The 113,380-nt window shown below is 46.6% G+C and carries 119 protein-coding genes and 1 pseudogene; 102 read left to right on the top strand and 18 right to left on the bottom strand.

Features of this window, described 5'->3' with window-relative positions; all coding sequences use genetic code 11:
- The first annotated feature begins 37 nt into the window (after window positions 1-37).
- Window positions 38-1,024: a helicase gene (locus PSHG_RS29690; RefSeq protein WP_010278916.1), complete on the top strand. Its 987-nt coding sequence runs from the start codon at window positions 38-40 to the stop codon at window positions 1,022-1,024.
- Window positions 1,025-1,054: 30 nt separating this feature from the next.
- Here PSHG_RS29690 and PSHG_RS24090 read toward each other — a convergent pair whose 3' ends face one another.
- Together PSHG_RS24090 and PSHG_RS29685 are read right to left on the bottom strand one after the other, a co-directional pair.
- Window positions 1,055-2,242: a tyrosine-type recombinase/integrase gene (locus tag PSHG_RS24090; protein ID WP_010278913.1), complete on the bottom strand. Its 1,188-nt coding sequence runs from the start codon at window positions 2,240-2,242 to the stop codon at window positions 1,055-1,057.
- A 37-nt stretch (window positions 2,243-2,279) separates the two neighbouring features.
- Window positions 2,280-2,966 carry a helix-turn-helix domain-containing protein gene (locus PSHG_RS29685; RefSeq protein WP_010278910.1) on the bottom strand — a complete coding sequence of 229 codons (687 nt, stop codon included), beginning with the start codon at window positions 2,964-2,966 and terminating at the stop codon, window positions 2,280-2,282.
- A gap of 153 nt (window positions 2,967-3,119) precedes the next feature.
- Here PSHG_RS29685 and PSHG_RS24080 point away from each other — a divergent pair, with 153 nt between their 5' ends.
- The 42 genes from PSHG_RS24080 (at window position 3,120) to PSHG_RS23855 (ending at window position 31,269) form a co-directional block, all read left to right on the top strand.
- Window positions 3,120-3,356, top strand: a complete 237-nt coding sequence (locus tag PSHG_RS24080) for a hypothetical protein (RefSeq protein WP_010278907.1) — start codon at window positions 3,120-3,122, stop codon at window positions 3,354-3,356.
- A 59-nt stretch (window positions 3,357-3,415) separates the two neighbouring features.
- Window positions 3,416-3,649: a helix-turn-helix domain-containing protein gene (locus PSHG_RS24075; RefSeq protein ID WP_010278905.1), complete on the top strand. Its 234-nt coding sequence runs from the start codon at window positions 3,416-3,418 to the stop codon at window positions 3,647-3,649.
- A gap of 33 nt (window positions 3,650-3,682) precedes the next feature.
- The gene (locus tag PSHG_RS24070) at window positions 3,683-4,300 is read left to right on the top strand and encodes a phage repressor protein (protein WP_010278903.1); all 618 of its coding nucleotides are present in this window, start codon (window positions 3,683-3,685) and stop codon (window positions 4,298-4,300) included.
- A gap of 420 nt (window positions 4,301-4,720) precedes the next feature.
- Window positions 4,721-5,104, top strand: coding sequence for a hypothetical protein (locus PSHG_RS24055; RefSeq protein ID WP_010278899.1), 384 nt, complete (start codon window positions 4,721-4,723; stop codon window positions 5,102-5,104).
- Between the two features lie 16 nt (window positions 5,105-5,120).
- Entirely contained in the window at window positions 5,121-5,495 is a 375-nt protein-coding gene (locus tag PSHG_RS24050; protein WP_010278896.1) for a hypothetical protein, read from the top strand.
- 13 nt (window positions 5,496-5,508) lie between these two features.
- Window positions 5,509-6,312, top strand: a complete 804-nt coding sequence (locus PSHG_RS29680) for a BRO family protein (protein WP_010278893.1) — start codon at window positions 5,509-5,511, stop codon at window positions 6,310-6,312.
- Window positions 6,313-6,486: 174 nt separating this feature from the next.
- Window positions 6,487-6,891, top strand: coding sequence for a DUF6809 family protein (locus PSHG_RS24040; protein ID WP_010278887.1), 405 nt, complete (start codon window positions 6,487-6,489; stop codon window positions 6,889-6,891).
- On the top strand, window positions 6,884-7,234 hold the full coding sequence (locus PSHG_RS24035) for a hypothetical protein (RefSeq protein ID WP_010278882.1): 351 nt from the start codon (window positions 6,884-6,886) through the stop codon (window positions 7,232-7,234). The genes PSHG_RS24040 and PSHG_RS24035 overlap by 8 nt, the downstream gene beginning before the upstream one ends.
- Window positions 7,231-7,527: a hypothetical protein gene (locus PSHG_RS24030; protein ID WP_010278879.1), complete on the top strand. Its 297-nt coding sequence runs from the start codon at window positions 7,231-7,233 to the stop codon at window positions 7,525-7,527. Before PSHG_RS24035 ends, PSHG_RS24030 begins: the two co-directional genes overlap by 4 nt.
- 1 nt (window position 7,528) lies before the next feature.
- A complete protein-coding gene (locus tag PSHG_RS24025) occupies window positions 7,529-7,735 on the top strand; it encodes a hypothetical protein (protein ID WP_042122770.1) in 207 nt (68 codons plus the stop codon).
- A 17-nt stretch (window positions 7,736-7,752) separates the two neighbouring features.
- Window positions 7,753-8,427: a replication protein gene (locus tag PSHG_RS28910; protein ID WP_010278873.1), complete on the top strand. Its 675-nt coding sequence runs from the start codon at window positions 7,753-7,755 to the stop codon at window positions 8,425-8,427.
- A 311-nt stretch (window positions 8,428-8,738) separates the two neighbouring features.
- Window positions 8,739-9,005, top strand: a complete 267-nt coding sequence (locus PSHG_RS24015; RefSeq protein WP_010278868.1) for a hypothetical protein — start codon at window positions 8,739-8,741, stop codon at window positions 9,003-9,005.
- Window positions 9,002-10,297, top strand: a complete 1,296-nt coding sequence (locus PSHG_RS24010) for a replicative DNA helicase (RefSeq protein WP_010278866.1) — start codon at window positions 9,002-9,004, stop codon at window positions 10,295-10,297. The genes PSHG_RS24015 and PSHG_RS24010 overlap by 4 nt, the downstream gene beginning before the upstream one ends.
- Window positions 10,294-10,647: a hypothetical protein gene (locus tag PSHG_RS24005; protein ID WP_010278864.1), complete on the top strand. Its 354-nt coding sequence runs from the start codon at window positions 10,294-10,296 to the stop codon at window positions 10,645-10,647. Before PSHG_RS24010 ends, PSHG_RS24005 begins: the two co-directional genes overlap by 4 nt.
- Window positions 10,644-10,817, top strand: coding sequence for a hypothetical protein (locus tag PSHG_RS30795; protein ID WP_157213494.1), 174 nt, complete (start codon window positions 10,644-10,646; stop codon window positions 10,815-10,817). Before PSHG_RS24005 ends, PSHG_RS30795 begins: the two co-directional genes overlap by 4 nt.
- Window positions 10,807-11,217 (top strand): hypothetical protein, encoded by a 411-nt coding sequence (locus PSHG_RS23995; protein WP_010278862.1) that lies wholly within the window; start codon window positions 10,807-10,809, stop codon window positions 11,215-11,217. The genes PSHG_RS30795 and PSHG_RS23995 overlap by 11 nt, the downstream gene beginning before the upstream one ends.
- On the top strand, window positions 11,214-11,567 hold the full coding sequence (locus tag PSHG_RS23990) for a hypothetical protein (protein ID WP_010278860.1): 354 nt from the start codon (window positions 11,214-11,216) through the stop codon (window positions 11,565-11,567). Before PSHG_RS23995 ends, PSHG_RS23990 begins: the two co-directional genes overlap by 4 nt.
- A gap of 32 nt (window positions 11,568-11,599) precedes the next feature.
- Window positions 11,600-11,908: a hypothetical protein gene (locus PSHG_RS28905; protein WP_010278857.1), complete on the top strand. Its 309-nt coding sequence runs from the start codon at window positions 11,600-11,602 to the stop codon at window positions 11,906-11,908.
- A complete protein-coding gene (locus PSHG_RS32050; protein ID WP_010278854.1) occupies window positions 11,905-12,375 on the top strand; it encodes a sigma-70 family RNA polymerase sigma factor in 471 nt (156 codons plus the stop codon). The genes PSHG_RS28905 and PSHG_RS32050 overlap by 4 nt, the downstream gene beginning before the upstream one ends.
- A gap of 4 nt (window positions 12,376-12,379) precedes the next feature.
- On the top strand, window positions 12,380-12,718 hold the full coding sequence (locus PSHG_RS23975; RefSeq protein ID WP_010278851.1) for a DUF551 domain-containing protein: 339 nt from the start codon (window positions 12,380-12,382) through the stop codon (window positions 12,716-12,718).
- 124 nt (window positions 12,719-12,842) lie between these two features.
- Window positions 12,843-13,283, top strand: a complete 441-nt coding sequence (locus PSHG_RS23965; RefSeq protein ID WP_010278845.1) for a transcriptional activator — start codon at window positions 12,843-12,845, stop codon at window positions 13,281-13,283.
- A gap of 497 nt (window positions 13,284-13,780) precedes the next feature.
- Complete coding sequence (locus PSHG_RS23955) at window positions 13,781-14,122, top strand: HNH endonuclease (RefSeq protein WP_010278843.1); 342 nt, start codon at window positions 13,781-13,783, stop codon at window positions 14,120-14,122.
- A complete protein-coding gene (locus PSHG_RS23950) occupies window positions 14,106-14,612 on the top strand; it encodes an NUMOD4 domain-containing protein (protein WP_010278839.1) in 507 nt (168 codons plus the stop codon). Before PSHG_RS23955 ends, PSHG_RS23950 begins: the two co-directional genes overlap by 17 nt.
- Before the next feature lie 142 nt (window positions 14,613-14,754).
- Window positions 14,755-15,084, top strand: a complete 330-nt coding sequence (locus PSHG_RS23945) for a P27 family phage terminase small subunit (protein ID WP_010278835.1) — start codon at window positions 14,755-14,757, stop codon at window positions 15,082-15,084.
- Window positions 15,081-16,757: a terminase TerL endonuclease subunit gene (locus PSHG_RS23940; protein ID WP_010278831.1), complete on the top strand. Its 1,677-nt coding sequence runs from the start codon at window positions 15,081-15,083 to the stop codon at window positions 16,755-16,757. The genes PSHG_RS23945 and PSHG_RS23940 overlap by 4 nt, the downstream gene beginning before the upstream one ends.
- A 19-nt stretch (window positions 16,758-16,776) precedes the next feature.
- Window positions 16,777-17,940 (top strand): phage portal protein, encoded by a 1,164-nt coding sequence (locus PSHG_RS23935; RefSeq protein ID WP_010278826.1) that lies wholly within the window; start codon window positions 16,777-16,779, stop codon window positions 17,938-17,940.
- Window positions 17,927-18,667, top strand: a complete 741-nt coding sequence (locus PSHG_RS23930; protein WP_010278822.1) for a head maturation protease, ClpP-related — start codon at window positions 17,927-17,929, stop codon at window positions 18,665-18,667. The genes PSHG_RS23935 and PSHG_RS23930 overlap by 14 nt, the downstream gene beginning before the upstream one ends.
- Window positions 18,668-18,691: 24 nt before the next feature.
- Window positions 18,692-19,864, top strand: a complete 1,173-nt coding sequence (locus PSHG_RS23925; protein WP_010278820.1) for a phage major capsid family protein — start codon at window positions 18,692-18,694, stop codon at window positions 19,862-19,864.
- A 38-nt stretch (window positions 19,865-19,902) separates the two neighbouring features.
- On the top strand, window positions 19,903-20,073 hold the full coding sequence (locus PSHG_RS23920; protein WP_010278817.1) for a hypothetical protein: 171 nt from the start codon (window positions 19,903-19,905) through the stop codon (window positions 20,071-20,073).
- Between the two features lie 2 nt (window positions 20,074-20,075).
- Window positions 20,076-20,366, top strand: coding sequence for a hypothetical protein (locus PSHG_RS23915; RefSeq protein ID WP_010278814.1), 291 nt, complete (start codon window positions 20,076-20,078; stop codon window positions 20,364-20,366).
- A complete protein-coding gene (locus PSHG_RS23910) occupies window positions 20,353-20,721 on the top strand; it encodes a phage head closure protein (protein WP_010278812.1) in 369 nt (122 codons plus the stop codon). Before PSHG_RS23915 ends, PSHG_RS23910 begins: the two co-directional genes overlap by 14 nt.
- A gap of 6 nt (window positions 20,722-20,727) precedes the next feature.
- Entirely contained in the window at window positions 20,728-21,111 is a 384-nt protein-coding gene (locus PSHG_RS23905; RefSeq protein WP_010278809.1) for a hypothetical protein, read from the top strand.
- A gap of 2 nt (window positions 21,112-21,113) precedes the next feature.
- Window positions 21,114-21,434 carry a hypothetical protein gene (locus PSHG_RS23900; RefSeq protein WP_010278805.1) on the top strand — a complete coding sequence of 107 codons (321 nt, stop codon included), beginning with the start codon at window positions 21,114-21,116 and terminating at the stop codon, window positions 21,432-21,434.
- Between the two features lie 4 nt (window positions 21,435-21,438).
- Window positions 21,439-22,032 carry a major tail protein gene (locus PSHG_RS23895; RefSeq protein ID WP_010278801.1) on the top strand — a complete coding sequence of 198 codons (594 nt, stop codon included), beginning with the start codon at window positions 21,439-21,441 and terminating at the stop codon, window positions 22,030-22,032.
- Window positions 22,029-22,388 carry a hypothetical protein gene (locus tag PSHG_RS23890; protein ID WP_010278797.1) on the top strand — a complete coding sequence of 120 codons (360 nt, stop codon included), beginning with the start codon at window positions 22,029-22,031 and terminating at the stop codon, window positions 22,386-22,388. Before PSHG_RS23895 ends, PSHG_RS23890 begins: the two co-directional genes overlap by 4 nt.
- A gap of 43 nt (window positions 22,389-22,431) precedes the next feature.
- Window positions 22,432-22,566, top strand: a complete 135-nt coding sequence (locus tag PSHG_RS31780) for a hypothetical protein (protein ID WP_262362403.1) — start codon at window positions 22,432-22,434, stop codon at window positions 22,564-22,566.
- 11 nt (window positions 22,567-22,577) lie between these two features.
- The gene (locus PSHG_RS23880; RefSeq protein ID WP_010278794.1) at window positions 22,578-27,290 is read left to right on the top strand and encodes a phage tail tape measure protein; all 4,713 of its coding nucleotides are present in this window, start codon (window positions 22,578-22,580) and stop codon (window positions 27,288-27,290) included.
- On the top strand, window positions 27,291-27,851 hold the full coding sequence (locus PSHG_RS23875; RefSeq protein ID WP_010278790.1) for a phage tail domain-containing protein: 561 nt from the start codon (window positions 27,291-27,293) through the stop codon (window positions 27,849-27,851). It abuts the gene before it with no gap.
- Between the two features lie 5 nt (window positions 27,852-27,856).
- A complete protein-coding gene (locus tag PSHG_RS23870) occupies window positions 27,857-28,267 on the top strand; it encodes a phage tail fiber protein (RefSeq protein ID WP_010278789.1) in 411 nt (136 codons plus the stop codon).
- A gap of 95 nt (window positions 28,268-28,362) precedes the next feature.
- Window positions 28,363-28,791, top strand: a complete 429-nt coding sequence (locus PSHG_RS23865; protein ID WP_235782121.1) for a phage tail family protein — start codon at window positions 28,363-28,365, stop codon at window positions 28,789-28,791.
- Between the two features lie 12 nt (window positions 28,792-28,803).
- Window positions 28,804-29,013, top strand: coding sequence for a hypothetical protein (locus PSHG_RS23860; protein WP_010278785.1), 210 nt, complete (start codon window positions 28,804-28,806; stop codon window positions 29,011-29,013).
- Window positions 29,014-29,250: 237 nt separating this feature from the next.
- Window positions 29,251-31,269 (top strand): phage tail spike protein, encoded by a 2,019-nt coding sequence (locus tag PSHG_RS23855; protein ID WP_042122767.1) that lies wholly within the window; start codon window positions 29,251-29,253, stop codon window positions 31,267-31,269.
- Here the strand turns inward: PSHG_RS23855 and PSHG_RS23850 are convergent.
- Window positions 31,263-31,961, bottom strand: a complete 699-nt coding sequence (locus PSHG_RS23850; RefSeq protein WP_010278780.1) for a stalk domain-containing protein — start codon at window positions 31,959-31,961, stop codon at window positions 31,263-31,265. The two genes, PSHG_RS23855 and PSHG_RS23850, sit on opposite strands and share 7 nt — an antisense overlap.
- 91 nt (window positions 31,962-32,052) lie before the next feature.
- On the opposite strand from PSHG_RS23850, the gene PSHG_RS23845 reads away from it, so the two are divergent.
- From PSHG_RS23845 to PSHG_RS28885, 5 genes are read left to right on the top strand one after another with little or no spacing between them, the layout of a single operon-like run.
- Window positions 32,053-33,180 (top strand): gp53-like domain-containing protein, encoded by a 1,128-nt coding sequence (locus tag PSHG_RS23845; RefSeq protein WP_010278777.1) that lies wholly within the window; start codon window positions 32,053-32,055, stop codon window positions 33,178-33,180.
- A gap of 11 nt (window positions 33,181-33,191) precedes the next feature.
- Entirely contained in the window at window positions 33,192-33,557 is a 366-nt protein-coding gene (locus tag PSHG_RS28890; RefSeq protein WP_010278772.1) for a hypothetical protein, read from the top strand.
- The gene (locus tag PSHG_RS30185) at window positions 33,557-33,709 is read left to right on the top strand and encodes an XkdX family protein (protein ID WP_010278768.1); all 153 of its coding nucleotides are present in this window, start codon (window positions 33,557-33,559) and stop codon (window positions 33,707-33,709) included. Before PSHG_RS28890 ends, PSHG_RS30185 begins: the two co-directional genes overlap by 1 nt.
- A gap of 34 nt (window positions 33,710-33,743) precedes the next feature.
- Window positions 33,744-34,142, top strand: coding sequence for a phage holin family protein (locus PSHG_RS23830; protein WP_010278764.1), 399 nt, complete (start codon window positions 33,744-33,746; stop codon window positions 34,140-34,142).
- Entirely contained in the window at window positions 34,139-34,801 is a 663-nt protein-coding gene (locus PSHG_RS28885) for a M23 family metallopeptidase (RefSeq protein WP_010278760.1), read from the top strand. Before PSHG_RS23830 ends, PSHG_RS28885 begins: the two co-directional genes overlap by 4 nt.
- Window positions 34,802-35,087: 286 nt before the next feature.
- Here PSHG_RS28885 and PSHG_RS23820 read toward each other — a convergent pair whose 3' ends face one another.
- Together PSHG_RS23820 and PSHG_RS28880 are read right to left on the bottom strand one after the other, a co-directional pair.
- The gene (locus tag PSHG_RS23820; protein ID WP_010278757.1) at window positions 35,088-35,717 is read right to left on the bottom strand and encodes a hypothetical protein; all 630 of its coding nucleotides are present in this window, start codon (window positions 35,715-35,717) and stop codon (window positions 35,088-35,090) included.
- Window positions 35,718-35,962: 245 nt separating this feature from the next.
- Window positions 35,963-36,979, bottom strand: a complete 1,017-nt coding sequence (locus PSHG_RS28880) for an NYN domain-containing protein (RefSeq protein WP_010278752.1) — start codon at window positions 36,977-36,979, stop codon at window positions 35,963-35,965.
- Window positions 36,980-37,133: 154 nt separating this feature from the next.
- On the opposite strand from PSHG_RS28880, the gene PSHG_RS23810 reads away from it, so the two are divergent.
- From PSHG_RS23810 to argH, 30 genes are all read left to right on the top strand, one after another.
- On the top strand, window positions 37,134-37,337 hold the full coding sequence (locus tag PSHG_RS23810) for a hypothetical protein (RefSeq protein WP_010278747.1): 204 nt from the start codon (window positions 37,134-37,136) through the stop codon (window positions 37,335-37,337).
- Between the two features lie 744 nt (window positions 37,338-38,081).
- The gene (locus PSHG_RS23805; RefSeq protein ID WP_010278744.1) at window positions 38,082-38,288 is read left to right on the top strand and encodes a helix-turn-helix transcriptional regulator; all 207 of its coding nucleotides are present in this window, start codon (window positions 38,082-38,084) and stop codon (window positions 38,286-38,288) included.
- A 111-nt stretch (window positions 38,289-38,399) separates the two neighbouring features.
- Window positions 38,400-38,735 carry a DUF7667 family protein gene (locus PSHG_RS31645; protein WP_010278738.1) on the top strand — a complete coding sequence of 112 codons (336 nt, stop codon included), beginning with the start codon at window positions 38,400-38,402 and terminating at the stop codon, window positions 38,733-38,735.
- A gap of 137 nt (window positions 38,736-38,872) precedes the next feature.
- Window positions 38,873-39,838, top strand: a complete 966-nt coding sequence (locus PSHG_RS28870) for a helicase-related protein (protein WP_010278735.1) — start codon at window positions 38,873-38,875, stop codon at window positions 39,836-39,838.
- Window positions 39,839-39,889: 51 nt separating this feature from the next.
- Complete coding sequence (locus tag PSHG_RS23790) at window positions 39,890-40,663, top strand: ComF family protein (protein ID WP_010278731.1); 774 nt, start codon at window positions 39,890-39,892, stop codon at window positions 40,661-40,663.
- A gap of 74 nt (window positions 40,664-40,737) precedes the next feature.
- A complete protein-coding gene (locus PSHG_RS23785) occupies window positions 40,738-41,151 on the top strand; it encodes a TIGR03826 family flagellar region protein (RefSeq protein ID WP_010278726.1) in 414 nt (137 codons plus the stop codon).
- 86 nt (window positions 41,152-41,237) lie between these two features.
- Entirely contained in the window at window positions 41,238-41,525 is a 288-nt protein-coding gene (gene flgM, locus PSHG_RS23780) for a flagellar biosynthesis anti-sigma factor FlgM (RefSeq protein ID WP_316244856.1), read from the top strand.
- A gap of 195 nt (window positions 41,526-41,720) precedes the next feature.
- A complete protein-coding gene (locus PSHG_RS23775) occupies window positions 41,721-42,218 on the top strand; it encodes a flagellar protein FlgN (RefSeq protein ID WP_010278719.1) in 498 nt (165 codons plus the stop codon).
- A gap of 14 nt (window positions 42,219-42,232) precedes the next feature.
- Complete coding sequence (gene flgK, locus PSHG_RS23770; protein WP_010278717.1) at window positions 42,233-43,813, top strand: flagellar hook-associated protein FlgK; 1,581 nt, start codon at window positions 42,233-42,235, stop codon at window positions 43,811-43,813.
- A gap of 186 nt (window positions 43,814-43,999) precedes the next feature.
- On the top strand, window positions 44,000-44,896 hold the full coding sequence (gene flgL / locus PSHG_RS23765) for a flagellar hook-associated protein FlgL (RefSeq protein ID WP_010278715.1): 897 nt from the start codon (window positions 44,000-44,002) through the stop codon (window positions 44,894-44,896).
- A 16-nt stretch (window positions 44,897-44,912) separates the two neighbouring features.
- Window positions 44,913-45,482, top strand: coding sequence for a DUF6470 family protein (locus tag PSHG_RS23760; protein WP_010278713.1), 570 nt, complete (start codon window positions 44,913-44,915; stop codon window positions 45,480-45,482).
- Between the two features lie 71 nt (window positions 45,483-45,553).
- Window positions 45,554-46,006, top strand: a complete 453-nt coding sequence (gene fliW / locus PSHG_RS23755; RefSeq protein WP_010278708.1) for a flagellar assembly protein FliW — start codon at window positions 45,554-45,556, stop codon at window positions 46,004-46,006.
- A 2-nt stretch (window positions 46,007-46,008) separates the two neighbouring features.
- Window positions 46,009-46,245: a carbon storage regulator CsrA gene (gene csrA, locus PSHG_RS23750; RefSeq protein ID WP_010278705.1), complete on the top strand. Its 237-nt coding sequence runs from the start codon at window positions 46,009-46,011 to the stop codon at window positions 46,243-46,245.
- 205 nt (window positions 46,246-46,450) lie between these two features.
- A complete protein-coding gene (locus PSHG_RS23745; RefSeq protein WP_010278701.1) occupies window positions 46,451-47,464 on the top strand; it encodes a flagellin N-terminal helical domain-containing protein in 1,014 nt (337 codons plus the stop codon).
- A gap of 353 nt (window positions 47,465-47,817) precedes the next feature.
- Window positions 47,818-49,299 carry a flagellar hook-associated protein 2 gene (locus tag PSHG_RS23740; protein WP_157213493.1) on the top strand — a complete coding sequence of 494 codons (1,482 nt, stop codon included), beginning with the start codon at window positions 47,818-47,820 and terminating at the stop codon, window positions 49,297-49,299.
- 40 nt (window positions 49,300-49,339) lie between these two features.
- Entirely contained in the window at window positions 49,340-49,720 is a 381-nt protein-coding gene (locus tag PSHG_RS23735; RefSeq protein ID WP_010278697.1) for a flagellar protein FlaG, read from the top strand.
- A 100-nt stretch (window positions 49,721-49,820) separates the two neighbouring features.
- Window positions 49,821-50,222, top strand: coding sequence for a flagellar export chaperone FliS (gene fliS, locus PSHG_RS23730; protein WP_010278695.1), 402 nt, complete (start codon window positions 49,821-49,823; stop codon window positions 50,220-50,222).
- Window positions 50,215-50,550 carry a flagellar protein FliT gene (locus PSHG_RS23725; protein WP_010278693.1) on the top strand — a complete coding sequence of 112 codons (336 nt, stop codon included), beginning with the start codon at window positions 50,215-50,217 and terminating at the stop codon, window positions 50,548-50,550. The genes fliS and PSHG_RS23725 overlap by 8 nt, the downstream gene beginning before the upstream one ends.
- A 302-nt stretch (window positions 50,551-50,852) precedes the next feature.
- The gene (locus PSHG_RS23720; RefSeq protein ID WP_010278691.1) at window positions 50,853-51,050 is read left to right on the top strand and encodes a cold shock domain-containing protein; all 198 of its coding nucleotides are present in this window, start codon (window positions 50,853-50,855) and stop codon (window positions 51,048-51,050) included.
- A 209-nt stretch (window positions 51,051-51,259) separates the two neighbouring features.
- Entirely contained in the window at window positions 51,260-51,814 is a 555-nt protein-coding gene (gene hpf / locus PSHG_RS23715) for a ribosome hibernation-promoting factor, HPF/YfiA family (RefSeq protein WP_010278688.1), read from the top strand.
- Window positions 51,815-52,015: 201 nt separating this feature from the next.
- Window positions 52,016-54,523: a preprotein translocase subunit SecA gene (gene secA, locus PSHG_RS23710; RefSeq protein ID WP_010278683.1), complete on the top strand. Its 2,508-nt coding sequence runs from the start codon at window positions 52,016-52,018 to the stop codon at window positions 54,521-54,523.
- 121 nt (window positions 54,524-54,644) lie between these two features.
- Window positions 54,645-55,767 (top strand): peptide chain release factor 2 gene (gene prfB, locus PSHG_RS23705; RefSeq protein ID WP_148497856.1). Its coding sequence is split into 2 segments (ribosomal slippage): window positions 54,645-54,716 and window positions 54,718-55,767, totalling 1,122 coding nucleotides; the frame shifts between segments, so codons are not numbered across the junction.
- Between the two features lie 124 nt (window positions 55,768-55,891).
- Window positions 55,892-56,776: a YitT family protein gene (locus PSHG_RS23700; protein WP_010278677.1), complete on the top strand. Its 885-nt coding sequence runs from the start codon at window positions 55,892-55,894 to the stop codon at window positions 56,774-56,776.
- Window positions 56,777-56,903: 127 nt separating this feature from the next.
- Complete coding sequence (gene argC, locus PSHG_RS23695) at window positions 56,904-57,953, top strand: N-acetyl-gamma-glutamyl-phosphate reductase (protein ID WP_010278673.1); 1,050 nt, start codon at window positions 56,904-56,906, stop codon at window positions 57,951-57,953.
- A 37-nt stretch (window positions 57,954-57,990) separates the two neighbouring features.
- Entirely contained in the window at window positions 57,991-59,217 is a 1,227-nt protein-coding gene (gene argJ, locus PSHG_RS23690; protein WP_010278670.1) for a bifunctional glutamate N-acetyltransferase/amino-acid acetyltransferase ArgJ, read from the top strand.
- A 147-nt stretch (window positions 59,218-59,364) separates the two neighbouring features.
- The gene (gene argB / locus PSHG_RS23685; protein ID WP_026021587.1) at window positions 59,365-60,162 is read left to right on the top strand and encodes an acetylglutamate kinase; all 798 of its coding nucleotides are present in this window, start codon (window positions 59,365-59,367) and stop codon (window positions 60,160-60,162) included.
- A 40-nt stretch (window positions 60,163-60,202) separates the two neighbouring features.
- The gene (locus PSHG_RS23680; protein ID WP_316244855.1) at window positions 60,203-61,396 is read left to right on the top strand and encodes an acetylornithine transaminase; all 1,194 of its coding nucleotides are present in this window, start codon (window positions 60,203-60,205) and stop codon (window positions 61,394-61,396) included.
- A gap of 100 nt (window positions 61,397-61,496) precedes the next feature.
- Window positions 61,497-62,453 carry an ornithine carbamoyltransferase gene (gene argF / locus PSHG_RS23675; RefSeq protein WP_010278661.1) on the top strand — a complete coding sequence of 319 codons (957 nt, stop codon included), beginning with the start codon at window positions 61,497-61,499 and terminating at the stop codon, window positions 62,451-62,453.
- Between the two features lie 89 nt (window positions 62,454-62,542).
- Complete coding sequence (locus PSHG_RS23670) at window positions 62,543-63,781, top strand: argininosuccinate synthase (protein ID WP_010278659.1); 1,239 nt, start codon at window positions 62,543-62,545, stop codon at window positions 63,779-63,781.
- Window positions 63,782-63,860: 79 nt separating this feature from the next.
- Window positions 63,861-65,270, top strand: a complete 1,410-nt coding sequence (argH, locus tag PSHG_RS23665) for an argininosuccinate lyase (protein ID WP_010278657.1) — start codon at window positions 63,861-63,863, stop codon at window positions 65,268-65,270.
- 79 nt (window positions 65,271-65,349) lie between these two features.
- Here the strand turns inward: argH and PSHG_RS23660 are convergent, their stop codons facing one another.
- Both PSHG_RS23660 and PSHG_RS23655 read right to left on the bottom strand, forming a co-directional pair.
- Entirely contained in the window at window positions 65,350-66,240 is an 891-nt protein-coding gene (locus PSHG_RS23660; RefSeq protein ID WP_010278656.1) for a DUF4097 family beta strand repeat-containing protein, read from the bottom strand.
- A gap of 1 nt (window position 66,241) precedes the next feature.
- Entirely contained in the window at window positions 66,242-66,781 is a 540-nt protein-coding gene (locus tag PSHG_RS23655; RefSeq protein WP_010278654.1) for an HAAS signaling domain-containing protein, read from the bottom strand.
- Window positions 66,782-67,114: 333 nt separating this feature from the next.
- On the opposite strand from PSHG_RS23655, the gene ftsE reads away from it, so the two are divergent.
- The 5 genes from ftsE (at window position 67,115) to PSHG_RS23630 (ending at window position 72,998) form a co-directional block, all read left to right on the top strand.
- Window positions 67,115-67,801, top strand: coding sequence for a cell division ATP-binding protein FtsE (gene ftsE, locus PSHG_RS23650; protein WP_010278652.1), 687 nt, complete (start codon window positions 67,115-67,117; stop codon window positions 67,799-67,801).
- A complete protein-coding gene (ftsX, locus tag PSHG_RS23645; protein WP_010278651.1) occupies window positions 67,791-68,708 on the top strand; it encodes a permease-like cell division protein FtsX in 918 nt (305 codons plus the stop codon). Before ftsE ends, ftsX begins: the two co-directional genes overlap by 11 nt.
- A 53-nt stretch (window positions 68,709-68,761) precedes the next feature.
- Window positions 68,762-69,985, top strand: coding sequence for a murein hydrolase activator EnvC family protein (locus tag PSHG_RS23640; RefSeq protein WP_010278649.1), 1,224 nt, complete (start codon window positions 68,762-68,764; stop codon window positions 69,983-69,985).
- 114 nt (window positions 69,986-70,099) lie between these two features.
- Window positions 70,100-71,554 carry a S41 family peptidase gene (locus tag PSHG_RS23635; protein ID WP_010278647.1) on the top strand — a complete coding sequence of 485 codons (1,455 nt, stop codon included), beginning with the start codon at window positions 70,100-70,102 and terminating at the stop codon, window positions 71,552-71,554.
- A 157-nt stretch (window positions 71,555-71,711) separates the two neighbouring features.
- Complete coding sequence (locus PSHG_RS23630; RefSeq protein WP_010278645.1) at window positions 71,712-72,998, top strand: PDZ domain-containing protein; 1,287 nt, start codon at window positions 71,712-71,714, stop codon at window positions 72,996-72,998.
- An 82-nt stretch (window positions 72,999-73,080) separates the two neighbouring features.
- On the opposite strand, the gene PSHG_RS23625 is transcribed toward PSHG_RS23630, so the two are convergent.
- Complete coding sequence (locus tag PSHG_RS23625) at window positions 73,081-73,821, bottom strand: flagellar motor protein MotB (RefSeq protein WP_010278643.1); 741 nt, start codon at window positions 73,819-73,821, stop codon at window positions 73,081-73,083.
- A complete protein-coding gene (locus tag PSHG_RS23620; protein ID WP_010278641.1) occupies window positions 73,805-74,596 on the bottom strand; it encodes a flagellar motor protein in 792 nt (263 codons plus the stop codon). Before PSHG_RS23620 ends, PSHG_RS23625 begins: the two co-directional genes overlap by 17 nt.
- A gap of 328 nt (window positions 74,597-74,924) precedes the next feature.
- Between PSHG_RS23620 and uvrB the strand changes: the two genes are divergently transcribed.
- Both uvrB and uvrA read left to right on the top strand, forming a co-directional pair.
- Window positions 74,925-76,919: an excinuclease ABC subunit UvrB gene (gene uvrB, locus PSHG_RS23615; protein ID WP_010278638.1), complete on the top strand. Its 1,995-nt coding sequence runs from the start codon at window positions 74,925-74,927 to the stop codon at window positions 76,917-76,919.
- Window positions 76,920-76,939: 20 nt separating this feature from the next.
- Window positions 76,940-79,819, top strand: coding sequence for an excinuclease ABC subunit UvrA (gene uvrA / locus PSHG_RS23610; RefSeq protein ID WP_010278636.1), 2,880 nt, complete (start codon window positions 76,940-76,942; stop codon window positions 79,817-79,819).
- A gap of 148 nt (window positions 79,820-79,967) precedes the next feature.
- Here uvrA and PSHG_RS23605 read toward each other — a convergent pair whose 3' ends face one another.
- Window positions 79,968-81,578, bottom strand: a complete 1,611-nt coding sequence (locus PSHG_RS23605; protein WP_010278634.1) for a nitrite/sulfite reductase — start codon at window positions 81,576-81,578, stop codon at window positions 79,968-79,970.
- Window positions 81,579-81,864: 286 nt separating this feature from the next.
- Between PSHG_RS23605 and PSHG_RS23600 the strand changes: the two genes are divergently transcribed.
- Complete coding sequence (locus PSHG_RS23600; protein WP_010278631.1) at window positions 81,865-82,080, top strand: hypothetical protein; 216 nt, start codon at window positions 81,865-81,867, stop codon at window positions 82,078-82,080.
- Between the two features lie 113 nt (window positions 82,081-82,193).
- Here PSHG_RS23600 and PSHG_RS23595 read toward each other — a convergent pair whose 3' ends face one another.
- The 7 genes from PSHG_RS23595 to PSHG_RS28860 form a co-directional block, all read right to left on the bottom strand.
- Window positions 82,194-83,162 carry a sugar phosphate isomerase/epimerase family protein gene (locus PSHG_RS23595; RefSeq protein WP_010278628.1) on the bottom strand — a complete coding sequence of 323 codons (969 nt, stop codon included), beginning with the start codon at window positions 83,160-83,162 and terminating at the stop codon, window positions 82,194-82,196.
- 122 nt (window positions 83,163-83,284) lie between these two features.
- On the bottom strand, window positions 83,285-84,439 hold the full coding sequence (locus PSHG_RS23590; RefSeq protein ID WP_010278625.1) for an MBOAT family O-acyltransferase: 1,155 nt from the start codon (window positions 84,437-84,439) through the stop codon (window positions 83,285-83,287).
- Window positions 84,440-84,545: 106 nt separating this feature from the next.
- On the bottom strand, window positions 84,546-85,463 hold the full coding sequence (locus PSHG_RS23580) for a hypothetical protein (RefSeq protein ID WP_010278622.1): 918 nt from the start codon (window positions 85,461-85,463) through the stop codon (window positions 84,546-84,548).
- 7 nt (window positions 85,464-85,470) lie between these two features.
- Complete coding sequence (locus tag PSHG_RS31640; RefSeq protein ID WP_235782120.1) at window positions 85,471-86,232, bottom strand: aminoacyl--tRNA ligase-related protein; 762 nt, start codon at window positions 86,230-86,232, stop codon at window positions 85,471-85,473.
- A 56-nt stretch (window positions 86,233-86,288) separates the two neighbouring features.
- Window positions 86,289-86,675, bottom strand: coding sequence for a hypothetical protein (locus PSHG_RS31635; RefSeq protein ID WP_235782119.1), 387 nt, complete (start codon window positions 86,673-86,675; stop codon window positions 86,289-86,291).
- Between the two features lie 6 nt (window positions 86,676-86,681).
- A complete protein-coding gene (locus tag PSHG_RS23570) occupies window positions 86,682-86,933 on the bottom strand; it encodes an acyl carrier protein (RefSeq protein WP_010278620.1) in 252 nt (83 codons plus the stop codon).
- 88 nt (window positions 86,934-87,021) lie between these two features.
- The gene (locus PSHG_RS28860; protein WP_010278618.1) at window positions 87,022-90,204 is read right to left on the bottom strand and encodes an FG-GAP repeat domain-containing protein; all 3,183 of its coding nucleotides are present in this window, start codon (window positions 90,202-90,204) and stop codon (window positions 87,022-87,024) included.
- Between the two features lie 367 nt (window positions 90,205-90,571).
- Between PSHG_RS28860 and PSHG_RS23560 the strand changes: the two genes are divergently transcribed.
- Window positions 90,572-91,492, top strand: a complete 921-nt coding sequence (locus PSHG_RS23560) for a hypothetical protein (protein WP_010278616.1) — start codon at window positions 90,572-90,574, stop codon at window positions 91,490-91,492.
- Between the two features lie 206 nt (window positions 91,493-91,698).
- Complete coding sequence (locus PSHG_RS23555) at window positions 91,699-94,215, top strand: U32 family peptidase (RefSeq protein WP_010278614.1); 2,517 nt, start codon at window positions 91,699-91,701, stop codon at window positions 94,213-94,215.
- Between the two features lie 169 nt (window positions 94,216-94,384).
- Here the strand turns inward: PSHG_RS23555 and PSHG_RS23550 are convergent, their stop codons facing one another.
- The gene (locus tag PSHG_RS23550; protein ID WP_010278611.1) at window positions 94,385-94,612 is read right to left on the bottom strand and encodes a hypothetical protein; all 228 of its coding nucleotides are present in this window, start codon (window positions 94,610-94,612) and stop codon (window positions 94,385-94,387) included.
- A gap of 254 nt (window positions 94,613-94,866) precedes the next feature.
- Here PSHG_RS23550 and PSHG_RS23545 point away from each other — a divergent pair, with 254 nt between their 5' ends.
- The 14 genes and pseudogenes from PSHG_RS23545 (at window position 94,867) to PSHG_RS23480 (ending at window position 113,165) form a co-directional block, all read left to right on the top strand.
- The gene (locus PSHG_RS23545; RefSeq protein WP_010278608.1) at window positions 94,867-95,913 is read left to right on the top strand and encodes an ABC transporter ATP-binding protein; all 1,047 of its coding nucleotides are present in this window, start codon (window positions 94,867-94,869) and stop codon (window positions 95,911-95,913) included.
- Entirely contained in the window at window positions 95,906-96,616 is a 711-nt protein-coding gene (locus PSHG_RS23540; protein ID WP_010278605.1) for an ABC-2 transporter permease, read from the top strand. Before PSHG_RS23545 ends, PSHG_RS23540 begins: the two co-directional genes overlap by 8 nt.
- Window positions 96,617-96,628: 12 nt before the next feature.
- Window positions 96,629-98,032, top strand: a complete 1,404-nt coding sequence (locus PSHG_RS23535; protein ID WP_010278602.1) for a GldG family protein — start codon at window positions 96,629-96,631, stop codon at window positions 98,030-98,032.
- 7 nt (window positions 98,033-98,039) lie between these two features.
- The gene (locus PSHG_RS23530) at window positions 98,040-98,993 is read left to right on the top strand and encodes a DUF4340 domain-containing protein (RefSeq protein ID WP_148497851.1); all 954 of its coding nucleotides are present in this window, start codon (window positions 98,040-98,042) and stop codon (window positions 98,991-98,993) included.
- Between the two features lie 297 nt (window positions 98,994-99,290).
- Complete coding sequence (gene pcrB, locus PSHG_RS23525; RefSeq protein ID WP_010278596.1) at window positions 99,291-100,013, top strand: heptaprenylglyceryl phosphate synthase; 723 nt, start codon at window positions 99,291-99,293, stop codon at window positions 100,011-100,013.
- The gene (gene pcrA / locus PSHG_RS23520) at window positions 100,013-102,235 is read left to right on the top strand and encodes a DNA helicase PcrA (RefSeq protein ID WP_010278593.1); all 2,223 of its coding nucleotides are present in this window, start codon (window positions 100,013-100,015) and stop codon (window positions 102,233-102,235) included. The genes pcrB and pcrA overlap by 1 nt, the downstream gene beginning before the upstream one ends.
- Window positions 102,236-102,415: 180 nt before the next feature.
- Window positions 102,416-103,351, top strand: a pseudogene (locus PSHG_RS28855) (DNA ligase LigA-related protein); the annotation flags it as partial.
- Between the two features lie 267 nt (window positions 103,352-103,618).
- Window positions 103,619-105,604: an NAD-dependent DNA ligase LigA gene (ligA, locus tag PSHG_RS23510; RefSeq protein ID WP_010278589.1), complete on the top strand. Its 1,986-nt coding sequence runs from the start codon at window positions 103,619-103,621 to the stop codon at window positions 105,602-105,604.
- A 261-nt stretch (window positions 105,605-105,865) separates the two neighbouring features.
- A complete protein-coding gene (locus PSHG_RS23505; protein WP_010278587.1) occupies window positions 105,866-106,444 on the top strand; it encodes a TetR/AcrR family transcriptional regulator in 579 nt (192 codons plus the stop codon).
- Window positions 106,445-106,576: 132 nt separating this feature from the next.
- The gene (locus PSHG_RS23500) at window positions 106,577-107,782 is read left to right on the top strand and encodes an MFS transporter (protein ID WP_010278584.1); all 1,206 of its coding nucleotides are present in this window, start codon (window positions 106,577-106,579) and stop codon (window positions 107,780-107,782) included.
- Window positions 107,779-108,180: a DUF4064 domain-containing protein gene (locus PSHG_RS23495; protein ID WP_010278580.1), complete on the top strand. Its 402-nt coding sequence runs from the start codon at window positions 107,779-107,781 to the stop codon at window positions 108,178-108,180. The genes PSHG_RS23500 and PSHG_RS23495 overlap by 4 nt, the downstream gene beginning before the upstream one ends.
- Window positions 108,181-108,224: 44 nt before the next feature.
- Window positions 108,225-109,655 (top strand): serine hydrolase domain-containing protein, encoded by a 1,431-nt coding sequence (locus PSHG_RS23490; protein ID WP_010278577.1) that lies wholly within the window; start codon window positions 108,225-108,227, stop codon window positions 109,653-109,655.
- On the top strand, window positions 109,652-111,481 hold the full coding sequence (locus PSHG_RS23485; RefSeq protein WP_010278576.1) for an ABC transporter ATP-binding protein: 1,830 nt from the start codon (window positions 109,652-109,654) through the stop codon (window positions 111,479-111,481). Before PSHG_RS23490 ends, PSHG_RS23485 begins: the two co-directional genes overlap by 4 nt.
- Complete coding sequence (locus tag PSHG_RS23480; protein ID WP_010278574.1) at window positions 111,450-113,165, top strand: ABC transporter ATP-binding protein; 1,716 nt, start codon at window positions 111,450-111,452, stop codon at window positions 113,163-113,165. The genes PSHG_RS23485 and PSHG_RS23480 overlap by 32 nt, the downstream gene beginning before the upstream one ends.
- Window positions 113,166-113,380 lie beyond the last annotated feature (215 nt).

Genomic DNA, 113,380 nt, shown 5'->3' with positions numbered 1-113,380 from the left:
AATATTAGAAAACTAGTCATGGAAGAAGGACGAAGCGATGAATGTTTTTGTATATGGTGTGCTAGATAATGGGCAATGGTATTGGGAAATCACCTTCGATCTAAGGGCGGATTTCCTTTTTTGGCATGAGCGGCTGCAGGGTGCTTACCAGCTAATGCTGCTAGAGCCTGATTTATCGTTAGGACAAGCTATGTGGCTGAAAAATCAGTTGGCGGCTAGTTCGAGACGTGCAGCCAATGCGACCAACGATAAGTGGAGGGAAGAAATCCAGCGCACATGGGAGAGCGGGCCCTACAGCAGGTCGGCACTGCCGGCTCCGTTTAAATTAACTTTAATTAAAAAGGGGAGAAATGACGACATAGTAAGTATAGGACTTCATAATCACAACGGAGACAAAAAAGAGTTTCAAAAACTACTGGACAAGCTGCAGGGGCGATCTTTATTGTTGGAGGAATGGAAGCAGCTTCAGCAGACGCAAGGCTTGCAATGGAGTGAAGCGACTCAACGATATTGCTTACAGACAGCTTATCTTCGGCAAACCATTCATCTGCTGCCGGGGATTAAGCGGATAGAACGAGCAGCGTGGGGTAAATCTACCGTCCAGTACCAATGCCAGCGCTGTGGGAGCAGTCAGGAACGGATGCATTGGTCGCATTGTCACCAATGCAGAGAATTATGTCCTTATTGTGAAGAGTGCTTGACCATGGGGCGTGTGCGTTCCTGCTCTATGCTTATTCAAGGCCAGGCTTCACAGGAGGATAAAGATTATGCACATCAAGGCTCCATGGTAACTCCGGAGCTGAATTGGAAGAAGCATTTGGTGGCCTACTGGGGATTGAGTCCTGCACAGACGGAAGCTTCTTTAGCCGGTCTGCGGTTTCTGGCCCAAGATCGCAATAAAGACTCGCGAGAGCATTTTGCGAAGAGAAACAAAGGGGCACAGCATTTTTTAATATGGGCGGTTACAGGTGCCGGAAAAACCGAGATGATCTTTCCTCTGTCAATCAGAACGCCTTTTAATTAGGTGTTTGTAGGAAATAAATAATGTTTATGCTCACATTTTGACCACATTCTTCATAAGTCTGCTGAATTTTTGAGCAGCTCCACGTTTCATTGTTTTAGTCACATGTAGATATACAAGCCTTGTGGTTTTGTCATCTTTATGCCCTAACCTCTCCATGATCTCTTGAAGAGTGGCTCCCGCTTCAGCAAGTAGTGTAGTGTGAGTGTGACGGAGCGAATGGGGGGTTAAGGTTGGGTTTAGTTTTGAGAGCCCTAGAAGCCGCTCCATGCGTTTTTCTATAGTTTTTTGAACTAATGGGTACCCAGGGTAGCGCGAGCCTATATTCGGGAATATAAACCCTTTGTCGTAGAATTTCAGTCTATACTTCATTTTGGTTATATTTAAATGCCTACGATGATCTTCGAGTAATTTTTTAATCACTTCATCGAATTCAATCAATCGTATACCGGCTTCTGTCTTAGGCGGAACAAGGTTATACTCTCTAGTGTTATTTCTCACGTTATCATATGTTTTAGTGATGCTAATGGTCATGTTCTCCATGTCTACATCTGTCCATTTTAATGCTATTAGTTCACCCACTCTCAAGCCTGTATATGCTAAAACCATGAAAATAGGGTAGTCAAAATCCCTGCCTTCAACCTTAGCAGTTTCGAGAAATTTAGCTAAATCCTCTTTTTCCAGATATTTAGGGATATCATTGAAATTTTCGATATCTTCGACTGTTCTTTGGTGTCGTGGCACTTTTGAATAATCGGTTGGGTTTATTTTTAATAAATTGAGTTCCACCGCTCTTCTGAAAATCATTTTAGCAGTAGCGTGAATGCTGACTATCGTTTCGTTTGCTAATCCCTTATTCTTCAGATCAATTAACATGCTTTGATAAGCTGCTCTTGTTATTCCAGTTAGTTTAATGGCAGAGAAATAAGTAAGTAACTTATTAACCCTGGTTTTTCTAACTCTTACACTACCTGGTTTTACATTACCAACAGATTCGTAATATTCCAACCATTCTTTTGAAAACTCTGCAAAAGACTTATTGCATACTTTAACATAAACCCCGTCTGCTACTTCTAATTCAACACGTGCAGCTGCTGCTTCCGCTTCCTTTTTTGTTCTAAAACCACCCTTAGTCACTTGGTTCCTTTGACCAGTAACGGGATCTCGATCAATATCCACCGTATAGTACCAAGTCTTCCCTCTCTTCCTGATATAGGCCATATAAGATATTCACCTCGTAATTTAAATTCTAAATTTATTATTTGTATCTAGGAAATAATAGAGATAGCATTTCAACTATTCGTTGTGTGTCCTCCTTATCTAAAGGGTACCCATTGTATTTCAGATCGGTTTTTTTGAGTATATCTATTAAGTCTTGCATTTTTGTTATTTCTTTTTCGGCTAGATCTTCAAGTAAAAAGTGAATCGCAAGGACGGCCATTGATTTGTCGGTAATGGGGCCGTCATGGTCAACCTCTAACATAAGATCAATAAAACTCTGTGGTGTTAGGATGAAGTTGTCTCCAAACTTGTTTTTAGCTATCTCAGAAATATTTGCAATGTCATTGCTGATATCGGGTTTAAATTCCCCATTCTCAGTCAGAATGGACAGTACTTTTTTCACCTCTAATGCTAGGGTTGAAGATAAAAGGTTTGGATCTAAGTCTTTTAAAGTGTTTAAGTGGTCTTTCAACGAACCTAAATCCTTTATCTTCTCAGCAGCCTCTAAATACCCGGCCTTTTCCATGAGGTCTTCGTAAGAAATATCTTTCAAATGTTTGGAAATAGCCTTTATTGTTTCTGGCGAGGGTCTTTGTACACCTGCTTCAATTCTGGAAAGAGTAGCCGATGAAATACCGACTTTATCCGCAAATTGCCTCTGACTCTTAAACCCATTTGATCTTCTGTGGCGTTTTAGTATTTCTCCGAATTCTTGGTTATTCAAGTTTATCTCCTCCTAAGGTAATACTATACCACCAATGTTGCGTGCACGCAATTATATTTATCAAAAACACATAATAGTGTTGCGGGCACGTATAAATAGATGGTATATTTGTGTTGCGCCGGCGAATCAATAATCAGCGAAGAGGGGTTGGATATGGATAAATACACCATCAGGTTAAACGTTAAAGAGTTTATGAAAGCTCAGATTGACAAAGATATCGCATCTGATGTAGAGCTTGCTAAAAAACTTGGAGTAAATAAAACACAAATATGGAGAGCGAAACTACCAGTTGACGATCCTAGACATAACTCTCCAGGACCAGCATTTATAGCTGGTGTTCTGAAGGTATTTGGAGGGCCATTCGAACGTTACTTTTTTTGGACAAAGTGATGCATGCACGCAATAAAACTTCGTGATTTTATTAGGTAGACGTAAAGGAGCGCTGAAAATTGAGAGAAAAAATAATTAACGCTGCCGACCTTCCGGATGTTTGCACTCCGCAAATTGCTGCCGATTTTCTTGGAATCTCTCGTAGTCGTATTTACGAGTATTGCCAGTTATCGCCGGAAGCAAACGGAATACCGAGCTATACCATCGGCGGGAGCCGCAAAATCGACAAACAAGACTTGCTTCAATGGAAAGAAGCTCAAAAGAAAGCTGCCCAGACCAAGTTTCTAAGTTAGGCAACGCTTATACCGCAAAGGAGGAAACCCAAAATGAACATTCGTACTGAAAACTGGCTTGGTCACGAAATCAGATTTGTCGAAAAGGAACCAGGTGACTGGATGGGTGTAATTCAAGATATTTGTACAGCCTTGGATATCAAAAACGCCTCCCAAGCCGCAAAAAGGTTGCGACCTAATCATAAGGGTGTATGCAAAATATATACCCCTGGCGGAGAGCAAGAAATGCTTTGTGCTAATGAGTTCGGAATTTATAAGCTTATCCTTCGAAGCAATAAGGACGAATCGGAAAAATTCGAGGACTGGGTATTTGAAGTAATTAGTACATTGCGAAAATCATCCGGCCTTGAAGGCTTCCAAATCTTCCGAATGCTTGACAAAGAACACCAAAGAGAAGCTATGGGGAAACTGAAAGATTCCCTGCAGCAGCCGGTTCGGGTGGATTTCATCAAAGCAAATACCATTGCCAATAAAGCGGTGTCCTCCAAATACGGATACCCCAAAATGATCAAAAAGGGCGACATGTCCCCTGAAATGTTGGTGGAGCGGCAATCTATCTTAGAAGACACTGTTGACCTAATGAGCGTGGCTGATAAGTTCCATTTACCGATCAAAGTAAGCGAAGCGGTATATGGGAAATACGTCCAATAGGAGGTTTCCATGACCCGCAAGCAACTAATCCAAGAAGCCCTTCTCTTCATATTCTTGTTCCCGCTGTTTGGACTTGCTCTAGTTTGGATGGCTTACTTATTCCAGTGAAAGGGGTGAACAAATTGCACATTAAACGGATTAAGTTTTTTACACGCAAGGCTGCAGAATACGCAAAAGATCGGCGTCCACGGCATCAGCGCAATCGGTATAGATACTCGCGGCTTATGGAGTATAAAGCAGCACTGAATGAACGGCTGCAGGTAGAACGTAAAATTGCGCTGAGCTGATTAATCAGCCAACAGGGGAGTTATAGAGAGTTTCTACTCCACCATTTTGTGGAGTCCTCAAAGTTGAGGGGTGAGATCAGCCGGGCAAAACTCAAAATGATTTATTGCCATTAATCAAAAAAGGAGCAGGGTAATGCCAACGGATAAAGAACGAGCTGCAGCTTTTGATATGGAATGGGGAATTATCAAAGATAAACTAGCTCAAGGTGTCAATGGCGTAGAATGGCTGGTGCTTAATGATAATCCAAGGGACCATGTTAAGAAAGCTTTGGGCGACTGGTTTGGAATACTTAAGGCTTATGGAATCACTGAAATGAATGACGCCGAAAGAGTCATGCAGGACGCTCTCATTATGGATTCTGAGACATACTACAAAACCCATGAGTTTAACTGGTGGGTGGCCGTTCGCTACACCCTGACCTATCTTCATTTGTTGAAGAAGTACAACTACGATCGGTATTTCAACTTCATGCAAAGCTTGGAAAAAAAGATTAATCAAGGAGGCGGAAGTCATTAAACCATATGATCAGCTATTGAGACTTGGCCGGGCACTTAATAATCACCAAAAAGCTAGCGCGTTTGCTAAGGAACATCCGGAATTAATAATCTCCCTTGTGGAAGATGCAGAAAAGGCTATTCAATGGACCAGTGTACAGAATTTTTTCAGCCTTTTCCCACCAATTAAGAGATACAAGGATGATGGAACCTGGTGTTTCAAATCAACAAAACAAATGATTCAAGAAGATATGGGGGATAAGTTCGGAAAAGACGACCTTAAACTGCTGCTTTCCTCAAAATGCTACGAAAACAAATTTATTCATTTAGTCGGATTTGCTTTTATGGTAGCCGCTTCAGAGCTTTACGAAAGGCACACAGGTCAAGATATTATGGATGGTTTTCTAAAGTAAAGGGGGAACAAAAATGAAAAGTCCAGTTTTATTTGAAGGCCAGCATGAAGTAATGATTTTATTTCCTAACGATGTGACATTCCCGTTTGAGGGGGATTTCATTATCCGAGCAAAAGATGTGGCGGCCATTCTTGAATACCGCGGGAAGACTGCAACAAGTAATGTCCTTAAGTTCTGCAAAGATGAACACATCTATCATGTATCTGATTCTAACCTTTTGAATCAGAAGGTTAGAAAACTTCACAGCACAGGAGAAAAGTTTATCTCTAATTTTTCACTTAACCGGGTGCTTGGACAATCTAATCAACCTAAAGCAAGGCCGTTTCAGAATTGGTTGTATGAGGACATGCTTCCATCAGTCCAACAAACCGGCTCCTACACCATCCCAGGACTTATTGAGCCCGACCTACTTCATTTCAAGAAAGAAGCCTATATGGTGGAAATTGCGGCTAATGTGCTTAGGCTACCGGATAGCGGCAGGTTAAAGCTGCTAGGAGACTTCAACAAAGCGCACCGCTTGAATGTTCCCTTACCAGGATATGCAGACGAGCCAATCACCGAATCAGCCACTGAACTACTTAAAAAGAACGGCATCGGGATGCAAGCTAAAGAGTTTAACAAACTGCTGATAAAGCATGGTTATCTCGAAGAGAAGGAGCGACCTTCAAAAAAAGGTGGTACAAAGCTGTTCAAATCACTAACGGAATCAGGTTTGGAATTTGGCAAGAACATTATTAGCCCTAACAATCCGCGAGAAACAGCACCACATTATTACCCTGATAAATTTCCGGAATTACTCGAAATCATAGGACTGTAATTATGAGTCGCAGTGATGTAAAACAGGCAAAGAAAAATCCGCTTTCCAAGTCTTGGCGGACACAAAGCGGATAACACATTGGGAAGGGAATATACCCTTGCAGGCATTATACATAAATTATTGACTTCAGGCAAGGGTTTCCCTCTCCCTACTAAAAAAGGAGAGATTGGACTTATGGGAGATTATATTTCAATGGTTGAGCGGGGCAAGCTGGAAGCAGCTTATAACAATGCAGAAGGGAACAAGATCCAGACCCAGGATGAAGTTATTTTTGAACATGGAATGTTGACCGTTTTAAAGGAGATCGCCAGCTTAAAGTGCCTACAAATGAGTGAAGCAATAGACGGCGGTCCGGATAATCCAGTTTTAAGAAAGTCTGAAGAGAGGGCGTCAGAGCTACGCGAACATCTGGAAGCAGTACTTCCAGAAGATGAAATCAATTTGCTGGAAGACTACACAGACGCTATGTGGTTAACCTGCACAGACCGTTCTTATCACGCTTTCATCCTTGGATTCATAGAAGGTTATCGCTTTTTGAAGGAAGCTAAATGCTTACATGGGGGTGCTTTCTTTGAATAAGAAAATGACAGGGGATGAAATCTGCGAGATTGTTACAAATATGAGAAACACTATGGTGAAGTTTGTCAAAGAAGGAGAAATAGGCCGTTTTTTTAGAGAGCTTGATCTTTTTTTGAGAAGCACTCAAGGATTATCCATTGAACTTAAATATAGCCTCATTCACTTGTTTTTAAAATGGCTTGCCATGTGCAGCGTAGAAAAAACGCACTGTAACGAAAAAGTAGACATAAATACCTTTAGTTCTTTCGAGAGCGGGTCATATGGAATTCGCCACATGTGCACCAAATGCGGGCACGTTGAGGAATACACCAATAAACCCATAGAAAGCGGGGCTGCTCAATGATAGAAACATTGCTATTAATCCTTGCCATTCTTAGCTTGATGATCATCTTCGTCATCCTCTATCAAGATAAGGAGATTAAGCGGTACAAGCAAGATTATAAAGCTGCTCAGAAGTCCTACAAGCTGGCCTACGACACGTTTGTTATTGCTAGAGATGAATTGCATATATTTCAAGATTTCATCGCACACAAGGGCTTGCAGATGGAATATGAGCATTTTTGGCAAGAGAAGAAGCTGAAGAAGTACCTTGAGCAGCAAAATGAACTGAAGGGCGGGGAGATGGATGCGTCTTAGATTGGAAGAAATTATTAACATCAAATTTAATGAGTTAGTAGAACGCATGGTTTTTTTGCAAGACGGTATTACCGAAATGGAAGACTTAGAAGACGATCGGTATAAACGGCTTACCATCTACTTGTTAATGAAACAGGAGCTTGAACAGATTTATGAGCTGATGGATTTCACCCAAAAATTAACTGAAGCCATTAAAGAAACATCCTAATTGAGGTGATTCCGCGGATGGTAAACCCTCAAAAAGAACATGGATACGTAGGCATAGCAAACGAGATTTGGGACGAGGTTATCCGCAGGAATTTCACCAAGCGCCAGAAGGACATTCTAATGTTTATCTGGCGGCTCTCCTACGGGTGTAACCGTAAAGTTGCCCACATTCCAAAGCAGAAGGACTTTGAGCTTTGCGGTATTAGACAAGGCCACATTAAGGCAGAATTGGAGCATTTGATAGATTCCAAGGTGATCCTTTTTGACAAGGAACAAAAGAATTACCAGTTTAACAAGAAATATGACGAATGGGATCTATCGCCAGTTAGTCAATGGGACCAAGAACGATTTAGAGAGCTTCTTCACCTCAATTTATCCCAAGCAAAAAAGAGCAAAAAGACAGTCAGAAAAAGCGAGGAAAAAGTTACTGAAACAGGAAGTTATGAGGGTGTGAATTCAGGCAAAAAAAATTACCAAAACAGTAACTTTTCAGAAGATGAAAACTTACCAAAACAGGAAGTTTGTAAAAATCAAAAACTTACTGAAAAGGGAAGTTTAGAAAATAAAAACTTACTGAAAAGGGAAGTCGGACTTACTGAAAAGGGAAGTTTGACCCTTCCTAAACGCTTACGGGGCAAGGCTTTGCGGCTCTCTAAAAAAGGTTTAAAAATAAAAAGATTAAAAAAGAAATAAATACGTGCGTTTTCGATTCATTTTGGAGTGTATATCCAAGGCGTGTTCGGAAGAAAGAAGCGAAGGGTATTTGGGATCGTTTGATCAAGAAAAAAGTTGATCCAAATTTGCTCATTCAGTGTGCTAAAAATTACGCCATTCACTGTGAACGAAATGTGGAAGAAGAGCGGTTCATTTTACATCCATCAACTTTTTTAAACAAGGAACGATATTTGGATTACGAAACGGTTCCTGAAATGTCCTGGAAGAGGTCGAAGCAACAAGAGTTTGACCGGGAATCATTTATAAACTCATTTGAGGAGGACTGACCTATGAACATCAAGGAGGCAGCAAAGCTGCTTGCAACGATTAACGATGTTATCCCTTCATACCAGCCTACCAAGAGCGCAGCTGCTACATGGCAGAGGATTCTAGGAGATATGAGCTATGAAGAAGCGGATCGGCACTTGACCGATTATTTCAAGGGAAGTCGCTACCTTCCCACTCCTTATGACCTGATCGTTAGGGCGAGAGAAGAATTTAACCCGGATGCGCTAGAGCCTATTGAACCTCCGGTGTGGGAGGCTGAACAGTCATGATCGTGGATTATGATGTGGAAATAAATGTCCTTGCTGGAATGCTTAAGGACGAAAAGAGCCTATATGAGGGATTGTCCTTGTTGACGGAGCAGCATTTCAACGGTGACCAGCACAAAGAAGTGTTTCGAGAGATACAGAGGCTGTCTAGTAACGGTCAAGTCACTTACAACATGGTATATAAAGCTCTTAGAGAAACGGTGCACATGGATCTGTTTAAAGCGTTGCGGCAATCCATTGTATCAGCAGATTCATTCCCCTACTGGTATAAGCAGTTACACGAAATATACGTGAAGCGGTTGTACTTTGAAGCTGCTCAGGAGATATCAGAAATCGCAAACTCCAACCGGCCACTAAGCGAGATTACCGAGATTGTGGAAAGTAAGATTATGGGCGCAAGTGTGCAGGAAGGAACAGAACGAATTGTAACCCCTGAAGAAGCGGGCAGGAAAGCCGCTGAAGAGTTTGAAAGGCGGGTTAAGAGCGGAGAAACGATTCACGGAATAAAGCTTTCCCGTCCGGTTCCATCCGGAGGAATGCCGGTAACAGACGGTTTCCCGGGATTGGATGACATGTTTAGAGGATTAAGGGGCGGAGACCTGATTATACTGGCCGCTAAGACAGGCGAAGGGAAAACAACTCTTGCACAAAATATAGTCCGACATGCTAGCATCCATCAAAGTTACCGGACGTTCTACCAGAACACGGAAATGAAAGAAATCGATATAGTGAATCGTTTCGTTGCTCAAATGACGGGAAAAAGTTATGCAGGCATCGATTCCGGTAGTCTGGATTCATTTGACCGAACGCTTGTAAGACAAGCCTTTGAGAATTACGCCAAGTCCAGAGTATTCATTTCAGAATTGCCGATGCTTACCCCTGAACGCAGCCGCGGACTTGCAAGACAGTTTAAAACCAAGTACGGAAAACTAGATCTACTGGTCATTGATTACGTGGGGCGTATGGAGTTGGATAACAGCAAGGGAAAACAGGAATGGCAAATCTTACGTGATATCGCCAAGGAGTGCAAACGGCTTGCTCAGCAGTTGGATACATGCGTAATCCTGGTGGCGCAGTTGAACGAAGAGGGGAAGCTTCAGGGAGCAAGAGCTATGGCGAACGAAGCGGACGGGGTTTTGTTCCTGGAACCATTAACCCGGGAAGAGGTCAATAATGCGCCATACGGGGCTACGCACAAATTAGAGCCTTACAAAGCGCGGCGCGGTTCTAAAGATAAGCACCTATGGATCAGCTTTAACAAAGCCAAAATGTATATAACCGAGGTTCGAGGATGACGGATCCAAAAGAAGAGTACAAAGAACTGATTCGTGAAGCTGCTCGTATAGCCGCAAAGGGCGGGGTCATATCGACAGACTTCGAGGACTTTTTGATCGATCATTTGGACGAAATTGTAGACAACCTGTCGGAGAACCAATTTGACCACCTGCTGCGGAACGGAAAAATACCTGTAGAGGACATAAAAGACGATCAGGAATATGACCAAACGCTAAAGCGGGCGGTTAAGGCCAGAAAACTTTTGGAGGCGGGCAGCGTTACCCCATTTGATTTCAGGCGGTTGAGGCACTACGAGGAAGGCTTACAAGAGCTAACTGAAACCTATAAAGAACGGGAGTGGGAACGATGACCGAAGATGAGTATCTGGATAAACTAGGCCGGATTGTCCGCGGAGCTGAATTTATCGAAAACCTATCTCCCACAGACGCAAAGTACAAGCCGGCTATGGAAAAGTACAACCGATTAGTGAGAGAAGTCTTAGAATATCAGCGGAAAGAGAGGGAGCGCCTTGGTTACTGACCCCTTGAAAATCGTTTCGGACATGCTTGATGCTATCTATGCGGTCCGTGAAGCGCTGGAACAAGCCCAGGAGGAGCAAACATACTCTGAGCAGGAAATCATTGATCTAGAGCACGCTCTGGAGCTTACGCGCTTCAATGCATCGGAAGGGTATCGGATGGCAGTTGAATTAAAAGATGCCAGAGTAAGGCGAAGGAAGGCCAAGAACCAGATTGAGGAACTGCTACCGCTGGTCACTGTATTAAACCGCAGTCAAAAGTTTATCAGCGATTTAAAGGCAGCCCATGCGGAAATAGAGATTATCCGCGGGCAGCAGCGGAATAGGCGATATACGCCGCGGGTGCGGACGGACATGGTTGAATCATTTAACAAAGCCAAAGAGAGGGAGTATGCACAATGACAACAGTAAAAGTATTCATAGAGGACGGGATCCGAAAAGCAGAATTAGAAATGCAGGCGGACAAAACCCAAAAGATCGCCATTATTGGTGGGATATTTGGAATATTCGGGGTAAATCAAGAGGTTCGGGACATGTTGGAGACTTACCAGAAGGCGGGACAGGCATATAAGGGCTTCTTCGATAAGGTTAAGCCGATTGAACTGCCCAATAATCAAAAGCCGCTGGAAGTTGACCAAAGGGAGTCCGTAGCCCTGATGAAAAAACTCGAAGAAAAAAGAAAGTTGAGCTACAAGAAGCAATTAGAACTATCGGCCATGGTGAAACGACAGCGGCCCCTTACAAAGCTCTAGCAATCAACGGAGAAAGAAGTCCAATATCTAGCATGGCTGAAGCTATGCAAGAAGCGGTTGAGAAGGTAGCCAATGAAGAACCTAAACCGGATTGGTACGAAACAGGGATCAAGTACAAGAACGGCGTCCCGCATTACCGTTGCAAATACTGGTGCAAGAATGAAAACTGCAAGAACAAGGGAAACCATTACATTCCGTTAGACGCAGAAACGATCAACTGTCATAACTGCGGACAATCGTTGAAAGTGCGGCTTGCAACTGGTAATTTCCAAGACGTTAGAACGCGTCTACCAGAGCGTGACCAGTACGGGAACTTCTATAGAGCGGATATAGCGGAATGAAGAGCGCGGCAGCTGACTTGCTGCCGCCTTACAAGCAAGTTATCAGGCAACTAGAACAAGCGCGGCAAGCGGAAGAAGATAAGAAACGGCGTAGGATATTAAGCGAAATGATAGGCAGTTGTGAATTTGTTGCAGAATGGCTTGGGACAGGAAGACAGCCAGGGCCAAGGAGAGGTATAGAGCGGCGATCCAGGCAACAAAGGGAAGTGTTGCTTGAACCTGAGAAGATTAACTGGTTTGCCCGTGGAAGGGTCAATTATAACTCTGTCACCCCGGAACAGCAGGCCCGCATCAAAGCTGCACTCTCCCATTTGTCAGATCGGGAGCGGGATTGTTATATCATGCACCATGGGGAAGGGCTTCCTTACTCCCAAATAGCTGAATTACTGGGAGTGAGAAAAGGCTCTGTATCCACATTCATGAATCGAGCTAGGAAGAAGCTAAAACAAGTTACGGGGAGGTTGTGAGGGGATGAGTAAAGTTTGCAAAAAACATCAAGAAAATCCAGCAATTATCTACAGCAAGTGCATTGGCTGCGAAATTGAGATGCTACAACAACTCATCAAGGAGAAAGAGCAGTTGCTGAAGTGGTTTAGGGAGAGACAAGACAACTGGGTAAGCGTCAAGGATCGTTTGCCGGAGCAAGAGGGATATTACCTCACTTATACGCAGCAGGCCGGCATTTTTACAACAAGGTTTATTGGCGGCGAGGTAAGGGCGTTTACCGATATGCTGGGTTTTGCGGCCTATCCGGGAATCACGCACTGGATGCCGCTACCGGAGCCACCGAAGGAGGCCGAACAGGAATGAGGGAAGGAATCGGCGGGGGTTGTGGCTGCTTCTTGATTCTATTGGGTATAGCGGTACTAATCTCATTCCCAACGATATTGAGACTATTGGATAAATTGATAGATAAGTTATAGGGGGCGGGAAGATGACTAAACATACAAAATCCGATGTAGCTCAATTGCAGCGAGACGCATTCAGGCATGTAGAGTCTGAGTTATATGCCTATCCATACCGTAAACGAGAAATTGAGCGGTTGAGGTCTCAAATACTTAATCCTTACAAGGAACCGGAAGAGAATACAGGCGGCAGCCGCAGCAACTTGCCAGGAGATCCGACAGCAAGAGCCGGAATATCACTGGCGAGTCATTCTAAGCTCATACACATGGAACGTGTGGTTGATGCGATAGAGGAAGTCTATAACCGGCTTCCAGAGGTCAAGCAAGAGCTAATCCAGGCTAAATATTGGACAAAGCCGCAGCACCTGACCACTGTTGGAATATGCAAAGAATTGAGCATCAGCGAAAGCACGTACAGGCGGTGGCGTAGCAAATTCGTCCGGGATATTGTCGATATTCTTGGATGGTAAAAAAAAGTTGACTGAAAGTTGACCGTTTTCGCGGTTTCGGTCATGATATTATGATAGTGTCGCAAGTAATAAGTTAACGCCGCTGCAGTCACAACATCAGCCGTTTGGGTTGATTATCAGGCTGCAGCGTCAACGCCCTGTAAGCTCAAAAGGCAGCCGTGCCAAGTAGACAAGGGCAGTAATTGCAGGTCGCTGCAAGGATCGGTATATATCGGTCGGCAGCGTAAACGCACCTGTACCCGCATGACAGTGCCGCAAGGGCGGATAAGCTGCCGTGCTTATATATCCCTGATGATGCGTTAACGGTTAAGCTCCGCTTAGCTCAGTAGCATTGGGGGACTACCAAGGCTCACTCCTTAAGGGGTGGGCTTTTTGATTTGCTTGGAGGCAACTATGAAGCATAAAAAACACTTTGCCGGTTGGATCAGTTATAGACATGGAATAGCCTGGGGAATCAGCAGGGAGCGGAAGGACAAGCGGACAGGAGTTATTAGACGGTGAATCCACAATACCGAACGCTTGAGCAGAAACGAAAGTTTTACGACAGCCAAGCTTGGAAGCAACTCCGAGAAGAAGTAAAGGATCGTGACAACCATGAATGTCAGGAGTGCAAGCGTAATGGACTGGTCTCCATCGACACGAACGAATACAGCGAGACAGCCAAGCGAAAGAAAATTGCTTTGGTCGTGGATCACATAAAAGAATTGGAAGATCATCCGGAGCTAGCTTTGGAAATAGATAATCTTGAAACATTATGCGTTAGCTGCCACAACGTAAAGCATGGAAGAGTTTTTGTTCCGAATGTGAACAAGTGGGCAGCAGATGAAAGGTGGGATTGAGGGTATGGAGATATGGAAACCAATCGAAGGACACAATTATGAAATATCAAATCGCGGAAACGTTAGGCACATAGAAACTAAAAGAATAAAAGTTCCAGAGCTTCATGATAACAAATATTTAAGGGTGAAATTGAATAAGAGAAATTACAAAGTCCACCGATTGGTTGGGCTTTATTTTATTTCAAACCCAAGCAACAAACCTGAAATAAACCATAAGGATGGAAACAAACTCAATAATCATGTTGATAATTTAGAGTGGGTTACGCCTAAAGAGAATACGAAGCATGCTATTGAAAATGGTTTGAAGCCGAGACTTGACGAGGCCACTGTGATTAAAATCTATCATGACTTTTGGATCGAACATTTAAAACTTTATGAAGTCATGCGCAAATATAAAATAACAGAGAATGTCGCTAACTCAATCAAGTATAAAACCTGCTATCAAGATATATTGTCCAAGGTAAAACTTCAATTGGTAATCTCAGGCTGACCCCCCCACTCTAAGGTTTTAAGGAATCTTCTAGGCTGGGCACCGGCGGGGGGAGTCAACTGCCGAATTTTTTCGCGTTTTCGCGCGTTTATAGTTAATTGGGAATTAATGTAAACCTGTTTTATGGAGGGGAGGGAGTCGATTGCACGAGTCTGAAAGGGAAAAATTGAGAAAACAAATCGAGCGGGACCTTAAAAAGCAACTTAAGGCAAGCGGTACAATCGCCAAATACCATGCCGACCTGGTGCAGGATTACTTGGAGCTGTGGGATTTAAAAAATGAGTTGTTTGACGACATTCGAGACAACGGGACTAAGGTATCGGGGATGCATGGGCCGAAATCGAACCCCTCCATTACCGACCTCCACAAGACCAATGACCGTATGCTCAAGATTCTCGAGGCGTTAAACTTGAATGTGCCAAAAGCGGAAATAAAGCGGCCAGTTTATCATGACAAAAGTGAATTGGTATGATCCACCAGAAATACGTTGATGAATATATCGCTCTTTACCGCAAGGGCGAAATCAAGTTTAACAGAGAACGAGAGCTGCTAATTGAATATTTGGAACGGGATGTGCTGTCCCGTGACGATCTATATTTTGATGACGAAATGATTGAGAACTGTATCAAGTTTGCGGAGAAGTGGTATTTTCCACTTCAGCCGTTTCAAAAGTTCTTGATTGCTTTCGTTTTTTTATTTTATACAGGATCACGCAAATTGTTTTACCGGCGCTATCTCTGGATGCTGGGCAGGGGTGGCGGGAAAAACGGTCTAATCTCTGTTATCAGCCATTTTCTAACCAGCGAGCTGCATGGAGTGAGAGGGTACAACATATCCGTCATTGCTAACTCCGAGGAACAGGCAAAAACGTCTGTCGAAGAGGTTGGCGAGGTTGTTAAGCTGTACCCGACATTGCAGAAACATTTCAAAGCGACAGCTACCCAGGTCCTGAGTAAAAAGACGAACAGTATTTTCAAGTTTCGGACGTCTAACGGGAACACGAAAGACGGATTGCGGGATGGTGCTGTTGTCTTTGACGAGATTCATTACTTTGAAGATAACCAAAACGTGAGGGTCCATATATCTGGACTTGGTAAGCGGCAGCCACCAAGGGAATTTTACATCGGCACAGATGGTTACGTCCGGGATGGATTTCTTGACAAGATGAAAGAGCGGGCCCGAAAAGTCCTTGAAGGTAGCGCAAGAGCCAATTCGATGTTCCCTTTCATTTGCAAGTTGGACAAGGAAGAAGAAATTGACGATCCGGCCAATTGGGAAAAGGCCAATCCAATGTTGAGTGAGCCCCGAAACGAATATGCTCAAGGCCTATACGAGACAATCCAGGAAGAGTACGAGGACTTAATAGACGATCCGTCCAACCGCGAGGAATTCATGACCAAGCGGATGAACTTGCCACTGACGGACTTGGAAAGGTCGGTTGCGAAGTGGGAAGAAATTGCAGGAACCAATCAGCCGCTGCCGGACCTTGAAGGTCAAGAATGTATTGGCTGCTTGGACTTCGCGCAGATCAGAGACTTTGCATCGGTCGGCCTGGTATTTAAACATGACGGCAAGGTTCCGTTCATAACCCACTCCTTCACGCGCAAGGAGTTTGTTGACAAGTATTACGGCTATTCCCGGCGCAACGTTGACGACAAGGAAAAATTCGCGCCAATCAAGGAGTGGGAATCTAAAGGTCTGCTGACGGTGCTGCAGGAGGAAATGATCAACCTGGAGCATATCGTCAACTGGTTTATAACCCAGCGGATCAAGTACAACATCAAGAAAATTATAGGTGATAACTATCGCATGGAAATGCTCAAGCCGATGCTTGAAGCTGTCGGGTTTGAGGTCGAAGTCATTCGCAGGCCGGAAGCGATTCACGGGCTCTTGGCTCCCCGCGTGGAAATGTATTTTTCCAAGGGCATGTTTGTATGGGGAGATAATCCTTTGATGCGCTGGTACACCAATAACGTCCTTGTAACCATCAAAAAGGACGGCAATAAGGTATACGGCAAAAAAGAGCCGATCCGTAGGAAGACAGACGGCTTCCAAGCATTGGTATGCGGACTGTACCGCATCGAGGAATTGAGCGAAGGCAGCATTGATGATGCGCTGGATGCACTAGATGCCTTGAACTTCTAAAGGGGGTGAGGAAAACGGAATGGGATTTTTGGATAGTATACTCCGACGAAACCGAGAGCTTGAAAGCTTATTTGATTTTGATTTGTTTGATGATTTATCTAGTCGGCCTTATCTCAAAAAAATGGCGTTAGAAACGTGCATCAATTTTATAGGGCGGACAATCAGCTTGAGTGACTTTAGGATTGTCGAGGATAACAAGCGGATAAATGATGACTGGAACTATCTGCTGAATGTGCGGCCAAATACTGACCAGTCAGCAGCAGAGTTTTGGCAACAGTTGGTTTACCGGTTGATATATGACAATGAGGTCTTGGTCATCTTATCGGATCGTAATGACTTGCTGATTGCTGATAGTTTCAGTCGGGTGGAGTACGCCGTTTACCCCGACATCTTCAAAGACGTTACAGTCAAGGACTATACATTCAAACGCACATTTCAAATGGACGAAGTCATTCACCTGACGTATAACAACGAAAAACTCACACGGTTTCTGAATGGCATGTTTGAGGATTATTCATCTCTGTATTCCCGGATGCTGGAAACACAGAAGTTGAGTAATCAGATTAGGGGAACGATTGGAGTTGACTCGACACAGTCCCTTGATGATAAGCAGCGCACCCGGTTGCAGGAATTTATTGATAAGCTCTTTACTTCCTTCAAAAAAAATGTCATTGCTCTGGTCCCCAAACTCAAAGGCTTTGAGTATGACGAAGTAAACAATGGATCAAATAACGGCAAGTCCATTGACGAGCTTACGAAACTAAAGCGGGACATAACGAACGAAGTGGCTAATATCATTGGTATTCCTAGCACCTTGATCCATGGAGATATGTCGGAGTATGAAACAGCGATTAAGGCGTATAACAAGTTTTGTGCAGCTCCGTTGCTAAAAAAGATTCGCGACGAGCTGAACGCCAAACTGATTTCGAAATCGGACTACATGCGAGGCAAGCGAATCAGCATTCACGGTGTCATTGAATCGAACCCGCTGGAGCTGGCGAATGCAGTAGACAAGCTTAGAGCATCCGGCGTTTACAACGGCAATGAAATTAGGATCAAATTGGGGGATGAGCCAGTGGACAATCCAGCTTTGGATGATTACGTGATGACGAAAAACTATCAGGGTGCTGCTAGCTCAACGGAAGGGGGTGACGAAGAGAGTGAGCAAAATGACAAAACTTGATTTTTTAAAGACATTCAAGAATCAAGCCTACTTGCCGCAGTTGGAAAAGATTGATCGTAAACTAGAGTCCCGTTATAACGAGGCGGACGATGTTACTGAAATTACGATTTATGGTGTGATCGGCTACGCTTGGCGGGAATCAGTATCAGCGTCCGAGATTGATGACATCCTGAAAGATGCAAAAGGAGACTTATTAATTCATCTTAACTCTCCTGGTGGAGATGCTTTTGACGGAATCGCCATTTATAACCGGCTTAAAAAGCATAAGGGAAAGGTAACCATCCACGTTGACGGCTGGGCGTGCTCTGCGGCCTCAGTCATCGCTATGGCAGCCGATGAACTGATTATGGGTCTAGGATCCATGGTCATGATTCACGAGGCTAGTAACATCGTATGGGGAACCAAGACACAGATGCGCAAGGAAGCCGATGTATTGGACGAGTTGGAAGAAGGCATTATTGACATCTACATGACCAAGGCCAAGGTGAGCCGCGAGGATATCCGAGCAGCGGTGGATGCTGAAACATGGTACAGCGCACAAAAAGCGGTTGATATCGGATTCGCTAATGCAGTAGCCGGCAATAGTGATGACGAGAAGGAAAATGAAATTGCTGCGCTTCGCACCCAGCTGGCGGATGCACATAACGAAATACAGCAGTTAAAAAACAAGAAGGAACCTGAACCAGATCCTGCCCCGGCAGCTCCTGCGACAAGGTTCTTTTTTTAATTCCAAAATAACGGAGGTCTAATCATGACGATGAAATTGAAAGGCAAGATGGAAAACTTCGAGGTTAAAAAAGCCGCATACATGGAGCTGGTAAGAGAAGGCGCTGACGCTAAAGTCCAGGCGGAAGCTTGGAATGAAATGCAAGATGCTCTTGTTACGGATCTGACCGAGAAAATCACAGCCCATGTTCGTAACGAAAACATTGACAGTCAAATTCTCTCTTCCCGCGGTCAAAACGTCCTCACATCGGAGGAAAAGAAATACTTCAACGAAGTCATTGAATTTGGGGGCTTTGACGATGATTCGATCCTTCCTGTAACTACGCAAAACCGGGTATTTGAAGATTTGGTTGCAGCTCATCCGTTGCTGGACGCAATCGGTTTGCAAGACCTTGGGGCAGTGACGAGATTCATTTACTCTGATGCGAACAAAACGTTTGCCTGGGGTAACCTGTTTGGTCCGATCAAAGGACAAGTTAGCGCGGCATTCCGCGAAGAGCAAATTGGGCAGCTTAAATTGACCGCGTTTGCCGTAATCCCTAAAGACATGCTGGAGCTTGGACCAGAGTGGGTGGAACGATATGTCCGCACGTTGCTGGTGGAGTCATACAGTGTTGGTCTGGAGTATGGTTTAGTTAATGGTCGTGGACCTGCTCAAAGTGAGCCAATCGGCTTAACAAAGGACGTAGCACTTAACGGAGCGGTAACCGACAAAACTTCCTCCGGTACGCTGACATTCGCGCCTTCCCAATTTGGCGAAGTAGTAGCCGGTGAGCTGCATGACGTAATCAAAGCGTTGTCCACTGACGCAGAGGGCAAATCCCGCAAGGTACTAAACAAAGTGGTTATGGTCGTCAATCCGGTGGATGCAATCAGCGTTCAATTCCGGAACACGATCCAAACAGCGAATGGTCAGTGGGTAACGGCTCTTCCTTATAACATTCGCGTTGTCGAGTCGGAAGAAATTCCCGTTGGCAAGGCGCTGTTCTTCGTGCAAGGCGAATACCTTGCTATCTTGGCTGGTGGATACAAAGCCAATAGGTTCGACCAGACGCTGGCTATTGAAGATGCCATGTTGTACACCATCAAGCAATTTGCCAACGGTAAACCTAAAGATAACAAGGCAGCTCTGTTGTATGACTTGAATATCCAATTCAGTACCAACGGGCCAGGTGGAGATGACGAAGAAACTCCTTAATAGGGGTTTCTTCTTTCTTTTCAGAGAGGGGGAGGAAAATGTCCGAATCCTATAAGGTAGTACGCAGATTCCGGGACCAAGACGGCCGTGTCTACGAGGTTGGGGACGTTTACCCTGCTGAGGGTCTAAAAATCACGAAAAAGCGCATTAAACAGCTATCGTCCACAAATAACCAGTATGGTCAGGTTTACATTGAAAGCGGTGAATGATCATGGTTGAAGCAATTACGCCGCAAATCGTAGCTGAATTTATGACCAGGATGCACTTGGACGATGAAGAAGACGGCAACCTGGAACGCATCCTCAAGGCTTCGTACAGTGATTTAAGGCGGATTTGTGGTGATTACGAAATTACCGACGAAGTATTTAAGGAACTGGTCTTTGAACGGTCCCGGTACGCTTATAACGATGCGCTGGAGTATTTCTATACGAACTTTTTGACGCAGCTTAATAATCTCAATATCAGCAAGGCGTTAGAGGGTGAACCCGATGAAACCGAATAAGTATAACGCTAATAGCAACAGCGGAAGGTTTAACAAGCGTATTGGGATATGGGGGCCAACGGTTACACAGGACGAGATCGGCAACGAGATCGAAACGTTTGGTGAAATCATGAAATTGTGGTCGATGGTCAAAACGGTTAAAGGATCAGAATACATTGCAGCTGCACAAACTCAAACTGAAAAAACAGTCCGCTTTGTAGTTCAATATTCCAAACGGCTGGAACGGCTCTTTGATGAACATAAGACCAACATCCAGATTGAGTATAAAGAAAACATGTATGACGTTGTCGCTCCCCCGATCAATGACGATGAACTAAACAAAACCTTCACCATCATTACTCAGGGGAGGCAGTGATTGGTTATGGCTAAAACGATAAGCATAGACAGCCTAGCAGCAGAGATTACAAACGCAGTCAAAGAGTATACAGAAGATGTAACAGCCGGAATTGAAAAGCAAGCGGACAAATCGTCAAGAGCGATGAACAGGGAAATCCGTAACGACTCCCCAAGAAAAACGGGTGTATACGCGAGCGGATGGACACGAAAAAAGTTCGGGGCAGGTGGAGTCATTAGTTATGTCACTTACAACAAAACCAAACCGTGGCTCACACATTTGCTGGAAAAAGGTCATGTCAAGCGTGGCGGCGGGCGTGTTGCAGGGAAGCCTCATATTCGACCTGCAGCAGATCGGGCGGTCGCTGAATTTGATAGGCGAGTCCGGGAAATCATCCGGAACGGAGGGTGAATATGACACAAACAGAGCTTCTGCAGGAATTAAGAGCAATCGGGTATCCGGTTGCTTATTCACATTTTAAATCTTCCCCACCCCCTCCGTATCTTGTGTATTTGTTTGCGTATAACAACGATTTGCAGGCTGACAACATGAATTATGCCGAGATCAGTAATTTTCAGATCGAATTGTACACGGCAATCAAGGATTTAACGGCTGAAAAAGCCGTGCAAGACAAATTAAAAGAACTCAAGTTGCCTTATCGCAAGTCTGGAACCTGGATTGAAGGCGAAGGATTATTTCAAATCATGTATGAAATTCAACTTATAGGAGGATGAACAAATGTCTCAAAATAAAGTAACTTTTGGTCTGGAACGTGTTCATATTGCATTTTTGGACGAGAGCGGCAACACGCCAACATGGGAAACGCCAATTCCGATTCCCGGCGCTGTACGTTGGACACCTACTGCCGTAGGAGAATCAAGCACTTTTTATGCTGATAATAATGCCTATTTTACTATTACTGCAAACAACGGATATACAGGCGAATTGGAAATGGCTTTAGTACCTGATGAAGTTCAAGCCGAAATGTTGGGATGGGTTATTGACGACAACGGCATGTTGGTTGAAATATCGGATGCAATTCCAAGGAAATTCGCTTTGCTTGGACAAGTACAAGGTGATAAGCGTAACCGTAGATTTGTATATTACGATTGCCAAGCTAGCCGACCAGCAAAAGAAAGAACCACTAAAGGCGAATCTGTTGAAGTGGCAACAGATGTGCTTAATTTAACCGTTTCGCCAACTGAAATTGAGGGAATCCGAGTCGTAAAAGGTGATTTGGAGCTCAGCGACACGAATGCAGCAGCTTACAACAGCTTTTTTGATTCTGTTTATGTTCCTACTATCGGGGGAAATGGCGGTGAAGAAGATTGAGAGAAATCAAAATCGGAGAACAGACCGTAAGAATTAAAGCAGCTCCGCTTGCGCTACTCTATTACAAGCAAGAATTTGAAGCTGATTTGTTGGGAGATTTGACTAGTCTCCAAACGTTGAAAGAAGATCCAACTAAGATTGACACGGTGCTGCTCCTGCAGCTGGTTTGGGCTATGGCAAAATGTGAAGCTTATGGTAGCCAAAGGGAACATCCATCCTTCTTTGAGTGGGTGGGCTCCTTAGAATCCATTGATTTCAACGAATTGAGTAACTTCGTGGGTATTTTGGAGGAAGCCGAAAACGGCTTTTTTCGTTCCGCTAGAGGAACAAAAGCGGCGAAAGCAGAAGCGAAGTAACCCTAAATCATTTGAAATTGAAATCCTTGCAGCAGCTAAAAAAATGAAGCTTAGCTTTCATGAGTTAAATGAGTTCCGGCTGCGGGACTTTTTTGAATTTGCGGATGCCTATGCAGGAGAGAAGGACGAGCCGCAAGAAGCCACACAAGCCGATATTGACGCATTCTACGGAGGATAGGGGGAATAGATATGGCGGAGACGATACGCGGCATAAACGTAGTCATTGGAGCGGAGACAACCGGGTTATCTAAAGCCCTATCCGATGTAGATAAAAAGAGCCGAGATATTCAGAAGGAGCTTCGACAGGTTGAAAAACTGCTGAAGCTTGATCCGTCCAATACTGAACTGTTAGCACAAAAGCAGCAATTGCTTGCAGATGCCGTTCAGCAGACACAGGAGCGCTTGAATCGGCTGCGAGACGCACAAGAACAAGTCAACAAACAGTTCGAGAAAGGCGAGATCAGCGAAGGCCAATATAGAGCCTTTCAACGTGAGCTTATAGATACTGAGAATAAATTAAAGACTCTCCAAGGACAGCTAGGGAAAACACGCATCGACTTTGAAAAGCTTGGCAAGTCGATGCAAAATATTGGTCAAGGAATGAAAAATGTAGGGCAGTCGCTGACTAAAACGGTGACTGCCCCTTTACTTGCCCTGGGTGGACTAGCAACTAAGGCATCTGTGGACTTTGAATCGGCATTTGCCGGAGTCAGGAAAACCGTCGATGCAACTGAGGAAGAATTTGCCGTGTTTCGGCAGGGAATGAGGGACATGGCGAAGGAGATCCCAGCCGCTGCTACTGAAATAGCGAGGGTTGGGGAAGCCGCGGGGCAGCTTGGCATCCAAAATGACGCCATATTAGGCTTTACCCGGACCATGATTGATATGGGTGTGGCCACTAACATGAGCAGTGATGACGCTGCTATGGCGCTTGCTCGTCTAGCCACGATTACCCAAATGAACCAGAAAGATTTTGATAGACTTGGCGCAACCATCGTTGACTTGGGTAACAATCTGGCGGCTACGGAGTCTGAGATAGTAGAGATGGGCTTAAGGCTGGCCGGGGCCGGGGCTACGGTGGGTATGACCGAGGCGCAGATTCTAGCTTTTGCGGGCTCCTTGGCAGCTGTAGGGATCAATGCAGAGGCTGGGGGAACAGCATTTAGTAAGTTAATGATTAACATTGCTAATGCTGTAGCGATGGGTAGTGATGACTTAGCCGGATTTGCCCAGGTTGCAGGAATGACTTCCGAGGAATTTGTAAATGCCTTTGAAAAAGATGCAGCAACGGCAATTGTATCCTTTATTGAGGGCTTAGGCAAAATCAACAAGACAGGCGGAAATACGTTTAAGGTTATTGAAGACCTTGGCTTGTCTGAAATCCGTTTGCGGGATGCTCTTTTGCGGGCGTCCGGTGCTGGCGATGTCATGCGGAAATCCTTGGAGCTTGGAAATAAAGCTTGGGAAGAAAACGTTGCACTGACCAACGAGGCCGAGGAACGGTATAAAACGACTGCCTCCCAAGCCCAAATCTTCAAAAATCGCTTAGTTGATATTGGCATAACATTGGGCGATGCACTTGTTCCAGCTCTCCTGAAATTGCTAGATTCCCTGCAACCTTTAATTACAAAAGTAGCTCAAGCAGCGGAATGGTTTGCTGGCCTGGATGACCGCACTCGCGGGATAATCATAGCCTTGGGCGGACTGGCAATAGCCGCTGGACCTGCATTAATGGTATTAGGGTCCTTAGTCAATAGTGTTGGATCAATGTTTATCATATTTGATAGAGTCTCTAGCGTTGTGACCAAGGGAGGCGGGGCGCTTGCTACGTTCTCAAAAATCGCATCAATTGCAGTATCCCCAATTCGCGCTTTGGGCACAGCGTTAGTTTTCTTGGCAACAAATCCGATTGGGTTAGCCATTACAGCTATTGCCGGTCTTGTAGCAGGGATTACGGCACTAGTACGGTTTTTGAGTAGGGATTCTCTGCCGGCTATTCAAAGCTTCGGAGATCAGGCGGCAGCGGCCACGGAAAAAGCATCCGGGAGCTTTAAAAACTTTCGGTCCGGAACAGAGTCAGCATTACAGGACACCGCAAAGGCTGCTCAGACCCAAGGCGCAGCGATTGGCAATAACATTGCCGATGGGGTAGGAAAAGGCACAAGTAAAGCCAAGGCTAAGGCCAAGGACGACATGAAGGAAATGGTTGACACCTACAAGCAAAGTGTCGATGACATGAAGGAAATTGTTGACCGTAACACTGAAACCTTAAATCGGATGGGTGACGCAATCGTTACGGCTCTGAAAAAGCAATACGATGAAGCCGAAAAAGCCCAATCTGACGCTATAGATTCCCGGATTGATGCTGAGAAAAAGGCATCTGATGCGGTCATAAAGCAATTTGATGATGAGCTGCAAGCTAAACAACGATCTTTAGACAAACAGAACGACGCAGAGAAAAAAGCTTCTGATGAGAGGTTGAAAATCTATGACAAGGAATATCAAGAAAAGCTCAAAGTCATAGATGAAGAGGCCTATCAACAGATCAAGGCTTTACAGGATCAGATCGATGCGATTGACGGACAGACCGACGCTGAAGAAAAAGCGGCGAGAGAGCAGGAACATAACGCTAAGGTAGCCGAGCTCCAAAAACAGATGGCGGCAGCTGAAACAGCCGAGGAACGAGCTAAGATTCAAGCGGATTTAACCAAACTGCTTGCTGATTATGAACGCCAACAGCTTCTGGAACAGCGCAGGATGCAGAAAGACGCATTAAAAGAGCAAATTGACGCCGTGAAGGAAACAGCTACAGCCAAGAAAGACGCTCTTAAGGATGAAATAGACGCTCAGAAAGAGGCGGAGAAAGAGCGCCTTGCCGCTCTCCAGGAATCTATTAAGGAAGAGAAGGAAGTCCTTAAAGAACGCTATGACGGCCTTAAGGAGCAGGAGCAAGAGCGGGTAAAAATCTTTACGGAAGGCTTGAGCGAAGAGAAGGAATCTATCAAGAAACATTTTGAAGAGCTGAAGCAGGCAGAAAGCTTGCAGGCGGAAGCTCGAAGAATGCTAATTGAACAGAATAATGACGAAATCGTCAAGCTGTTGGAAACCTATAACCCCAAATGGCAGGATGCTGGGCAATCCTTCGCCGACAGCTTCAAAAACGGACTTAACTCTGAGAAACAGTCCATTGCTGAAGCAGTCAGCCAAGCCGTAGATATTGCTCCGGCCATTGATAAGCAGGTCGCTGAATTGGACCGTATGCAGGCCAAATTAAAGGAGCTGGAAGACGCTGCAAAAGGTTCATCTGCCGATGGAGGCGGTGGAGGCGGCGGGGGAATCTCCGGATTAGCGCTTGATTTTGACAATGCTGCCTTGTCTGCTGAGGAATTTGCGGATGTATTGGAGGGCCAAGTTGGTCCGGCCATGCGTGAAACAGCAGAGGCTATGGGCGGATTATCCGAAGAATCCCTACAAGCCTTTGTCGGGTTGAACGATAAGGCTACGATGGAGCTGAATCAACTTTACTGGTCCGGCGTGCAAATCACGGAGGACATGGCTGCGGAACTGGCTGATACCTATGCTGCTATGGGGCAAGATATCCTAGCAAATCTGGACAGCTCCCACGCTGAACAACGTGCATCCTTAGAAAAGTTCCTTGATGGTAATAAAACTTTGACTGACGAACGAAAAGAAGAGATGCTTCAAGATCTTATCAGTAAACAGGAACGGGAGCGGCAGGAAGTTGAAGATGGACAAACCCGGATATTTGAGATCCTATCCAATGCTCTTGACGATCAGCGCGGTCTTACCAAGGATGAGTACGAGGAAATCAACGGTATCCAACGGACGTTCCGTGACAGGGCAGTTGAAATCTACCGCGACTATGAGACGGAATCCAAAGCGATACTTGAAAGATTGAAAAATGATTCTTCTGAATTATCAGCGCAGCAGGCTGCTGAAATCGTCAAACAGTCCAATCGTCAGAAAGAAGAGGCTATTCAGGCGGCTGAGGATCAATATAACGATATTGTTCGCTTCGCCGTCCAGCAGCGGGATGAAACTGGGCAATTATCTGCCGAGGAAGCGGACGCGGTAATAGCTGAAGCCAAAAGGCAGCGGGATGAATCGGTTGCAGCAGCTGAGGATATGCAACAAAAAGTTGTATCCGAAGCGAAGAAACAGGCGAAAGAACACGTTGATCATGTGGATTGGGAAACCGGGGAGATTTACAGTAAGTGGGACATGTTCAAGAACAAGATGGGCACGGCCTGGGATGAAATGTGGAAAGATGCCAAGCGTAATGTTAACAATACAGTTAATGACGTTAAGAGCGGATACCAGGACATGAAAACCAAAGTCGATGAACACTTGAACAGCATGCGGGAAGCCATTGAGGCCAAAATGACATCCATTTCAGACGGAATAAAATCGGCTTGGGAAGGCGTTATGGACTTCTTCCGCAACATCGACCTAAAACAAATCGGTTCTGACATTATGCAAGGGTTGGCAGATGGTATCTCCAACACTATATCCAATGTAACCAATGCTGCTGGTATGATCGGACGAGGAATTAAGGAAACGTTCACTGGAATGCTCCAAATTAATTCACCATCCAAAGTATCTGAAGGTTGGGGGAGAGACATTGGGCGCGGTCTGGAAATCGGTCTTGAAAAGTCCGTTGCCGGGATTAAGAGTCGGGTTGATGACCTGCACAACCGGGCTATTCCGGGCATTGACACACCGTTAGCCGGTGCAGGGAGCTCCACGGTTCAGCACATTAACTTTGACGGCCTGTTTAGTGGTGCAGTCCTTACAATTCAGAATGAATCCAATCTCCGGGAACTTAGCAAAGAGTTGGGTTTGACGGTTGTCAAATCAATGCGCGGACAGGGGGCGTTGTAATTGAGCTTTACACTTGGTGGAAAAACAGCACGGCAATTGGGGGTTGTCATGAAAGGTAGCTCCCAGCGTCCCATTCTGCCGGGCACAAATGATAAAACTTTGACGATACCTGGTAAAAACGGGGCTTGGGATTTTGGTGCGGACATGGGTACACGTCTTTTTTCTTTGGACTTGGCCTTTATCACGAAGGATTATGTCACGCTGCAGCAGGCTATAAGCAACTTTGCTGCTCATTTGGTGGACAGCTATGGGAAACCCCGGAAGCTGGAGCTTCGATTCGATGCCCGGCCCGGCCAACATTTTATTGTTCGGTACTCCGGAAACCTCCCCATCGAGCGCATAGCGGGATTTGGTCAGTTTACTTTGCCGTTGGTCGCCTTTGATCCTTATGCCCGTGATAATCGGGAAAGCTTGCTTGAAACGACTCTGACAACGAGCCCTTATGAGAGGATCATAGTTTCAAACGGGAACATCCGGACGGAACCGGTCATTGTGCTAACTAACCAGGGATCAACCACGATTACCAACTTTCGCATTACAAATGAATACTTATTGGAGTGATGATAATGGCTGAATGTTTATTATCGAAGTCGAATTATTGGAAATTAGCCTGCTTGAACGCAGCTTTGCGAGGCGAAACCTTTACAGCACCGGAAACGGTCTATGTTGCGCTCTATACCAGCGATCCTACGCAAGCCGACACGGGACAAGAAGTGGATGGTGGAGGGTATGCTAGGGTGGCTATTACTTTTAGTGATCCGGTCATATCCGGGCTTGTAGCGGTGACTAGTAATAGTACCGAACTGGAATTTCCGATTGCTGCAAACGGCTGGGGCCAAGTCACACATATAGGCATCCGGGATGCTGCCACAGGGGGCAATTTGCTTTATCATGGTTCCGTTGCCACTCCCCGAACCATTGAACCCAATGACCGCGTGAAGTTCCTGGAAGGCGCTCTTGAAATCGAGGAAGGCTAATGTTTAACGGGGGCGCTTTTAACCAGTTACCCTTTAACCGGATGGCCGTTGTATCTGTCGTATTTCTGTCAGCTGGCTTGGGCGGATCTGGGAGCATGTCGGCCACGGTAAACTTGGATATGACGATTTCGGCTAATTTGTCGGGCACAGGTAGCATGACAACGGATTTTGTGCGTGAGGTTTTGTACAGGGCTGAAATGTCCGGTAGCGGAAACCTTGTTCCTGTCCAATACATCCGGGAGCGACACTATGCTATTAACCTCTCTGGCATTGGCAGTATGACGGGTAATTTTAGAAGATATCACATTGACGAGATCGAATTTGTTGGGGATTTTAAGCCAGGCGATGTAATCATTATTGATTCAAATACTTTAAAGATGACGCTCAACCGCGAAAACGCGCTGCGCTGGATGCGGGGCGATTTTTTTGAGCTCAATATAGGTAATAACTTACTCACCTATACCGATGACCAGAGCAGCAGGACGGTGCTTATGCGAGTTACGCATAGAGATAGATTTACTTAGGAGGGAGAAGCAATGAATGAAAAGCAAGTCAGGGATATAGCGAGAGAAGAGATAGAAAAAGCGACCGCCGAAGCGACGGTCAATGTTGTAAAGGAAATTGAAAAGTTACTGACTGTCAAATTGACAAAAGTACCAGTAAGCGAACCTGAACCGGGCAGCAAAACCATTAAAGGAGTATCTGTTATCGGCGGATATGCGGTGACTCATGATAAAGCTCAATAAACCCGCATCCTGGACAATCCCAAACCCTTACAGGGACAATTTGGGTAGTGTCTATTTGGACTACCCCATCAGGCCGCTGTTCCCATTTAACAAGACCGTGAGTATCAGGTGTTCTTGACAGTTTTGAGTTGCACTTAGGACATTCTTTCTCTTCCATCCACTTACCTCCTTTCTTCGATATGGGGCGACCACCCTATATTCGACAGTTGGAGGTTATTTCCTTTGCAGGAGGCAATTATGAGGAAATCTTATGTAACGATCTATGATTTACAGATGCATAAAGTGGCGTATCTCGAAAACGCCAGCAACATCAGCTACGAAACGCCAATGAACAGCTTGTGGACAGCGAGCTTTGACCTGCCGCTGGATGATCCTAAAATCGAACACTGCCGTCCATTCTATTTTGTAGAGATATGGGACGGATCCGAACGGCTTGATCTGTTCCGCATCCTACCGCAAACCTCCCAAAGAAGCGCTGAAATCAGCCGTGTAAGGTACGAATGTGAACATGTCTTGGCTACGCTGTTGGACGATATCATGTTCCAATATCATACGGTTGGTAACCTGGGCTACCACACGGACCGGGTTATTCAATACGTGCTGGATCAACAGAGTACAAGGCATTGGCAACTGGGAACGATAGAGTTTTCATATCAATACGAATACAACTGGGAAAACAATAACCTCTTAGGCGCTCTATTTTCTGTGCCCAAGCCATTTGTGGACGAATATATGTGGACATGGGACACGACCTCTTACCCTTGGACGCTTAATCTGGTTCGGCCTAGTAATGAGGTGCAGGCTTACATCCGATACGGGAAAAATATGCAGGGAATCACGAAAGACGAAGACCCCACTAACCTTGTTAACCGAATATACGCCTTGGGTTATGGAGAGGGCATTAACCAGTTAACTTTTGCGGGCATTAACGGCGGTAAGCCTTATGTGGAAGACGTAGAGTCGCAGCAGAAATATGGACTTAAGCAAACTGTGTGGGCGGATCGGCGGTTTGAATACGAAGAAACGTTACTAGCCAGAGCCCAAGCGTTGCTTGCCGAACTTAAGGACCCAAGGATTTCCTACACGGTCGATACAACGGAACTTTATAACTTAACCCGTGATCCGATTGATAAATTCAGGACCGGCTCTCTGGTTCGTGTGCAGGATCCGGACATAGGAGATTTTACAATCCGAGTAGTCAACGTTCGCAAGCCTGATTTACGAGGGGAGCCAGGAGATGTAATCTTAGAGATTGCTAACCGCCCGCAAGACATAGCCGGTACAATAGCGGATTTGCAAAGCAGAATGAAGATTGAAGAAGTTTACGCGCAAGGGGCCACAAACTACGACACGCAAACCTTTGCTGATAATTGCGATCCTAACTATCCGGCGATCATAAGGTTTCGAATTCCCGATGAAACGGCACGTATTAACAAGGTGCTGCTGTCTTACCGGAGTGAAGGGTTTCGGGCATATAGTAGGGCGATTGAGGCAGCCCCAGCTGTTACTAGTGGCCCCAGCAGCCGGGAAACGACAGCCAGCGGTGGACAGACCACTAGCGGGCCGAGTAGCAGGACGACAACAGCCAGTGGAGGACAAACGACCAGCGGGCCGAGTAGCAGGACGACAACAGCCAGTGGAGGACAAACGACCAGCGGGCCAAGTAGCACGAGCACAACGGCAAGTGGAGGGGGAGATTTCCTAACAACACAGACCAATAATTGGACCTTATTACCGGCCCAGTTTCTGCCTGCGGATTTCATGAACTTTGCGGGCGACCCTCCCCATAGTCACTCAATGTATTCGGTCGAACATACGCACACAATGTCAGTTTCGCCGCACACCCACGGCATGGACCATACCCATTATATCGGTCCGCACACCCACGGCATGGATCATACCCATACGATTGCAGCACACACCCACGGCATGGATCATACCCATACGATTCCCGCCCACACCCATGGTATGGACCATACTCACACGATTCCAGCTCATACGCATGGTATAGAGCATGGAATTTTTGTCGGACCAAGTCCGTCTGCCGTAGAAATAAGAGTGGATAATAACGTGGTTCCGGTGACGGCAACAAGCGGGGAAGAAATCGACATTATCCCGTTCCTGGCTAAAGACGGTGGCGGGAGGGTGAGGCGAGGCTGGCATGAAATACAAATCCGGCCCAATAACTTAGGCCGGATAGTTGCATCTGTATTTAGTCAGGTGTTTGCTCAGAGCCGAGGCGGTGGGGACTATTGAATATTGACGGAACCAACATCATAAAAGCTTTTAGGATCACGGAAGTGAACCGAGGAAACGTCTAAGTCTTCAGGAAGAGAAAAGAAAACCTCAACAGTCTTTTTTTCTCCCGGATTGATTCTAGCCGATTCACCGGTTGTGCCTGCACCATATAAGTTTTTTCCTTGGACAACGATATGGCTGAGGAACTCGTTTGCAGACCAAGAAAACTTAGATTCAGGCTCAAGGTCTGTATATACATCGAAATTAATTATGATAAATTTCTCACCTTGGGTTGGTGTGAATCCTGCGCCATCGCCACCAGGCTGATAGGGGACCAGTGTAGAGTAGGAAATATCATTAACTTTAAAAGATACATTTCCTACTCGAAATTCTTCATTAATTGAAGCGACTGTTTCATTGATTTTATTTTGAACTTCCGATCCATTCATATTCTCCACTCCTTGTATTGTAATCAATCGGTTACTATGCTCGTAATCTACATCATAACCTAGCAACTCTGCAACCTCTCTTACTGGTAGGTAGCTAGTGCCGTCATAGACAAGCGGTTCAATCTCCACAAGTTCCTTGCCTTCGATTTGAAGGTTAAACTTTGCAAAGAGTGCTTGGACTGGCTGTGTGGTCGCTGCTAAGGCTGTACCGGCTGTACCGATCATGAGGCCGGCAACGAGGCCAATAATCATTTTTTTCATTACATTATTCAACTCCATTTTTTGGATTAATTATACCATATTCTACTTAATTTTAGTTCATATGGTTTCATTTTAAATAAGGAGGTAAACCATGGCACAATTACCCATGTATCCGGCCATAGCCAACAGTCCTCAGACGGAGCTAGCTGAGGCGATAGACGCAACACAGACGACTATAACCGTAGTGGATCCCTCCGTGCTGCCCGCGGGGCCTAATTTAATCACAATCAACCCGGGGGACGAGACAGCGGAGACAATCCGATATGCAGCTATAGACGGCAACCAGTTGACCGGCTGTGAGAGGGGATTTCAAGGTTTGTCGGCTGAATGGCAGACTGGCACTAAGCTCATGAGAGGCTATACGGCTTATGATCACGATGCTTTTAAAGGCAACATTGAGAGTCATCTAAACGACAAAAACAATCCCCATGACACAAAAACCGAACAAATCAACCGGCTACAGAATAATGCATTTGCAGAAGCCTCGCCACTTACCGACTACCCCGTAGGCTATACAACCTTTTACACAAATGCAGGCATAACGGACTGGCCTATCTTAGGGTCAGACAACAATCGTGGCATTGTGGAGACGGTCAAAACCGGACAATCTCAGATCGGGGTACAGCGCATTACCGTGATTACATCGGCGGCATCATCGTCTGTGGTTGCGGTCTATGAGAGGTCGATGAACAGCTTAGGAGATACTGCCGGGTGGGGAGCCTGGCACACGAGCAACCTTGATCTTAACAATTTACCCAATATCATCATTAATAACTTTCTGAGGTTTACCGGAGATACAACAAACAGCCTTGCGTACATCCAAGCTGGAACCTCTAACTCTGATAACAATGCCGAGCTACGAATCACCAGGAGAAACTCCAATCTAAACCTTGCTAGGCTACGGATACAGGCAGACAGCGCCCAAATTAACGGTGCAGACATTTGGACATCCTCAAACAATCCGGGTAGTAGGGGGAGTAGCGGGTACCAAACTTTTGCATCAGGGGTAATTATGCAATATGGATCTGCTGTTGCAAACAATGGGGATACGATTACATTTCCAATTGCATTTCCAAACGCAACAAGGGTAGTCGTTGGGAGCACGTCAGGAAGTACATCTTTGGCGGTTAATACGGGAGCATATACAAATACGTCATTTGTGGTCAATTTCGATGGCAGTTCATCCCGATCAATAAGATATATAGCATTTGGAGATTAAGGAGGCTTATCATGCAATACTATGCTGATTATGATGACAATGGGAACTTGTCCGGCTTTTATGTGGACGAGATCCACGGAGAGGGCATACCAGGAAAGGCAATACCGATTACCGAGGAAGAATGGCAGACATACCTATCAAACCAAGGCAAGTATAAAGTCGAGGATGGCACAATCCGCGAGAAAACGCAGCAAGAACTAGACGAAGAAGCGGCAAACCAGCCTCCGGCTCCACCTGAACCGATCGAGCAGCTACAGCAACAAAATGCCCAATTGCTCATGTCTAGCGCTCAACAGTCTGTTACTATCCAGCAGCAACAAGGGCAAATAGCGGCTTTGCTTGTACAGGTCGCTCAATTACAAGGGGGTGCGTCTTAATGTCGTTTTGGTATCCGGTTATACAATACGGTTTCGACAATCAATTGCCCGGCTACACAGTCGAGGGCTGCCGGGTATTTGTACAGGTAGGTTACATTACAGCAGATGAGTATAAGCAGATTACAGGGATAGATTACGAGGCTTCCGCTTAGGCGGGGCCTTTTATTTTTGGGAGGGCTAAGGGATATGGAACAATTTATAAAAACAACAATCGCAGTAGGCGGCTCAGCCGCATCATTTTTGTTTGGGGGTTGGTCATCGTTGCTGAGTATCCTAGTAGTGTTTGTAGCTATTGATTATGTGTCTGGAGTGGCGGCTGCTGCAAAGGAGGGTAAGCTTAACAGTGAGGTTGGCATGTGGGGGATAGCTAAAAAAGTGTCGATCTTTGCTATTGTGGCAGTTGCTCATCTGATAGACACAGCCCTTGGGGATGCTCACCTGTTTAGAGATGCGGCAATCTTTTTTTATCTTGCAAATGAGCTTTTGTCTGTGCTGGAAAATGCAGGTCGCTTGGGAGTGAGTTTGCCACCTGCACTTAAGCAGGCGGTCGAGGTATTAAGAAGAAAGAGCGGTGAAAAGCAATGAACCCATTTGCCGAGTACAGGATAACCAGTCCATACGGCCCCCGGCGCTCCCCGATCAGCGGTAAACAGGAATTCCATACAGGCATTGATCTGGTCAAAGCTCACCGGGATCCTATCTACGCTTTTGTAGGTGGTGAGGTCATATTTGCATCAGAGGGCAAGCCCGGCAGCGGCTTTGGCGGTTACGGCATCGTGGTAGCCGTCCGTTGCCCTAAGACAAGTCATCTGCACGTCTACGCTCACCTAGACAGCGCAGTGGTTAAAGTCGGTCAGCTGGTGGAGCGCGGCCAGATGATCGGCAGACAGGGCAGCACAGGCCAGAGTACAGGCAGTCATTTGCATTATGAGATACGTAAGACCAGCAGCCCTCAGTATGGCTGGATAGCAGACAGGGCAAATAACTGCTTTGATCCGACTAGGTATTTGCAGGATTTGTATAAAGCGGAGGAAGAGGCGGCCAAGCCTGTACAGATTAAACCAGCTCTTGATCCTGGTGTAGCTGAGACGATCATAAAGACATGGCTTTCCCCAGCCTGGTTTCAGGCAGACGAGCGAGCCCGGGAAATGGAAGATGCCGAGCGCAAAGCAGCTTGGATTAAGCAGAGGGATTACTACCATTGGTTAGCGCAGCAGCTACGCAAGGCTAGTGGATTGATATAAGATATCAGACCTCGCAGGGCGAAGAGGTTTTTTGACTTACGATTGCCACCTATAATAGAGAACATGTTTATCAGAAATCCCGCCCAGTCATATAACTGAGCGGGAAGTATTATTGTTATCGTATAATAATGTTCAAGTAAAATTAGGCTGGGGGAATATGATGATAAACGACATAATTAACTTAACACCCGGACAACTTTTGTTGAAATACTGGTGGTTATGGGCGTCTATTATAGTTATTTCATTTCCTATTTTAAGCTTTATTGAAAAGAGAAGGAAATAACAATCAATTTAGGCAGAATTCCACGAATTTCCTACCGAAGTTACTTGTTTTAACTTTCTGTGAAAGTGTATTATCGACACTTCCGCCTATGTGAAGGCTGAACTGAGATGTCACGGTAAAACCATACAAAGATAGTTTGCCCAATGCTCCAACTATTGCATACTGGTCAACTCCGGGTTTGAATATGTCGCCTACGATGACAGCTTCATTATGACTGTAGAGAAAACTAAGAATTTCGCATTCAAGCAAATTCATTACAGAAAGTGTGGTCAGAAAGAACTGTCTTTCATCGTAATTTTCAAGAGTAGGGGTGAGCAGACAACTCAAAAGGAATTTTTTAAAGTAGTCCCGCTTCTGTTCTTGGTGTTCTTTTTCTATCTTTTCGTTCAATTCTTCAATAAGGGCCATTAGTTTATCTTCATCATGGACTTCTACGGGTGGTAATTGTAAATTCAAATGATCGATTCTTTCGGAGAGATCACTATAAAATGTCTCAATTCGCTTGAATCGCTTCTCTTGTTTAGTAGAGAAATATAATGTCGATAAAGAACTTCCGATGTAAGGAATCAATTGGAGTCCTGCTTGAATTGCAACTTCCGTTTTTTCTGCAGCATCTAATTTTTCTTCTTTCATAAAAAACCTCCTCTTGTTAACTTGAAAAACATTTTACTATAGAATCCACAATATGGCGACATTTGGAAATAACAAAACCCCGCTTGGCCTTACGGCTGGTCGGGGTAATAGCAAAAAGTGAAGGTAAGATATCTTAACCTCCACTTCTGCTTTTTAGTGAATATGGCTAGCGAATAAAAAATAACGTATAGAAATAGTGTATAAAAAACTATATGGCAATAATATACAATGTGTTGATGCTAAAGTCAACGGGATAATTTGTTCGTGCTTCTGCTAAAAGTTGCAGCAACTTCACTAACCAAACTGCCGATCTGCTGTTTTCCGCTATCAGTTAACGTTAATGAAGTTTTTACTTCGACTTCATTGTCAGCAGTAACAATGCTTTTTCTCCCTTCAATAACCAGATCATTTACTTTTAACTTCTCTATAATTTCGCTGGCAGTTCGAACAGGGATGCTAAATTCTTTAGATAATCTACCCCTTAACCAATTTAATCCTAAGAACAGATTGTCATCTTTATGCTTTTCATGCCAATCATGTATAAACAAGAGCGAAGGTTGAATGTAATCATCTGCAGTAATCTTCTCCACTTCTACATTTAGAAAGGTCAACAAATCCTCACTATCATGAACAAAGCTTGTTATGTCAATATGCTGTGGTGCTGCATCTGATAAATAATACAATTCAACGTGTTTGTTTTTGTACATTAGTCGGCTAATAATAGGTATCATATCACTGTCTGCTGTAACGAAAACATAGCATGTGATGCTTGGGTCTTTATATGTATGCTCAATGGCATCTATACATAACTCTATGTCTGATGAGTTCTTCCTATTATCAGCATTTTTCCCGTTAGAATATACGTGTCTTACTTGTATTCTCTTCTTCTGCAAACTAGTTAGCTCTGTTCTAACCTTCTCAAAATCCGCATATGCCCTGAAAGTACGGATGCTATCTTGTCCGTATTTCCCCCACAATTTAATAAAAAGATTTTTATCAGGGTCTTCATGATCTGGATTGTGGGAATAGTTGTTCATTAATGTCCAGTATACATTGTCATAGTCAACAAATATGGCGACATTGTCTAATTTATTCTTTTTATTGAGCGCTCTTACTGTTTGCTCTGTAGAAAGACCTACCAGTTTAGTAAAAAATCTCATTGAGTCAGGCAAATCGTGATTATCGCTTTCTGTTCCTTCATTAAAAATTCTGTTGTCTTCTTCCACCTCCCCTTCTTCTTTAATCTTCCTTGATTCTGTCATTTGAATATCCTCCAATCTATCATAAGATTAATCACCATAATACTACAAAAGTCCCGATTTTACGATATTTGGCAATGAAATTTTCCAAATGTAAGCAAAAAAAACGCCGGGCGGACAAAACTGTCCAACTATAAGAGGGAGAGAAAAGAGCGATATGAATAAAAACAACGAACGCCGCAAGGCTGAGGAAGGGTTAGGTCGCTTCAAAGAAGAAACGGGGTTTGACTTCTTCGATCTAATGAGTAACAAACAAACCCGAGCTAAAATGCTTGTTAATGGATCCCGTAACAAAGACACTGACGAGGATGAAGAGACTCTTCAAAAGACGTTCGGTCCGTTACAAAGTAAGTGTTGGTAGGATTCCAATGACCTGAAAAGACAAGGGTTCCATTGGACAAACACAATGATTTGATATACAATTAATTCATCAAGGGGACTGGGCTTACCCGGGCCTCTTTTTTTGTTTGGTGGCGAAGTTTTGCGTTGCCAACTATCATAACCCAAATTTGGTTTCTGACAATTACACCCAATTTCTTCAAGGAATTCAGTTCACGAATCCTGTCAAAACGATTGAGAATTATTCCAATCCATGATTGCTCATTTTTGAGCAGTCAACATTCCCCCGATTTGGTGAAAAGCGGCGATTCACCGCATTAGAAATTCAGACCTTCTGAATCGGAAGGTCCGGAGTTCGGACATGGCGATTCACCATATCAGGGAGAATGAAATTTCGTCCCCCTACTTATTGATTACAGCACGTAGCCGGTTGAAACGACCTCATCCCCATATGTGGGGACGGTTAGAAAAGAATGTAGCTCAACTCAAAATTGAGTTCAGTCCAAATTTGGATGGATTAGTTTCCGTCACTGAGTGACCGAAACATTCCCCCGATCTGGGGAGCGTGAACCATCGTGAAATTCATGACGGTAGGAGAATGAAGTTTCGATCCCCTTAGGCAGCTCACTTTACATTTTTCGTGTAAAGTAAATCAAAGATTTCATGCAGAAATGTAAAGTGGTCTTACAGATATCTCCAAAACCTCTAATACTTCGTCAAAGGATTCGACAGAGCCACCGCCGAATGTGTGGTCAGAGGTGATTTCATGGCCGTCAAAAACAATTTGAAGGACATACGTTTTGAAAACAAGATGAATCAGACGGAGTTTGCCAGGATGCTGGGGGTTAACCGGCAGCTATATAACCGTTGGGAAAATCAGGAGATACAGCCGGGGTTAGAATGGGTTATAAAACTAAGCAAACGGTTGGGTAGACCGATGGAGGATATTGTTTTCTTGGATGACGCTGAATAAGCGCATCCTTTTTCTTTGTCGCATACCTACTAACTTTTGTCGCAGGACAGGCAACATTTTGAAATTGGCACATATACATATACCATCAACCGATAAAGGAGATGGTAAAGAATGATTGAAGCAGTAGGGCAGCGGATTGCGGAGCTTTGGACGTATCAAAAGCGCCGGCAGCTGACAGATGATGAGTATATGGAATTCACGCATTGTATGAATGCCAATGCAAAACATTGGTGGGAGCTTGCTTACCTCAAAAACTTATCTCTAATGGCTTCCATGACTAATGATGTGCCTTGGCAGCATGAGGTTTGTTTAGAAATGGACGATCTGCAGCAGGGCATAAAAGAAAAAGCCGGGGCCAAAGGCCACCGACTAAAAAGGGAACACTACTATAATATATGTGGCGCTTCAGGATTGATTCCGGGGCGCTCACATTTGACCACATTTTGACCACATTGACCACAAATTGTACACGTAAAATTGAGACAGGAATATTCCGATATAATCAAGTAGAACAGATAGCACCTAAGTTTATCGGGAGGACTAAACAACATAGATCATATGGAACAACATGAAGGCAAACCGAGATGATCTTTCCTCTTCTCGAATATGGACTCAAACGCGGCCAGCGGGTTGCCGTGGCTACGCCGCGTAAAGATGTTGTGCTGGAGCTCGCTCCGCGCATCCAGAAAGCTTTCCCGGACTATTCTTTGGTCACCTTGTACGGGGGAAGTTCCGAGCGCTGGGAACAAGGAGATATTACGCTTGCTACGACTCATCAGCTGCTGCGTTTCCGCCACAGTTTCCACTTAGTAGTAATTGATGAGCTGGATGCTTTCCCATACCATAATAATCCCATGCTTCAATATGCGGCTAGGGAAGTCATCGTACCCGGCGGCAAGACACTGTTTCTCTCGGCGACCCCGCCTCAGCACATGCAGCGGGATGCCCGCTGGGGCAGGCTGCCTCATGTAAAGGTCCCTGTCCGCTATCATCGGCATCCGCTTCCTATTCCTCGATTATTGCGGATACGGCCGCTCCCTTACTATTTAGACAAACAGCAGCTTCCGGTGGGTCTGTTTAAAGCATTGTCTGCTTCACTAGACCGCGGTGCCCAGCTGTTTCTGTTCATATCCAAGATTAAGTGGGTGCAGCCTTTTGTCGCCATATTGCAAAAAGCTTTCCCGGAAACAGCGATAGCGGGTACAGCATCAACCGACCCGGAGCGGGCCGAAAAGGTGATAGCTTTCAGGCAGAAAAAGATCACGATGCTCGTCACCACAACAATTCTGGAAAGAGGCGTTACAGTGCCGAAGACGGATGTATTTATTTTGAATGCGGATGCCGCTCTTTTCGATGAAGCTTCATTGGTGCAGATGGCGGGAAGAGCCGGAAGATCGAAGGATGATCCGGCCGGACGAGTGTATTTTATCGCCTCGGATGTAACCCGCTCACAAAAAGGGGCAATCCGGCAAATGAAGGCCATGAATCGGATTGCTGAGCGTCAAGGGTATCTATTGAGTCGTAAAGAACACGAGCCGGTAAAAAGCTGACACCCAAGACCATCGCCATAAGGAGCATTAAGATTAGGGAGGAACTTATGGATGGGAAATCAGGCTGCACTTTTGTTATCTAACCTGTGGAAACGGATAAGACGATTGGGAAACATCGCTGATTCATGGCTGAGTCCGGTTAAGCAGTCATGCCTATTCTGCGGCAGCCCGTATAAACCAGGCCATTATGTCCTGGAGCTGTGTCCGGCCTGCTTTCGCAGTATACCATGGATAACGAGGGTGGAATGCGCGACATGCGGGAGAGCGGAGGCGTGCGGAGATTGTGCCAGGCGACAAGCTAAGGAGACTTATTTTATTAAGAGCCGAAGCGCCGTCCGGTATGATGCCTTCATGAAAGAAATGCTGTCCCAGTATAAATATCGGGGAAGGGAACGGCTGCTTCCCCTGTTTGCTGTGATGATGGTCCATGCCTTTCAGCTGTTGCAGCAAGCGGAGTCGTTAAAGGAGGATGATTTCCATTGTATCACTTATGTGCCTGTACATCGGACGAGGTTGATGGAGAGAGGGTTTGACCAGGCTGAACAAATGGCCAAGGCGCTTGCCGAGCGGCTCCATATTCCTGTACAGTCTTTAATAGTACGGACGCGGGATACACCTAAGCAAAGCTTCAAATCAAGACAAGAGCGAATAATGGATTTGCAGGATGCGTTCGCCCTACAGCCCAATGCAACAATTTCCGTAGGCCGGCCGAACATTTTATTGATTGATGATGTTTTCACGACAGGCAGTACTATGAATCATTGCAGCAAACTTTTGAGTACACATTATAACGTCCGTGTCTATGGCTTGACCTGGGCACGCTAGGCGGCTAAGAACGGTTAGAAGCCGTTATCAAGAAGTGGCGAATAGAATAGATTCTATACTGGGGAGGAATTGGCATGAGTATTGGTCAAGTCGACAATTGCCCTCAATGCGGAAGATTGTATGTAAGAAATTTCAAGGAAGTTTGTCCATCCTGCCTTCAAGATATCGAACTGCAGTATGAAAAATGCAGCAAATATTTGCGTGAAAATCGCAAGTCCAATCTGCAAGAGCTGCACGAGGCTACAGAAGTTCCTTATAAGCAAATAATTAAATTTATTAAAGAAGGTCGCATCTCTTTGTATGATATGCCCAATTTAAGTTATCCGTGTGAAGTATGCGGTAAAATGATCAGGGAACAATCGATGTGTGATTCCTGCCGCAATCGGCTCGTCAAAGATATTGCTCAGATAAGCGAGGACAGGCAGACGCAGGATCAAGCCAAAAGCGGTTTTAAAATAGAAGATCGCTTGAAAGATAGGCACAAATAAGAACTAAACATTGGTCAAGAGACTGCCGATAACAAGAGTAAAGGTAAATCGGCTGTGCTCATCCATTCGTTTATAACGAGGTGATTATGATGAAAATCAATGAAATACAAAAGATCGGCCCGATGAATCCCTATCAGAGACATGTCCAACAGCAGCATCAGATAATGGCTTCCAAGAAGGAGAAGCCCAAGGATGAGGTGCGCATTTCCGAACAAGCCAAAGAGCTGCAAAACGCCACGGCATCATCTGCGTCCCCGGAGACGAATGAAGCGCGCAATGAGAAGCTCCAGCAGTTAAAGAAAGCTGTTTCTACCGGGACCTATCACGTAGAGGCGGGGAAAATTGCGGAGAAGCTGTTTCCCTATATTAAATAGGATAATTTCCTTACGCGGAGAGACTGAGCCGAGGCATTAAATGACTAGGTTTGAGCGGCTTTGAATTACGCCATCTCGCTGCCTCGAGTATACCGTTTAGGGCATGTCTGTAGATTACCTGCCGGTTTTTGTTGTTCAATGTGAGTGAGTAATTAAGATTATCTAAATGCACCCAGGGAAAGCAAGGTGAAGGAAGTGTCCATTCCCCAACTCATCAACATTCTGGATCAGCTGACAGAGGTTCACCATCAGCTGCTGGAGTCTGGCGAGCAGAAGAAGCAGGCGATCATCGATAATGATGTCAAGCAGATCAATCAGCTGGTTACTGCGGAAGGCAAACGGATTAAGCAGGTGGCTGATTTAGAGCAGGAGCGAATCGAGCTGTGCAAGCAGTTTCTGATTGCCAAAGGATACAGGCCAAGCTTGCGGATAACAGTGGCGGAGCTGTCCAAGCTTATCTTTAATGCCGACGAAAAGAAGGCGCTTCTGGATGCCCAGCACCGACTGGTTGACGTCATGCAGCAGGTTAAGCTTGTCAATGAAAGCAACCAGCAGTTAATTAAGCAAGCTTTGCAGTTTATTGAATTTTCTATTGATGTAATGGCGGGCCCAGGGCAGGATGAATGGATGTACAAGCATCCCGGTCATGCTCCGGCTTCAGCCCGAACCGGCATGTTTGATACAAGGGCTTAAGGAGGTGCGAATACGTGAGATCAACATTCCATAATTTGGAAACTGTAAAACGCAGTTTGTTTACTCATCAAGCTGCTTTGGCAACTACAGGCCATAATGTGGCGAATGCTAATACGATCGGTTACTCCCGGCAAGTTGTCAATATGCGTACATCCCTGCCTATCGAGGCTGCGGGGATGCAGCGCACCAATATACCGGGGCAATTAGGGACAGGTGTAGAGTTTAGCTCCATTACCCGCGTTCGGCAGCAGTTTTTGGACGATCAGTTTCGTAATGAAGTCAAACATTTTGGAAGCTGGTACATACGGGCAGATTCTCTGGAAAAGTTAGAAGGAATTGTGAATGAGCCGTCGGACACCGGATTGCGGACGGTCATTGATAATTTTTGGAAATCCTGGTCTGATCTGAGCAAGGATGCTGAGAACCCTACCAGCCGCCGTCTGGTGAAGGAATCGGCTATCGCGCTTGTCGATGCCTTCAATTTTACGAGCAAGCAGTTAAATGATTTGAGCTCAGATTTAACAAGAAGCATTGAAGTTAGAGTAACCGAAATCAACTCAATTGCCGACCAAATCGCCAGCTTGAACGATCAGATCAAGAAGATTGAAGCCTTTGGGGATAACGCGAATGACCTTCGTGACCAACGGGATGTGCTTGCGGATGAACTGGCCCAAATCGGCAACATCACAGTGCAGGAAGGTCCTCAAGGATACACCATTACACTGGCAGGAGCCAATCTCGTCGATGGAGGAGCCGTCACACCAGTTACTGCCGATGGTTTGGCGGCAGCGTATGCTACTGGTGCTTTGGACAGCGGCGAAGTGCATGGTATGTTCGAGTCTCGCCAGCGCTACGTCGTCGATTATCAGCGCCAATTGGATGAGATGGCGAATACGCTGGCCAATGGTGAGATCACGATTACGATCCCCGAAGGCTCCGTGCTTCCTGACAATGCGGTTGTCAATCGAGTGATGCCTGACGGTACCGTACAGCAGGTTACTTTGACCGGGGATGCCCGTGTAGTGGGCGAAGGCGGCATGACTATCCGGGTAAACGGGCTTAATGGTCTGCACCAGCTGGGCTATACGATGGGAGAACCGTTGGAGAAGGGAATTCCCTTCTTTACCTCAAGGGACGGAGGGCCAATTACCGCGGCGAATATACAACTCAACCCGGATATTGCAGCCAATCCTGACAAAATCGCTAGCTCATTACGCACAACAGGCCCAGGCCAAGGCGAATCCGTCATTAAAGGAAACAACACACTCGCTACTCTGATCAATAATTTGAAGGATACCGCTTTTAAATTTCCTGGTGATGAAGGAACAACTGCCACTATTGGGGAGTTCTACGGATCGATGGTAGGCCAGCTCGGAGTTCAATCAAAAGAAGCTAAGCGCTATATGAACAACCAAATGATCCAAGTAAGCCAGATTGACAGCCGGCGCCACTCCGTTAGCGGGGTTTCGCTAGATGAGGAAATGGCCAACATGATAAAGTTTCAGCATGCATACACAGCGGCAGCCAGAGTGATGACCTCCTTTGACGAAATGCTCGATAAGATCATTAACGGGATGGGCATTGTTGGCCGCTAAAATCAAGTAGTGCGGCTTCCTGTCTTCGCTTGTTGGATCTTTGCGGATCTTTGTAGGAACTTTGCAGGATCACTGCAGGATCACTTGCAGGAGCTAAACTTGAGCATTTTGTACAATATACCTCGATTCCTTTGAATAGTCGATTATGTTAAGGACGACATAGGAAATTATGAAGGAGGGGCCTATATGGCACTTCGTGTTACGCAAGGCATGATGCACACTCAGCTCATGCGCAACCTGAATCGCAATCTGTCCCGCATGGAGAACATCCAGCAGCAGATGACCACTGGCATGAAGCTTAACAAGCCTTCGGACGATCCGGTAGGCATTACCTATTCTCTTCGCTATCGAAACGAGCTGTCGGCTAATGAGCAATACCAGAAAAATGTCGATACCGCCAAGTCCTGGCTTGATTTTTCCGATGACATGCTGAAACAAACAGAAGCTGTCATGCACCGCATCAAGGAGCTGGCCGTTAAAGCATCTAGTGAGACTAACCCTCAAGAAGCGCTAGACGCTATTAACAAAGAAGTAAAAGAATTAAGGGCCCAGATGCTGGATATTGGAAATAGTAAGCTTAATGGCAAATATGTTTTCAATGGACAGGTGACCGATAAAGCGCCATTTTCCGAAGAGAACGCGGCTAATGACTCCACTGACAATAGGCTTATTGTGCTAAGTCTTGGAGCAGGCATTCAAGCTCCGGTCAACTTATCTGGAAACGACATTTTTGGGGAGCCTGGAGCTGAGGACAACGCTTTTCGATTAATGGATGAATTGATTCTTTCCTTAGAAAATGCCGATTTCGATGAAATAGGGGCATCTCTCGATAAAATCGATTCCAGACTGGATCAAATTCTTTCGGTACATGCTGAAATTGGAGCAAGGTCCAACCGGGTTGACTTAGTAGAAAGCAGGCTGGATGATCTGGAAATAAACCTGGAATCGATGCAGTCCAAAGTTGAAGCTGCAGACTATGCGGAGTTAATTATTCAAGCTAAAATCAGCGAGAGTATTTACCAGGCGTCATTGGCTGTTGGTGCTAAAGTGATTACCCCGACATTAGTTGATTTCCTAAGATAGAGAAGGGGTTGACAGCATGATGCCCCTTCCCGTTATCGAAATACGCCAGCAGCACGCAAAATTGGGAATGCAGTCGGAATTAGGACGGAATTTTATTAAGCAGTCTAGAGCGGATATGGAAATCCATACTACCCGCCCCGAGCTAGTAATGGAATCCTCCAGAAGCGAGTTGACTATCGACCAGGGCAGCGCGTGGGCATCGCTTGGAAAAGACCATCCTTTTAATCTCAATCAGAGGATATACTCCCAATGCCAAGATATTGTTCTTCAAGGGATTGCAAGGAGAGTGGAGGAGGGCAATCGCATGGCGGCTATTCATACGGGTGAGCATGTATTTGCAGAGCTGGCGCGAGAGCGGGCTTTTCAAGAAGCTGGCATAGAACCGCGCGCTCCGTTGGCCTATCCATCCGTAGCTATCGAATATAAGCCAGGTAACACCAGCATTCAAGTTAAGGAAGGTTCGTATCAATTGCATGTTCAACCTCACCGTCCACAGATAGATTATGAGCCGGGGAAATTAAATATTTATATGCTGCAGTATCAGTCCGTCGAAATTATTCCGCCAAAGATCGATATCAAGCAATAAGAGAGCTATAATGGAGAGTGTCCGTTGTAGCTTTTTTTGCTGTAACAATACGGAACGGGAGTGCGTGAGCTATGAAAATCAGTACGGCAAGATTTGGGGAATTGGAAATACAGGAAGAGCAAATGATTCATTTTCCACAAGGTCTTCCGGGTTTTGAAGAGTTGCGTAAGTTTACCTGGGTTAACACGGGAGAAGAAATGCCATTTTCGTTTCTGCAATCCGTGGAAGACGGGAGCGTTGCGTTCATTACGGTCGATCCTTTTTTATTTTACCCCGAATATTCATTTGAATTGTCTGGTTCTATAAAAGAAGATTTGAAGATCGAAAGGGAAAATGATGTTCAAATCAAAGCAATTGTGACGATTAGAGGAAGTCTTGAATCCGCGACGATTAACCTGCAAGCACCGATAGTTGTCAACCCTGGCTTGAGGGTAGCTAAGCAAGTCATTCTTCATGATACAGTCTATAAATCCAGACATGCTTTAATACGTCATCAAACGGGTTTGTCCAGTAGGGAGGGTTAAACATGTTGGTATTAACTCGAAAACCGGGCGAGGCGATCATGATCGGAGATGACATCGAGCTGGTAGTCATCGCTGCAGAAGGGGATCAGATAAAATTAGGTATTCGAGCGCCTAAACAGATTGATATTTATCGTAAGGAGATCTATCAGATGATCCAGGAGTCGAACCAAGAAGCAGCCCAAATTCCGATGGATATGAACGAAATCAAGAAAATGATAGAAATCAAGGGAATAACATAGATTTAAGGAGATAATGCAGCGATGCGTGGGGGTATTAGAGAGAAAACGGTGTTTTGTGGCGATTTTTAGATAATTTCAATCTTCATTATTCACTCCTCCATTACGATAAATAGTATAGAAGCTATTTTTGTTGGGGACGGCCGCTCCAATGATTATAAGCTAACCACATGGAAGTGGGAAACGACTATTTCAAGGAGGAAGAAACATGATTATCAATCACAACATTTCTGCTCTGAACACTCATCGTCAATTGGGTGTAAACACTGGAAACTCTGCTAAAAACCTGGAGAAATTATCTTCCGGCTACCGCATCAACCGTGCTGGTGACGATGCTGCTGGTCTCGCAATTTCTGAAAAAATGCGCGGTCAAATCCGCGGTTTGGAAATGGCGTCCAAAAACGCTCAAGACGGTATTTCCTTGATCCAAACAGCTGAAGGTGCATTGACTGAAACTCACAGCATCCTGCAGCGTATGCGTGAACTGGCTGTTCAAGCGGCTTCCGACACGAACGAAGATATCGACCGTGAGAAGCTGCAAGCGGAAGTTAACGAACTGGCTGCTGAAGTTACCCGTATTTCTACAGATACGGAATTCAACAACCAAAAAGTATTAGATGGAAGCTTCTCCAATAAAACGTTCCATATCGGTGCTAACTCCGGACAAAATATTAAACTGAGCATTGGCGATATGAGTGCCGATATCTTGGGTGTTGGTAAAGCTTATACCGTTACTGCTGGTGCTAACGCAGGAGATCCAACACAGCTTATTGGCGCTGATGGTACTACAGTATTAGGTACTTGGCAGGATGAGGATGCAACCGATCCGGATAACGTTTTGCCTGCAGGATACTATAACGCCGGAACGCTCGTTCTTGCTGCAGAAGAAAATTTGGCTGCCGGAACTAAAGGAGCTATCGGTGTCGACATTTCTTCACAAGAAACTGCTGATGCTGCTATCACTACCATTAATAATGCATTGAACGTAGTTTCGAACGAGCGCGCCAAACTGGGTGCTAACCAGAACCGTTTGGAGCACACTATCAACAACTTGGGTGCTACAGCTGAGAACTTGACTGCTGCTGAGTCCCGTATCCGTGATGTGGATATGGCTAAAGAAATGATGGAGTTCACTAAGAACAACATCCTTACTCAAGCTGCTCAAGCTATGCTGGCTCAAGCCAACCAACAGCCGCAAGGCGTGCTTCAACTGCTTCGTTAATCGCTATTATAGACTTTCCATTTGGAGATCTGGCTCGGGCCAGGTCTCTTCTTTATGTTTAAACGTCCAATGTTAACCTGTGATAAAACAAAGCGCAGTAGATTGGAGCGGTGCTTCGTTTGGAATGCCGCTCAGTCGGTGACTGATTGGTGGGTGAGAGCCGCTGCCCAGCTGTTATTCATCGCCAAAATACAGGAGAGCCAATTATTTCAAAAAAATTAGATAGAAGGATAGTGGTTTTTGAGGTTTTGGCTCATAAATTGAACGCGGAGTTCCGATAAAATAAGTAACTCATTAATTATCGGCAAGGTAATAAATACATACTACTAAGTAGAAGGTGAAGAACAATGGTAATGAGAGTTGGCGGATTGGCAACAGGTATGGATATAGATTCTATTGTTAAGCAAATGATGGCAGCACGTCGCATCCCCTTAACAAAGCTTAACCAGAAGCATCAAACATTAGATTGGCAGAGAACCGCCTACAGAGAAATTAATAGCAAACTTGTTGAGTTCCGAAATATGGCATTCGATATGACACTATCTTCTTCTTTTAATGCTTCCAAAGCACAGTCATCAGATGAAAGCGTAGTTACCGTTTCAGGAAAGAATGCTGCGACAGGCAACTATACTCTCAAGATTGATCAACTGGCAAAGGCTGCCTCCTTAACGTCTGATAAGCTTGACGCAGGGAATGGAGCCTCAACTAAGCTGAAAGACCTTGGCTTTGAAGGATCCACCAAACTAACGATTACGGGAGATAAAGGGTCTGCCGAAATAACCGTCAGCGGGGAGGATTCTCTCACCGTATTTTTGAACACTGTGAACAATCAGTCCCACCGTACAGGAGTAAAAGTTAGTTACGACAGCTCGTTGGACAGGCTTTTTTTCACCTCTAATAAGACTGGCGAGGAATCCAAGATAGAATTAAGCAGTGAAAATCCATCTTTGTTGAATAGCCTTATGCTGACTAGCGATGGGGGGACGGCTAAGGCAGAAGGTTCGGATGCTGTTGTTCACTATAATGGAATCGAAGCAAAGTTCTCTTCTAACGTCTTCACTATCAACGGCATGACATTTACCGCGAAAAAAGCTCAGGCCGAGGGAGAGCAGCCTGTAAATATATCGGTGACAAAAGATGTTGACGCCGTATTCGATAATATTAAATCGTTCGTAGACAAATATAATGAGCTTATCGAGAATCTTCACAGCAAACTGAACGAGCCCAAATACCGTGATTATACGCCATTAACAGCAGAGCAGAAGGAGCAGATGAAGGAGAAAGAAATCGAGAACTGGGAAGCAAAAGCTAAAAGCGGACTTCTGCGCAGCGACCCGCTTTTAAGAACGTTGGTTAACGATATGCGGTTTGCTTTGTCAACACCGGTGAGCGGCCTTCCTGCGGGTGATTATACAAGCCTAAGCGATATTGGCATCACGACACTTAATTATGAAGAAAACGGTAAGCTACATATTGATGAAGATAAGCTAAGACAAGCGATATCGGATAATCCTGATGAAGTGGCCCAATTATTTACAGCGGCCAAGTCCGGCGATAACTCTAACAACGCAGGATTTGCCACGCGGTTAAATAATGTTGTAAAAGATTCACTTACCCATTTAACGGCAAAAGCCGGATCGGGTATAGAACTGGTTGATAACAGCATGTTGAGCAAAGACATTCGCAGGCTGGAAGGCGAAATTAGCGACATGACGCGAAAAATGATGCAGATTGAAAGCAGGTACTACAGCCAGTTCACAGCCATGGAAAAAGCGATAAATCAAATGAATATGCAAAGCTCATTCCTTGTCCAACAGTTTGGCGGAGGCATGTAAGACAATTTCGCTTATTTTGTTAAAACGGAGGAAGATTCTATTGAATACTAATTTTCCACCCAGCTCGGGCAGCGTGTCGTTAGATAGAAGTATCCCTGCTGCCGCTTCACAGCGAATTGCTGAACGGATGTTATCCTCAATTCAAACGCTCAAGCAGTTAAAAGCAGCTGAACTTAAAGGAGAGAAAATTCCTGTCGGCGACGAGCATTTGGTCATGGCTATCGAAAGGGCAGCTAAATCACTACAAGGTAAACCAACCTATCTGGAAGTATCTGTCCATGAGAAGACCAATCAGATTATGGTGAAGGTCCTGGATTATGAGACAGGAGACACTTTGCGGGAAATTCCGCCGGAAAAAACTTTGGACTTTATTGCAAAAATATGGGAAATGGCAGGCTTAATTGTTGACGAGAGGAAATAGCTGCACAATGATATAGCCAGACTATGAAATAGCAAGACAATGGAACAGCCAGAAAATGAATTAGCCACAATGATTATACGGAATGGAGGCTGACAATTCTATGTTTCAAGCGCAGGTAAATAGAAATAAGTATCTAGAGACATCCGTGCAGACAGCCACACCGGCGCAGTTACTGATTATGCTCTGTGATGGAGCAATCCGGTTTTGCAGAGCCGGTATAGAAGGGATTCATGAGAACAATTACGAGAAAGCAAACTTGAATTTATGCAAAGTACAAAATATCATCTCTGAGCTTTCCGCCAGTCTCGATAGAAACATAGAGGTTTCCCAGGAATTATCCCAATTGTATGAGTACTTCAATTATCGGCTCATTGAAGCTAATACAAAAAAAGCGGCGGAGCCAGCGGAAGAAGTCCTCGGGTATTTAGTAGAATTCAAAGAAACCTGGGTTGAAGCTGCCAAGAAAGCTAATGCCCAGGCTGCCGGTGTTGTCAATGGATAACCTGATCTCTTCTTTAAAAACATTAACGCTTGATTTTGTCGAGAGGGTGCCTACTGCTGATTTCGAAGAGGTGGAGGACTTTGTGAAGGAGCGGGAGCGGATCGTTCAACAAATCCGGAAGGCTCTGGAAGGACATAAGAGTGCGGAGATGTACCGGGAGCCAATAGCTGACATTCTTCGGTATGATCCGGTTATCCAAGCCCGCATGGAGGAGCTCAGGGAGGAGGCCCGCCAGCATTTGGAGAGAAGCTCCAAGGCAAAAAAACAGAGGGCCGCTTACGACCCTAGCTGGACTCCCGATGCCGTACTGTTTGATAAGAAAAAATGAGTTTTCCGACCGTTGGATGAGTTATCCACGGTTTTTCATTTTTTCGACCTTTTTTGCCTTTTTTCTACACACTATTCACAAGCCAAGTCTGTCCTCAACCTGTGGATAATGTGCATAACTCTGTGAATAACTAATGAAAATAAGGTTTCATCTTGTGTATAAATGCGTTGATGAAATGTGAATTGTGTTTTTTCTGAAAATTGTCCCCAATTGGTTTTAATTGACATCGTTGTTAGCCCAATGGTATAGTCAAGTTGTGAATCGCTTTCACACTTTATTTGAAAACGAAGGGAATGTTTCGAATGCAAGGTAAAGTGAAATGGTTTAACGCAGAAAAAGGATACGGTTTCATTGAGACGGAAGAAGGCGGAGATGTATTCGTACATTTCTCGGCAATTCAGGAAGAAGGCTTCAAGTCTTTGGACGAAGGCCAAGAAGTTGAATTCGATATTGTAGAAGGAGCTCGTGGACCACAAGCGGCTAACGTAACTAAACTGTAATCCATTGATGCATAGACTTTTATAGCGGAATTGCCGCTGTCTCATAGATTTTGCCTGTTTTAACAGGTTTGAATCAACCCCGGTGTTTTCCGGGGTTTTTTTCGTGTAAAAATAATAAAGCCGGGAGAAATGTTCATATATTCTTCTACACTGCTTTTGTTATTGACCCCTCAAATGGTTTATAATATGGGTAGAAGGGAGGAGTTAAAATGAAATTCAATATCCGTGGTGCTAACATGGAAGTAACCCCGAGTTTGCGAGAATACGTAGAGAAGAAACTGGGTAAGCTCGAAAGGTATTTTGAAAGCCCCCTCACTTCGGAAGCAAATGTAACTTTAAGAGTAGTGAAGGACGTTCAGAGGGTGGAAGTGACCATTCCTTTGACAGGAGTCCTGCTGCGGGCAGAGGATAAGAGCAATGATATGTATGCCTCCATCGATGCGGTGGTAGACAAGCTGGAAAGACAGATCCGCAAGCACAAAACGCGAGTGAACCGCAAGCTGCGTCAAGAAAGCGGACAGCTGAAGAACTATTTCGTGGAAGATCCCGCTTTGAACGGAGGAGCTGCGGAAGAGGACTCATTCGAACTGGTACGTACTAAGCGCTTCACCCTGAAACCTATGGATGTAGAAGAAGCAATCCTCCAGATGAACATGATCGGCCACAACTTTTTCGTCTTCTCCAATACCGAGGATTCGGAGAATGTCAACGTTGTCTACAAGCGGCATGACGGAACCTACGGCCTGATCGAACCCACTTCTTAAATTTAATAACAGAAAGCATGCACCAAAGCCTAATTCGTCTTTTGACGAATGGGCTTTTTTAGATGAAATCCTATTCTTTCCTTTTGTTGCGACAGGGGAAGCAAACTGTTACAATTTCTGTATACTTGAAACGTTATCGGATATTGCATAACATAGCGTTTTGCGTATATTGGAATTTCCACTTTGAAAGGGGTACAACCCATGCTTGGACTCGTTAAAAAAATATTCGGCGATCAAAATGAACGTGAAATAAAACGAATGCGCAAGGTCGTGGACCAGATCAATCAGCTGGAGCCCACCATCCAACGCCTCTCTGATGATCAGCTTAGAGACAAGACGGATGAATTCAAAAGAAGGCTGGCTAATGGGGAAGAGCTGGACGCCCTACTTCCGGAAGCCTATGCTACAGTGCGTGAGGCCTCCAAACGGGTGCTGGATAAGAGACATTTTGATGTTCAGCTGATTGGGGGAATGGTGCTTCATGAAGGACGCATAGCTGAGATGAAGACCGGGGAAGGGAAAACGCTGGTCGCAACGCTTCCCTTGTACCTGAATGCTCTGACTGGCAAGGGAGCTCATTTGGTCACAGTGAACGATTACTTGGCCACAGTCGGTTATGAAGAAATGGGTCAGATTTATAAGTTCCTCGGATTAACCGTAGGTCTGAATCTGAACAGCATGTCTCACGACCAAAAGCGTGAGGCTTATGCCTGTGATATTACCTATGGAACGAACAATGAGTTCGGCTTCGACTACCTGCGGGATAACATGGTTCTGTATAAAGAGCAAATGGTACAGCGCCCGCTTAATTTTGCCATTATCGATGAGGTGGACTCGATCCTGATCGATGAGGCGCGGACTCCTTTAATTATTAGCGGACAAGCAGCCAAATCGACTGATCTGTACTACGCGGCCGATCGTCTGGTCAGCACCTTGAAGGAAGAGGAAGATTACACGATCGATATTAAGATGCGCTCCGTTTCGCTGACGGAAGAAGGTGTCGCGAAGGCAGAGCGTGCCTTTGGCATTGAGAATTTGTTCGACCATCAGAATGTTACCCTGAACCATCATATCACGCAAGCGTTAAAGGCGAGAGCGATCATGAAGCGGGATACCGACTATGTCGTTCAGGATGGTGAAGTGGTCATCGTTGATGAGTTTACGGGCCGTCTGATGACAGGTAGAAGGTACAGCGAGGGTCTGCACCAAGCGATTGAGGCTAAGGAGAAGCTGAAGGTACAGAACGAAAGCATGACCCTGGCAACCATTACATTCCAGAACTATTTCCGGATGTACCAGAAGCTTGCGGGAATGACGGGTACTGCTAAAACAGAGGAAGAAGAGTTCAAGAAAATTTACGGGCTGGAAGTTATCATTGTGCCTACGAACCGCCCGATGATCCGTAAAGATTTACCGGATGTGGTGTATAAGTCCATTAATAGTAAGTTCCGCGCAGTCGTTGAGCAGATTCATGAAAAGCATCAGAACAACCAGCCCGTGCTGGTTGGTACGGTTTCGATTGAGAACTCCGAACGTTTATCCGACATGCTGAAGAAGAAGGGCGTTAAGCATAAAGTTCTGAATGCCAAGCATCACGCGGAAGAAGCGGAGATCGTTGCTCGCGCAGGTGAGCCGGGAGCGGTGACCATCGCCACCAATATGGCGGGCCGCGGAACGGATATTTTGCTCGGTGAAGGAGTAGCTGAGCTCGGCGGCCTGCATATTATAGGTACGGAAAGACATGAAAGCCGGAGGATTGACAATCAGCTTCGCGGACGTGCCGGGCGTCAAGGGGACCCGGGTTCCTCCCAGTTTTTCCTGTCGCTCGAGGATGAATTGATGCGCCGCTTCGGGGCCGAGAATATTATGGGGATGATGGATAAGCTTGGCTTTGAAGAGGATCAGGAAATTCAAAGCGGGCTGATTACGAAGGCGATTGAGTCTGCTCAGAAACGGGTGGAAGGCAACAACTTCGATATGCGTAAAGTGGTTCTGCAGTATGACGATGTCATGAACCAGCAGCGTAATATTATTTACAAGCAGCGCCGGGAAGTTCTGGAAGCGGACAATATCCGGGAGATCACTCTCAATATGATTTATCCGCTGATTGAGCGTATTGTGGACGCCCATTGCCCGGCTGATCAGGTTCCGGAGGAGTGGGACCTGCAGGCTGTCGTAGATTATGCGAATGGCACCTTCCTTCAAGAGGGCACCTTGGATAAGAATGATATCTGGGGTAAGGAAAAGGAAGAAATTGTCCAGTTCATTAAGGAAAAGGTGGATAGCTTCTACAAGCAGCGTGAAGAGGAAATTGGCGAGCAGCATATGCGGGAATTTGAGAAGGTTGTCGTGCTGCGGGCAGTCGATAGCAAGTGGATGGACCATATTGACGCCATGGATCAATTGCGCCAAGGTATTCATCTCCGCGCATACGGAGGTACTGACCCGCTGCGGGAATATCAATTCGAAGGCTTCGAGATGTTCCAGCGAATGATTGAAAGCATTCAGGAAGAAGTGGCTAAGTACATTATGAAGGCCCATGTCGAGACTAACCTGGAAAGAAAAGCAGTCGCCGAAGGGCAAGCCGTAAATCCGAGTGGAGAAGCTCAAGAAAAGCGTCCTGTCGTGCGGCGGGATGATAAGATTGGGCGCAACGAGCTTTGTCCTTGCGGGAGTGGCAAGAAGTATAAGCAGTGCTGCGGCAAATAAACTTTAGTAGAACGCATTGCGGCTTCATGGGATATGCCTAAACACGTTTTAATGTTCCAGGATGGATGGTAAAGCCAAGTCTTGGGCAGAACAAAGATGATCGATAAGAGGTGCATAGATGATGATGGATATTGGAATCAAGCAAGCCATGAAAGATATAGCAAGACGACTTTTAGAACTTCGGGGGTCTCTTTGACTTAGATTACAAGCAAGAACAGATCGCTGATTTTGAGGAAAAAATGAGCGCACCGGACTTTTGGGACGACAATGATCGTGCACAAAAGATGATCGCCGAGCTAAATGCGGTAAAGGATGTAGTCGCCGAATTCGCGAGTCTCAATCAGGAGTACGAGGATCTGGAAGTTATGCTCATGCTTGCAGAAGAAGAGGGCGATGAAAGCCTGGAAAGCGAGCTTCAAGAGGGAGTTGCCAAGCTCACCGAAAAGCTGAAGAGCTACGAGCTGCAGCTGCTGCTTAGCGAGCCTTATGACAGAATGAACGCTATTCTGGAGCTTCACCCTGGAGCCGGGGGCACAGAATCGCAGGATTGGGCGGAAATGCTGCTTAGGATGTATCGCCGCTGGGCGGAGAAGCGGGATTACAAGGTCGAAGTGCTCGATTATCTGCCCGGAGATGAGGCGGGTGTCAAGAGTGTCACCTTATTGATCAAAGGCTTTAATGCATACGGCTATCTTAAAGCAGAAAAGGGTGTTCACCGTCTCGTCCGCATCTCTCCCTTCGATTCATCCGGGCGCAGGCATACCTCATTCGTATCCTGTGACGTTGTACCGGAGATTGACGATGATGTCGATATCGAGATTCGCACCGAGGACTTGAAAATCGATACGTACCGGGCGAGTGGAGCCGGCGGCCAGCACATTAACACGACTGATTCGGCGGTCCGAATCACGCATATTCCGACTAACGTGGTTGTGACCTGTCAAACCGAGCGTTCCCAGATTAAGAACAGGGAACGGGCGATGAAGATCTTGCGCTCCAAGCTGTACGAACGCAAGCTGGAGGAGCAGCGCCAAGAGCTGGCTGAAATTCGCGGGGAGCAGCGGGAGATTGGCTGGGGAAGCCAAATCCGCTCTTATGTGTTTCACCCTTACAGCATGGTTAAGGATCATCGGACGCAGGCTGAAACCGGCAATGTCGGATCCGTGATGGATGGCGAGCTCGATTTTTTGATCGATGCTTACCTGCGAAGCCAAATGGATACCAAGCCGGGTGCTAAAGATTAATGCTGGCAGGCGCTAACATAAGAAAGAGATAAACCGCTTATCCTACATCCATAGTGGTGTAGGATTTTTTTCTTGTACGAAAGGGAGAAGAAGAGCATCCTGAACAGGAGAATGCTAGTGAGGTGTGCTGAGGTTGAAGCGTAAAAGAAGAAAAGCAGCTGTACCGGCTATGCGCGGCGTGGCACGGTTACGGGAATATGTGCTTTTACTCGCCGGGGCTTTCATCCTGGCTAGCAGCTTTAATTTGTTTCTGAGCCCGAACCAGATTGCGTCAGGTGGGGTGGCAGGGATCTCGATTATCGTAGAAGAGCTCACCGGATTCAAGCCCGCGTTTATTCAGTGGATTCTGAACGGGCTGCTCTTTGCTGCCGGATTAACCGTGCTTGGGGGCGATTTTGCCATTAAGACGGCTGTCGGCACGATGATCTTTCCCTTCTTCGTCTGGTTAACTGAAGGGTGGCCGGCCCCGACCGACAATGTGATGCTGGCGGCACTTTATGGGGGGATAGGGACAGGCGTTGGCCTGGGCTTCGTTTTTCGAGCTAGAGGCTCTACGGGCGGCCTTGCTCTGGCCGCGCAGCTGATTCATCGCTGGACAGGATGGAGCTTAGGGATGGCAGTGGCCCTGCTCGATGGTCTCGTCATTGTCGGAGCAGGCATTGTGTTTACGCCCGAAATCGCGCTTTTTGCTTTGATCAGCTTGTATATCGCCAGCAAAACGATTGATATCCTGCAATCGGGTTTCACCTTTTCCAAGGTGGCCTATGTGATTTCAAAGGAAAGCGAGGCCATATCACAGGCTGTTCTCCATGATCTCGACCGGGGACTGACCAAGCTGAACGGAACGGGCGGGTATACGGGCGATAGCCGAACTATCCTGATGATCGTAGTCAGTCAGGCCGAGGTATCCAGACTTAAGACGATTGTAAAAGCGATCGATCCTGAAGCTTTTGTCATGATTAGTGACACCAAAGAAGTTTTGGGCGAAGGCTTTAAAGTGAACGGGTAAATAGGTACAATAGAAAAGGCTGGACTGGCCGTAGAGATGAAAAACCAATTGAATTTTTATTCTAATGAATGTATAATAATACACATCTTAAGTCTGTTCGGTGCGATGATACAGGGAGGAGAAGCGCATGAGTAAGCCAGTGAAAGTGGCTATAGTCGGTTCCACCGGATATGGTGGTGTCGAGCTGATTCGGTTGTTGCATGGACACCCGTACGTCGAGATTACTTCCGTAATCTCTTCTTCCAGCGCCGGTGAGCCGATCGCAAACGGGTTTCCACATCTTTCGGAAATTATTACAGAAGATTTGGACGGAATTGACATTGATCTGATCCGCAGTAAAGCGGATGTCGTGTTTACTGCAACCCCTCATGGGGTAAGCGCGGAATTGGCTCCGCGTTTTCTGCAAGCAGGTATGAAGGTGATTGACTTATCCGGGGATTTCCGTTTGAAATCGCTCGAGACTTATGAGCAGTGGTATAAGCGCAAACCGCCTATCAAGGAATATGTCGACCAGGCGGTATATGGTCTTGCTGATGTGTTTCCACACGAAGTGGCGGGCCAAGATTTTATATCGAATCCAGGCTGCTATCCAACGGCTGCTTTATTGGGACTTATTCCATTGTTACAAGCAGGCTGGGTTGACCCAAGCTCGATCATCATCGATGCTAAATCGGGCATATCCGGTGCCGGGCGTGGTCTCAGCCAGCTCGTCCATTATTCGGAAATCAATGAAAATTTCCTTGCTTACAAAGTAAACCAGCATCAACATACTCCCGAGATTGAGCAAATCCTTTCAAGAATTGCGGAACAGGAGGTTGTGGCCACTTTCACTACCCATTTGGTTCCCATGACGCGAGGAATTCTATGTACGTCCTATGCCCAATTAAAGGAGAGCCGCAGGGATGAGGACTTGCTCGGACTATATCAAGGCTTTTATGCCGGCCGCAAATTTATTCGTCTTCGTCCGGTGGGCAAATGGCCTGCCACGAAGGAAGTGCGCGGCTCTAATTATTGCGACATTGGATTTTCTGTGGATGAGCGCACGGGCAGGGTTACCGTTATCTCCGTTATCGACAATCTCGTTAAAGGGGCTGCCGGTCAGGCCATTCAGAACTTGAACCTGATGATGGGCTGGGATGAAGCATTAGGTCTTAACTTTGTTCCGGTCTATCCTTAACATATAGCGATTTGGGATGAGGAAAGGTGACAAGAAGATGAGTACTAGCCAGCAGTACACCATCGTACCGGATGGTGGAATTACTACCCCCAGAGGTTTTCGGGCGGGAGGTCTGCACTGCGGCCTCAAAAAAACACAGAGACATGACCTCGGTGCGATCTTGTGTGAAGTGCCTGCGGCTGCGGCCGCAGTTTATACATTAAATGCTTTTCAGGCTGCGCCTCTTATCATTACCAAAGAAAGCCTGGCTGCTTCGGGTAGGCTGCAGGCCTTTGTGGTGAATAGCGGTAATGCCAACGCTTGTACGGGGAAACAAGGCGAGGCGGATGCCCGGACTATGCGGGCCAGCATGGCAAAGGCGTTTGGCCTGCAAGAGGAATTGGTGGGCGTTGCATCTACTGGTGTCATAGGAGAACTGCTGCCCATGGAGAAGCTGAGCCAAGGAATTGCGCGATTGCCCGAGAAGGTTACCTTTACGGGCAGCGACGACTTTTGCCAGGCGATATTGACCACAGATCTTGTGCAAAAAATGATTTGCGTGCAGGTGATGATCAATGGGCAGCCGGTACATATTGCCGGTGCGGCCAAAGGCTCAGGCATGATTCATCCCAATATGGCCACCATGCTAGGGTTCATGACAACGGACGTGAAAATCGAGCCGGAGGATCTGCAACGGCTGTTGAATGAGGTCACCGATTCGACCTTTAATATGATCACTGTGGACGGAGACACAAGCACCAATGATATGGTTGCGGTTCTCGCCAGCGGCTTGACCGGCAGCGATGCTCTGCATCCGGGACATCCGGATTGGGCTGCCTTTGCTGCAGCTTTCCGCCATGTGGCGGAGTTTCTGGCGAAGGCGATCGCCAGAGATGGAGAGGGAGCAACCAAGTTAATTGAGGTTAAGATCGACGGGGCAGAGACAGTGGAGGCTGCACGAGCGATAGCAAAAACGGTCATCGGTTCCAGCCTGGTCAAATCCGCCTGTTTTGGAGCCGATGCCAACTGGGGACGGATCATTGCCGCCGTAGGCCGAGCCAGTCAACCGGTTAATGTAGAAACCGTAGACATTCGCATTGGCGATATCATCATGATGGAGCAGTCTCGCCCCATTCCGTTTGATGAGGAACGGGCAACGGAATATTTGAAGGGCGACTCGGTGCATATATACGTTAATCTGCATATGGGACAGCACAGTGCCACTGCCTGGGGCTGCGACTTGACCTACGATTATGTGCGAATTAATGCGGCATATCGTACGTAAGAAAGCGGATAAGGGAAATCACAACATGCTGATCGGCAATTACTTTATTTGCTTTGCTTAGAGTTTTTTCCGCTATCATGAATAGCTGTTTGGCATGTGCCGGAGCATTCCAGGTAGCAGATAGGGAGGAAAGTAGGCGTTAGAAAAATGAGTAAACCCTGTTTTGTTATTAAATGTGGAGGAAGCACATTGACGGCGCTGCCTGATTCATTTTTCGCGGATATGGGGAAGCTTCAGGCGGAGGGCACTATGCCGGTTATTGTTCACGGCGGCGGCCCTGCCATATCCGGTACACTGGATCGATTAGGGATCGAAACCGAATTCGTTAACGGTTTGCGCAAAACCAGTGAAGCGGTTCTGGATGTCGTCGAAATGGTGCTGGCCGGGCAGATCAACAAAGAGGTGGTGCGCAGAATCCAGAAATCGGGGGCAAAAGCAATCGGCTTATCAGGTGTAGATGGGCATCTAATCCTGGCTCAGCCGGTTTCCAATGCTGCTGATGTCGGGCTTGTTGGTGAAGTTGCAGCCGTGAACGCTGAATTGCTGCAGGGGATCATAGGCCTCGGATTTATACCGGTCGTGGCCCCGATCGGCCTAGGCAAGGATGGCAATCAGCGCTATAACATCAATGCCGATACTGCGGCGGGGGCCGTTGCCTCTCATTTAGGGGCTGAGCGGATGATTGTTGTCACAGATGTTCCCGGAATACTGAAAGAGATTGACGGACAGATGCAAGTGCTGCCCAAAGTGACCGTTGCCGAAATCGAAGAGATGATCGTCTCAGGTGATATTTACGATGGCATGATCCCAAAGGTGAAAGCTGCGGTTAAATGCATTCAAGGTGATGTGCAGGAGGTCGTCATTGTTGACGGGTCAGTTCCTGACATATTGAGCAGGGTTATCCATGGTGAAGCGATTGGAACGAAAATTGTCGTTGAAGGTTAACCGCCCGGGGGGCGGAATTGCCATGATGGGAGGAAAGGGCATGAGTAAACAATCGGCAAGCACACTGTTTCCGACATACGGAAGATATCCAATTACGATAGTAAAAGGTAAGGGGAGCCGCCTATGGGATGAAAATGGGAAGTCTTATCTTGACTTAATGAGCGGGCTCGCAGTTACCGGACTTGGCCATTCGCCGGAAGGGATCAAGCAAAAGCTGGTTGAGCAGCTTGATGAGCTATGGCATGTAAGCAACTTGTTCCATGTACCTCAACAGGAAAAGGTAGCTCAGATGCTTGTCGATAACAGCTGCGCGGATCGCGTGTTTTTTTGCAACAGCGGGGCAGAAGCCAACGAAGCGGCGATCAAGCTGGCTCGGCGCTACCATCAAAAGGTGCTGGGAACCGGGAAATATGAAATCATCACCTTCCATCAATCGTTCCATGGACGTACACTGGCTACACTAACGGCAACCGGACAGGATAAAGTTAAGGACGGTTTCCTTCCCCTGCCAGAAGGCTTTGTCTATGCCCCATATAACGATGTGGAAGTACTGGAAAAGACGATTTCCGATCAAACCTGTGCCATTATGCTGGAAATGGTGCAGGCGGAGGGCGGAGTTATTGAGGCCGATAAAGACTTCATCACAGAGGTAGCCCGCCTATGCAAGCAATATAATCTCCTGCTTATAGTCGATGAAGTGCAGACAGGACTCGGTCGGACTGGCAAGCTTTTTGCTTATGAGCATTATGGAATCGAGCCGGACATCTTTACAATGGCCAAAGCGCTGGGAAGCGGATTTCCTGTAGGGGCGATGCTGGGCAAGGAGTTCTTGGCTGATGCATTTACACCGGGATCCCATGCGACTACTTTTGGCGGTACGCCAATTGCGATGGCTGCTGCGTTGGCTACATTGGAGACGATAATAGGTGATAAGCTGTCTGAGCGCGCGGCGCAGCTGGGAGAGTACATTTTACAGCAGCTTAAGGAAAAACTGAAGGATAACGGACTAGTCAAGGAAGTTCGGGGAAAAGGCCTCATTATCGGAATCGAGTGTGCTGGACCGGTAGCAGATTTAATCCAAGCGATTCATCAACAGGGTGTGCTGGTGGTGCCGGCAGGTCCCCAGGTCATTCGTCTGCTGCCCAATCTGCTCGTAACGATCGAGGAGCTGGATGAAGGGATCGCGGTGATTAGTCAGGTGCTGACTGCGCAAGCAGCAGCATCAGTCAGCTAATCCCTAGTCTTTGGAAAAATAGTCAGGGCGGCCTGGGGTGCGGAGCTTAAGTGAAGAGCGGGCTGTCCTTGGAATCAGCTAATACGAGAGGAGTGACATCATGACCAAATCGGCAACCAACGAAACCGGTATCCATCTGAAGGGCAGGGACTTCATTGGTCTGGTGGATTATACGGCAGAAGAGATCCAGTATTTGATCGATCTGGCGGTAGAGCTAAAACGTAAAAATCGTGAGGGCGAAGTTTATCAGCCGCTGAAGGGCAAAACATTAGGTATGATTTTTGAGAAATCATCCACAAGAACAAGGGTGTCCTTCGAGGTAGGGATGTATCAATTGGGTGGTCACGCGTTATTTTTGAGCAAAAACGATTTGCAGTTGGGCCGTGGAGAGACGATTTGGGACACTGCTCAAGTTATGTCCCGCTACTTGGATGGCATTATGCTGCGTACATTTGCTCATAGAACGGCCATTGATCTGGCTAGAGGAGCGACTATCCCGGTCATTAACGGTTTGACGGATTTATCCCATCCTTGTCAGGCGCTCGCAGATTATCAAACCATATATGAGAAAAAGGGCAGACTTCAGGGGCTAAAATTAGCCTACATAGGAGACGGCAACAACATGGCCCATTCCTTAATGATAGGCGGATCGAAGCTTGGCGTAAACGTAGCTATCGCGACTCCGGAAGGCTATGCGCCTGACCGGACGATTATCGAAACAGCTAAAGAGATGGCTTCACAGAGCGGTTCGCAGCTAAGCATTGTTACCGATCCTAAGGAAGCTATCGTCGATGCGGATATCGTCTATACCGACGTGTGGGCAAGTATGGGATTTGAAGATGAGCAAAAGCAGCGTGAAGCGGCTTTCGCTAAATTCCAGGTGAATGAAGAGCTCGTCAAGTATGCAAAATCCGATTACCTGTTCATGCACTGCTTGCCTGCCCATCGTGGCGAAGAGGTAAGTGAGGGTGTGCTCGAAGGCAAACACTCCATTATTTTTGATCAGGCGGAAAATCGTCTTCATGCACAGAAGGCGGTTATGGCCTCGATTATGTAGTTCGGATCATTCCTGGTATTCATGACGCCGGGCGGCGCGCTCGCCCTGCGTTTGCTTTTATCTATGTTGGAGGAAAGGTGTTGGGAAGGATGGCCAAAGAGAAAATTGTACTGGCCTATTCAGGCGGCCTGGATACATCAGTCATTTTAGCCTGGTTGAAAGAAACTTACGATGCTGAAATTATTGCCTTTACAGCGGATATCGGACAGAAGGAAGAGCTGGACGGGCTTGAGGAAAAAGCGCTGCGTACCGGTGCATCCAAAGTTTACATCGATGATCTTCGTGATGAGTTTGCCCGGGATTTCATTTACCCGATGTTTCAAGCGGGTGCACTATATGAAGGACAATACCTTCTGGGAACGAGTATTGCCCGGCCTCTAATTGCCAAGCGGATGGTGGAAATCGCCCGTGCAGAAGGCGCAACTGCGATTGCCCATGGCGCTACCGGCAAAGGAAACGACCAGGTGCGTTTTGAGCTGGCCGCAGCAGCCCTCGCCCCGGAGATCAAGGTTATCGCTCCTTGGCGCCTGGAAACATTCCGCGAGCAGTTCCCAGGGAGAGCCGAGATGATCGCCTATGCGGAGAAGCACGGAATTCCGGTTCAGGCAAGTGCGGCGAAGCCTTATTCCATGGATCGCAACCTGCTGCATATCAGCTTTGAGAGCGGAATGCTGGAGGACCCTTGGTTTGATGCCAGCGATGTGTCCAATAAGGACATGTATGTGCTGAGCGTTTCCCCGGAGGATGCACCGGACAAGGCAGAAATTGTAGAATTGAATTTTGACAAAGGTAACTGCGTTGGGATTAACGGTGAGGCGCTGTCCCCTCTTGCAGTCATGGAAAAATTAAATGAACTCGGAGGGAAACATGGTATCGGGCGCGTCGATATGGTTGAAAACCGCTTTGTCGGCATGAAAAGCCGCGGAGTTTACGAAACGCCGGGAGGAACGATTTTGTTCGCCGCTCACCGCCAGATGGAGTCGCTGACGATGGATCGTGAAGTGATGAATCTTCGCGATTCCCTGATTACCCGCTACAGCACATTGGTTTACAATGGCTTCTGGTTTGCTCCGGAAAGATTAGCTCTTCAGGCGCTTGTAACCGAAAGTCAGAAAAACGTAACAGGTACTGTTCGTGTTAAGCTGTACAAAGGCAACGTCATTGCGGCAGGGATTAAAAGCGATGTCAGCTTGTATAATCCGGATATTGCCACTATGGAGGCTGACCCGACGCAGGCTTATAATCAGTCGGATGCTACGGGCTTCATTAATCTCAACGCTTTGCGCTTAAAAGTGTCTGCTGGAGTGGAGCAGAACCGCAAAGGATAAACCCAAATGAACAATAACGGGCCGCCTGGAAGCGGCTCGTTTGTCAGTCATGCTGGTAATAAAGAAAGGAGCGGACCCAGTGTCTAAGCTATGGGGTGGCCGGTTCACCAAAAAGACCGATCAGCTGGTGGAGGAGTATACGGCTTCCATCACATTTGACAAGGAATTAGCTGAGGAAGATATTCAAGGAAGTCTAGCCCATGTGACGATGCTCGGTCAATGCGGAATCGTCCCGGCAGAGGATGTCGAGACGATTAAGTCCGGGCTTAACAAGGTGCTGGAGAGGATTCGCAGCGGCAGCCTGGAATTTTCAGTAGAAGATGAAGATATTCACATGAACATTGAGAAAGCACTGATTGAAGAAATCGGCCCTGTCGGCGGCAAACTGCATACAGGACGCAGCCGTAACGATCAGGTAGCTACGGATATGCATTTGTACTTGCGGCAACGGGTAGTGGAATTTGTGGGGATGCTTCAGAAGCTCCAGGAATCTTTAATCGGACAAGCCAAAGCGAACCTGGATACGATTCTGCCCGGATACACGCATCTGCAGAGGGCTCAGCCTATTTTGTTCGCCCATCACTTGATGGCCTACTTCGAAATGTTCCAGAGAGACATTGAACGGCTGCAGGATAGCTACAAGCGTATTAATGTGCTTCCTCTGGGAGCTGGTGCTCTAGCCGGAACGACGTTCCCGATTGATCGTCATCTCGTAGCACAGCAGCTAGGGTTTGACCGGGTGTACGAAAATAGCCTGGACGCCGTTAGCGATCGGGACTTTATCCTTGAGTTCCTGTCCAACGCCTCCATGATTATGATGCATCTTTCCAGGTTGTGCGAAGAAATGGTGCTGTGGTCAAGCACAGAATTTTCTTTTGTGGAACTGGATGACGCTTTTTGCACGGGCAGCAGCATTATGCCGCAAAAGAAAAATCCGGATGTCGCCGAGCTCGTTCGCGGCAAAACAGGCAGGGTATACGGCAATCTGGTTGGCTTGTTAACTGTGCTGAAAGCTCTGCCGCTAGCTTACAACAAAGACATGCAGGAAGATAAAGAAGGTATGTTTGATACGGTCAAAACCTTGCAGGGAGCATTGCAATTATTTGCCCCCATGGTAGCGACTATGCAGGTAAACCGGGATCGGATGCGGCAGGCGGTCAACCAGGATTTCTCCAATGCAACCGATATTGCCGATTACCTGGTCAATAAAAATTTGCCTTTCCGCCAAGCCCATGAAATTATCGGGAAGACGGTGCTGTACTGCATTCAAAACAAAAAGTATCTGCTTGATCTTTCGTTAGAGGAATTCAAATCGTTCTCTGAGCTGTTTGATGAAGACATTTATGATGTGCTGCAGCCTGAGCAGGTTGTAAATGCTAGGAATGTGTATGGCGGCACAGCTGCACCCCAGGTGTCTGCTGCGATTGAACGAGCTGGAGAAAAGTGTCTGCAAACAGCAAGCTGGGTAGAACAGCATCTGAAGGAATAGCTGAAGGATAAAGAACTATAGCCTTACAATATAACAACCTCTCGGTTTACGGTTATCCGTCGACCGGGAGGTTGCTTGTTTAAGGCGCTGCTTCCACCTGAATATTGCCGACATGGGTCAACACCTTGACGAGGGGACCGCCTGTACCGATTGACCCATGAACGTAGGTGCCCTCTTCTTGTTCAACCCTCGGCAAATTAGTTGACGAATCAGTCTGAATGGTGCCTAGCAATACTTCCAGCTCAAGGGTGATCGGAGCCTGATGAAGGTTAACTTTTACATCTCCTACATCCGTGCGTATATCAACCGGATGCTCAGGCCGGGCGTTGGTCCAGGATACCTTGCCGACATTGCTATTGACTTTAAGAGGGGCTGCGATGTTGGTTAAATAAATTTCCCCCACACTTGATTCCACCAAGATGTCGGTCCCTTGAACATGAGCCAGTTCGATTTTACCCAGCTCGCTGCTCAATATAAGCTCGTTCGTGACGAGCTCAACAGCCTCAATATCCCCCACCATCGTGGACACTTCTACTGTATCCATCAGGTGAGCGGGCAGGTAGACCTCGGCCATAGTAGCAAAATGGGCATCCCGGGAGCCCAGAGCGGCAAAAAAAGAATGCAGGCTCAATTTGGGATGGCGGCCTGTAACAATTTGCAGCTCCAGCATTTCAGTCTGGCCTGGCTTCCGAACTTCCTCTATATGATATTCAAAACTGTCCTGTTCAGGCTTGCCAAATAGGCGAACCTCTACTTCTGCGGCAGAGCCTTCCTTAAGGTGGATGCTGGCAAGGTTTGCGGAAATTTTGAAATGAGAGATCCCTTCCATGTTGAAGGCCTGCTCCTGTAAAAGAGTCCTTTCGGCAGATGCTGCTATCGGTTTTTTATAGGTCAGCCAAAGTCCGACCGCTCCGACTAAAATACACAGGGCAGAAAAGGCAAATAAACACTTCCATACGTTTCCTTTCATTCTACTGCCCCCTGATTAAATTGACATTGATTCGTATATATTTCGCCAGAATGACAATGCAAAATTTGACAAGAAATGCCGATGAAACCGCACAAAGCAGCCCAAACCCGAACAGCAGCAAAGATAGGAAAAAATGCGGAAGCTCAGCCAGCGGCAAAATAGGAAAGAACCATATGAGAACAGAGACCGCGATAATAAGCAGCGAGCCGGAAGCTAACAGCATCAGCACGATTGCCACGGCAAGCACCGGCGGCAAAACAAAAATCAGGTTAAACAAAGCCAGGGCTACCGCAGCGAATAGGTTTCGCGGAGTGTTTTCCAGCGGCGCCTCGTGTGCTTCGGCAGCCAAAGTAGGCTTGAATGATATAGGATTTGGGCTCGGACGGTAGCCCAGTGATTCTGCTACCTCGCGCTCATCCTTTCCGTTTTCGGCAGCTTTATTGAACAAGTCCTCATAAACCCGCAATATTTGCTCACGCTCATAGGCCGGAAGAGCCTTAAGCTTAAGCTCCAGATCGCGGAAAAATTCATCCTTCAGCATGTATGGCACCTTCCTTAAAAGGCAAGCAATTTCAACTTTACTTGATACTGCTTACATTACAGGAATGCAGTCATAATTACCAAGTCCCTTAAGTCATATGACCTTTTATGACTGATAACGTTTTCATGCATCTGTTTATTTAGCAATGGGATTAAGACAATCAATCAGCAGCAGGGCAAACATACGGGAGCTAACGCTTCTGCTCCGAGAAAATGTAGAAGGAACAGAGGGGGAAATGCGTTTATTTTGTGAACTTTTGTTGATAGACTAAAGGAATTTAGCGTTTGATGTCGAAGTTCTTAGAGTGTTAATACAAACAGGATGTGATAATAGATGATAGAGATGCAGGACGTCTGGAAAACATACCCGGACGGGACGCATGCCATCAGGGGAATCAATTTGAAAGTCAACCCTAACGAGTTTGTGTATGTAGTTGGTCCTTCGGGAGCGGGGAAATCGACTTTCATGAAGATGATATATAGAGAAGAACGGCCAACCAAAGGGCAAATCTTTGTAAACGGGTTTAACCTCGAAAAGTTAAAGCCTCGCAAAATTCCTTTCGTCCGCCGCAATATTGGAGTCATCTTTCAGGACTTTCGTTTGCTATCCAAGCTGACCATTTATGAGAATGTTGCTTTTGCTATGGAAGTTATAGAAGCTCCTAAGAAGTTGATCCGCAAGAGAACGATGGAAGTGCTGGAATTGGTCCGCTTGAAGGATAAGGTAGACTCACTGCCCACTCAGCTATCCGGTGGAGAGCAGCAGCGGGTAGCAATAGCAAGGGCGATCGTGAATAACCCGGCCGTCATTATTGCCGATGAGCCTACCGGTAATCTAGACCCGGAAACATCGATGGGTATTATGGAACTGCTGGAAGAAATTAATTTTCGCGGAACAACCATCATCATGGCTACTCACAACAGGGAAATCGTGAACAATATCCGCAAGCGTGTAATTGCCATTGAGCAGGGCTTGATCGTCCGTGATGAGGCGAGGGGAGATTACGGGTATGACGATTAGGACCTTCGGCAGGCATTTGCGGGAAGGCGGCAAAAATATTATTCGCAACGGATGGATGACTTTTGCTTCCGTGAGCTCCATTGCCATTTCTTTGTTTATTCTCGGTGTTTTTCTATTGCTGACGCTTAATGTTAACCATCTTACGGAGCAGGTTGAACAGCAAATCGAGATCAAAGTATTTCTGGATCTGGATATCACTCAGGAGAGCATTGCGGAGATCCAGAACTATATAGAAAGCATGGATCGAATTCAGAGCGTCACTTTTATCTCCAAGGAGGAAGGGCTCGCAATTTTGCGGGAACGTATGGGAGAGAGCGGCGAGGCTTTCCTTGAAGGCCTTGACGGTGAAAACAACCCGCTTAACGATTCGTTTACTGTCGAAGTCCACGAGGCCCATGAGGTGGGGCAGGCGGCAGAGGAAATTTTGGCTCTTAATCAGGGTCAGGAAGTAGCTCCGATCGTTAAGGTCGATTACGGTCAGGAGTCTGTCGATCTGCTTTTAAAAATTACATCCGTGATTCGTAATGTAGGCCTGGTTCTGGTAGCGTGCCTGGCACTTACGGCGATGTTTCTTATCTCTAACACGATCAAATTAACCATCTTGGCCCGAAATCGCGAGATTAAGATTATGAAGCTAGTCGGTGCGACTAACGGTTTCATTCGCTGGCCTTTTTTCATAGAAGGAGCACTGCTGGGCTTTTTCGGCTCCTTCATCCCGATTGCCATTCTGATCTACGGGTACTGGCAATTGTTAAATGTTTTTTCCGTCGATCTGGCCATTCTGTCCATTGAATTTAAACCTTTCCTTGAGGTTGTTTACCCTGTTGGCGGGCTGCTGCTGGCGATAGGGATGTTAATCGGAATCTGGGGCAGCGTCATTTCAGTGCGCAAGTACTTGAATGTATAATCTTGGACGGCATTCGTTTTGATGAGTTTCAAATCCAAATAGGAGGTATCTCTTTGAAAAAGTTATCGCTGGCATTCGTCACCGTTATTACTGCAGTTGGTCTTCTAATCCAACCATTAGCTACTGAAGCGAGATCAATCTCCGAGATTAATAAAAAGCTAGAGGAAATCCAGCAGCGCGAGAAGGAAGCGGCCGATAATAGAAAGCAGGCTGCCGATCAAATTTCCCAGCTGAGAGAACAAAAACAGCAGGAATTGATTACCCTGCAGGAGCTATACAATCAAATCGATCAGCAAGTCGCCAAGCTGGACCAACTGAACAATGAGGTGCACCAGGTTACCGAGAATCTGCATCGAACCAGTGAAGAGCTGGATGAAGCAGAAATTAGAGTCGAAGAGAGAGATGCACAGCTCAAGTCGCGAGTGAGAGCCATGTATATGAACGGCACCGTTTCCTATTTGGACGTGCTGTTCAGCGCGACCAGCTTTGCCGATTTTATTGAGCGATTCGATATGCTGCGCACGATTTCAAGCAATGATAAGCGATTATTGGAAGCCAACAAGCAGGACCGCGATCTGATTGCCGAGAAGAAGGTGCAGATTGAAGAGCAGTTGGAGCATGTAAGCCGCCTTTATGCAGAAGCGGAGGAAGTTCGCCAGCAGCTTCTGGTGAAAGAAGAACAGAAGAAAGTAGCGATTGCGAGTCTGACCCATCAAGAACATCAGGCTGAAGAGTTTAGCGAAGAACAGGAGCAGGCACTTGTCGAGCTGGCGAAGGAGAAATCCCAGCTTTATGAGGAGAAGAACAGACTAATTGCGGAACAGCAGCGTGCAGCTGCGGCAAATCGGGCCAACCAGCCGGTTAATGTCAGTTATTCGGGCGGGCAATTGGAATGGCCGATTCCAAGCGGCGGTATTATTACATCGGAGTTCGGATACCGAATCGATCCTATCCGCAAAGTGAAAAAACTTCATGCCGGCATGGATATTGCTGCGCCTAGCGGCACAACGATTGCTGCTGCAGAAGATGGCATCGTGTTAATTGCATCCTGGGTGAATGGATATGGAAATACGGTTGTGCTGGATCATGGAGACGGCATGTGGACGTGGTATGGACATATTCGGAATAATGGGATTGTTGTCAGTGAGGGTGATTTTGTGACTAGAGGGCAAAAAATAGCCGAAGTTGGGACGACTGGTGATTCCACCGGCAATCATCTTCATTTTGAGGTCCGTATCAATGAAAAGCCGGTCAATCCAAGACCATATCTTTTCTAAAATGGCATACCTTTGGGGGATTAACTAACTGACGATTCGTCCGAGATAATAATCCGCACGAGCTTGTCATATACTAGCAGGTAAAGTCTGGAATTAGAAGGTGGTGCAAGGATTATGGTGTTTCGAGGCCGAACAGTAATAGCTTTTATTGTATTAGCCATTTTTGCAAGTAGTGTAGTTACCATGACCGTTATGAATCCAGGTATATTGGAAGGGAGAATATCCTCCGGACAAGCCGGCGAGGTAGGAAATGAGCTGACGGATAAAGATCTGGAAAAAGTCGCGACCACCTATGACCTGATTCGTACGAAATATTTGGAAGAGGTCAGTCATGATCAGATTGTGGATGGAGCCATTAACGGGATGCTTGCTTCGCTGAATGATCCTTATTCGGTGTACATGACTGCTGCCGAAGCTAAGCAGTTTGATGAAAGCATCAGCTCCAGCTTTGAGGGCATCGGCGCCGAGGTGAGCATGCAGAATGGGAGAGTCACGATTGTTTCGCCTATTAAGGAGTCGCCTGCGGAAAAGGCAGGGTTGCGGGCTCAGGACGTTATTCTCAGCGTAGATGGGGAGAAGTTGGATGGGCTCACTCTGAATGAGGCTGTAGCCAAAATCCGCGGCCCTAAGGGCTCGGAAGTTAAGCTGGAGATTCTTCGAGAGGGATCTTCGGAACCGATGGTGGTAACCTTGGTAAGGGATACGATCCCGCTGGAGACCGTATACAGCGAAATGCTAGAAGGTAATATTGGAAAGATTGAAATTACTCAATTTTCTTATGAGACTAATAAGCGCTTTTTTGAAGAATTGCAGTTGCTGGAATCCCAAGGCATGGAAGGTTTAGTTATTGATGTGCGCAACAATCCGGGCGGTTTGCTCGATCGTGTCGTCGATATCGTCCAGCCCTTTATAGAGAAGGGACAGCCTATAGTTCTAACTGAAGACCGTTCGGGCAAAAGAGAATCTTTACTCTCCCGTAACGAGAACGGGGTGAAGAATTATCCGATTGCCGTGCTGATCAATGAAGGAAGTGCCAGCGCGTCCGAGATTTTGGCAGGTGCGTTGAAAGAATCGGGCAATGGGTATCTGGTTGGCGCCACGACGTTTGGCAAGGGAACGGTACAAGTCATGTTTGAGGAAGAGCTAGGAGATGGCAGCAACATTAAAATGACGACATATAAGTGGTTGACTCCAGACGGCAATTGGATTAATGAAACCGGAGTAGAGCCCGATCTTGAGGTCAAACAGCCGGAGTTTTTCATGGTCAAGCCGTTAGACAAGGAAGCAGTGCTGACTTTTGATATGGCCGGCGAGGATGTGCGGAGCATGCAAATTATGCTGCAGGCGCTCGGTTATCCTGTTGACCGCACGGACGGATATTTTAGTGCGCAAACACTGGATGTGGTGAAAGCCTTCCAACAAGATAATGAGCTGCCGGTAAGTGACGAAGTTGAAGAACAGATGATGATAAGTCTCGAAGCGAAGATCGTTGAGGAAATTCGCGATCCTGCCAACGATCAGCAACTGACTGAGGCCGTAAACTATATTTTGCAGCAAATTAATAACTAACATGGTACTTTAAACAGTTTATAGACCTGAGTATTTTATTCTTTTTTCGTTGAACAATCCATGCGGTTCAAGCAGGAATAAAGCGAATGGGAGTAGAATCTTTTCAAGAAGGTGATGATAATCGCCTTCTATTTTCTTTTTAAGGGATGTTGATGGCATGGAAGGGATAGCTTCGTGGGGAGAGCAAGCACTGCTGGCATTGGCACGCTTGTTAGTAAACCCTTTGTATTATATTGGCCTGCTCATTATTGTGCTGCAGTACCGCCGCCAAATCCGGCTGGAGCGTAAATTGTTTCACACCAGACTTCATTCCCTGCTCGGGGAGTCATGGAGAACTATTCTATGGGGATGGTTAGGCGGCTTGGCAGCTTCGGTCCTCATGCTCGGCTTTGGCTTCTCGATGAGCTTTGATGCTGTCCTTTTGCTATGGGGGATTGCCCTGTTGTTGATGCTGATCCGAATTCGTTACGCCTGTCTGGCTTATTCAGCGGGAGTGGCGGGCTGTTTATTCACCATCGCTGCAGCTTTTCCCGAGACTCAGCATTGGGCAGGCGTAGGCTGGATCTTTCAGACAGCGGCCGGTATCCACATTCCTTCTCTGCTGATGCTGGTTGCGGTTCTTCACTTGATTGAAGGTTTGCTGGTTCGATCGCAGGGAGCCAGGCTGGCCACTCCTTTATTTCTGCGGGGCAAGCGGGGGAAAATAGTAGGAGCGTACTTTCTACAAGGAATGTGGGCAGTACCTTTATTTCTCTTAGTTCCTGCCTCCTCAGGCGGACTTATGCTGCCATGGACACCTTTTTGGCTGGAAAGCAGCAGTACAGGCTGGACCTTCATTGCGTTTCCTGCACTCATTGGATTTACTTCATATACACTGGGGCATCTGCCTTCAGAGAAAAGCCGCCAGGCCTCCGGCATGCTGTTCATTTATGCGGTTACTGCAGCTGTCTTGGCCATCACCAGTTTTTACTGGCCGATTCTGACATTGGTTGCCGCTCTGATTTGTTTTCTTCTGCATGAATGGTTAATTGTAGCCGCCAATCGAGCCGAAGAGGAGAAGAAGCCCTTGTATGTGTCTGATGGGGAAGGCTTGAAGATTCTGGCTGTGCTGCCCAGGAGTCCGGCGGCTGAAATGGGGATTCAAGCGGGAGAAACCATTAAGCGGGTGAACCAGAGGCCAGTCCAAACACGCGCCGAGTTCCATCAGGCTATGCAGCTTAATCCGGCGTATTGCAAGCTGGAGGTCATGAACAGGGATGGCCACGTCAAGTTTATCAATAAAGCGGTATTCGCTGATCAGCACCATCAATTGGGGATTTTACTGTGCCCGGATGAGGAGGCCCCATTTTTCGTAGCCCATGAGGCAAAAGGGTTTCTCAGCTTATTCCGGCGGAAGCCGGATCGTGTGCTGTCATCAGGGGATGCACCCGAACTAAAAACCTGATCCCGGCACAAGGGATCAGGTTTGTTTGGGCTGAGGTTTTTATTTGCTACGAGTGAGGTGTTTGATTAAGGAGTAGGATAAGTTAACGCAGTACAACAATTTCAACACGACGGTTTTTTTGCCGGTTCTCATCGGATGTATTAGGGACTACCGGTTTGGTGTCGGCATATGCCGTAGAGATGAACATCGATTCCGGCAAATTTGCTTCATTTGTAAAGTAGCGGAGCACGGAAAGGGATCTTTCGGAAGACAATCTCCAGTTGTCTTTATAATACGACCCGGTGGCCAGCGGAATGTCATCTGTATGCCCCTCTATGCTAATATGGGTATCCAGTGTAGGAAACAAGCTTGCCAGCTTCTCGAGGATGGGATAAGCGGGTTCCTTTAAATCCGCTCTTCCCAAGTCGAAGAGAAACAAATCATTAAGAGTAATGGCTACCCCGCGAGGAGTATTGCTGACATATACAGAGGCCTCCAAACCGTGCTGCTCGATATATTCGTTAATCTCGGCTGTTAAATCGCGCAGGCCCTTTTCTCTGTCATTTTCTAAATCCCTACTATCGCTGTAGAATTGTTGAACCTCTGTCGGTTTCCATGCATCCAGAACTCCGTTTCCTCCCTGAATTGGGGATTCCGCGCCGCTGAACTGAAAATTAAGAGACTGGGCCAGTGCATTATATTTATCCACGTCGACCTTGCTCATGGCGTATAGAACGATAAAGAAGATAAGCAGCAAAGTAATGAAATCGGCATAGCTTACCATCCATCGCTCGTGGTTTTCCGCTTCTACAACTTTGTGGCTTCCCCTACCTCTCCTCGCCATTGGAGTCACCCGCTTCCACTGTTTTCTTTTTACTGCTGTGCAGGAAGGAAGTTAATTTTTTGCGGATAAGCTGGGGATTTTCACCGGCCTGCAAAGCCAGTATTCCTTCAAGCATAAGCTCCAGATTTGTCATGTGCTGCTTGCCGCGAATTTTGATTTTGCTGGCGACCGGCAGAAACACAACATTGGCACTACCCACCCCGTACAAGGTTGCCGAGAAAGCAACGGCAATAGCAGGTCCTAATGTTTCAGGCGCTTCCAGGTTGCCTAGAACGTGAATCAAGCCCATGACCGTACCGAGAATCCCCATCGTTGGTGCGAAACCTCCTGCGGACTCGAAGATTTTGGCATAACCCTCGTGGCGATTCTCGATCGAATCCATTTCCAGCTCCAGAATTTGTCTGGTTAACTCGGGATCGGTGCCGTCCACAACCATCATAAGGCCGTCTTTAAGAAACGGATTCGGGTTCTCGACAGCCTTCTGCTCCAGAGCGAGAACGCCTTCCCGGCGGGCAATCGTAGCCATTTCCACGATCTCCTCAATAATCGCCTCGGGCTCGTCCTTAGGCTCCTTAACAGCCATTTTGACCGCCTGCGGAAATTCTTTTAGCTGGGACCAAGGAAAGCTGACAATAACCGCTCCGGCTGTTGTTCCAATAACGATAATGAAGGAGCTAATAACAAACAGCGCATCCAAATGTCCGCCATCCAGCAAGTAACCGATGATAAGAGCAAGCAGGCCGATAATCATGCCAATAATCGTTGTTAAATCCACGTTATATACCACTCCTAAGTATAACCTGCGATGGGTTAAGGTAATTTTCTCTATTTGCAACCATGTTACAAACAAGGTATAATAAGGGAGAACAAACATTCTTATTAATGTAACATGAGCCCCTTTTGCAGGGGTTATTGTTTCATTTAAGTAATTTAAAGCTCCGATTATATCGGAGGTCCAAATCGTTAATGGCGATAAAGCTGCTTTTGCACGCACAGTGAATCCTTGAAGGTATGCGTATAGAGGTTTTCCATATCTCTTTATATCGACTGTGAATTGTAGAAAGTTTAGTAGAAAATCGATTCTCAAATAATGGGGGATCCGAATGACCGATAAATTGATAAGCCATGACAAATTCCAGCTGGTCTCCGATTATGAGCCCCAGGGCGATCAGCCCAAAGCCATTAATCAGCTGGTGCGAAGCATAGAGCAGGGCAACCGGCATCAGACACTGCTCGGGGCAACCGGTACCGGCAAGACATTTACTGCGGCACATGTGATTGCGAAGTTAAATCGTCCGACCCTGGTTATTGCTCACAATAAGACTTTGGCTGCCCAGCTTTGCAGCGAGTTCAAGGAATTTTTCCCTCATAATGCAGTGGAGTATTTCGTCAGCTATTACGACTACTATCAACCCGAGGCCTACATCCCTTCCTCGGATACGTTTATTGAGAAAGACTCGAGCATTAATGACGAGATTGATAAACTGAGACACTCTGCTACCAGTGCTTTATTTGAGCGCCGTGATGTCATTATTGTCGCTAGTGTCTCGTGTATTTACGGGCTCGGTTCTCCTATGGAGTACCGGGATCTTTTGCTTTCTCTTAGAGTTGGCATGGAGAAGCCGCGGAATGAAATTTTGCGCCGCCTGGTCGATATTCAATACCAGCGGAACGATTTGAACTTCGTGCGGGGAACTTTTCGCGTGCGGGGTGACGTAGTTGAGATCTTTCCGGCATCACGAAGCGAACATGCCATTAGAGTAGAGCTGTTTGGTGACGAGATTGAAAGGATTACTGAAATCAACGTACTCACTGGAGAAATCATCGGCGAACGGGATCATATTGCGATTTTTCCGGCTTCCCACTTCGTTACCCATGAAGACCGGATGAAGCTGGCGCTGGTGAACATTGAGAAGGAGCTCGAAGAACGTCTTGCGGAATTCAGACAGCAGGGCAAGCTGTTGGAAGCGCAGCGTCTTGAGCAGCGCACCCGTTATGACCTCGAGATGATGATGGAGGTCGGTTTTTGCTCGGGAATCGAGAATTATTCAGGCCCGCTGACCTTTAGAGAAAGAGGCGCTACGCCTTATACGCTACTCGATTATTTCCCCGAGGACATGCTGGTTGTAATAGATGAGTCCCATGTGACGCTCCCGCAAATTCGGGCTATGTATAACGGAGACAGGGCGCGCAAGGAAGTTCTCGTCGAGCATGGCTTCCGTCTGCCATCTGCATTGGACAACCGGCCGCTGCGATTTGAGGAATTTGAACAAAAGTTCACGCAAGCGGTCTATGTTTCCGCAACACCCGGACCGTACGAATTGGAAAAATGTCCGCAAATGATTGAGCAAATTATCCGCCCTACAGGACTGCTTGATCCGCTCATTGAAGTTCGCAAGACTGAGGGACAGATTGACGATTTGATTCATGAAGTACAGGATAGAATTGCTAAAGACGAGCGCGTGCTGGTCACGACCTTGACGAAGAAGATGGCTGAGGATCTTACCGATTACTTGAAAGAAATCGGTATTAAAGTCCGTTATCTGCACTCGGATATTAAAACATTGGAAAGAATGCAAATTTTGCGCGACTTGAGGGTAGGCACCTTCCATGTTCTGGTCGGCATTAACCTGCTGCGGGAAGGTCTCGACCTGCCGGAGGTATCGTTAGTTGCCATCCTGGATGCGGACAAGGAAGGCTTCCTGCGCGCGGAGCGCTCGCTCATCCAGACAATCGGAAGGGCGGCACGGAATTCGGAAGGCCGCGTTATCATGTACGCAGATAAGATCACCGATTCGATGGCCAAGGCTATTAGTGAGACGGAGCGGAGACGTTCCATCCAGCAAGCTTATAATGAAAAGCATGGAATCACACCAAAGACAATTCAAAAACGGGTAAGAGAGGTTATTGAAGCGACTAAAGTCGCGGAACAGAAATCGGATTACTTACCGGATGTGGAAATTAGCAAAATGTCTAAGAAGGATCGTGCTTCCATGATTGAAAGGCTGGAGGCGGAGATGAAGGAGGCTGCCAAGAACTTGCAGTTTGAGCGGGCAGCTGAGCTTAGGGATGCGATTCTGGAGTTGAAAGCCAATTAGACGGGAAAGGAAGAACCTTGATGGCTAGCGATCAAATTGTGATAAAAGGGGCGAGAGCCCATAATTTGAAAAACATAGATGTCACCATCCCGAGGGATAAGTTTGTCGTTCTGACGGGTCTGAGCGGATCAGGCAAATCATCCCTCGCTTTCGATACGATTTACGCCGAAGGCCAGCGCCGCTATGTAGAATCGTTATCGGCCTATGCTCGCCAGTTTCTGGGCCAAATGGACAAGCCGGATGTAGATTCTATAGATGGGCTGTCACCGGCAATTTCCATCGACCAGAAGACGACAAGTCGTAACCCGAGGTCAACAGTTGGTACGGTTACAGAGATTTATGACTATTTAAGGCTTCTCTATGCCCGAATCGGAAGACCTCATTGCCCTACGCACGGAATTGAAATCACCTCACAGACCGTAGAGCAAATGATAGATCGGATTATGGAATATCCGGAAAGAACAAAGCTGCAAATTTTGGCTCCGCTGATCTCAGGCAGAAAAGGCGAGCATGTTAAGCTGTTGGCCGATATCCAGAGACAAGGCTTTGTTAGAGTTAGAGTAAATGGGGAGATTCGTGAGCTGTCCGAACAAATTCAACTGGAGAAGAACAAGAAGCATTCCATTGAAGTAGTAGTTGACCGGATTGTCGTTAAGGAGGGGATCGAATCCCGTTTGGCGGACTCTCTGGAAACCGCTTTGAACCTGGCTGAAGGAAGAGTGCTTGTAGATATTATAGGGCAGGAAGAGCTTCTGTTCAGTCAAAATTTGGCTTGCCCCGAATGCGGATTCAGCATTGAAGAACTTGCTCCCAGGATGTTTTCCTTCAACAGCCCCTTCGGAGCTTGCCCGGAGTGTGACGGTCTGGGTGTAAAAATGATTGTCGATCCTGACCTGCTCGTACCGTTCCCGGAGAAGTCGATTGAAGAGGGAGCCTTCGAAGCGTGGGCGGGAAGCACCTCTAATTATTATCCTCAATTCCTTGCTGCGGTTTGTGCTCATTACAACATTCCAAGAGACGTTCCGGTCAATGATTTGAGCAGTGAGCAGATGAAGATTTTGCTTTACGGTACCGGTGGCGAGAAGGTAAGATTCCGTTACGAGAGCGACTTTGGCGGGACCAAAGAAGCGTATGTGCCGTTTGAAGGCATTGTCCGCAACCTGGAGCGGCGCTATCGCGAAACTGCATCAGATGGGATTCGTGAATATATTGAGTCTTACATGAGCGCCAAGCCTTGTGGCAAGTGTAAAGGAGAGCGGCTGAGACCGGAAACACTGGCCGTAACGATCAACGGGAAAAATATTGCCTACGCTACGAATCTATCGATTGGCGAGGCACAGTCGTTTTTTGACGGTCTGCAGCTTACGGAGAAGGAGCAGGTCATTTCTCGTTTGATCCTCCGGGAAATCAGCTCCCGTCTAGGCTTTCTTGTTGACGTAGGCCTAGACTACCTGACACTTAGCCGTTCAGCAGGAACTTTGTCCGGCGGAGAAGCCCAGAGGATCAGGCTGGCCACGCAGATTGGCTCCAGCCTAATGGGTGTGTTGTATATATTGGATGAGCCCAGCATCGGACTGCATCAGAGGGACAATGATCGTTTGATCCGCACCTTGGAGCATATGCGAAATTTGGGCAATACGCTCATTGTGGTTGAACATGATGAAGATACGATGTTGGCTGCTGATTATATCATTGATATCGGTCCTGGCGCAGGGATTCATGGCGGACATGTGGTCGCCCAGGGGACGCCTAAAGAAGTCATGGAGAACAGCGAGTCTTTGACGGGACAGTATTTGAGCGGTAAAAAGTTTATCCCCGTACCATCGAAAAGACGCAAACCGAATGGCAAGTGGCTTGAAGTGAAAGGAGCCAAGGCGAACAATCTGCGCAATGTCAACTTGAAGGTTCCGCTCGGTACTATGGTTTGTGTAACAGGGGTTTCCGGCTCGGGAAAAAGCACCATGGTTAATGAAATCCTGTACAAAGCATTGGCTCGTGATTTGAACAAAGCGAAAGTAAGACCAGGAGAATTCAAGGAAATTAAAGGACTTGAGCACATTGAAAAAGTCATCGACATCGACCAGTCGCCGATTGGCCGGACACCGCGATCGAATCCGGCAACCTATACAGGTGTATTTGATGATATTCGCGATGTGTTTGCAACGACAACGGAAGCCAAGGTTAGAGGATACAAGAAGGGACGCTTTAGCTTCAATGTCAAAGGCGGTCGCTGTGAGGCCTGCCGCGGAGACGGGATTATCAAGATCGAAATGCATTTCCTCCCCGATGTATATGTTCCCTGTGAGGTTTGTAAAGGCAAGCGCTATAACCGGGAAACGTTGGAAATCAAATATAAGGGCAAAACGATTGCGGACATATTGCAGATGACTATCGAGGATGCCTGTGAGTTTTTCAAAAACATTCCGAAAATCCAGCGTAAGCTGCAAACCTTGCTGGATGTTGGTTTAGGCTACATGGATTTGGGTCAGCCGGCCACGACGCTCTCAGGGGGCGAAGCTCAGCGGGTAAAACTGGCTGCCGAGCTGTACCGCAGAAACACAGGCAAATCCCTGTACATTTTGGATGAGCCAACAACAGGTCTGCACATTCATGATATTGACCGGCTGCTTAAGGTGCTGCATCGCCTTGTCGATAATGGAGAGTCTGTACTCGTTATCGAGCACAACTTGGATGTAATCAAGACAGCCGATTATTTAGTTGACATGGGACCTGAAGGGGGCAGCCGCGGAGGTACGATCATTGCCCAAGGGACTCCGGAGGTAGTGGCGGAGAGCAAAGTCTCCTATACAGGGAAGTATTTGAAGCCAGTTCTAGAAAGAGACCGCAAGCGTTCAGAGGAAGGTGCAGATGCACTGCAAACTGAGGATGCCGTTGTTTAAAAGGAATGCAATATGTAGGATAATGCTGCTTAGGAACTCGAAAATGGAATAAATCAAGGGGCACAGGCTGTCATTGCGCAGCCAGTGCCCCTTGTTTGTGTTTATATAGTTGAACTTATAATCTATAGAGGATGGTACGATTCCAATGCTAAGAGGCAAGGATCGCCGTCAGTCTCTCTTGAAAAGCGGCTGCACCTACTCGTTCCACAAATCGATGGAAGGATTCGCCTTCACTGCGGTTTTCTTTGTAAAATTCAATCAATTGGGCGAGTACAGGACCCACATCATCACCTTTGACCCGTCCTTTGAGCACCTGATTCAGCTTCGCTCCAGGGCCAAGAATTCCGCCCACCGCAATATCAAAGGCGTCTATTGTTCCTTCGGGTGTGCGAATCAGTGAGCCCTGCAGACCAATGTCGGCAATATGCTTCTGGCCGCAGGCATTGGGGCAACCGATGAAATGAATCCTTACTTCACTATCCAGATCAACATGGTCATCTAAATATTGAGCAACCCTTCTTGCTCGTTCCTTCGTTTCCACAACCGCCAGATTACAGAATTCGTTGCCGGTACAAGACACGGTTCGGCTCATGAAATGCTTGGGGTAGGGAGTTAAGCGCTCAAAGATTTCATGCGCTAGAAGCTCATCGACCCGCTCATGAGGAATATCCGGAATCAATATGTTTTGGGACATCGTTGTACGAAGCGATCCGCTGCCGTATTGATCGGCCAGCCGCGCCAATTCTATGAACTCGGTGCCGCTTAGCCGCCCAATGGGAACGTTTAAGCCGATGTAGCGGAGTTCCTCCTGCTTCTGAGGATGGACGCCATCGAAATAGGCAGCATTCCAACCAACCATCTGGTCTTCTCCCCGAGCAGGCATTTCTCCAATCAGCTTGGTCAATTCTTCCAGGAACTTTTCAGCTCCCCAATCAGCTACAAGGAATTTCAGGCGTGCATGGTGTCTTTTCTCACGGTAGCCGAAGTCCCGGAAAATGGTTGTTACCCCAACTGCAACTTTCAGTACTTCATCCGGGCGCACAAACAGATCGAGCTTCTGGGCGAGGTGGGGCTTTGCGGACAGGCCGCCTCCTACCCATACATGAAAGCCGACAACATGATCTCCGTTTATCTGTTTGATAGCAGGAGTGAATGAAAGATCGTTGATTTCCGCATGTGCGGTATTATATTTGCTCGCAGAGATGGACATTTTGTATTTTCGCGGCAGATTAGAGAAATCCCGGTTTAACAGGAAAAAGTCCGAGACCTGATTGACGAGATCAGTCGTATCCATCAATTCATCCGGATCTATGCCAGCGAGCGGATTGCCGACAACGGTCCGCGGGCAGTCACCACATGCCTCATAGGAGTACAAGCCTACATCTTCTAATCTTTTGAAAATATCAGGAAGATGCTCTACGCGCAGCCAGTGAAACTGAACCGCCTGGCGGGTGGTTACATCCATCAGATCGCGTCCGTAATCCTGGGCGATGCCGCCTAGAGCTCTAGCTTGATCGGAGTTGAGACAGCCGGAATTGATTCTGACCCGCATCATAAAATGGCCGTCACGCGGCTTCTGCTCGTAAACACCGGCCCATTTGAAACGGTTTAATTCATCTTCAGGTATCGATTCATAGCCTTCCAAGGCATACTTTTCAATGATGGTACGGATAACATCCAGACCGTCCTTTTCAAGCTTTAAATGTTCAACTTTGTTCAGCTTCGGTTGATTCTTGACCCAAACGGGTTCGTAAGCCATCAGTTTCCCTCCTCAGTTTCCCGTTTAAAGCAGGCATGCGGCTGTGGAACAGGTTGGCCGAAGCCGCAGTCCCTTGTCATTCACATTGGCCAGAACGGGAAAATCCCCTCTATCTCCTATAATAAAACTTTTCCGAGCGGAGTAGTTATCAGGATTTGTTATGAAGCAGGGCCATTTCGTTTATAATAATAATGACAATGTTGTTACAGATAGGATAAAAAACTTGCATGATTGTCTCACAGAAGATAACATAAGATAAGATACGCTATCATAAGGGGGACTCTCGATGTTCTTGGCGGCAGAAACGGAAGCTGCAACCAGTACCTTCTCGGTATTTGACTTGTTTGTACTTGCCATTACGATTCTTATTGCTATAGGATTTGTACGCTTGCTATTGGCACCTAAGAAAAATTTCTTCGCGATTGGATTCGCACTGGTTAGCTTGTTGGTCTTCCTGTTTATGGACTTTGTTATGATTAAAGGCTGGATGGGAATGGCCTAGCGCTTAGCTAGTGCAGCGGCCTAGTTTAATAACATTAAAAACCGTTTACGGACTACTTTCGCAAGTGTCCGTAAACGGTTTTTTATTTGGTTAATAATGCTTTTGGAGAACTGCTACACCCACCACATTTCCCCGAGAGGTTCCTCAATCAGGATCGGCTTCAGATTCTCCACAGCCTTTGTGAAGCCCTCATCTACTGACATTAGGCCATCCTCATGCTCAATGCTGACAACATAGTCGTAATTGACGAGACGAAGAGCACTAATGATATCAGCCCATGTCTTCATATCATGTCCATAGCCGACCGTGCGGAATTGCCATGCGCGGTCAAGCATGTGCGTGTAGGATTGCATGTCGGTAACTCCATGCATGTTAACATTATTCGTATCCATAGTCGTATCCTTGGCGTGGAAATGGTGGATCGCTCCAGCTTTTCCAAGGATCAATACAGCCTGCACCGGATCAATGCCCTGCCACCACATGTGGCTTGGATCGAGGTTGGCGCCAATTGCTTCTCCGGCAGCCTCCCGCAAGCGAAGCATAGTAGCCGGTGTATGTACCGAAAATCCGCCGTGCAGCTCGAGGCCGATTTTAACGTTATGCTCAGCAGCAAATTTACCTGTTTCAGTCCAATAAGGAATAACTTTGTTTTCCCACTGCCAGGTCAAAATTTCCTGATAGTCATTTGGCCAAGGAGCTACCGGCCAGTTCGGATACTTAGCATCCTCGTGATCACCGGGACATCCGGAAAAGGTGTTAACAACCGGAACTTCAAGAAGATTAGCGAGCTTGATCGTCTTTGTAATCAGTTCCTGGGCTTCCTTGGCAATCGCTTTTTGCGGATGAAGCGGATTGGAGTGACAGCTGAGTGCACTAATGATCATGCCTCTAGATTCGACGGCATGCTTGAAAGCTTTGCGTTTGCCGGCATCGTTCAATAGCTCGTCCGGATCACAATGCTTGCTGCCGGGATAACCGCCAGTACCGATTTCTACTGCACCAAGGCCCTTCGATGCAATGTACTCCATCGCTTCCTCGAACGGCTTTTGCGCAAAAAGGACAGTAAATACGCCAAGTTTCATGAATAATACCTCCATATTAGATTGAATTAAGCGGGTGTCCACACGAGTGGAACATTCGATTGAAGTCTCTACCTACAAGGACTACTCGAAAGCAATTACCCATATTATAGCATTCCGCTATTTCAAAAAGAAGGAAACGATAGCAGGCCGCGAAAGATTTTAAGAATCGTGGTCATATCATTAGTGTAGACAATTACCGAAAAGCCAACGAGAACTTGCGTTAGCGAGCAGCGAAATGCGTAGTACCATTTGGACACCTTCTTTTTATTGACCAAGGTCCAGCCAAATAAATTCTCGCAGGCCATAATAATGCCGTGATACACCCCGTATAAAAAGTATGGCCACGTATATCCATGCCATAACCCGATTAAAGTCATAATCAGTAAAGAGAGGGCAGCGGCCGTCGGTTTGGATGGTGCTTTACGTGAAAAAAACATGAAGATATGATCGCGAAACCAGTCGCCGAGCGATGCATGCCAGTTTCTCCAAAATTGGGTCAGAGAAGGAGACAGAAACGGTTTTTTGAAGTTTTCCGGAACCTGATAACCGAACAATCGTCCAAACCCAATCGCAATATCGGAGTAGCCGGAGAAGTTAACATATATAAACAGATAGAACCAGGCGAACAGGAATAAGGAATGATAGAAGTACAACTCACCGGACAGCACATGATCAAAAATCGTCTGCATCCAAACGACAAGCACAACCGCCTTGAACAAGCCGAGAATAATCCGTTTTACCGAATCTTCAACCTGGGTCGCATTAACTTGATAGGGTTTCTGGCAGTCGGCTATAAACTCTCTGAATTTGAGAATAGGCCCGGAAGTGAAAGTAGGGATAAACAAAATAAAATTAAAATAGTCCAGTGCCGGTATCCGCCCTTTGGGGCCAAAGAAATAAGCGAAATAAAGCGCATCGATCACTTTTAACACGTTATAGATTAAACCGAGAGTCACCAGAAAATCGGCGATTGGATGCTGCCACCATCCATACTCGATAAAGCGGACCAAGGAAACTAACGCTATGTTAAGCACAATCCAGGTAACAAACCATACCGCCCGGGCTTTCTGCACGGCACAGAGCATCCGGTATAACCCGTAATTCAGCAAGGTGTAGGCGAGATAAAAGAAAAAAAGCTTGTAGTTAAACACAAGCAAGAAGCCCAGATTGAATAGGAGCAGCAGCACCCGCTTGTTATCTTTCCAGCGGCGGGTCAGGAGCAGGGCTGCTACCATTATAATGAGGCCTATCAAGGCGTAGACATTAAAATAAAACATGGATGAAACGGCTCCTTATCCTGGGGTTAAAACTCTTCATAAATAAAGACGCCTTCTCCCGTAAAGTAGATAATGACAAAGACCAGCATGACCAGATAGATCAGCATTACGGTGAATTTTCTAAGGATAGCAGCCATTCATCCACCTCCCGGGTGAACAGGGGGGCTCCCTGTTCGCGGTTTAAATGCACCACGTCATGAAAATAAACGGAATCGTACCGGTTCACCAGATCCAGTACCGGAATTTGTCTTTCTTCGAGCAGGAGGTTTGCTTCTTTCATAAACTCCGACATATAGTTTGGCAGAGGATAGTCGGGGTTGTAAGGCATCCAGACGACTCTGAAATCTAGTTGATGGTGTTCCGCGTAATCTAGAACCCACTCGAGGGCCTGCAAATTTTCCTGCACGTCCTCCATGCCCATCCAGTTAAAAAGCTGCTCGTACTTCTCAAAGTCTGCATCGATTTCTTCCTTTGGCTTCTGGCCGAAGTAAAGATGCTTGTCCAGCCAGGGCTGATGATCAAGCATCTCTTCCGGTTTCCCTTCACGGATGGAGGTATAGGCTTGTTTCACGGTCTTGGCAAAGCTATCTTGAAAATAAGCGCGATAAGCATATAAGTAAGGCTGGTACCACTTCCGATTCCAGGGGTAGGTAGGATCCGTGTCCAGCTTATCCAGTATCGTGTGAACATCAATCCCTAATACCAGCTGGTCCTGGACATTAAACCAGGGCTTCTCGAGAATTTCACGAAGATAGGTAATCTTACCGTAAGCCAGCCCCATCTCAATTAAGGGGAGCTCGGCTTCATCCTCGATATAAGCTCCAATGACCGCTGAATTGCCGTAAAAGACCGGTCCGGAATCTGTCCAATCATGATGCAGCAGGGTTTTGGTAAAATCATTCTTCGTAAACCGCATGGAATGAACCAGCGGGTCCCAGCGGGCTACCAGCCAGTCTGTCAGCAGAAATGCCGCCAACAGCGAGAGCACAAACCCGTTTTTCTTAACAAAAGACAGGAGCTTCACAGCGGGATCACCCTATACCTGATTTTTCTTTCCATGCCTCGTACTGTTCGCGGAAGCGCGCAGGCCATTGCTGCTCATCCATCCCGAATTGAGCCAGGAAGGCCAGCACCCAGCGTTCAATCCCGAAACCGACACAGCCAGTAACGGCGCTTCTTTTGCCGGCCTTAATGTTAAATGCGTTGCCGAACGTATTGCTGTGGAAATTGACCGAGCTGCAGGCAATTGATTTGTTCAAATAAGGGACGGTCAAGCGCAGCTCGTACTTCATTTCCTGGTTGCGCTGGAACGAAGCCTTTACCTGGAAATCGTTCGTGAAGAAGGGGTCATTGGCTATCTCCATATAGCAATCCACTTCCCACTCGCGGGCCAGCTCCTGAAGGGCTTCCAATGCCTTCAAGCGATTTTGCTTAACAAAATCAGGTTTGCCGACAAAAATAAATTCCCGCATGCTGAAATCAAGCAGACGTCCAAAATCGCTGTGATTGCGAGACTCGAACCGATGACACTTGGAAATAGCCGAGACAGCGATCCCGTCCCCGTCTATCGTCTCATCCTGCAGGCCTTCATAACAGTGATAGCAGGTGGAGGGATTCATTGCATACTGTGGCTTTGGCATAGCGGCGTTGAGATCCAGCTCTGTTTCCGCTTTCCAGCCCCCTGCTTCACGGATAGATTGGGAGAAGCCTTCAATTACATCGAGATCCTCTCGAAGATGAGTCAAAAAGTGCATGTGCTCGGGAAAAGAGGTGAAGTGATTAGTTTTGTTCAACGTCTCACAATGGATGATGGCAGGATAGGACTCTTCCCGAATAGCAAACTGCCTGCCTATTTTTGTACGAAAGCGTGGTCCATAAATCTCATCAGCTGAGAAAAAGGCTCGCGAAAAATGAACAGACCCGGCTCCAACACCTTGATAGTTTTCTGTGCAAGCAGGTCGGCCATAATATCCCCCGAATAAGGCTTCGCTCCGCTATGTTCAAAAATGCGATTTTCCTTAAACCCGAAATCGCCTTTGGAGAAACGGGTGACCAGCCGTTCCAGCCTTTCCCGAATAACATCATTGCCCAGGGGGGAGTGGTGAATGACCGTAAGCTGCTGCAAGGATTCGTCCAAAAGGATATCGTCTATATGCTCGTCCACAAATGCGGAAGCGTATTTAAGCTGGCCGTATTGGCCCGGATCTAACGGTTTCAGTGTTACAACGCATTCCATTTTGTTTCACCCCGCGGTTTTGGTATGAATAAATTGTGCAATTTCATTAATCGTATTTAATGGATAGAGCATCAGGTCCTGATTGGTGACTTCAATGCCATAAGTCTGTTCGATATGGGCAATTAATGCGGTCGCCCCCATGGAATCAATAAATCCATAATCGAATAGGTGGACATCCACCGTGAACTCATCATCGTCCGGATCAATTTCGTATCGCTGGCGGATATGCTCCTCCAAATGACGTACTATGTCTTCCATAAATTTTATCCTCGCTTTCCAAGATCATCTAAGTGTGGTCTGCCGCAGCTGGTCTATTTACAAATAATGATGGCCTTTAATTGGTTTATCAGCTGCCGTCTTCGGAGTTAAACCAAATTTCAACTTGGCCGGTATCTCCGAAGTGGGTCAAGGTATAGGTCAGATCTTGCTCATTAAACTCCCATTCCAGCTCCATATCTTGCGGTGTTTTCAGCTGAGCGGGAAGAGGGCTGTAAATTTTAATCTGCTGCATTCCTGGTTCAAGCCAACGCAAAGTCCAGTATTCTTTTGTTTTAGTGAGCTCGACAGGCACATTGGCGCGGACCAGGTGGGCAGGCGGCTCTTGCCAGCTGACCTCGAGTCGTGTTTTCTTGGTCAATGCAGTGTATAAGGTTTCACCACGCTTGGAGAACAGGTCGGCATCGACAGCAAGAGGATGGCCGCTTAGCGTCCGTCCGGGCTCAATCTTCACACCCAGTGTTTTAGCATAAGCGCCAGCCTGTTCAGGTACATCCTGATCCAGAGGCTTCAAGGTCAGCGTGCGATGAACGCCCTTTCCCAGACGGGTTTTGACCGAGTCGATCAAATACAGGCCCCATGACTGGCTAACTTCAACTTTTGAGGTCAGAGCGGTCAGGAAAGAGCGGGCCATCTGCGGCTCCGACATAAAATTATAATCATGAGCAGTTCTAACCTGATCGAAATATTGAACAAAAGCTTCAAATACGGCGCGCTTGCTATCAAAATATTCGATATGCTCCATATAGTTAATCGGCATGTCCAATTCGACGTAGGAATCGTAAATGTCGGTAGTCCGGCCAATGGGATCACTGCGGTAAAGCGGGCTCGGAGCATATAAAAGCATAGGCCCATCCAATTGATCATCTTTCAGAAGAAACGGCATTGTCCATAAATAATCGGTGTACGATCGCGGATCGCTCAGCGCATAGGAAGGCTTGAAGCCAAAATTAAACCAAATATCCTGCTCGTTTTCATTACGCAGCGTCTGCAGACGATCTTCATTATTAATCCGCCAAGTATGCTGGTTAGTTCCCGTAGATTCCCAAGTCAGCCCGAGATCAGCAAATGCCTGGCGATGCAGGGAGATTTCCTGCTTCTCCTCTTCATCGCTCATATAATTATGCACGAAAATATGGGGGTACAGTTCTAAATGGTGCTCATCCGCATAACGCAGGAAATCATTCAGCTCCTCTTGGTGAGGAAATTGCGAATCGTTAATGGCGTAGGGCACCCCGAACTCTACCTGGCCTATCAGCAAATCATCTATTCCATCATAGTTAATATCATACCATATCGGAACGGAATTATGGCCTCCTGCTATAGCATGACTGCCTACTTGATTGCGGGTCCTGCCTTCTATAGGTCCAAGCTCCGTCCAGCTTCCGTTGACACGGCTGTATACTAGAACATCGCCCTCGTCGCTGCCGATCTGCAAATCCAGCTCTCCATCCTGGGTCATATCTCTCAGAGCGGGAGCAGCAAATCGCCCAGAAATAGTAAACAAAAGCTCACCGCTGGCAAACTGCAAGCTTCCTTCATTAATGCCGCGATAAAGGTAAAGCTCGCCGCTGCCTGTGCCTACTATCAGATCAGCAAGGCCGTCCCCATCCAAATCTCCCCATGCGGGAGCGGCATAGGAATCAACCTCGATCTGCACCCCATCAGCGAGCAGAGGAACGAGGGACTGAAAAACAGGACGCGCCTGTTCCTCTGCTGCCCCGGCTTCCTGACGCAGTGCCGCCCAGAGACGCCCTTCCTCATCGCCGATGAGCAGGTCGTCCAGCCCGTTGCCTGTCAGATCAGCAGCAGCAATAGCCGAATAGCCTGAAGTCCGCAGCAGCTCTCCGGAAGAAAGCAGCAAAGGCTCCGGAGACTCGAAGGAATAGGGGATGCTTATGCCTTCCGGCAGTGGTTGGCTGGCGTAATCCTCCGGCAATTGCCCGCGGTTGGCATAATGGTAAATCAGTCCGTCTGCGCTGCCTGCAAGCAAATCAGGAATGCGGGCCGACGGCTGCGGAAACAAGAGTGCGGGATAAGCACGGTAGGGCAGCTCTATTCGTTCGGACAGCTGGACATACTCGGGATATTGCGCTTGTTTAAGCGGCTGTCCGTCACTAACCAGATTAGCTCCGCTTCCATAATAAGAATTGGCGTAGCTGCCTACAAATTCCGGATTTTCCTGTGTCCCTACATTCAAATGAACGTTGATGGTCTCCCACCATTGCCCCCAGTCATAGGAAGCTCGTACTAATGAAAAAGAAGGAATCATTGCATAATCGCGCAAAAGCTCTGTCCACTTCTCCGCATCGTGGTCGCGGAAAGCAGGCAGCGCTTCATAATGATTCTGAAATGCCATAGCCGGCCTTCCGTAAGGCCCGAGCACCTTCGTCACACTGTAGCCGAGAACCTCTTTGCTGACATAGGATAGAAACTCGCCGCGCAGCTGATAGCTGGCGCTGGCAAAGCCAAAGTGAAAATAAGGCTCTACCGGAAGCCGGTAACGATTAAAGTAAGCCGTACCGTCACGCTCAAGCTCGGACCGGTCGAATTGGGCTGCCAATTCCGCGAATCCGGCCTCGGGGTCCATTCCGCTCTGCATATCGAACCCCGTTATAAAATAACGGTTAGGAAGAAATGAACTGCCCAGAACGACACTGCCTTGCCCTACCCGGTTAATGGTCATAAGGGCTGCATCATTCAAGGACACGATCGATTCAGCAGTTGAAGGAATCATAGCCTGTCCCCACTCAAATCCGGGAAGCCGGTCGATACCGCTATGCTGGTTGAAGTTTTCGAGAAACAAACGAAATACCGTTTGCATTCCCCTAGCATTGATATCCACTTCGGGAAAGGTAAACTGCAGTGAAGTTCCATCAGCTGAAAGCTCTTCCCAGGAGGCAGCTCCTAGAAATTCATCAGGAAAAGCTGAAGCAAATTCATGCTCCAGAAATAGGTGTCCGCCCTGCTGCACATAAGCTATCAAGGAATCCTGCAGCGGACTCCAATTATCAACCTGACTAAGATGCACGTCCAAATAAACCGCATCGTACTTTTTGAGATTCCTGAGCGAAAGCTCTGTAAGCGAACGCTGTTCCAAGGAAACGTTCGCGGATAAGGACTGTTCAAAATGGCTTAATGCGGCCAGGTCCACATCGTTCCCGCCAACCGCGTACAGAACGGTCAGCTTTTCGGTTTTGGGAATAAAAAAAGAACGGCCAGCAATAGGATCAGGATGCCGCCGCAGATCCATATTGTGCGTTTGATCAAGTCTAAGAAAGCCTCCTCTAAAAATATCAAAATTCCATATGCCATTATAACATTATTTGAAGGGGGTTGAAACAAACGGCTAATGAAGCCGGCTGCATGCTTTTAGTGCCTCCAAGTTAAGGAAGCAAAGTTTTTTGTAACAATTTTGTAATTAGTGAAACGTTTTTTCCGGTTAATCTGTCTATATACATAGAGGAACAAATTATTGAGCTAATTTGGAGCTAATTTGCAAGAATAATCTAGTGAATCTAGAACATCTTGATTGTTGAGTCATAACGGATTCTGTATGGAGTCCGCGGCCCCGATGCATAAGACTTTGCAGCATGATGGAAGAGGAGGCGCAACCAGGCATGAACAAATACATCATATCCGGAGCAATGACCGTAATACTGTTTGCTTCCACCGTAGGCATAGCCAAGACGGCCGGCTGGGGAGGGACCCCTGCAGATGGAGCTGGCTTCTCATGGAAGGCAGCTTCATCTTTGGAGGAAATCGAGCCGGCAGTGAATCACAGCCTTTCCCTGGTTGAGACAAATCCAAGCCATCCGGTGTCTTCCCCATCCCAAGCCCATCCGGATAATGAAGCGCCCCGCAGTCCACAAGACCGGCAGGCCGTAACGGGGAGTCATGGGCAGTCCGAAACCGGAGCTTCTCCATCAGCTGAACAGTATCGGGAATCAGGGCGGCAGGAAAGCGATCAGCAACCTGTAGAACCAATTGGAACGGATGAAGTTAATCCGGTAAACGAGCAAGATTTAAGTGAAAGTAGTGATTTGGGGGCTCCTGCTGAACAGGTAGCCGGAGTGGATGATGTCAGCGAGCTGGAATCCCCCGATTTCAGTGAAGATACAGAACTAGAGGAAATAAATGAAAGCGCCGAGGACGGATCGCAGGAAGTGAGAGATGCTGTGGGACCGTCAACGAAAGGCTGGCTTGCCATAGTGAACCAGAATGTTGCTTTGCATCAAAGCGTGCGTGACATCATCGACCAATGGGGCAGCCATTACAAGGAATTCCACAGCGCAATCGATGAATCCATTGTCTGGCAATATGCACTGGGCGCTGTGCCCCATTCACCGGCTTCAGACAATCCGGCGGAAGTGAATATTGCCGGCTTGCTGGCTGGATATCTGGAAGCTCAGCTGTTCATTAGCTGGGGGCCAGCACAAACTGTCAGCAGCTATGCCTTGTACTATGTGGACAACGGTCATGTCTTCGAATATAGAATGTTCGAGGACGGTCAAATCCGCCATAACCAAATCTCAGGCTAACCGACACGTACTTATAGAGTTTGAATCCAAAAGCATACCAAGCAGGCATTAACCAACTGGCTAAAGCGAGCCATTATTTTAGTTGGTGGATGCCTGCTTATTCTGTTACACTGGGAGTGGAGTTCCGCGCTTGGGATTGAGGCCTCATATGCGGCAAGAACACGGGAGCCGGAACTTGTTTCTAGAATGGAGGATCAATATTGACTATGTCCATTACGAGCAAAAACCATATAGAGCTGTTAGCGCCTGCCGGCGATTGGGACTGTATGCGGGCAGCGGTAGCCAATGGCGCAGATGCTGTATTTTTCGGAGTCGAAAAATTTAACGCCCGGGCCAGAGCCCACAATTTTCGCATGGATGAGCTGCCGGAAATTATGTCCTTTCTTCATTTATATGGAGTCAAGGGATATTTGACCTTTAACATATTAGTGTTTGAAGACGAACTGGAAGAAGCCAGACAGTTGGTTGAAGCCTGCATCGATGCCGGAGTAGACGCGGTCATTGTGCAGGATTACGGCCTGGTTAAGCTTATTCGTGAGCTATCCCCTGATTTTCCTATCCACGGTTCTACTCAAATGACGATTACTTCGCCGGAAGCTGTCGAGTTCACCAAACCGTTTGGGCTGGAGCTGGTTGTTCTCGGCCGGGAAAATAACCTGAAGCAAATACGAACCATAGGAGAGCAAGCACGGCTGCCGATGGAAGTGTTTGTACATGGAGCACTGTGTGTTTCCTACTCGGGGCAATGCCTCACCTCCGAAATGTGGGGAGGACGCTCCGCCAATCGGGGGGAGTGTGCCCAAGCCTGCCGGCTGCCGTACGATCTTATGGTGGATGGTGTGCAAAAGCCAATGGGGGACGTAGCTTATTTGCTCTCCCCTAAAGATATGGCCGCCCTTGAATTGATCCCCGAATTAATTGAGGCCGGGGTTCGTTCCTTCAAGATCGAAGGCCGCTTAAAATCTCCGGAATACGTGGCCAACGTCGTCTCGAAATACCGTGCGGCTATAGACCGTTACTTTGCCGGAGACAAGTCCAAGCCGACAAGAGAAGAAATGCGGGAGCTGGAACAGAGCTTTTCACGCGGCTTCACTTACGGCTTTCTTAAAGGAACCAATAATAAACAACTGGTCGACGGGACCTTTCCGAAGAGCCGGGGAGTCTATTTGGGCAGGGTCATTCAGAAGCTGAGGGACGGTGTCGTATGCGAGCTGGAAGCTCCCCTGAAAAGAGGAGACGGCATCGTATTCGATGCAGGTGATCCGACAAAGAAAGAAGAGGGCGGTAGGGTATACGATCTGCGGAAAAAAGGGCGCAAGCTGGAGAATGAAGCGCGCGGCGGCAAGATCGAAATTGTACCGGGCCGTCAGGATGTGGATTTGTCCCGGGTCCATGTAGGCGATCGAATTTGGAAAACCAATGACCCTCACCTCGATAAGAGGCTGCGGGCCACATTTGAAACAGACAAGCCCTACCGCCAGTTTCCGCTTCAGGTCAAAGCAGTTGGGGGCGTTGGCCAGCCTCTGAAGACTATTTGGACCGATAAGGCGGGAGGCCATACCGTCACCGTGGAATCTGAGCAGCATCTGGAGGCGGCGAACAAAAGACCGCTTGATGAAGTACTGCTCAAGGAACAATTGGGCCGGCTAGGCGGGACTTTGTTTTACCTGGAGGAACTGCAGCAGCATATAGCCGGTGAGGCGATCCTGCCGATACGCGAGCTGAACCGCATCCGCAGGGAAGCTGTAAAGCTCCTGGAGGCCGAGAGGCAAAAGCCGCCTGTCTATCGCAAGCATGGCAGTTCAACAGTTATATCGAGTCCGTCAGCAGCTGATTCAATGCTGCCCGCGGAAGCTGCTAGAGAGCCGCGGCTGATCGCCTTATGCCGGTCTCTCGAGCAAGTGCATGCGGTACTGGAAACGCATGTGCAAACGATCTATGCCGACTTTGAGTTCATTAAACAGTATCCGGATGCCGTTCGGGCAGTTCGCAGCGCTGGGCGAGCTATAGTGTTGGCCACGCCCCGCATTCATATGCCCGGGGAAAACGGATACTTCAATCATCTCCTGAAGCTGCAGCCAGATGGGGTGTTGGTTCGTAATCCAGCCGCCTTGTATTATTTTATGAAGAAGAGACAAGAGGAGACCGAGGCATACCATCCGGAGCTCATTGGGGATTTTTCCCTGAATATTGCCAACCATAAAGCGGTTGATGTCTTTCTTGAGGCGGGATGTACCCGGGTAACCCCTTCATACGACTTGAACATCCAGCAGATGATCGATTTGTTGAGACAAACGGATACTGCCAAGACTGAACTGGTTATCCATCAGCATCTGCCGATGTTTCATACGGAGCACTGTGTATATTGTACTTTCCTGAGTGAAGGGACTGATTACACGAATTGCGGCAGGCCTTGTGAACAGCATCGGGTTTCACTTCAGGATCGTATTGGCATGTCGCATCCCGTTCGGGTTGATGAAGGCTGCCGAAATACGGTATACAATGCTATAGAACAATCGGGTTCAGAATATATACCACAATTTGTTGAGCTGGGTGTGTCGACCTACCGTTTGGAGTTCCTGGAGGAAAGCGGGGATAAAGTGAAGGAAGTGATCTCCTTATATGATCGGGCGTTGAAGGGCCAGATCAGCGGCACCCAGGTTTGGAAAACATTGAAGGCGACGAATCAGCTCGGAGTAACTCGAGGCCAATTAGTAAAATAATTGCAACAGCAAAAGAACCCCCTGGCACTTCATCTTATCCAGGAGGTTCTTTTCCTTTAGTGTTCAAGGCTGCGATAACCCGAACCGTCTCAAAAATCAAGGGATGGTTAGAGGCAGCATTTTTCCGTATGGAACAGGGGAATTTGTCTGTGCTACACGAGTCTGGGCTTTATTCTATGCGGAAATCGCACTCATCGCGCAAATAATATTCTTTATTTCCACTGCCGTCTGTGTATCGAATGACAACGCAGTCAGGGGTGATTTTTTGAATAATGCCCCCGTCATCCAATAAGGCATAGATATCGTCGGCTGTTTTCGTCCAGACCGATACTTTATGCTGGAGTAGTGCTGCCGTGAATAGTTCCATATCAGTGTTCAGCGATTTAAAACGATACATAATCTGTCACCTCACCTTCTAAAATAGTTCGCCAATCAAGAAGAAAGTTCCTTCCAAACGAATAGAAAATATAAAAAAGTTCGCAAAATGGAAATTAATATATGCAGCTTATTAATCCGTTCACATTTTAGTCACATTTTTTTAAGCCTGCATTTAGGTGAACTTAAGGTTTCTTTATTGTTTTAAAGGTAAAGTTAGGTTCGATTTTGTGAACAATGTGTGAAGCGGAAAAATAGGGCCAGGAGGTTGGTAACGTGCTGGAAGTGAAGAATGTCAGCAAGGTGTTTCAAAACCAAAGAGGGGTGGAGGATATCAGCTTTTCGATTGCCCGCGGGGAAATTGTTGGCTTTCTCGGCCCTAATGGTGCCGGCAAGACGACCACGATGAGAATGATTACCGGCTACCTGAATCCGTCTCAGGGGACGATTGAGGTGGACGGGCTTTCCATGAATGATCAGCCTGCTAAAGCACGTAAAAAAATCGGTTATCTGCCTGAAATTCCGCCGCTTTACCCGGAAATGACGGTGGAGTCTTATTTGAAATTCGTTGCAGATTTGCGGGAAGTCCCGCGTAAAAAGCAGGCAGAGAGACTGGAAGCAGTTATTTATAAGCTGGGGCTATCCGGCAGAGAAAAGCAGATTATTCGCAGCTTGTCCAAGGGATATAAACAGCGGCTAGGACTGGCTCAAGCTATTATTCACGAGCCTGATTTATTGGTGTTGGATGAACCCACTTCCGGACTGGACCCGAATCAAATCATTGAGATCCGTCAGCTGATCCAGGAGCTCGGGGAGAATCATACCGTTTTGCTGAGCACGCATATTCTTCCTGAGGTGAACACGATTTGCAACCGGGTGCTCATTATAAATCAAGGAAGGATTGTGCTGGATGAGAAGCCGGAACGGCTTGCGGAGTCGATGGAACAGACCTTTAAAGTTCACCTGCAAGTCAAAGGAATTAAGGCACAAGTTGTTCAAGAGATTCGCCAGATGGAAGAGGTGGCGGAGGTTGAGCTTCGTGCTGATTCAACCGTGCGGCCGGAAGAGAGCGAAACGGTCAGCTTGCTCATTTCAGCAAAGGAGAAGAAAGATATCAGAGAAGCTCTTTTTTATAAAATGGCGGCCAGCGGTTTCCCGATTCTCGAAATGAAGCGGGATGGAATGACTTTGGAGGACATCTTCGTCAAATTAACGACAGATGAGGAAGCTGCCGAGCTGGGGGAAGCCCCTATCCCCGCTACTGATGCTGCCATAAAAGGGGCTTCTAGCCCGCAGGAACAGGAGGGACAGGACCATGAGTAAGATTGGCGCGATTTGCCGCAAGGAGCTGCAGCTATATTTTTATTCTCCAACCGCTTATGTGGCCTTCGCCTTTTTCTTTGCCGTCAGCGGCTTCATGTTTAGCCTTGATTTTTTATCGTTTCCGGTCGTTGATATTCGGGCTTTTCTTGGCAATATTCTGGTGCTGTATTTATTTACCGTTCCTCTATTGACGATGCGCTTAGTTTCCGACGAGCTGCGGCAGGGGACAGATGAGCTGCTCCTGACATCGCCGGCCTCGATATGGGATATTGTGATCGGCAAATATGCGGCTGCTCTGCTGGTGCAATTTTTATTAGTTGCCGGGTCGCTCATTTATCCACTGATTATGTCTTACTTCGGCGATCTGGATATGCCGGTATTGTGGCTGACTTATGTTAGTTTATTTTTGCTGGGAGCCGCTATGATGGCGGTTGGTCTCTTCGCATCAACGCTAACTGCGCATCAGATGGTAGCGGGGATCATTGGCTTCGCTCTGCTAATGGGGCTTTGGATGATTGATTGGATAGGTGAAAGCTTATTCTATTCCGCTCGCGAGATTATTGGCATGTTCTCTATCGTAGGACGAATGGAGAACATGATGAAGGGCGTGTTTGACGCTGCGGATGTCTTGTTTTATGTTACTTTGTCCGCTGTATTTATTGTCCTTAGCCGACAAACATTGGAAAGTAAACGCTGGAGATAGGAGGCGAAAAACGTGAAGCAATGGATTAGAGGAACAAATGCGGCCGTTTTTTCTATAGCTGTTGTAGGAATATTTATCGTGCTTACCGTTTTTCTCAACTCTGTGAAGGGACTCCAGTGGGATTGGACCGAGAACAAAAGGTTTACGCTGGCTGATCAGACCTTAACCGTGCTGGAGGAATTGCAGCTACCAGTGCATATTGTCTCGTTTATCTCGCAAGATCCTTATATGGATAGACAAGTTGCTGATTTGCTAAAAGAATATGAGAAGCGAAGCAGCTTAATCAGCTTCGAGGAAATCGATCCGGTGCAGCAGCCGTCCATGGCACAGAAGTATCAGGTCACTCAGCTGGGGACGATTATATTCGAGAGCGGAGAGAAGACAAGCTCCCTATCCAGCTACGAACTGTTTGGTTACGGCTCTACGGATACTACATATTCGTTCAGTGGTGAACAGCGGTTTACCCAGGCGATCAAAAATTTAACGTCGGACGACCTTCGGCCGCTTTATTTTCTAACCGGACATGGAGAGTTTACATCTTCGGAGCTGCCCGCTTTTCGGCAAAGCCTGGAGGGAGAGGGATATGAAGTCCGGGACTTAAATCTTTTGCGGGAAGGGGCTCTTCCCGAGGATGCTGAGACGATTCTCGTTCTCTCCCCGCAATCGGATTTAAGTGAAGAGGAAGCCGGGCTGCTGAAGCCTTTCCTCGCGGCGGATGGCAGGCTGCTGATGACTATTGATCTGGTGCCCGACATGGACCAATGGACACAATGGGATGCCCTGCTTGGCGAATATGGCATTGTCAATGAACAAGCATTGGTGGTAGAAGCAAGTCAGACGCTGATCAAGGATCCCCTGGCGATTGTACCGGAGTTTGGGATTCATGACATTGTCAATAAACTGGGTCAGGAGGACCGGGTAGCCATTTTGCCTGCCGCTATGGCTCTTAGCAGTGGGGCGGCCAGCGAGGAAAGCGGGGAAAGCTACGTTACGGCTTTGCTGAAGACCTCGAGTCAGGCCCACGGGAAGAAGGAGCTTGGGGCGATCTGGTCGGGGACGATGACGGAAGAGGATTTGGAGCCGGCAGAAGGCGATCTGACCGGTCCTCTGCACCTGGCCTATGCCGTGGAGGATGAACAAGGCGAGGCTCAGGCCGTTGTGATTGGCAATGGCGTCTTTTTGCAGGATCAGATGCTGGCTCAGCAGGGCAACCGGGATTTTATTTTGAATAGCGTGGGCTGGCTTCACGGGCAGACTAATGAAATGACTATTCGCCCGCGGGAAGAGGCTCTTTTGCAGCAGGTTTATATTACACGTCAGCAGGGCAACTTGATTTTTACTCTGACCGTTATGGTTCTGCCGATTGTTTTTCTGGTAATGGGGGCCATTGTATGGTGGAGAAGGAAGAAAGGGTGAGGATGGATTGAAGAAGTATTGGCCTACTATATTTCTGGTGCTCCTATGTGCGGCTGGTTTTTGGTATGCTTCTTCGCAATCCTGGTTCCAGGAACCGGCTGAGCCGGAACATTCCCCGCTCCTGGTTAATGGAGAGGGAGCTGAGAAGGTCGTCAATCTTATGCTTATCTCTCCGGATGAAACGGTTGAGCTGCAGCTTGGAGAGGCAGGGTGGACCATGCTGCAGCCGGATGAATTTCCGGTGAACCCGTTTATGATCGAGCAATGGCTGACGGCATTCGAATCGATGAGCTATACGGATAAAATAGAAGGGCAGTCGGCAAACATGGCGGAATTTGGACTTGACAGTCCTGCCCATCAGCTTGCTGTACAATGGGATGATGGTGCTGATCATACGTTGTCGGTCGGATCGGCTTCGCCTGTTTCCGCTCATTATTATGTCAGAGTCGATGAAGAAGATACTGTATTTACCCTGCCTGAGAGTACCGTTACCTCATTGACTAAAGGAGCTATTGACCTAATTGAAAAAAATGTATTCAAGCTCTCCTATAATCAAGTTGAAGCCCTGGAGGTGCAGTGGCAGGGACAGCAGTGGCTGCTTGAGAAGCAGGAGACGGAGAAGGCTCCTTATGAGGCATCCTGGAGCTTGGGTGGCGTTACGCTTGAACCCCCCCAAGGCTCCGCCTTACTGGATAGTCTGACAACGATCTATACCGATGAACTGCCCATGCCCTTTGAGGCCTTTGAGGATGGGGCCGCAGCGGCTGAAGCTTCCTCTGATTTAATTATCAAGGTCAGGGAAAACAGAGATGGAGAAGTAGCTGAATATACGTTTACCGGATATCTTCAAGAAGACTCTGTAAGGGTCCATAAAGAGGGAAGCCCATGGATATACAGTGCCGGATCTGCGGAGATCGAGCAATGGTTCCAGCAAGGACTTGCTTTTCTTGAAGGGGAGTAGACATACCATTAATCAGTCAAGTATCGCTTGGAACGGCGGTATTTGGCTGATTTTTTGCGGCACGGTGTTTTGTCAACCCAGATGTTTGCAGGAAAATAAAAGGGGTGCCTACTTGCCTGAAGTCCCTTAATAAGGGGGATGTGCAGCCTCCGGATTATTCCTCTGCAGGGTGATTTGACACGCTTAAAGGGCTGGAATAGACTGAAAGAGTAATAATTATTCGATCCGATTTTGATGAATGGAAGATACAGCAGAAAAGAACGCGGCGAGGCCCGGCGGACAGAGCGGAGGGTATGAATGCTATTAGATGAAATCAAGCAGTGGAAGCATGTTTTTAAATTGGATCCTGACCGAAGCCTGTCCGATGATGCGCTGGAAAGGATTTGTCTATCCGGCACGGATGCGATTATTGTAGGAGGCTCATCCGGGGTCACTTTTGATAATACGGTAGAGCTTTTGGGGCGGATTCGAAGGTATGCACTTCCCTGCGTTCAGGAAATATCGGCCATTGATTCGGTAGTTCCCGGATTCGACGGCTATCTGATCCCCATTGTCTTGAACACCCGCAATGGAGACTGGATTTGCGGGCACCAGCAGCGTGCGCTCAAAGAATACGGAGCTGTTATTGATTGGAGCGCCGTTCTGGCGGAGGGCTACGTTATTTTGAATGAGGAATCCACAGCAGCTCGGGTGACGGAAGCGGAGGCTTCGCTTGATGAGCAAGACTTGATAGCTTATGCCCGCATGGCGGACAAGCTGTTTCGCTTCCCTGTATTTTACGTTGAATACAGCGGCATTTATGGCGATCTGGAGCTTGTTTCCCGGGCTGCTCGAGTCTTGGAGGAATCGCGCTTGTTCTACGGCGGCGGGATTACCAATGCTGCGAAGGCTCGGAAGGCTGCGGCTGTGGCCGATACGATAGTAGTGGGCAATGCGGTATATGATAACTTAGCGGAAGCACTGGACACCGTGAAGGCGGCCAAGGAAGACGATAATAAGCAGGAAGGTTTAACCCTATGATGAATTCTATTCAAGACATTTACAAGGCTATAGAAAAGTTGAACCCTCAGCAGAAAAAGGCTGTGGAAAGTACGGAAGGGCCCTTGCTAATCATGGCGGGAGCGGGAAGCGGCAAGACGCGTGTACTGACTCACCGCATTGCATACTTAATTGCCAGCGGCAAGGCAGCCCCGTGGAGTATATTAGCGATTACATTTACCAACAAGGCGGCCCGCGAAATGCAAGAGCGTGTGGAGAAATTAACGGGTGCGTCCGCAAGGGACATCTGGGTCTCCACGTTCCATTCCATGTGTGTACGGATTTTGCGCAGGGACATTAACCGGATTGGCTATACATCAAACTTTTCCATATTGGATTCGACGGATCAGCTTTCGGTTATTCGCAACTGTCTGAAAGAGCTGAACATTGACTCGAAGAAGTTTGACCCCAAAGGGCTGCAGGCGACGATCAGCAGCGCCAAGAATGAATTGGTCACTCCGGAACAATTCGAGAATAAGATTGGCGATTACTATCAAGGAATTGCGGCTAAAGTGTACACCTTGTATCAAAGGAAATTGAAAAACAACAATTCTCTTGACTTTGACGATCTGATTATGACGACTATTCAGCTCTTTAAAGAAGTGCCTGAAGTATTGGATTTCTATCAAAATAAGTTTCAGTACATCCATGTAGATGAATATCAGGATACGAATAGGGCGCAATATTTACTGTGCCGGATGCTTGCCGACAAGCATCACCGGATTTGTGTAGTCGGTGACAGTGACCAGTCTATTTACCGCTGGCGCGGAGCAGATATTTCCAATATTTTGAACTTTGAGAAGGATTACCCCGAAACGGTGACCATTTTGCTTGAGCAAAATTATCGTTCTACTTCTACTATTCTTAATGCGGCTAACGCGATTATTGCCAACAACGCGGGGAGAAAAGCGAAAAACCTGTGGACGGATCAAGGCGAGGGCTCGCCGATCAAGCTGTACCATGCCGATTCGGAGCATGAGGAAGGGTATTTCATCGCATCGGAAATCAATAAAGGTAAGGGTATGGGACGCTCTTTTTCCGACTATGCTATTTTATATCGGACCAATGCCCAGTCCCGTGTAATCGAGGAAGTTTTCATTAAATCAGATATTCCATATCAGATTATTGGCGGCATTAAATTCTACGATCGAAAAGAAATCAAGGATGTGCTCGCTTACCTGCGGCTCGTTTCCAACCCCGATGATGATATTAGCTTGAGCCGAATAATCAATGTGCCTAAACGAGGCATAGGGGCAACGACGCTGGAAAGATTGGCGGAGAAAGCTGCTGAACGCAATATTTCGATTTTTGCCATGCTTGCGGAAGCTGACGCTTTAGAGATCAACAGCAGGGCCAAAAATGCCCTTCATGATTTCAGAGACATGATCAGCGAGCTTCATCGTATGGTGGAATATTTATCTGTCGAGGAAATAACGGCACATATTTTAGAAAAGACGGGCTACCGGAGGGAGTTGGAAAGCGAAGGGACACTGGAGTCTAGAGCCCGCTTGGAGAATATTGATGAGTTTATGTCGGTTGTACTGGAATTTGAAAAACGCAATGAAGACAAATCGCTAGTTTCGTTCTTGACAGATCTGGCATTAATCGCTGATATTGATACGATGGATCGCGAGGACGACGGGGCTTCCCAGGATGCTGTTGTGCTCATGACCATGCATAGTGCCAAGGGGCTGGAATTCCCGAGCGTCTTCATTATTGGTATGGAGGAAGGCATATTTCCCCACAGCCGGGCCTTGATGGATAATGAAGAATTAGAAGAGGAGAGACGGCTCGCTTATGTGGGCATTACCCGGGCTGAGACTCAGTTATACCTATGCTGTGCCAGAATGCGAACCTTGTTTGGTAGGACTAGCAGCAATGCGCCTTCCCGGTTTTTAAAGGAACTGCCATCTGAATTGCTGGAAGATTGCTCGCCGGCGAGAGGGCAGTTTGGCGAAAGAATTTTTGATAACCGTCCCAAACCGTCCCCATCTGGCTTTACCCGCAAACCGGCCTTCGCTCCAAGAGCAAACACGGAGATGAATTTTGGCAATGGAGATAAGGTTCAGCATGCCAAATGGGGTACAGGCGTAATTGTTGCGGTCAAGGGAGAAGGGGATGATCAGGAGCTGCAGATTGCTTTCCCGGCGCCAGTTGGAGTCAAACGGCTGCTAGCCAAATTTGCACCGATAACTAAAGCCTGAGATGCTGTGGTTGACTGCTGCATATCGCCTGAACCGTGCATGCTGGAAGCCTTGTGCAAGAATGCGAAAACGCAGTCTCGGATGGTGCAGGCTTACTTGCGGTACTGGCTCTCGAGGCGTTTTAGATAATGAAGCTTGGTGAACGATCTTGACAATATTTTAGAGGGACGGGGATCAGGTGTGAGTGAAGCGCAAAAAGAAATGGCGAATTTGATAGAACAAATTAATCGCCACAATTATTTGTATTATACGATGGATACCCCGGAAATTTCGGACAAAGCATACGATCAGCTTTATGATCGCCTTGTTCAATTGGAGCAGGAAACGGGTATCCGATTGCCCAACTCTCCTACTCAACGTGTGGGAGGAGAGATTCTCAAAGGATTTGAGCCTCACAGGCACAAAGCGCGGTTATGGAGCCTGGACAAGGCTCAGAGCAAAGAAAGTCTGGACGCCTGGTATAAGCGCATTTCCAAGCTGGTAGATCAGTACAACAACGCTCATCCTGACGATGCCCTGCCTCCCTTGACATTTGTTGTTGAATTGAAATATGACGGATTGACCTTGAATCTAACTTATGAGCAAGGCGAACTTGTACAAGCGGCTACCCGCGGCAATGGTGTGGTGGGTGAAAGTATTTTGGCCCAGGTGAAGACGATCCGTTCTATTCCTTTGCAAATCCCTTACCGGGAAGGTCTGCTAGAGGTACAGGGGGAAGGGCTTATGTTCCTTTCTGTATTGGAGCAGTACAACCAGACTGCAGCTGAGCCTTTGAAGAATGCACGCAATGCGGCGGCAGGGGCGCTAAGAAATCTTAACCCTGCGGTAACGGCTTCTCGTAAGCTGGACGGTTTTTTCTACAACATCGGCTACTCCGATCGCTTACAGTTTGAGACTCATGAGGAAATGCTGCAATTTTTGCGGGATAATCATTTTAAAGTAAACCCGTATGTATATTTGGCCGAGACGATTGAGCAAGTAGCGGAAGAAATGGAGCGCTTGGCGGAGAAGCGGCTGGAGCTTGACTATTTGGTAGATGGTGCGGTCATCAAAGTTAATGACATGAGAACCAGGGAAGTGCTCGGCTATACAGATAAATTTCCCCGTTGGGCAATAGTTATATACAGTTATTTAACATATGTAGCTTATGTAGTAATGTGTAATTATAGAGCCCGTTTTCACTATATGTATTCTAAGTGAAATTCTAAACAAGTGGATATATAATATTGGATTATCAACTGTGCGTTAGGAAATGAATTTACTTTCGCAAAAAAGGTTTTGAGTTATGTCTTATTGAAATAATAAAGTTACTATTTGTCCAATACTTATACTGAGAACTTACAGCAATTAAGGATATTTAAACAGGTAGTGGGGGGTGTTGGCATGAATGTGAAGAAAAGAATAGAGGAGTTAAGGGAATTAATTGAGTACCATAATAGAAAGTATTTTGATGAGGAACAGCCAGAAATAACTGATTATGAATATGATCGACTTGCTAACGAATTAGAACAATTAGAAAAAGAACATCCTGAATATGTTAGTGTGGATTCCCCTACACAAAAAGTAGGAGGCTCTGTTAAACGTGAATTAAGAAAAGTTGAGCATGATGTACCAGTAATAAGCCTACAAAATGTATTTACAAAAGAAGAGATATACAGTTTTGTAAATAGAGTATGTTCACAGGTTTCCAATCCGAAATTTGTGGTTGAGATGAAAATTGATGGTTTATCCGTAATGTTAAGGTATCACGATGGTAAATTAACGGAAGGAATTACGAGGGGTAATGGTCAAGTAGGGGAGTCAGTTTACGAAAATCTTTTAGAAATAAAGTCAATACCTAAAGAGATTCCCACTAAATTACCTTATTTAGAGGTTCGTGGGGAAGTTTATATGTCTAATGAAACCTTTGAAGAAATAATAAATAAAGATATATTGGGCAAGAAATACAAAACACCAAGGAACTTAGCTGCAGGTACTTTAAGGCAGTTAGATCCGAGCGTGGTAAGAGAACGTAACCTGGATATATTCGTGTTTAACCTAGAAATATCAGAAGGAAAAGACTTCACTTCCCATAGTGAAACATTGGAATGGTTAGATAAACAAGGTTTCACAACAGTTCCTGAGTATAAAATTTGTACAACAGCAGATGAAATATGGGGATATGTATCAGAGATAGGCGAGAAAAGATCAAGTTTATCTTTTGGTATCGATGGGGCTGTTATAAAAGTTGATAATTTGAATGACAGAAGAATATTAGGGACGACAAGTAAAGTACCAAGATGGGCTATTGCCTTTAAATATCCGCCAGAGCAAAAGGAAACGGTTATTAAAGACATTAAAGTACAAATTGGGCGTACAGGTAGGCTAACGCCCTTAGCCCATTTAGAGCCTGTCATACTAGCAGGAACTGAAGTTTCCAAAGCGACTCTACACAATCAAGATTTTATTGATTCTAAGGATATACAAATAGGTGATACCGTTGTTATACAAAAGGCAGGGGATATCATTCCTGAAGTTGTAAGAAGCATTCCTGAGAAGAGACCGAGCAGTGCGGTTAAATACACAATACCTCAAGAGTGTCCGATCTGTAATTCACCGACTGTTAGAGATGACAATGGCGCGGATATTCGTTGTAGTGGAAACGAGTGTTTTGCCCAAATGATTAGAGGAGTCATATATTTTGCTTCTAAAGATGCGATGGATATCGAAGGTTTAGGGCCAAGTACAGTCGAGTCCTTAATGTCGGAAGGGTATATTAGAGATATCGTAGATATTTATCACCTTAAAGAATACCGTGATGAGCTAATTGAGAAGGGAATAATTGGACGAGAAAAGTCGATTGATAACCTTCTGAATGCGATAGATAAATCAAAGGAAAATGATTTGGACCAGCTAATTACAGGGTTTGGAATAAAGAATGTAGGGAAGCAAACGGCAAGGGTGTTGACTTCTAATTTTGCAGATTTAGACGAGATTAGTAACGCTACCTACGACAAATTAATCATGCTACCGGATTTTGGTGAAGTAGTTGCCAACAGTGTATTGAATTTCTTTAGTCAAAACAGTACAAGAGACTTGATTGGCAAACTGAAAAAAGCTGGCGTTAATACTACATCAAGAGTATCGGAAATAAGTAATGATGACAGATTTACTGGGAAAACATTTGTTATTACCGGAACACTTCCGAACCTAAAGAGAGATGAAGCTACTCGATTAATACAAATGCATGGTGGCAAAGTTTCAGGTAGTGTTTCCAAGAAAACGTCATTTGTCCTTGCGGGAGAAGAAGCAGGAAGTAAATTAACAAAGGCAGAGGAATTAGGTATTAAAATAATTGATGAAGAAGAATTCAACAATATGTTAAAGTAAAAAAGGCAACTCCAGAATGGTCAAGAAGGTGTGCTTACTGAATAAGTGGCACACCTCTTATAATTTGCTCTCATAGCGGCTGCCGGAAGGGGTTTATGGAAAACACCGCTTCGCCGTTTCGAAGAATGTATTCAATCCTCCGACTAGCTCCTTGTGACAGACTAACTCTAGTAGGAAATGCCCTGTTGACAGGAATATACGTCATGTGGTTTAATTTTAGGTGAATAAATTAAAAAATATTCACCCAAAGGATTGAGGCTAATGGATATAGAATCCAGGATTTTCGAATGTGGTAAGGATTTGTTCAGTGCAAAAGGATTTAAAAAAACTAACATTAAAGAAATAGCTGAGCATGCAGGTATAGGTGTTGGAACCTTTTACAATTACTATGCTTCAAAAGAACAATTGTTCATTGAAATATATAAGCAGGAGAATAAAAAACTCAAGAATCGGTTGACCGAATCGTTGGATTTGACTCAGGAACCGGTGCACATTATCAGTCAGCTACTTAAGGAGAATCAAGAGGCCATCCATGCTAACCCCATTTTAAAAGAATGGTATAATCAAGATTTTTATAAAGAACTTGAGAGACATTACAGAGATGAAGACAGTCAAAGCATGGATTCCGTTCGGGATTTTTATTTGAGTCTGCTGAGGAAATGGAAGCAACAAGGAATGATCAGGGAGGATGTTGATGAGGAGCTGTTGCCCGTTTTCTTTGATTCATTAGTCTGTATCGACATGCATAAAGATGAAATTGGCATTGAGCATTTTCCGAAAGCGATGCAATATTTAATTGAGTTTATTATAACAGGACTCACCAAACAGCAGCAAAATTGATGTTTTTTTTACAGTAGCGTGAATGAATAAAAATATATTCGTTCATATCCACTTTCATCTAAAGAAGTTATTGAAGTCTGAGAAATACAGGGGAAAATGGGAAAATGATCAAAAGATGAGGAGTCAAGTTGAATGAGAAGGAAGAATGTTAGTGTCTTTATTAGTGTTTTTGTCGCAATGTTAGGTGTCATGATTCTCGCCCCCATCACACCCTCATTGATCCGCGAATTGGGACTGCGAGAAATCCACTCCGGCATCTTGATTTCAAGCGGTTCGATTATGACGGCAGTAATGGCTCCCATATGGGGAAGGATTAGTGACAGGAAGGGAAGGAAACCGGTTATTCTCGTCGGGTTGACCGGCATGGCCCTCAGTACCGTATTTTTGACGCTCACATTCAATAGCGGTCTTCATCACTGGCTCAGTGGCGGATGGCTGCTGTTCTTGATGATCTTGACACGAAGCATGGTTGGCATGTTCATCCCAGCCATTCTGTCTGCGTCCCAAGCACTAATGGGCGATGGATTAGCAGATCAAGAGCAAGGTAGCGGAATGGCAGTCATCAGTGCGGCCAATGGAATGGGCCTGATTCTCGGCCCGGCCATAGCTGGTATCTTTAGTCTAGCAGGTTTGTTATGGCCTTTATATTTTGGCATCGTCATCATAGCTGCCGCTTTGATAATCACTTTGTTCCTCATGCCTGCAAGCAAGCCAAATGTCCAGGAAACGAAACGGAAACTCAAACCGTTTCAACGTGGTTTGAGACTTTATTTATTCGCAGCTTTCGTTACCATGATGGGTCTTTTTACGATACAGGTTATTGGCGGGTTTTATTTGCAGGATCAACTTGGACTTCCGTCTGATCAATTAGCGTGGGTGGTTTCCTTTGGATTGATGCTAACAGGCTTGGCTATGCTAATCACCCAGATCATTCAGAGCAAGTGGCTACAGTGGACACCGGCGACGATGATCTTAATTGGTTCCTTGGTTGTGGTCGTAGGTATGGTGATCTTCCTTCTTGCCAACCAGTTACCAGGTTACTATTTTGCGTTCTTCCTTTTAGGAACGGGTGCGGGTTTTACGATGACCGGTTTTATGGTGGGGGCGTCTGTCTCCGTCACACGTGAGCAGCAAGGCAATGTAGCCGGGCTAGTGACGGCCGTGCAAGGTATTTCGGCGATCGTCGCACCGATTGTAAGCACTTCGCTCTATCATGTAGATCTACGAATCCCCATGGCAGGGATTGCCCTGCTTAGTGCAACGATGGGATTGATCATATTGAGTATATGGCGAAAAAGACAAAAAATTCATCAAAAAAACGGAGGGTTTTCTTTATGAAACGTACAGTGGAAATTGTATTAAGTGTACTTGGAATCATCGCAAGTTTTGTTATGGTCGCAACAGGTGTCGTGTTTATGTACTTAACGAAAAGCGATAAATTTATGAAATACTTGGAATCTGGATGGAGTGCAAGCGAGAATGCATATACGTTGGAACAGTTGAATCAGGCCGGAACAATGTTTATTTTACCCGGATTGATCGGCATGGCCCTCGGCGTAGGTGCGGCATGGTTGCTCAAAGGAAACCATAATTCGTTCATTGCTGGCTGGGGATTGATCATCGTATCCGTAGTGACTTGTTTTTTATCATTATTTGCTGCGATACCTGGGTTGTTCTATATTGCTTCAGGTATTATCGCATTGGCAAGAAAGCCTCAAAAAAAGACATTGAGATGAGCCTGACGAGTAATAGACTTGATTGAACAAGGAAGTGATCAAAAATGTGGAAGGACGAATGGGTTGCCAACTTTGAAACTTATGCAGAAAAGGTAATAAATGAATTTCATCTGCCTGGTGTCGCCATCGGGCTGGCAAGTCATGGGCAGGTTTTTTATGAGAAGGGTTTCGGTTACCGTGATGTTGAACAACAGTTGCAAGTTACAAGCGACACGGTGTTCGCGATCGGATCGATTACGAAGACTTTTACTTGTACGGCAATTCTGCAATTGCAGGAGAGAGGAAAAATTCGTGTGCATGATCCGATTAAAAACTATTTACCTGAATTTCATCTTAGTAAAGGTAGCTTTGCCGATCGTGTGACCATACATCATTTGATGACCCATACCAGCGGGATTCCTAATCTTCAGACGTTCCCAATGGTACTGTATGACAGTTTGACAGAGGACGATTTCAAGTTTGATCCGACGATAAGCGGGGAAAAGCAATCGATTCAACCGCTTCGTACAACTGGAGAATATCTGGATTATCTTTCACAATTGGATTTCGAATTGTTAAGTAATCCTGGTGAACGATGGCATTATAGTAATGATGGATATGGTTTGTTGGGTATCATAATCGAGCGCGTAAGCGGGCAGACATATGAGAAGTATTTGCATGATAACATACTCGAGCCGTCTCGAATGAAGACCACCTCTTTTTTTATGGATCAATATCGTGATAAGAGTGTAACAAAACTTTATATTTTGCGTGAAGAAGAAGGGAAAAACAAAGTTGCTGCCTCTCCCAACTGGTGGGACGCACCAGTAATGCGATCGGCAGGTTTTCTGAAATCCACCGTATCTGACATGCTGAAATTTGCTGAAATCTTCCGAACGGATGGAATATCGGTGGGAGGCGAGCGGATTCTGACAAAGGATAGTATAAAACAGATGGTAAAGGTTCATATTTGGAAAAATCCAATCATCAGACAAGGTTACGGGTACGGTTTGTCGGTCGTTCCAGATTTCCATGGAACAACCTTGCTAGAGCATGCAGGGGGAATCAAGGGCGGAGGAGCACAAATGTTTATATTGCCTGAAAAAGATTTATCCGGAATTATTTTGACTAATATGCTCAGCACAGCTCCAACTTCATTGATGAATGGCGTGTTGAATGGCTTGGACAACAGACCAGTGGAGGCGTCTCATGTTACGTATGAAAATGCACCGGCAGAGGGAGAAGACATGTCCGTTTATATCGGTCACTATCAATCCGAGTCCATGAATTTATCCGTGTCCATTGAATTAAAAGACCATCAGCTTCAGATTCATGTGTTCGACTCTCTAATTCGGTTGAAGCCTATTCAAACGGACACCTTTTTATTGGAAGGCACACTGGATAGCATTCAATTTAATAGAAATATGGAGAATCAGATTATGGCATTGGATTATAAAGGAATCATATTGAAGCTTGCGCAGGGAGGGGCAGCATGACACGGAAAAAAAGTATTGCACGGTTGCTTGAAATCGCCGGTGAGAAGAAAGGGTTGTTGCTGATCGCTAGCCTGCTGTCCTCGATTGGAGCCATCTGTATGCTGGTGCCTTACGCTTCCGTCTATTACATTCTGAAAGAGTTACTTGAAAATGCCGCCTCGCCAGTTTTGGCCGACGGGGCGAAGATGATTCGTTTAGGGGTTATCGCTTTACTCGGTTTTGTAGCAGGCTTATTCATCATGTTCGCGGGGGGAATGTCTTCTCATTTTGCAGCATTCCGTATCCTTTACGGTCTCAGGATCAAGCTTTCCGAGCATATCGGCAGATTGCCGCTTGGCTGGCTGAACCGTAATTCGACAGGAGCAGTCAGAAATACATTGGAACAAAATGTAGAGAAGGTCGAGGTATTCATCGCGCATCAGATGCCCGATTTCGTTCAAGCCATAGTGACTGTGGTCTTGATGATTACCGTGATGTTCACACTGAACGTTTGGCTGGCAATTGCATGTGTTATACCGATCGCCCTTGGTTTTGTGATCCAAATTGCATTGATCAGCGGGTCTAAGACGAGAGAAAACCTGAAGCATTGCTACGATGCATTGGAACGAATGAATGCGTCGGCCATCCAGTATGTGCGGGGAATGCCGGCAGTCAAAGTATTTGGGCAAACCGTACAAACATTCCGCCAGTTTTACCATGACATGATTTGTTATCGTGACTACGGAGTGAAATTAACGAATCAGTTTCAACATGGATCCTTGATTTTTAAAGTGATGCTTAGCTCATTAGTCGCATTTATTCTTCCTGTCGGTATTGTATTGTTGAGCCGCAATCCAAATGATGCCGCCTTCGTATCCGTTCTCCTTTTCTTCTTAGTCATGGCGCCGAGTTTATCCGCTTCATTGTCCAAAATTATTTTTTTGGCTGAAACGATCAGGGATGTTCATGAAAGCGTGGAACGCATGGATCGCATATTGGACGAGTCGTATGTTCCAGAGCCCGAACATCCGAAGCGGCCGGACTCATTCGATGTAACCTTCGATCATGTTCATTTTTCGTACGGAACGGAATCTACACAAGCACTTATAGACATTAGCTTTACCGCCCGACAAGGGGAAGTGACGGCGCTTGTTGGTCCGTCAGGCGCAGGGAAATCAACCATTGCCAATCTGGTCCCTCGTTTCTGGGATGTGAATTCAGGATCGATCCGTATAGGTGAAGTGGACATCCGAAACATCGAAACCCCTAAGTTGATGGATACCGTTGCATTTGTGTTTCAGGAATCTTTTCTGTTTCGCGATACTATATACAACAATATTGCGGTTGGGCGGCCGGATGCAAAGCCCGATGATGTCTACGCTGCGGCGAAGGCAGCACAATGTCATGCGTTCATCGAGAATCTTCCCCTCGAGTATGACACACTGATTGGAGAATCGGGCGTGTATTTGTCAGGCGGGGAGGTACAGCGGATCACCGTGGCCAGGGCGTTGCTAAAGAACGCTCCCATTCTTGTGCTAGATGAAGCCACGGCATTCGCTGATCCCGAAAATGAATTTGAAATGAAATTGGCGTTGAAAGCATTGATGAAAAACAAGACCGTCATCGTCATTGCGCATCGCCTGTCCACCATTCAGGATGCAGATCAAATTCTTGTAATGGAAAACGGGAACATCGTCAAACGAGGAATGCATGAAGAACTCATCGCTACTGGAGGTTTATACAGACGCTTATGGCATTCCTATCGTGACGCATCACAATGGCACTTGGGTAGAGGGAAGGGGGATACTGAACATGATGAGCATGCTACGCAACATTACGGCGGATAATCCGCGTTCTTTGATCAAACCGGTATTTTTCACAACCATTGCCAATCTGGTGGGTCTGATCCCTTTTGTATTGTTAGTTGAAGCCGTGAGACTGATATTTCATCCGTTCATCGATCCCGATACTTCGCTCGACACAATTCAGCTATGGTGGGTATGCGGAGGGTTGGCCGTTTCGATTATACTTTTGTATGTTTTTGAAGTTCCTGCCTACCGTGCTCAATTTCGTGATGCATACAGCGCGGGGGTGGACGGCCGTTCCCGGTTGGCCGAGCATTTGCGCAAGCTGCCCTTGGGGTACCTGGACAAGCGCGAACCGGGCGAAGTAGCCAAAATGATGACGGATGATTTCACGTTGTTGGAACATGGCATCTCCCATGTGGTTCCGCAAATATTCGGGGCAGCGATTATGGCGGTGATCGCTATGACAGGTCTGGCTTTCTTTGATTGGCGTCTGGCACTTTCCCTGTTCGCGGCGCTGCCAGCGGCCATCCTGCTCTTTCTTTTAACCTCGAGCATTCAGCGCAAACTCGGTTCGCAACATATGCGATCCAAAAATGAAGCTGCAAATCGGCTGCAAGAATACTTAAATGGGATCCAAGTGATCAAGGCATATAACTTGACCGGGGAACGTTTTGTCCGACTTGAAAGGTCTTTCAGGGAATTAAAGCGACAAAGTATCCTGCTCGAAGGCTTGTTGGGTCCGATTGTGCTAAGCGCGATTGCCTGTGTTCGTGCGGGTCTTACCATGATGGTTTTCGTTGGTGTTCATTTGCTGCTTGACGGAAATTTGGATGTCATCACATTCGCAGCATTCCTGATCATTGGAACGCGAATTCACGACCCACTCTCGACAGCGCTGGCCGGTTACATGCAATTTCGTTATTTGAATCAGACGGGTGAACGTGTCATGCAGTTTCTGCGGGAGCCTGTTATGCCAGGTAATCAGCAGCCTTCTTCCGATCATGATATCGAATTGAAGAACGTGTCATTTGGATATTCGGATCAACCAATCTTGTCAGAAGTCAGCGTACGCATCCCGGCTGGTTCCTTTACCGCTTTCGTCGGTCCTTCGGGCAGTGGCAAGAGCACCCTTCTTCGGCTTATTGCTCGTTTTTACGACCCGGATAAGGGAACAGTGAGAATGGGGGGCGAAGACCTTCGTGCAATGGACCCGGAAGCGTTGCTGCACAAAGTATCTATGGTGTTTCAGGATGTGTACCTTTTCCAGGATACGATTGCAGGCAATATCCGGCTCGGTCGAATCGACGCAACGTGCGAAGAAATCGAGGAAGCGGCGCGACTTGCATGTTGTCATGAATTTATCCAGAAGTATCCTGACGGATATGACACGATGTTAGGCGAAGGCGGAAGCACGCTGTCTGGCGGTGAAAAACAGCGGATTTCCATTGCTAGGGCGATACTGAAAAATGCGCCGATCATTCTTCTAGATGAAGCAACTGCTTCTCTCGATCCCGAGAACGAAGCGGAGGTTCAGAAAGCGATCGACCGGCTAGTTCGGGGCCGAACCGTCATCGTCGTTGCTCACCGGCTTAAGACGGTACAGCATGCCGACCGGATTGTTGTACTGGATCAAGGGCGGATTGTGGAGCAAGGCCGCCATGACGAGTTGCTTTCAGTGAATGGCGTGTATGCCCGGTTATGGAGACGGCAGGAAACTTCTTGAAGGACGACAGCCGCCGGAACAACGGTATTCTTTGAAGGATTAGATGCGAGTTGTTAGATACAAGAGAGGTAAGAACACTTCATGATTGATGTTAGGATATTGAAGCATTAGCAAATGAAATTAGTATTGGTTTTCTTCTATTGCAGGGTTGAACCGTGTCCTTGATCTGGTCTGAGCTATTCTGTAAGATTCGGAGAGCTCCAGACTATTTATAT

The sequence above is a fragment of the Paenibacillus senegalensis JC66 genome, from assembly GCF_000285515.1.
GTDB classification, from domain to species: Bacteria; Bacillota; Bacilli; order Paenibacillales; family NBRC-103111; genus Paenibacillus_L; species Paenibacillus_L senegalensis.
This window is presented reverse-complemented; position numbering and strand designations above follow the sequence as displayed.

What these genes read in the sequence shown, in the direction of transcription:
- PSHG_RS29690 (WP_010278916.1), top strand. Translation starts at nt 38, where the DNA reads ATGAATGTTTTTGTATATGGTGTGCTAGATAATGGGCAATGGTATTGG.
- PSHG_RS24090 (WP_010278913.1), bottom strand. Translation starts at nt 2,242, where the DNA reads ATGGCCTATATCAGGAAGAGAGGGAAGACTTGGTACTATACGGTGGAT.
- PSHG_RS24080 (WP_010278907.1), top strand. Translation starts at nt 3,120, where the DNA reads ATGGATAAATACACCATCAGGTTAAACGTTAAAGAGTTTATGAAAGCT.
- PSHG_RS24070 (WP_010278903.1), top strand. Translation starts at nt 3,683, where the DNA reads ATGAACATTCGTACTGAAAACTGGCTTGGTCACGAAATCAGATTTGTC.
- PSHG_RS24055 (WP_010278899.1), top strand. Translation starts at nt 4,721, where the DNA reads ATGCCAACGGATAAAGAACGAGCTGCAGCTTTTGATATGGAATGGGGA.
- PSHG_RS29680 (WP_010278893.1), top strand. Translation starts at nt 5,509, where the DNA reads ATGAAAAGTCCAGTTTTATTTGAAGGCCAGCATGAAGTAATGATTTTA.
- PSHG_RS24040 (WP_010278887.1), top strand. Translation starts at nt 6,487, where the DNA reads ATGGGAGATTATATTTCAATGGTTGAGCGGGGCAAGCTGGAAGCAGCT.
- PSHG_RS24030 (WP_010278879.1), top strand. Translation starts at nt 7,231, where the DNA reads ATGATAGAAACATTGCTATTAATCCTTGCCATTCTTAGCTTGATGATC.
- PSHG_RS28910 (WP_010278873.1), top strand. Translation starts at nt 7,753, where the DNA reads ATGGTAAACCCTCAAAAAGAACATGGATACGTAGGCATAGCAAACGAG.
- PSHG_RS24015 (WP_010278868.1), top strand. Translation starts at nt 8,739, where the DNA reads ATGAACATCAAGGAGGCAGCAAAGCTGCTTGCAACGATTAACGATGTT.
- PSHG_RS24010 (WP_010278866.1), top strand. Translation starts at nt 9,002, where the DNA reads ATGATCGTGGATTATGATGTGGAAATAAATGTCCTTGCTGGAATGCTT.
- PSHG_RS24005 (WP_010278864.1), top strand. Translation starts at nt 10,294, where the DNA reads ATGACGGATCCAAAAGAAGAGTACAAAGAACTGATTCGTGAAGCTGCT.
- PSHG_RS30795 (WP_157213494.1), top strand. Translation starts at nt 10,644, where the DNA reads ATGACCGAAGATGAGTATCTGGATAAACTAGGCCGGATTGTCCGCGGA.
- PSHG_RS23990 (WP_010278860.1), top strand. Translation starts at nt 11,214, where the DNA reads ATGACAACAGTAAAAGTATTCATAGAGGACGGGATCCGAAAAGCAGAA.
- PSHG_RS28905 (WP_010278857.1), top strand. Translation starts at nt 11,600, where the DNA reads ATGGCTGAAGCTATGCAAGAAGCGGTTGAGAAGGTAGCCAATGAAGAA.
- PSHG_RS32050 (WP_010278854.1), top strand. Translation starts at nt 11,905, where the DNA reads ATGAAGAGCGCGGCAGCTGACTTGCTGCCGCCTTACAAGCAAGTTATC.
- PSHG_RS23975 (WP_010278851.1), top strand. Translation starts at nt 12,380, where the DNA reads ATGAGTAAAGTTTGCAAAAAACATCAAGAAAATCCAGCAATTATCTAC.
- PSHG_RS23965 (WP_010278845.1), top strand. Translation starts at nt 12,843, where the DNA reads ATGACTAAACATACAAAATCCGATGTAGCTCAATTGCAGCGAGACGCA.
- PSHG_RS23950 (WP_010278839.1), top strand. Translation starts at nt 14,106, where the DNA reads ATGAAAGGTGGGATTGAGGGTATGGAGATATGGAAACCAATCGAAGGA.
- PSHG_RS23940 (WP_010278831.1), top strand. Translation starts at nt 15,081, where the DNA reads ATGATCCACCAGAAATACGTTGATGAATATATCGCTCTTTACCGCAAG.
- PSHG_RS23935 (WP_010278826.1), top strand. Translation starts at nt 16,777, where the DNA reads ATGGGATTTTTGGATAGTATACTCCGACGAAACCGAGAGCTTGAAAGC.
- PSHG_RS23930 (WP_010278822.1), top strand. Translation starts at nt 17,927, where the DNA reads ATGACAAAACTTGATTTTTTAAAGACATTCAAGAATCAAGCCTACTTG.
- PSHG_RS23925 (WP_010278820.1), top strand. Translation starts at nt 18,692, where the DNA reads ATGACGATGAAATTGAAAGGCAAGATGGAAAACTTCGAGGTTAAAAAA.
- PSHG_RS23920 (WP_010278817.1), top strand. Translation starts at nt 19,903, where the DNA reads ATGTCCGAATCCTATAAGGTAGTACGCAGATTCCGGGACCAAGACGGC.
- PSHG_RS23915 (WP_010278814.1), top strand. Translation starts at nt 20,076, where the DNA reads ATGGTTGAAGCAATTACGCCGCAAATCGTAGCTGAATTTATGACCAGG.
- PSHG_RS23910 (WP_010278812.1), top strand. Translation starts at nt 20,353, where the DNA reads ATGAAACCGAATAAGTATAACGCTAATAGCAACAGCGGAAGGTTTAAC.
- PSHG_RS23905 (WP_010278809.1), top strand. Translation starts at nt 20,728, where the DNA reads ATGGCTAAAACGATAAGCATAGACAGCCTAGCAGCAGAGATTACAAAC.
- PSHG_RS23900 (WP_010278805.1), top strand. Translation starts at nt 21,114, where the DNA reads ATGACACAAACAGAGCTTCTGCAGGAATTAAGAGCAATCGGGTATCCG.
- PSHG_RS23895 (WP_010278801.1), top strand. Translation starts at nt 21,439, where the DNA reads ATGTCTCAAAATAAAGTAACTTTTGGTCTGGAACGTGTTCATATTGCA.
- PSHG_RS31780 (WP_262362403.1), top strand. Translation starts at nt 22,432, where the DNA reads ATGAAGCTTAGCTTTCATGAGTTAAATGAGTTCCGGCTGCGGGACTTT.
- PSHG_RS23880 (WP_010278794.1), top strand. Translation starts at nt 22,578, where the DNA reads ATGGCGGAGACGATACGCGGCATAAACGTAGTCATTGGAGCGGAGACA.
- PSHG_RS23870 (WP_010278789.1), top strand. Translation starts at nt 27,857, where the DNA reads ATGGCTGAATGTTTATTATCGAAGTCGAATTATTGGAAATTAGCCTGC.
- PSHG_RS23865 (WP_235782121.1), top strand. Translation starts at nt 28,363, where the DNA reads ATGTCGGCCACGGTAAACTTGGATATGACGATTTCGGCTAATTTGTCG.
- PSHG_RS23860 (WP_010278785.1), top strand. Translation starts at nt 28,804, where the DNA reads ATGAATGAAAAGCAAGTCAGGGATATAGCGAGAGAAGAGATAGAAAAA.
- PSHG_RS23855 (WP_042122767.1), top strand. Translation starts at nt 29,251, where the DNA reads ATGAGGAAATCTTATGTAACGATCTATGATTTACAGATGCATAAAGTG.
- PSHG_RS23850 (WP_010278780.1), bottom strand. Translation starts at nt 31,961, where the DNA reads ATGAAAAAAATGATTATTGGCCTCGTTGCCGGCCTCATGATCGGTACA.
- PSHG_RS23845 (WP_010278777.1), top strand. Translation starts at nt 32,053, where the DNA reads ATGGCACAATTACCCATGTATCCGGCCATAGCCAACAGTCCTCAGACG.
- PSHG_RS28890 (WP_010278772.1), top strand. Translation starts at nt 33,192, where the DNA reads ATGCAATACTATGCTGATTATGATGACAATGGGAACTTGTCCGGCTTT.
- PSHG_RS30185 (WP_010278768.1), top strand. Translation starts at nt 33,557, where the DNA reads ATGTCGTTTTGGTATCCGGTTATACAATACGGTTTCGACAATCAATTG.
- PSHG_RS23830 (WP_010278764.1), top strand. Translation starts at nt 33,744, where the DNA reads ATGGAACAATTTATAAAAACAACAATCGCAGTAGGCGGCTCAGCCGCA.
- PSHG_RS28885 (WP_010278760.1), top strand. Translation starts at nt 34,139, where the DNA reads ATGAACCCATTTGCCGAGTACAGGATAACCAGTCCATACGGCCCCCGG.
- PSHG_RS23820 (WP_010278757.1), bottom strand. Translation starts at nt 35,717, where the DNA reads ATGAAAGAAGAAAAATTAGATGCTGCAGAAAAAACGGAAGTTGCAATT.
- PSHG_RS28880 (WP_010278752.1), bottom strand. Translation starts at nt 36,979, where the DNA reads ATGACAGAATCAAGGAAGATTAAAGAAGAAGGGGAGGTGGAAGAAGAC.
- PSHG_RS23810 (WP_010278747.1), top strand. Translation starts at nt 37,134, where the DNA reads ATGAATAAAAACAACGAACGCCGCAAGGCTGAGGAAGGGTTAGGTCGC.
- PSHG_RS23805 (WP_010278744.1), top strand. Translation starts at nt 38,082, where the DNA reads ATGGCCGTCAAAAACAATTTGAAGGACATACGTTTTGAAAACAAGATG.
- PSHG_RS31645 (WP_010278738.1), top strand. Translation starts at nt 38,400, where the DNA reads ATGATTGAAGCAGTAGGGCAGCGGATTGCGGAGCTTTGGACGTATCAA.
- PSHG_RS28870 (WP_010278735.1), top strand. Translation starts at nt 38,873, where the DNA reads ATGATCTTTCCTCTTCTCGAATATGGACTCAAACGCGGCCAGCGGGTT.
- PSHG_RS23790 (WP_010278731.1), top strand. Translation starts at nt 39,890, where the DNA reads ATGGGAAATCAGGCTGCACTTTTGTTATCTAACCTGTGGAAACGGATA.
- PSHG_RS23785 (WP_010278726.1), top strand. Translation starts at nt 40,738, where the DNA reads ATGAGTATTGGTCAAGTCGACAATTGCCCTCAATGCGGAAGATTGTAT.
- flgM (WP_316244856.1), top strand. Translation starts at nt 41,238, where the DNA reads ATGATGAAAATCAATGAAATACAAAAGATCGGCCCGATGAATCCCTAT.
- flgL (WP_010278715.1), top strand. Translation starts at nt 44,000, where the DNA reads ATGGCACTTCGTGTTACGCAAGGCATGATGCACACTCAGCTCATGCGC.
- PSHG_RS23760 (WP_010278713.1), top strand. Translation starts at nt 44,913, where the DNA reads ATGATGCCCCTTCCCGTTATCGAAATACGCCAGCAGCACGCAAAATTG.
- fliW (WP_010278708.1), top strand. Translation starts at nt 45,554, where the DNA reads ATGAAAATCAGTACGGCAAGATTTGGGGAATTGGAAATACAGGAAGAG.
- csrA (WP_010278705.1), top strand. Translation starts at nt 46,009, where the DNA reads ATGTTGGTATTAACTCGAAAACCGGGCGAGGCGATCATGATCGGAGAT.
- PSHG_RS23745 (WP_010278701.1), top strand. Translation starts at nt 46,451, where the DNA reads ATGATTATCAATCACAACATTTCTGCTCTGAACACTCATCGTCAATTG.
- PSHG_RS23740 (WP_157213493.1), top strand. Translation starts at nt 47,818, where the DNA reads ATGAGAGTTGGCGGATTGGCAACAGGTATGGATATAGATTCTATTGTT.
- fliS (WP_010278695.1), top strand. Translation starts at nt 49,821, where the DNA reads ATGTTTCAAGCGCAGGTAAATAGAAATAAGTATCTAGAGACATCCGTG.
- PSHG_RS23725 (WP_010278693.1), top strand. Translation starts at nt 50,215, where the DNA reads ATGGATAACCTGATCTCTTCTTTAAAAACATTAACGCTTGATTTTGTC.
- PSHG_RS23720 (WP_010278691.1), top strand. Translation starts at nt 50,853, where the DNA reads ATGCAAGGTAAAGTGAAATGGTTTAACGCAGAAAAAGGATACGGTTTC.
- hpf (WP_010278688.1), top strand. Translation starts at nt 51,260, where the DNA reads ATGAAATTCAATATCCGTGGTGCTAACATGGAAGTAACCCCGAGTTTG.
- secA (WP_010278683.1), top strand. Translation starts at nt 52,016, where the DNA reads ATGCTTGGACTCGTTAAAAAAATATTCGGCGATCAAAATGAACGTGAA.
- argC (WP_010278673.1), top strand. Translation starts at nt 56,904, where the DNA reads ATGAGTAAGCCAGTGAAAGTGGCTATAGTCGGTTCCACCGGATATGGT.
- argJ (WP_010278670.1), top strand. Translation starts at nt 57,991, where the DNA reads ATGAGTACTAGCCAGCAGTACACCATCGTACCGGATGGTGGAATTACT.
- argB (WP_026021587.1), top strand. Translation starts at nt 59,365, where the DNA reads ATGAGTAAACCCTGTTTTGTTATTAAATGTGGAGGAAGCACATTGACG.
- PSHG_RS23680 (WP_316244855.1), top strand. Translation starts at nt 60,203, where the DNA reads ATGAGTAAACAATCGGCAAGCACACTGTTTCCGACATACGGAAGATAT.
- argF (WP_010278661.1), top strand. Translation starts at nt 61,497, where the DNA reads ATGACCAAATCGGCAACCAACGAAACCGGTATCCATCTGAAGGGCAGG.
- PSHG_RS23670 (WP_010278659.1), top strand. Translation starts at nt 62,543, where the DNA reads ATGGCCAAAGAGAAAATTGTACTGGCCTATTCAGGCGGCCTGGATACA.
- PSHG_RS23660 (WP_010278656.1), bottom strand. Translation starts at nt 66,240, where the DNA reads ATGAAAGGAAACGTATGGAAGTGTTTATTTGCCTTTTCTGCCCTGTGT.
- PSHG_RS23655 (WP_010278654.1), bottom strand. Translation starts at nt 66,781, where the DNA reads ATGCTGAAGGATGAATTTTTCCGCGATCTGGAGCTTAAGCTTAAGGCT.
- ftsE (WP_010278652.1), top strand. Translation starts at nt 67,115, where the DNA reads ATGATAGAGATGCAGGACGTCTGGAAAACATACCCGGACGGGACGCAT.
- ftsX (WP_010278651.1), top strand. Translation starts at nt 67,791, where the DNA reads ATGACGATTAGGACCTTCGGCAGGCATTTGCGGGAAGGCGGCAAAAAT.
- PSHG_RS23635 (WP_010278647.1), top strand. Translation starts at nt 70,100, where the DNA reads ATGGTGTTTCGAGGCCGAACAGTAATAGCTTTTATTGTATTAGCCATT.
- PSHG_RS23630 (WP_010278645.1), top strand. Translation starts at nt 71,712, where the DNA reads ATGGAAGGGATAGCTTCGTGGGGAGAGCAAGCACTGCTGGCATTGGCA.
- PSHG_RS23625 (WP_010278643.1), bottom strand. Translation starts at nt 73,821, where the DNA reads ATGGCGAGGAGAGGTAGGGGAAGCCACAAAGTTGTAGAAGCGGAAAAC.
- uvrB (WP_010278638.1), top strand. Translation starts at nt 74,925, where the DNA reads ATGACCGATAAATTGATAAGCCATGACAAATTCCAGCTGGTCTCCGAT.
- uvrA (WP_010278636.1), top strand. Translation starts at nt 76,940, where the DNA reads ATGGCTAGCGATCAAATTGTGATAAAAGGGGCGAGAGCCCATAATTTG.
- PSHG_RS23605 (WP_010278634.1), bottom strand. Translation starts at nt 81,578, where the DNA reads ATGGCTTACGAACCCGTTTGGGTCAAGAATCAACCGAAGCTGAACAAA.
- PSHG_RS23600 (WP_010278631.1), top strand. Translation starts at nt 81,865, where the DNA reads ATGTTCTTGGCGGCAGAAACGGAAGCTGCAACCAGTACCTTCTCGGTA.
- PSHG_RS23595 (WP_010278628.1), bottom strand. Translation starts at nt 83,162, where the DNA reads ATGAAACTTGGCGTATTTACTGTCCTTTTTGCGCAAAAGCCGTTCGAG.
- PSHG_RS23590 (WP_010278625.1), bottom strand. Translation starts at nt 84,439, where the DNA reads ATGTTTTATTTTAATGTCTACGCCTTGATAGGCCTCATTATAATGGTA.
- PSHG_RS31635 (WP_235782119.1), bottom strand. Translation starts at nt 86,675, where the DNA reads ATGGAATGCGTTGTAACACTGAAACCGTTAGATCCGGGCCAATACGGC.
- PSHG_RS23570 (WP_010278620.1), bottom strand. Translation starts at nt 86,933, where the DNA reads ATGGAAGACATAGTACGTCATTTGGAGGAGCATATCCGCCAGCGATAC.
- PSHG_RS28860 (WP_010278618.1), bottom strand. Translation starts at nt 90,204, where the DNA reads ATGGATCTGCGGCGGCATCCTGATCCTATTGCTGGCCGTTCTTTTTTT.
- PSHG_RS23560 (WP_010278616.1), top strand. Translation starts at nt 90,572, where the DNA reads ATGAACAAATACATCATATCCGGAGCAATGACCGTAATACTGTTTGCT.
- PSHG_RS23555 (WP_010278614.1), top strand. Translation starts at nt 91,699, where the DNA reads ATGTCCATTACGAGCAAAAACCATATAGAGCTGTTAGCGCCTGCCGGC.
- PSHG_RS23550 (WP_010278611.1), bottom strand. Translation starts at nt 94,612, where the DNA reads ATGTATCGTTTTAAATCGCTGAACACTGATATGGAACTATTCACGGCA.
- PSHG_RS23540 (WP_010278605.1), top strand. Translation starts at nt 95,906, where the DNA reads ATGAGTAAGATTGGCGCGATTTGCCGCAAGGAGCTGCAGCTATATTTT.
- pcrB (WP_010278596.1), top strand. Translation starts at nt 99,291, where the DNA reads ATGCTATTAGATGAAATCAAGCAGTGGAAGCATGTTTTTAAATTGGAT.
- pcrA (WP_010278593.1), top strand. Translation starts at nt 100,013, where the DNA reads ATGAATTCTATTCAAGACATTTACAAGGCTATAGAAAAGTTGAACCCT.
- ligA (WP_010278589.1), top strand. Translation starts at nt 103,619, where the DNA reads ATGAATGTGAAGAAAAGAATAGAGGAGTTAAGGGAATTAATTGAGTAC.
- PSHG_RS23505 (WP_010278587.1), top strand. Translation starts at nt 105,866, where the DNA reads ATGGATATAGAATCCAGGATTTTCGAATGTGGTAAGGATTTGTTCAGT.
- PSHG_RS23500 (WP_010278584.1), top strand. Translation starts at nt 106,577, where the DNA reads ATGAGAAGGAAGAATGTTAGTGTCTTTATTAGTGTTTTTGTCGCAATG.
- PSHG_RS23495 (WP_010278580.1), top strand. Translation starts at nt 107,779, where the DNA reads ATGAAACGTACAGTGGAAATTGTATTAAGTGTACTTGGAATCATCGCA.
- PSHG_RS23490 (WP_010278577.1), top strand. Translation starts at nt 108,225, where the DNA reads ATGTGGAAGGACGAATGGGTTGCCAACTTTGAAACTTATGCAGAAAAG.
- PSHG_RS23485 (WP_010278576.1), top strand. Translation starts at nt 109,652, where the DNA reads ATGACACGGAAAAAAAGTATTGCACGGTTGCTTGAAATCGCCGGTGAG.
- PSHG_RS23480 (WP_010278574.1), top strand. Translation starts at nt 111,450, where the DNA reads ATGAGCATGCTACGCAACATTACGGCGGATAATCCGCGTTCTTTGATC.